Origin of the sequence: Bradyrhizobium sp. STM 3557 (assembly GCF_045571465.1) — a bacterium.
Taxonomy (GTDB): domain Bacteria; phylum Pseudomonadota; class Alphaproteobacteria; order Rhizobiales; family Xanthobacteraceae; genus Bradyrhizobium.
In genome coordinates this window covers 1,646,357-1,761,699 of record NZ_CP120697.1, presented here as the reverse complement: position 1 = coordinate 1,761,699, position 115,343 = coordinate 1,646,357, and the positions used below count along the sequence as shown (strand labels likewise).

Sequence of the window (115,343 nt, the reverse complement as noted above, 5' to 3'; positions counted from 1 at the left end):
CCCTTGAGAATGGAGAGCATTCCGAGCGTCACGACGATCGACGGAATTCCCAAATAGGCGACGACAGCGCCTTGCAATGTCATCACCAGAACGCCGACCACGAGGGGCGCCAGCCAGACCAGGATCATCGGCACGCCCGCGACCGCCAGCGATCCGCTGATGGTGGCGAGAACACCGATCAGGGAGCCAACCGAAATATCGATATTGCCCGATACGATCACAATCGACATGCCGATCGCCGCGACCGCGATATAGGCATTGCCGAGCACGATATCGGTGAGGTTCCGCGTCGCCAGAAAACGCGGATTATAGAGCCCGACCACGATCGCGATGCCGATTATGGCAAACGCCAGCAATGCCTCCTGCGAGGCAAACAAGCGAAGCGCGCCGCCTTCTCCGGATCGCTGTGAGATCGCCAGCGTGCTCATGCTGCCCTCCCGGCGTCAGCGGCCTGGCTTCCCATCATGGCTGCGCCGACCGCTTCAGGCGTTGCATCCGCGCGGGCAAACTCGGCGACCAGCCGGCCCTCGCGCATGACCAGCACGCGGTCGCTCATCCCAAGCACCTCGGGCAGTTCGCTCGAGATCATCAGGATGGCGAGGCCCTGCGCCGCAAGCTCGCACATCAAGCGGTGGATTTCCGCCTTGGCGCCGACATCGATGCCGCGGGTCGGCTCATCGAGGATGAGCAGCTTGGGCTGGTTGGCGAGCCATTTGCCGAGCACGATCTTCTGCTGATTGCCTCCCGACAAGCGGCCGACCACCTGATCGAGCGAGCCTGCCCTGACGCGAAAGCGGTTGACCCCCGCCTCCGCCATACGCGTTTCCGCTGCGAAATCGATGAAACCGAAGCGCGCGACTTTGGCGAGGCTGGCCAGCGAAAAATTCTCGCGCACGGTCATGGGACGGACCAGCCCCTGCGTGGCGCGGTCTTCCGGAACATAGGCGATACCGAGCGCCCGTGCCGCACCGGGCGATCGGACCTGCACGGGCTTGCCGGACAGAAGGATCTGCCCGGACTCGGCCGGCGTCGCGCCAAAGATCGTCTGTGCAAGTTCGCTGCGTCCGGAGCCCACCAGGCCGGCGAGGCCAACGATCTCGCCGGCGCGAACGGTGAGGCTGACGCTTTTCGTCAGCGGACGCCGCACCAGATCGCGCACCTCCAGCACCGGCTTGCCGATCGGTACGTCGACCTTCGGAAACAGGCTTTCGATCCGCCGGCCGACCATCATCTGCACCAGTTCGCCCGACGACGTCTCGGCGACCTTGCGGGTGCCGACATGAGCGCCATCGCGCAGCACCGTCACCCGATCGGCGAGCTGAAAGATCTCGTCCATGCGGTGGCTGATATAGATGATGCCGACACCGCGCGCTTTAAGGCGCCGCACCAGATCGAACAGCCGCGTCACGTCATATTCGGTGAGCGCAGCGGTCGGCTCGTCCATGATCAGCAGCCGCGCGTCCTGCGACAGCGCACGCAGGATCTCAACACGCTGGCGATTGCCGACGCTGAGCGAGCCGACGATCCGGTCAGGTGCCAGGTCCGTGATCTCGAGCGACGCGAGCAACGCCTCGGTCTTGGCCGCCATCGCCGTCCAGTCGAGCCAGCCGCCGCGGCTGCGTGGGGCATGTCCCATGAAGATGTTTTCGGCGACCGACAGATCGCGAAACAGCAGCAGTTCCTGATAGATCGTCGCGATCCCGGCCCTCCGCGCATCATCGGGAGATGCAAACTGAAGCGGCCGTCCGTCGACATGGATCGTACCGGCGTCGGGCTGATAGACGCCAGAGATGATCTTGATCAGTGTGGACTTGCCGGCGCCGTTCTCGCCTAGCAATGCGTGTACTTCGCCTGGCGCGACCTGGAAGGAAACGCCAGACAAGGCGCGTACGCCAGGGAAGGATTTCTCGATACCCTCGACCGCCAGCAGCGGCGCGGGCTGCGCGTCCTTTTGCACAACGGCATTGCGGGCATCGCTCATGCGGCCACGACCTCGTCAGGGGCCTCAGTGGCGACCATCACCTCAACGCCGGCGTCGCGCAGCATATCGAGCGCGTGTTTGGGGGCCTCCGCGTCGGTGATGACAGTCGATATCCGCGACAGCGGACAGACCACCAGGCTGCCACGCGGCGTGAATTTGGAGCTATCCGCCAGCACCACCAGCCGGTCGGCGCGTTTGATCAGCTTGGTCTCGGCGCGCGCGATCAGAGGGTCGCCTTCGATCACGCCGAGCGGGCCGATCGAGATCGCGCTCATGAACATGCGCGACGCCGAGTAATGCTGAATGGCGTCCTCCTCGAACGGCGACACGATCAGCTTCTGCTCGCGATAGACCTCGCCGCCCGGCAATGCGACGCGACAGTTCGAATGATGGATCAGCGTCTCGGCCAACGGATAGGAATTGGTGAGAACCTTGAGACGGCGCTCGCGCAGAAACTCGCCCATCTGGAACGTGGTGGTGCCGCCGTTGATGATGATGGCCTCGCCATCGCTGCATAGCGCGACGGCGGCGCGGGCGATGGCCCGCTTGGCCGCCACGTTGAGCGTCTTGCTGATCTCGAAGGAGCGGGTTGCCAGGGCCGGCGCGTCGCTTGGACCTGTTGGCGTCCCTTGCATTGGCTCCAATCCGCCGCGCACCCGTGTCGCCGACCCCATCTCGGCAAGCCGGGCAAAATCGCGCCTTACGGACGCTTCGGAGGCGCCAGTGGCACGGCAGACTTCGGCAATGCGCACCAGCGGCCGCTGCTTGAGCATCGCCTTGATTAGTTGCCAGCGCTCGCGTTCATGCACGGCCCTGTTCCTCCCAACACGCACAGCTATTCATGAAGTTCGCGAGCGGTCAACGCCAAACCTTCAGTTTCATCCAACATCAATCACGCTGCGGAGCAACATCGATCATGCTGTGATTGACCGTGATCGATTGCGCGACTAACGTCTCGCACAATCAGAGAAGAGGGAGGAGAGCTTCATGACCAAGGCTGCGGCCGCGCCGCTTCCCGATCTCTGGGATGATGCTTACGCGGCGGGACTGGATGAACCGGGCCTGCTGCTCTATCGCTCCAACCTGCTCGGCAGCGACCTTCGCATCACCAATTTCGGCGGTGGCAACACCTCGGCCAAGCTCACCATGGCCGATCCGCTGACCCAAGCGCCGGTCACCGTGCTGTGGGTCAAGGGTTCCGGCGGCGACCTCGGCTCGATGAAACGCGACGGGTTCTCCACGCTCTATCTCGATAAGCTGCTCAGCCTGAAACAGTTTTATCGCGCGCTCGCGCATGAAGACGAGATGGTCGCGCTGTTCAATCACTGCACCTTCAATCTCAATCCGCGCGCGACTTCGATCGACACCGCTTTGCACGGCTTTGTGCCCCACCCGCATGTCGATCATGTCCATGCCGACGCTGTGATCGCCATCGCTGCCTGCGCCAATGCAGAGGAACTGACGAAAGAAGTGTTTGGCGGCGCGATCGGGTTCCTGCCCTGGCAGCGCCCCGGCTTCGACCTCGGCCTGAAGCTGGGTGCGATGGCGACCGAGCATCCCGAATATGTCGGCGTCGTGCTCGGCGGCCATGGCCTGTTCACCTGGGGGCCGACATCGAAAGCGGCCTATCAGACGACGCTTCGCATCATCCAGCAGGCCGCCGACTGGCTCGCGGAACACGAGAGACAGCCGGCCTTCGGCGGCGCGGCTTGCGATGCTGCCAGGCCCGAGACGCGCCGCGCCATCGCGGCGGCGCTGATGCCGTTGATCCGCGGCAGGATCTCGCAGGGCGAGCGCAAGGTCGGGCATTTCACCGACGCGTCCGAGGTGCTGGAGTTCGTCAATTCGCACGCGCTGGATCAACTCGCGCCGCTGGGCACGTCCTGCCCCGATCATTTCCTGCGCACCAAGATCCGTCCATTGGTGCTGCCGTTCGATGGCGACGTCGATAAGCTCACCAATTCGCTCGACAAGCTGCTCGAAGCCTACCGCGCCGACTATGCGGCCTACTATCAGCGCTGCAAGCGGCCGAACTCACCGGCCATGCGCGACCCCAATCCGGTGATCTATCTGGTGCCCGGCATCGGCATGTTCTCCTTTGCCAAGGACAAGGCGACGGCGCGCATCGCGTCAGAATTCTACATCAACGCCATCAACGTCATGCGCGGCGCCTCAGGCGTCAGCAGCTATGTCGGCCTGCCGGAGCAGGAAGCTTTCGGCATCGAATACTGGCTGCTCGAAGAGGCCAAGCTGCAGCGCATGCCGAAGCCGAAATCGCTGGCCGGCCGGATCGCCTATATCACCGGCGGCGCCGGCGGGATCGGCGGCGCGACGGCGCTGCGGCTATTGAACGAAGGCGCCTGCGTGGTGCTAACCGACATCGACCAGGAGGCGCTCGACGCGCGCGTCGAGGCGATCGTGCAGCAATTCGGTCGCGATAGCGCCGTCGGCCTTGCCGTTGATGTGACCGACGAGGCCAGCGTCGCGGCGAGCTTCACGCAATCCATCCTCGCCTATGGCGGCATCGACATCGTGGTTTCCAATGCCGGCATCGCCTCCGCCTCGCCGGTCGAGGACACCAGCCTGGCCCTTTGGCAAAAGAACATGGACGTGCTCGCCACCGGCTATTTCCTGGTGGCGCGCGAGGCGTTCCGGCTGATGCAACGCCAGCAACGCGGCGGGGTGATCGTGTTCGTCGCCTCCAAGAACGGCCTCGCCGCCTCGGCCGGCGCCTCGGCCTATTGCGCCGCCAAGGCCTCGGAGATCCACCTGGCGCGCTGCCTCGCGCTGGAAGGTGCAGCGCACGGCATCCGCGTCAACACCGTCAATCCGGATGCGGTGCTGCGCGGCTCCAGGATCTGGGCCGGCGAATGGCGCAAGCAGCGCGCCGCGTCCAACAAGGTCGCGGAAGACGAGCTGGAAGAGGTCTATCGGCAGCGCTCGATGCTGAAGCTTTCGGTCCTGCCTGAGGACATCGCCGAGGGCGTCTATTTCTTTGCCAGCGATCTCTCGGCCAAGTCGACCGGCAATATCCTGAATGTCGACGCCGGCAATGCGCAGTCCTTCACGCGCTGATGCGCCAATCGTAGGGTGACGGGCATGACCGGCTTTTTCATCAGCGATGATTTTCTGCAAAGCGAGAATGCGACGCGAAAAGCCGCGCTCGACGAGGATTACGCGGCGCTGTCGCGCGCGCTCGCGCGCCGGGGCATCGACAGCGACGCGCTGACACGACGCGTCATGGCGTTCGGCGTTGCGATCCCGACCTGGGGCGTCGGCACCGGCGGCACCCGTTTTGCGCGCTTTCCCGGCCCCGGCGAGCCGCGGCACCTGTTTGACAAGCTGGAGGATTGCGCCACCATCCACCGCTTGGCGCGGGCAACGCCGACGCTGTCGCCGCATTTTCCCTGGGATGCAACGACCGACTACGCTGCCTTGCGCGAGGTCGCCGCTGGCTACGGCCTCGCATTCGATGCAGTAAATTCAAACACCTTTCAGGATCAGCCGAATCAGGCGCAGTCCTACAAGTTCGGCTCGCTCTCGCATGTCGACCGTGCCGTGCGAGCCCAGGCAATCGCGCACAATATCGACTGCATCGCGATCGGCCAAAAGCTCGGCTCCAAGGCGCTCACGGTGTGGATCGCCGATGGCTCCAACTTCGCCGGCCAGTCGAACCTGACCCTGGCGCTCGATCGGTATCTCGAATCGATGGCCGAGATCTACGCGGCCCTGCCTGCTGACTGGCGGGTGTTTCTCGAGCACAAGCTGTACGAGCCGGCGTTCTATTCGACGGTGATCTCCGATTGGGGAACCAGCCTGGCGGCGGCACAAGAGCTCGGGCCGAAGGCACAGTGCCTAGTCGATCTCGGCCACCACGCACCGAACGTCAATATCGAGCAGATCGTCGCCCGCCTGATCCGCTTCGGCAAGCTTGGCGGCTTTCACTTCAACGATTCGAAATATGGCGACGACGATCTCGATGCCGGATCGATCGAGCCGTTTCGTCTGTTTCTCGTGTTCAACGAGCTGATCGATGCCGAGCTACGCGGGGCAAAGGGCTTTGCGCCGGCCTACATGCTGGACCAGTCGCACAACGTCACGGACCCGATCGAAAGCCTGCTGCAATCGGCAATCGAATTGCAGCGCGCCTGTGCCCAGGCGCTGATCGTGGACCGCCCGGCGCTGGCCGCGGCGCAAGCGGCCAATGACGCGCTCGGTGGCCACCTCGAGCTCAAGCGCGCTTTCACCACCGACGTGTCGCCAATTCTCGCCATGGCACGGCTGCGCGCCGGCGGGGCCATCGCGCCAATCGAGACCTATCGGGCCTCGAATTATCGCAAGCACAAGGCCGATGAGCGGCCGCGGGTGGCAGGGACCTCGGCCGGGATCGTGTGAAAAGACCGATCACCATTTGAAGCTTGCGGTGAGGAAGTCCGGCATGCCGCCGCAGGCCTCGCAGAGGCTGAGAAGCTCGGTCTCGGCGAGCGACCGGTGAATGCCAGTCCGCACCAGCAGCGTTGACAATCCCATCGCCCTGCCGCCGCACACATCGTGCTCTGGGCTGTCACCGACCATGATCGTACGCGCCCCGACATCGCGCGCGGCAACGGCAAGTGCATGACGGAAGAATGCACGATGGGGCTTGCCGACATAGTCGACCTGGCCTCCAAGCTCCTGATAGATTCGCGCGATCGCGCCCGGCGCGGGAACGAGCTCGCCATCCCGGATCATGGTGATGTCGGGATTGACGCAGATCGCGGGCACGCCGGCCCGTGCCGCCGCTAATAGCTGTGCGCGATAAGCCTCCAGCGAGGTTCTTGGCGCGTCCGAGCCGGCGAACACCAGGAACGCGGCCTCATCGGGGCGGGTCACCAGATCGAATTCATTTGATGAGAAGGCGTAGCGATCGCCGCTACGGCCAATTACGAACGTCGGCATCCCGCTCGTAAACCTCGGACCGAGACCGCCGCTGCGCACGAGCTGCAGCCCGACCTCGCCTGAGCTCACGACACGGACATGGGAGCCGGAAAATCCCAGCCTCTCAAGCCGGGCCAAATTGTCGGAACTGTCCTTTCCGGAGTTCGTCAAGACGATGACGTCGCGCCCGCTTGAGCCAATCCTGGCCAATCCCTCGACAGCGCCGGGATAGGCCGAGACGCCGTCGTGCAGCACGCCATATTGATCGACGAGGTAGAGATCGAATTGATCGACAATGTCGCGCAGGCCGTCGATCCGCTTCATGATGACGATCCCGGTCCCAGCGCAAGCCGCGCAACACCGACGGCGGCTTCATCGTTCGCGGAGGCCATTACGGGCACCCCGAGCGCCGCCGCGCGGATGCGGCGCCAGACCTCGTTCGCGGCACCACCACCGACGCTGACAACTCTTGCGAGACTGGTGCCACCGAGCTCGGACAGGCGCCGGTAGCCGAGCGCCTCGATACGCGCGATGCCTTCGAACAATCCTTGCAGAAACACCACATCATCGTCCGGGCGCGGCATAAGCCGCGGTGCGAGCGCCGGGTCATTGACGGGAAAGCGCTCACCGGGCGCGGGCAGCGGATAGTAATCAAGACCAGTGCTGACGCTGGGGTCGATCCGCGCACTGAGCACGCGCAGCTGCTCCGATGAGAAAAACTGCGCGAGAGCCGCCCCCCCGGTGTTGGAGGCACCACCGGTCAGCCAGAGATCGCCAATGCGATGGCTGTAGATGCCATATTCCGGCGCGAACAACGGCACTTCGCTCGCGAGCTTCAGGACCAGCGTCGAGCCCAAGGATGTAACCGCGTCGCCTGGCTTCGTGGCCCCCGTTGCCATGAAGGCTGCGCATCCATCGGTCATCCCCGCGACAACGACGGTCTGGGCCGATAGCCCAAATCGCCGCGACGCCTCAGCCGATACATGACCAATAACGCTGCCGGCAGGGACGACTGCAGGGAGCTTTGTGGTCTCGACGTTAGTGGCCGCGACCCAATCCGGCCATCGTCGACTGACCGGATCGTACCCGGTCTTCAGCGCGTTGCTTTCATCACTGACATCGAAGCGTCCGGTGAACTGCGCGGCGATCCAATCGGCCTGGTGCAAGACTCTCGCGATGCCAGGCGTCCGCAACAGCCGCATCGCGCGCGCCAGCGGCGATGTTGCGCCATGAACTGCGGCCTGCGGCGGCGCGACGCGCTCGACCGCATCGATATCAGCATCATCAGCCCGGTCGTTATAGAGACTGCCGGCCGTAACGGGGACGCCATGATCGTCGATTCCGACCAATGTTCCCGATGTGCCATCGACCGCCAGCGCGCCTACCCGCGAACGATCAATCATCGATCCGAGGCGAGCCATCGCCTCGTCCAGCCCGCGTACCCAGATCGACGCATCCTGAGTGATTCGCTGGCCATCGCGATGCGCCGCTGGCGTCGCTGCCGTTGCAAGAGCGACAAGCCTCGCAGCATGATCGATCGCGGCGATCCGTACCCCTGAGGTGCCGATATCAATGCCAAGAACAAGATCGCTCATGAGGGCCTCGCATCGAGCGACTGTCGATATTTCTCGGCGTCCCAATTCAGCAGTTGTGCTTCGTCGTCTGCGCTCAGAGGCGAGATCGGATCATCGCCCTCGAGCCGACTGGTGACGTCGGCGAGACAGCGTATCAGTGCACGCGCACCCGATGTCGCTGCCTCGTGCACGAGGACGCCAGCGCCAGGTATCACCACCAGCGGCACGGCCGCGCGGCCGCATCGCCGCGCCGCGGCAACCGCGCGCTCCGCTGCCTCGGCCGCCACGATGCCAGGGCCGAGAAAGACGACGTGATCGGGATAGAGCGATCCGCACTGGGCGGCAGAGAGACTGATCGGATCGGTCGCGATCGCATGCCAGCAGTCGTCGTCCCCAATCGCATAGCCATCGCCTGCGGCTGCTTCCAACGTTCCGCGATCTGGCCCGGGGGCCGTGCGTGGCGTGCGCGCGAGACGCTGCGAGACCTCAGCGCGCAGCCGCGCCGCCTCGGTGACGCTGTCGGCAGCCACCACCAGTCCATGCTTGCCGAGCACCACGACGTCGGTCCCGGCCTTTAGATGTTCGGCCATGGCCCGCCCCAGCGATGCGCCCGGGCGAACGTAGGGCACGAAGCTCCAGTTCAGCCCTGATAACGGCGTAGCAAGCCGCTCCGTCGCGTCGGACAGGCACGCAGTGGCGATGGTCTCGACGCAATGCACATGCACCACCACGCGTTGTGGCATCACGGCGTGCAGTGTGGTTTCGATCGAGGGGCGCAGCGCAAGATCCGTGAGATCGCGGCGCACGAACGGCTCGCAGGTTTCGCATGCGGGATCGTCCGTCGCCAGCCCATCGAGTACAGCGGCGACATCGATCGGAATCAGGATCGGACGCTCCTCCGCCTCCGCCATCCAGGTCCCGCTCGCCTTCACCCACATCACGCCATCGCGCTTGAGCGAGATGTTGCCGCCCGGCCCCTGAATCACGAGCGGATCTCGCCCGAGCCGCGCCGCAAGCGCGAGCAGATCTTGCATCTCGGAATCATCCATATCGGTCACGCTGATTTCGCCCTCGTGAACATCCAATCGGAGAAAGCCTGTTTTTGCCCAGGCGTGAGATGGAGTCCATGCTTGGTGCGCCGCTCCAAGATATCTTCAGGCGCCGACGCCCATTCCTCAATCTGAAGGAATTCGGCCTCGCGCTGATAGAGCAAGCCACCGAAATGACGGCCGAGGTCAGCGGGCGCGCGCACGCCTTCGAGCAGCCGGTGCGCGCGGGTGCCATAGAGCCGTGCATAGTGACCGAGCACCTCGCGCGGCAGGGCAGGATAGTCGCGCGCAAGGCTCGCGGCAAACGCATCGAAATCGGCAGATGCAATATCGCCGCCGGGCAATGCAGCACCCGACGTCCACGGGCCGGCCATGCCGGGAAAATAGGGCTTCAATCTCTCGAGCGCGTGCTCCGACAGCTTGCGGAAGGTCGTGATCTTGCCGCCGAACACCGACAGGATCGGCGCGGCCCCATCGGCGTCGTTGAGCTCGAAGACATAATCGCGCGTCACAGCCGACGGGTTCTCGGCATTGTCATCGAACAGCGGCCGGACGCCCGAGAAGGAATGGATGACGTCGGCACGCGTCAGCTGGCGTAGACAATAGCGATTGACAGCACGAAGCAGATAGGAAATCTCGTCCTCGCTCGCCGCGACACGATCCGCCTCGCCACTATAGGGGATATCCGTGGTGCCGATCAGGCACAGATGATCCTGATAGGGATTGACGAAAATCACCCGGCGATCATCGTTCTGGAACAGATAGGCGTGCGGGCCGTCCCAGAATTTCGGCACCACGATATGGCTGCCCTTGACCAGGCGAACGCGGTGGCCCGCGTTCAGCCCGGCATTGCGCCGGAGCACGTCCTCGACCCATGGTCCCGCTGCATTCACGATGGCACGGGCCGCGACGCTGGTGACGATGCCCGCCTGGTCGCGCAGCTCCGCGCGCCAGATCCCGTTCTCTCGCCGCGCCGAGACCAGCGCCGTCCGCGTCAGGATCTCTGCGCGACGGGCGGCTGCGTCGAGCGCGTTGAGCACGACCAGCCGCGCATCATCGACCCAGCAATCCGAATATTCGAAGCCGGACTTGAACTCCGGCTTGAGCGCCCTGCCCGCAAGCTCGTCCGACAGATCGAGATGCCGTGACTTCGGCAGCAGCTTGCGGCCACCGAGATGATCGTACAGCAGGAGCCCGAGCCGGATCAGCCACGCTGGCCGTTGTTCGCGCGAATGCGGCAACACGAAACGCAGCGGCCAGATGATATGAGGCGCCGCGCGCAGCAGCACTTCGCGCTCGATCAGCGCTTCGCGCACCAGGCGGAATTCGTAATATTCGAGATAGCGCAGGCCGCCATGGATGAGCTTGCCCGACCTCGAGCTCGTTCCCTGCGCCAGGTCGTCTCTCTCGCACAAGAGCACGCTGAGGCCGCGGCCCGCCGCATCGCGGGCGATCCCGACGCCGTTGATGCCGCCACCGACGACGAGAAGATCGACCTGATACGTTGACATCACGCCGACGCGATCTTCTTCGATTTGGACGGCGGGTCCTGCACGCCATAGCTGCCGAACGCGTCCGCGGTCTCCTTGATCTCGGCCTCGCTGAGCAGGACCGGTCCGCCGATCGCCAAGGTGAGGTAATATTGCCGTGCAATGGTCTCGAGCTCGACCGCGAGCCACATCGCCTTGTCGAGCGAGGTCCCAACCGCGATCATGCCGTGATTTGCCAGCAGGCACGCGGTCCGCCCCTCCAACGCCTTCAGCGCATAGTCCGATAATTCCTTCGTGCCGAAGCGGGCATAATCGGCGACGCGCACGTTCATGCCGCCAAAAGCCGCCATCATGTAGTGGCAGGCCGGGATTTCCTTGCGCGCGATCGCCAGCACCGTGGAATAGGTCGCATGGGTGTGCACGATGCCGCCGACCTCGGGCCGCGCTTTCATGATGTCGAGGTGAAAGCGCCATTCGGTCGAGGGCTTCAAGGGTCCCTCCCACGATCCATACTCGCCGTTGATCGGCATCGCGGCAACCATCTCAGGCGTCATGATGTCGTACGGCGTTGCCGACGGCGAGATCAGCATGGTATCGCCGTGCCGGGCCGAGATGTTGCCTGATGTGCCCTGGTTCAATCCGGTGGCATTCATCCAGCGGCACTTGTCGATGATTGCTTTCCGCAACTGCAGTTCGGTGTCATCCATGGTCAGCTCCTGACAGCTCAGCAAAGGTGGTGGAGGGATTCTCCATTGAGATATCGCTGCACCTCCAGCGCCGCCGCCCGTGCCGCGATCCTGACGGTCTTGACGGAGGCACCCGCGATATGCGGGGTCAGCGTGACGTTGGGCAGCTGCAACAATGGCCAATCCGGCGGAACGGGCTCGACTGCGAAGGTCTCGATCGCGGCTCCGCGCAAATGATTGGAGGCGAGCGCATCATACAGCGCCTGGTAGTCCACCAGCGGACCGCGCGCAGTGTTGATGAAGAAGCTGCCTGATTTCATTGCAGCAAACTGCGCCGCGCCGATCATCCCCCGCGTTTCCTCGGTCACGCGCGGATGCAGGCTGACCACGTCGGACTGCGCCAGCAGGCGGTCGAGCCCGACCTGCTCGACACCATCGTGCAGGTCTTCGACCGCGAGCTGAACATAGGGATCGCAAACCAGAATGCGGCAACCGAATGCCTTGAGCAGCCGCACCACGCGCGTGCCGACATGACCGTATCCGATGATGCCGACCGTCATCTCCGACAATTCATCGCCGGTGAGGTCGGCGCGATAGAGGTCGCCGCGCCACTCGCCCCGCCGTAGCGTATCGTGACCGCGCGTGATCAGACGGGTCTGGGAGAGGATGACGCCAATGGTGAATTCCGCGACGGCGCTCGCGTTGCGTCCGGGCGTGTTGACGACCTGGATGCCGCGCGCGCGGGCAGCAGCGACATCGATATTGACGGGCCCGCCGCGGGACACCGCGACCAGCTTGAGGCGTGGCAAGCGGTCCATCATCGCGGCCGACAATGGCGCAAGATGAGTGACCAGGATCGGAGCATCGCCGATGAAGGCGACGATATCATCGGGCTGCCCCATATATTCCTTCAGACCATCCATGCCCGCTTTGGCATAGCCATGCTCCATCGGCTCATCGGGCCATGGCTGTTCGAGCGAGCGGATGGCAAGTGCATCGCCGCAGACATCCCGTAGCGCCTCCTCAAACAGACGCGGCAGCATGAAGCGATCTCCGATGATGGCCACTGACTGCGTCATGCATTCGCCTCCCTTGCGTCAGCCAGGGCGGCCCAGACCGGGGGCATGGCTTCACGAACAGAACGATAGATCGGGAACAGCTTGTCATAGAGCACGCGGCGTCCAGGATCTGGTTCAATCGGCGGCCCGAGCGTCGGCGCGACCCACTGATCAGTGCAAGCCGCCAAGCCTTCATAATGGCCAAGACCGATCGCTCCAATCATGGCGGCGCCCGCAGCTCCTGTTTCCTCGCGCATCACCCGCCGCACCGACGCACCGAGAATATCGGCAAAAATCTGCAACAGGCTCGACGAGCGCGCTGCCCCGCCGGTGACGCGAATCTCGCGAGGGATTTTTCCCATCACGCTGTAGCAATCGCGCGCGGCAAGGCCCAGTCCCTCATAGATCGCGCGGACCAGGCCGGCGAAGGTGGTGCTGGTCGACAGTCCCGTGAACTGCGCGCGCGCATTGGCGTTCATGAAGGGACCGCGTTCACCGGCCTGCAGGATATACGGATGATACAGCGCGCTGCCCGGTGTCGCGGCCGCGACGTGCGCGTCGACGCCGGCCAGGAGCGCCTGTCGGTTTGCATCGATCCCCGCCATGGCACAGGCCTGCCGGGCCACCTCGACCGCCCAGTCGATATTGACCGTTCCCGCCATGTTGGACTGGATCTGCGCGTAGAGGTCGGGTCCGGGCAGCGCCATGGTGTAGCCCGAGCAGGCCGGGTTGAGCGCCACCGCGTCGGCACCGACGCTCATCCGCATGTGCATTCCTGTCGAGCCGAGAATGGAGCAGCCGACCTCGCCGCCGACGTCGTAGAGCCCTCCCCCGATCGCCGAACAGACGACATCGACATAGCCGAGCACCACCGGCAAGCCACGCGGCAGACCAGTCGCCGCCGCAGCCGCATCTGTAAGGCGATGATGCGTCCGGGCACCATCCACGATCTCCGGCAGCAGGCGGGCATGATGTGCAATGCCGAGCCGCTCGCCGACTGATGGTGCGTAGCTTCGGCTGCGAAAGTCGCCATACGTGAAGATGGCTTCCGAAGGATCGACGGCACGCACGCCGGTCAGCTTGAAATAGAGCCAATCCTTGCAATGCAGGGCGGTCGCGGCCCGTTCAAGGCGTTCCGGCTGATGCTGCTGCAGCCAGGCGAGCTGGATCGATTGCTGGCAGGCATTCAGGCCGGTGCCGGTGGTCGCATAGTGCGCGGCGTGGTCGGGTCCTGCGACGAAGATCGCCGCCATCTCGGCGGCCCGCGAATCCAGCCAGATCAACCCGTCGCCGATCGGCTCGCCCTCGGCATCGATCAGCCAACAACCATCACCCTGGCCGGTGACGGCCAGACTCGCCACGCGCTCCGCCAGATTCGGGACGATTGCGGCGAGATCGCAAAGCGTCTGTCTGGCATCTTCCCAGGTCCGCAGCATGTCCTGCTCGACGCATCCGCGTCCGAACCGAGTATAGGAATTCGGGCGCGACGCCATCCCGACTTGCGTGCCGTCGAGCGTGAACGCCACCGACTTCAGAACCGAGGTGCCGGCATCGAGGCCGATGATGAGATCGCGTGTCATGCGGCCCGCGCTCCGTGCGCCAGCGCTGCGGTCGTGTCGGGATCAAAGATATGAAGATCCTGCGCCCGCAAGCTATAAGGCACACTCTCTCCGATCGCCGCTCGCACCCGCACATGCGAGACCGCGACCAGCAGCTTGCCCGCCACCGCCAGCGCGATATGACTCTGGTCGCCGAGCCACTGGTTGGAGACGACGCGCGCCGTCTCGGCACTGCCGTTGCCCAGCACGACGCGGTGCGGACGAACGCCGATCACGACCTTGCGCCGATCGCCAATTGCCTGACGCACCTCCGGTGCCAGCTCATTATCGCCGAAACCAAAGCTCGGGCCGTTGTCGAGCGCGAAAATGGTGCGGCCGTCGCTCCGGATCACAGCTGCATCGAACACGTTCATCGGCGGCTCGCCGATGAACGTGGCGACGTAGAGGTTGGCGGGCTTTTCCTTCAGCACATGCTGGGGTGCGAACTGCTGCAGCACGCCGCCTTCCATGACGGCGATGCGATCCGCCAGCGCATTGGCTTCGGTCTGGTCGTGGGTGACGAAGATCGAGGTCATCGCCCGGTCCTTGAGCAGGCGCTTGAGCCGGCCACGCAGCACGGCACGCAGCTGTGGCTCGAGCTGCCCCATCGGCTCGTCCAGCACATAAAGCGCGGCATCACGCACCAGGGCCCGAGCCAATGACGCCCGCTGCTGCTGGCCGCCGGAGATCGCATTGGGGTAGCGGTCGAGGATCGGCTCGATTTCCACCAGCGCGGCCACCTCCTGCACGCGCCGCGACACTTCGCTCGCGGACAGCCGGCCCCGCTTCAGTGCGAAGGCGATGTTCTCTCGCACCGTCAACGGCGGATAGAGCGAGTAGCCTTCGAATGCCATGGCGACGTTGCGCGCGGCCGGCGCCAAACGCTCGATCCTCCTATTCCCCAGCGAGATCTCACCCGCGCTGACCGCCTCGAATCCGGCGACCATGCGCAGCGTCGAGGTCTTGCCACATCCGGACGAGCCGAGCAGCGCGACGATCTCGCCGCGCTCGACGTCCATGCTGAGCGCCTTGACCGCCTGGACGGCTGACCGGCCCCGCGGGTGATAGACCTTGTCAACGGTGCGAAGTGATAGCGATGCGCTCATGAGCCACCTCCCCGTTCTCGGCTGGAATGAAGCGCCGTCCGCTCTCGCGCTCGAACAACAGCAAGGCGTCGAGATCGAGCGCGACATGCGCCGGTCCGGTCCGCCGCGGCTCGTCGCGGTCTCCAGCCTCGGACGCCAGCAGCTCCTCGCCGCCTTGCATGGTGAGCAGTAGCACCGATTTCTCGTTTAGCGGCGTCACCGCCACCAGCTCCACCGCAACCGTGCCGGGCGCCGGTGCGTCGACGAGGCGCAGTGCTTCCGGCCGTAGCCCGAGCAGATAGCGGCCGCCGGCCGCAGCCGAATAGCCTGCGGGCAACCTGATCCGCGAACCGCCCAGGCGGATTTCCGGCGCGCCGTCGACCAACTGCGGCGCGACCTCGATCAGGTTGAGCGTCGGATCGCCGAACAGCCGCGCCACGCCGACATTGGCCGGCTGGGCATAGATCCGCGCCGGCGTATCGCATTGTGCGATCTGACCATCCAGCAGCACGGCGACGCGGTCACCGAGCGCCATGGCCTCCTTGAAGTCCTGCGTCACGTACAGCACGGTCGAGCCGACGCGCTTCAGCAGCGCAGGCAGCTCCAACCGCATTTCGTACCTGAGCTTGGCATCGACATTGCGCAGGGGATCGTCGAGCAGCAGAATATCCGGATCTGCGACCAACGCCCGCGCCAGCGCGGTGCGCTGCTTCTGGCCGTTGGACAATTCACGCGGCGAATGGCCGAGTACGTGGCCGATCTTGAGAAGCTGCGCAACTGCCTGGACCTTGCGCGCGATCTCGCCTGCGTTCGTCTTCCGCGCGGTCAATGCGCTTGCGATGTTGTCGCGTGCCGTCATGTGCGGAAACAGCGCAAAATTCTGGAAGGCCATCCCGATGCCGCGCTTGTCCGGCGGGCTGCCCGAGACGTCTTGGCTGCGGAGGCGAATGGTCCCGGCGTCCGGCGGATAGATACCCGCGATCAGGCGCAACAGCACGGTCTTGCCGGTCCCGGAGGGTCCGAACAGGGTGACGATCTCGCCCTTGTCGACACTCAAGGACAGCCCCTTCAGGACCGCGTCGGTCTTGAAGGTCTTGTGCAGATTTTTGATCTCGATCTGTGCCATATCATTCTACGCCAAGTCAGCCTACGCCAAGTCAGCCCTTGACGGCTCCCAGCGACAGGCCCTCGACCAGCCAGCGCTGCGCATAGAGCGCGAGCAGCAATGTCGGCGTCACCGAAAGCACGATCGCCGCTGCCACCTGACCATACTGAATGCCGGAGGCAGTCACGAACGCCAGCGCCCCGACGGTCACCGGCTGCTTGTCTGCGGAGGCCAGCACGAGCGCGAACACGAAGTTGTTCCAGCAGAAGATGAAGGACAAGAGCCCCGCCGCCGCAATGCCAGGCCCGGCCAGCGGCACGGCGATCTTGAAGAAGGTCCGCAGCCAGGAGTGGCCGGCGATGCGGTAGGCATTCTCGATATCAGGGGAGATATCCTCGAAATAGCCGCGCACGATCCAGAGGATCAACGGCAGCGCGATCAGTTGATAGACCCAGATCAGGCCCGCATAGGTGTCAACGAGACCGAGGTCCTGAAAGTAGAGAGATAGCGGCAGCAGCACCAAGAGCGGCGGCGCGAAGCGAAACGAGAGTAGCGTGAATGCGATGTCCTCGCTGAGCCAGAACTTGAACCGGGCAAAAGCATAGGCCGCCGGCACGCCCAGGATCAGCGCCAGCAGCACGGCAGAGGTCGACAGCAGCACGCTGTTGCCGAGATTGCGCATGAAGGCGATGTCGAGCGAGCCGGCGCTGGTCAGCAGATGGCCGCTGATCAGCGCCTTGTAGTTGTCCAGTGTGGGGACAAAGGTGAGACTGGGTGGAATGCGCAGGATCTGCTCATTGGTCTGGAACGACATCAGCAGGATCCAGACGATCGGGAACAGGAAGAAGGTCACGATCAGCGCCAACAAAACCGCGCGAAGGACGCGTTCAATGATCGAGCTACGGTCCATCTCGTCTGCTCCTCATGCCGAGGCGTGGCTGCGTTCTCGTAGGCGCAGCCAGTTCTTGATGAAAAAGTGCGACAGGACGTAGGTGATCAGCCACAGCACCACCAGCAGCGCGGCCGACTTGCCGACATTGGTGTACTGATAGAACTCGAGATAGGCGCGGACCTGGAACACCAGCAGCGTATTGCCGGGACCGCCCTGCGTCATGGCGTAGATAATGTCGAACTGCTGAATGGCGTCGAGCAGCCGGAACAGGCTCGCGGTGATGATATAGGGCGACAGCATCGGCAGCGTGATCCTGAAAAACACGAACAGCCGGGGAACGCCGTCCAGGGCGGCCGCTTCGAACGGCTGCTGCGGGAGCGAGCGCAAGCCGGCGAGCAGCAGCACCATCATGAACGGGGTGTAGACCCAGACATCGACGAGGACGACGGTGAACAGGGCCGTGGACGGGCTGGAGGCCCATCTGAAATCGGACACACCGGCGAGACTGACGAGATAGGACAGGACGCCGAAATTCGGGTTCGTCATCAGCTTCCACATCAGCGAGGCGATCGCCGGCGCGGTCATCAGCGGCAGCAGCAGCAGGACGGAGATCAAGTTGTTGAGCCGGGTCTGCCGCTGCAGCAGCAGCGCAATGATCAATCCGAACACCAGCTCCACGCCGACCGTAATGGCGGTATAGCGCAAGGATATGCTGACCGTGTTCCAGAACTCGGAATCATACAGCAGATTGGTGTAGTTGCCGAACCAGATGAAGCCCTTCAAGGCCGGCAAATTCAACCGAAACCGCAACGCCGAATAATAGAGCGCGGTGACGAACGGAATCAGAATACCGATGCAAACCAGCAGCGCCGGAAGGCTGAGCAGGTAAGGCAGCCACTCGACGGGACGGCGATCGACGACGCGAATGGGCTCGTCAATGGGCTGGGACGTCATGAAGAAGTCTCCAATGCCCGACCCCGAGGGGCCGGGCGGAGCAACATTGGGTGGAAACAACGCAGGAGATTAGCCGAGGCCCGCTTCCCGCAACTGCTTGTCGATGCTCGCGGCCAGCTGATCGAGCCCTTCGCTGACCGGCACCTCCTTGGCGACCATCTTCTGCAGCGTTTCCGCCCACTGGGTGGTGACGTCGAAGAACAGCGGCTGCGCGGTGAAGTAGATCTTCGCGCCCGGTGCCGAGACGTCATGCTGCTCGAGGTAGCCGGGATAGGACTTGGCGATGCGGTCGCGGAACTCCTGATCCTTCCAGACCGAGGCCCGGACCGGGTTGACGAGGTCCATCTTGCGCGCACCGAACAGGTCGTGCTCGACCGACGTCGCCCATTGCATGAACTTCCAGGCGGCATCCTTCTTTTTGGAGAAGCTGGACATCGCCAGCGACCAGATCCAGACATTTGGCGTCGGGGCTTTTGCAGCGGGGTTGGCCGCGAACGGCGCGTAGCCCAGATTGCCCCTCTCCTTGTTGTCACCGCCATTCTCGAAATAGCCGAGAATATCGGCGTCGAAGATCATCGCCGAGGCACCGGCGCCGAGATCGGTGCCGACCTGATACCAGGTGTAGGTGGACCAGTTCTTGGGGCCGGACTCCCGGATCATATCCACCCACTGCTGGTGGAACGCCTTCGAGCCCGCGGTATTCATCGCCGCCTTGAGCTTGCCGCCGTTGACCGTGAAATCCTTCTCGCCGAAATTGGCATATCCCGAAAGGAAGCCCGGATGGATCGTTGCCCAGGAGCGCGATCCGCGGACGCCGACGCCATAGGGCCCGCCGAGATCCTTGGTCAGCTTTGCCGCCGTCTCCTTCAACTCGCCGAGGTTCTTCGGCACGCTGACCTTGGCCTTGTCGAACATCGTCCGATTATACGTCAGATTGTTGAGCTCATAGCCCCACGGAATGCACCATTGCTTGGCATCCGCCGAGCCGAGCTCGCCGCCGGGCACGCCGTTCCAGGCGGTCGACGCGCGCAAGCCAGGAAGCACGTCGTCCCAGGCGAAATTCGGGTTCGTCTTCTTCGGATCCTTGATGTACTCGTTGAGGTCGACCACCCATCCGGCCGGACCATAAGTCCAGGTCATGTAGGCACCGGTCATGAAGGCGTCGTACTGATCGGATTTCGACGACAGCGCCGCGGTCACCTTGTCGAAATAGACATCTTCAGGGAAGACATCGTAGCTGACCTCGATGCCGGTCAGCTTCTTGAAGTTCTCGAGATCGGCGATCATCGCGTCGGCATAGGGATGCTTGTTGAGCAGCAGCTTGATGGCTGTGCCCTTCTGCGCCTGCCAGTCATAGTCGGCGGCCATCGCCTCGACCAACGACGACCCGAGCAGCAGATTGGCGGTGGCCGCGGTGACGCCGAGTTGGGCGGCGCCGCGCATAAGGTCTCGACGGCTGACACGGCCAGCCGCATAGGCGTCGAACAGAGCCTTAATTCTGTCTGTCATGTTTCACTCCCCTTGCTTTTTTCTGCATTTGGACGCGACGGCCTTTGCCGTTCTTTTTGTCGGGAACAACCGCGCTCCGCTCATCCACGAGACGGCGCGCGGTGAGTTCATCAGTGATCAGCCCTTTCAGAAGTCCGCTGGCCAATGCTGCGCGGATGCCAGCAACCTTGCTCGGCCCGCCTGCGATCGCCACGATGTAGCGGCCGCGCAGATCTTGTGGCGACAGCGAGATCGATCGGCCGGACAATTCGGTTTCGACGATGTTGCCGCCGGCGTCGAAGAAGTGCCCGAGCATCTCGCCGGCGACACCGGCACGCTCGAGCTCGGCGACCTCGTCGGGACGGATCATCCCGGTCTGCACCAGCGATCCGCTCGGACGGGCCTCGCCGATGCCGACCAGCATCAGGTCGGCCTGCCGCGCGAGATCGAATACCGCGGAGACGCCGAGCTGCGCGAGCAGCACGGCGCGGTCCGCCGCGCTATTGGCATAGAGCGGCACCGGCATCAGGTACGCTTCGCTGTCGGTGCGCTCGGCAATGAGATGGATGACGTCGAACGGGCTCGCCGAGAATTTTCGCGTCAGGCCGCCGAGCAGCGAGACGAACTTCACCTCAGACGTCGGCATCGTGGGCAAATGCCTCACCACAGCGGCCAGCGTGCGCCCATGACCGATCCCGACGATCTGGCCTGGGGTGCGCTGCAGAACCGCGTGCAGATAGTTCGCTCCGGAGAATGCCAGGGCTTTGAGCGGCAGGCCGGGCTCGCCAAGATCGGGCGCGACCTGAACCATGTCGAGCTGAAAGCGCTCTTTAAGAACTTCCTCGAACTTGACGCAGTCCGCGACGGCACCATCGACGAAAATGCGAATGAGACCCTCGCGCCCGGCGCGCGCGATCAGCCGGTGAGCCTTGATGGCAGGAATGTTCAGGCGCGACGCAATCTCACCCTGGGTGAGCCCGCCGGCGTAATGCAGCCAGGCCGCACGTGATGCGAGACTCGCATCATCGTCAAACGGCGAAACAGGCCGGTCGCTGGCGCTCACATCTCCACCCTGTAAATTTTTTCATTACAGGTAAAATTTCACAGAGCCTTCAGACTGTCAATCGCTATGCGGCCATATTGCGATGCGAAAATCACCACGCCCCCGCGCCCATGCATGCACGCGGCGGCTTCGCATGCTGCGAATGGAGAACTCGCCGAACAGCTCAGCTGATCAAAAGCTCTATTGCCGGTCGTCGACGAACGTCACCGGCGTGCCCTTGGACACCCGTGCCGCGACACGTTCGGCATCCCAGTTCGTGAGACGGACGCAGCCATGCGATTGCGATTTGGACACCTTTCCGGGCGACGGCGTGCCGTGAATGCCGTAGCCCTCACCTGACAGGTTGATCCAAACGATGCCGACCGGATTGTTCGGGCCCGGCTTGATGGTGAATGGTCTGCGGGAATGAACGTCCTTGAAATGGTAGGCCGGGTTGTAGCGATAGGTCGGGTTACGGTCGATCTCCGTCACCTTCAAGGTCCCGGACGGCGATGGCTTCTCCTCGCTGCCGACGGTCGCCGGGTAGAATCCGATCAGCGCATTTGAATTGTCAAAAAGCTTCACGGCTTGCCGGTTCTTGTCGACCTCCACCTTGGCCGCCTTCTGCGGATTTTGGTCGGCGCCGGTGTCGATCACCACGATGGTTTCTCCGGCGCGGTCGAAATGGCGGCCGGAATTCAACGCCGCCAGCAACTGTTCGCTCATGTGAAACTTCTCGGCCAGAGCTTCGCGCGCACTGGTGTAAGACAGTCTCGGAAGGTCTTTCATCTCCTCCATCTTGGTCGGAAGCTTGTGAAGGAACGGCCCCGCAACGTCCTTATCCGTGATCGTGTAGTCCGCGAGCACCGGACGATCGTCCGTCGTGAGCTTCTTCCAGACCTCGATGTTCACGTCGTCCGCGATCGGCAATTGCTGCGCCTCCTCAAAGGCTCGCAGTGCCTTCTTCGCGTTCTCGCCGAACTTGCCGTCGATCTCGCCGGGCGAGAAGTGGGCCCTGTCGAGCAGGACTTGCAACCTGATCCCCGCCGGCGTCGGCTGCTCGTTCGACAGCGCCTTCTTCGATGGCTCGGCGGAGTTGATCGCTGTCGCATCGAGTCTTGTACCGAGCGCGGGGCTTGTCATGGATGCCAGCACGAGGCCGATGAAGATGCATCTTTGGGAATGAGGCCTCATACCGGCAGGTCCACGTGTCCGAGCCCATCAACCTCGCGCGCGAATGATCACTTCTGGCCCGACGGCGCCTGAGCGTTCGCTTTGTTCGCGTCAGCCTTGTTCGCCTCATGGTGGCCAATGACACAGCCCGCCGCAGCGCCGAGCTTGCCGTGTCCCGCCATATGGCCGGCGACCCCGCCGACGACGGCTCCCTTGATGCAGCCCTTGGCATCCGCGCCGGGCGCATAGGCGAGTGAGATCGCGGCTGCGCATGCCGCCGCCAGAATCCATCTCATGTGCTTTCTCCGTTCGTGAAGGATTTGGAAGGCAACGCGGTCCCGACACAATCCGTTCCGACAGCTTCGTTTGTTGCGCCTGCCGCCATCGCAGATCATCGAAGCCCGGCGGCATCCGGCGCCGGCGGCCCGGGTCTCATTGGCACGAAGCCCGCGGCGACCGCCGCATCGCGCATCGTCGTCAGCGCCGGCGGGCGACCCAGAAGCCGAACAAAAACGCCAGAAAGAGCGAGCGCAGCGGCGCTTCCAGCGTCATTTTCCGCAACTGCTCGGACACACGCGCTGCGGCTGAGTCCGCATTCATTGTCCTTGCTGAGCCGGGCATCCTTCCCGAAGAGCTTCCAAAGCTATCCCCGCTGTCGGCCAGTCCCGAGGCCTCCGTCATTGCAGACGCTTCCTTCATATCCATCCCGTCCTCCCACGCTTCACGCCAGAGCAATCCGCCTCCTGACGTATCGCTCCCGGCTCTTGCCGCCCTGCTCAGTGGCGCCGGCCGAGAATGATCCCGACCAAGAAGGCGATGGCCAACGAATGTAACGGTGCGGCGCGAGCCCATTGAGCCAACCGGTCCAGCGACGCGCCCGGTTGCCGGGCGTCCTCGATGGCGTCGGCTACGGTTCTGGTCGTGGCCTGGACACTGGCTGCAACGGTTTGAACGGCCTCCTTGGCCTGCTCGAGCTTGCCCGGTCCGTCCACTTGTTCGTCTGCACCGCTCATCTCTGATCCCTCCAGTGATTTTGAAACCAATTGACATTGGAAGCTAAGGTTCCAGCCCCGGCGGGAACGCATCCCATGACCTTGGCGTTATGCGTTCGTCGATCCTCCGTTCCTGATCGTTTGCGTTCCGGGAAGCACTTGATGCGGCATCCTTTGCGCGCGCGCCCGACCGCGTCGAAGACGATCGCCATGCGTTTCGAGCGGGATCATGTTCTGCCGTTTGCCGGCTTCAGCCGACGTCTCGGGTCTATGCCGATACTGCTCCTCGTCTCGGCTATGTCAGTCATCGGGCCGCCCACCCGCGCATCCGACGCCGGTGACGCTTCGACGCTGCAGCAGCAGCCCTCGGCCGAAAGCCGCGAACAAAAAGACGAACCGTCTCAGACAAAGAATGATGCCGGGCCGGAGCTGAGCATCCCGTCGGCCGCCCCGAACCTGTGCGACACGCTCGCTATGACGGCGATGACGAACGATCTGCCCATCGACTTCTTCACCCGCCTCATTTGGCAGGAAAGCCGCTTCAAGCCGGACGCGGTCAGTCCGAAGGGCGCACAGGGTATTGCTCAATTCATGCCGGCAACCGCCAGATTGAGCGGTCTCGAAGACCCGTTCAATCCAATCGAAGCGATCGCAAAGTCCGGTCAGCTATTGCAAGGCCTGCGCCGCCAATTCGGAAATCTCGGCCTTGCGGCTGCCGCGTACAACGCCGGACCGGGACGTGTGCGCGACTGGCTTGGCGGCATCCGGACGCTCCCGCAGGAGACGCGAACGTATGTATGGTTGGTCACTGGCCGCTCTCCGGAAGAATGGGCCGCAGAAAAGACCGACCCGGTCGGGATGTCCGCGGCCGAGCTCGTGCCATGCAATCTATCAGCCACCGCTTCGATTGCACCTCATCCGAATACGCCGAAATCCGAAATCGTCAAACCATGGGGAGTGGAGGTGGTCGGCGGACCAACCCCGGCGAAGGCCCTTGCCAGTTACCGTGAATGGCAGCCGAAGTACGCGGCAATCGTCGCGGACCGCGAGCCGCACATTGTTATACGCGGAATCATAGGCCAGATGGGCGCCGCGCGAGTCCGCGTCGGTGAGGACACGCAGGACGGAGCCAAGAGACTATGCGCCGCGCTGAAAGCCGCCGGCGCATATTGTGACGTGATGCGCAATTAACCGCGCCGTCGAACTCGGCTGCCTCCGGCGCCCTTGCCTCCAACCGGCCGCGTACAGCGCTGCGAGAACCGCGACTTCCGTAGATGCCCGGCCTCGCCGCAAACCGCCGCCCCTAGCGGCTGCCGCTCGCGCCAGACCTTCTGCCTTTGGCGCCCTTCGCGTTTCCGATCGGCTGGTTCGGCGGCGCTATGACCACCGGGTGAGAAGGCGCGTGAAGCCGATTTGTGCTGACATCGTCTCTCAGTGCGTTCGTATCCAAACGATCGCCGCGGTCAACGGAATCGCGGGGGTCCGCCGCGGCAGCAGAGGCTGCTGCCATACCAACAGCGGCAATCACCAGCACGAGTGCACCTCTCATCATCGTCGATCGCTCTCAAAACGCAAAGTCGAGCCTTGGACCGACCCGAAGGTCTCTATACCGCCGCACAGCGACATTTGACGTCCGTGCCTCATACAATACGGTCGTCGTGAGCGACAGATTGCTCGTGAAGCCGTATCTTAGCCCGATATCCGCGGAATAGAGCTGATCTTGGCGCCCTCTATTCAAGCCATCGGTGAACCAATAAGCTTCGAACAATGGTGTGCTGACGATCGACCACTTGGGGTCCAGCTTGACTTCGATACCAAGAACGGCGTCGAAGCGCCAACGGCGCGCTTCGGCAAGGTCGGAAAACCTGTATGTCAGCAGCGCAAGCGGCGATAGCGTAACATTGTTGATGCGGAAGTCACGAGCTACCGATCCCATCACATCGTTTGAAATGAAGGCGAGGTCACGATAAACGCCGTCGAAATCATAGCGGTTTTCATAGATGACCGAGACGCGCCAGCCGTCCCAGTTTTCTGTCAGGCGTCCCCCCAGGCGCGCGATGGCTACGTTGCTGTCTTTCTCCGTCGCGAAGGCCTCATATTGCGAACGTGCATAGAGCCGGTAGGATAGATCATTTGTCAGATAGCCGTCCAGCCTGACGCTCAGGTCTGGCTCATAATAGAGGTCCGCTCGGCGGTCGTCGCGGCTGAACAGGGCGTTGTCCGTAAAAGTCGGCGAGATCGAGCCAACCACACTCCAGGCCGGCGTGGAGACACTGCTGTTCGCCATATCGACGAGATTGAGCTCAGCTCCGCAGGCGCCGCTCGCGCCGGCCAAACCGAGCATCGGCAACAGTGCAATCGAGCTTCGCATGGCTCGCCCTCAACGATGCTCATGCTGCAAGCATCGAGAATCATCTCACGCTGAACGCGTGTCTCTTCATACTACTTAATCTTCGGTTGAGTCGCAAGAAGCGCCGCCTCCACGAGACCGCGCTCGCTTGGCCAAGGGGAAATGGAACAGCATGCGGATTTCGACGCGGTCGGATCGGCAGGCTCCCGTAACAGCATAGCGCTGCCGATCTGGCCTAGTAATCCACTGCGTCTCGTATGATCGGGCAGGTCATGCAATGGCCGCCGCCCCGGCCACGCCCCAGCTCCGCTCCAACGATCGTGATCACCTCGATGCCTTGCTTGCGCAGCAAGGTGTTGGTGTAGGTGTTGCGGTCGTAGGCGAACACGACGCCCGGGGATGCGCAAACAAGATTGGCCCCGCTGTCCCATTGCGTTCGTTCTCGCATGTAGGCGTTGCCGCCGGTCTCGACGACACGCAGCTTCTTCAGGCCAAGGGCTTCGGCCACCACGTCAACGAACGGTTTTTCGTCCTTGCGCAATTCGATTCCGGCCGAATTATCGGCCGGTCGATAGGAAAAAGCCGTAATATTGTTGACGATGTCGGGGTAAAGCAGCACGCAGTCGCGGTCGGCGAAGGTGAATACGGTGTCGAGATGCATCGCGGCGCGCAGCTTCGGCATGGCCGCTATGATCACGCGCTCGGCAGCTTTCTTCTTGAACAGGGCCGCGGCGACCTGACTGATCGCTTGCCGCGATGTACGCTCGCTCAGTCCGATCAGGACGTTGCCCTTCCCGATCGGCATCACGTCACCACCTTCGAAGGTGGCAAGGCCGTGATCCCTGGTCGGATCGCCCCACCACACGTTGACCTTGCCGGCAAAATCAGGATGGTACCGGTAAATCGCGGCCGCGAGAATCGGCTCTTCGTGGCGCGCCGGCCAGTACAACGAATTGATCGTGACGCCGCCATAGATCCAGCACGTCGTGTCCCGCGTGTAGAGCGTGTTCGGAAGTGGCGGCAGCAGATATTCCGTCATGCCGGCGGCCTCTCGAATAAGCCTGAGTGTCTCGCCGCCGTGAGCATCGGGAAAGTCGTGGGTCGACACGCCACCGATCAATGTTTCCGCCAGATCGCGTGGCTTGAGACTTTCGAGATAGCCGCGAAGCTCGTCGATGAGGCCCAACCCCACCTGGTCCGGTACGATCTGGTTGTCGAGGATCCACTTCCTCGCCTCCGGAATGGCCACGGTCTCGGTGAGCAAATTGTGCATCTCGACGACGTCTATCCCTCGATCCCGCATCTTCTGCACGAAGTCGAAATGATCGCGCTTTGCGTTGTCCACCCACAACACGTCATCGAAAAGCAGAGTGTCGCAGTTGGTTGGCGTGAGCCGCTGGTGGGCGCGGCCGGGTGAACAGACCATCACCTTTCGGAGTTGACCGACCTCGGAATGAACCCCGAAGGTCTGGGTAGATTCCGTCGCATGCGTCGTCATTGCGATGTCCTTCGAATATCTAGATCGTGATGTAGCCGGTCGCCAATCCATGAATGCCGACCGCCGCACCGAGAATGGCTGCGAGAAACACTCCCCACTCGATCGGCGTAAAAAGGCCCGCCTTCCGCTCCAGTCGCGCCCAGAAATACAGCGCCGTGCCTGGTCCATAGATGATGCAGGACAGCAGCAGGAACTTCATTCCGGCCGCATAGATGAGGAACAGTGTGTAGATTACCGCGATGCCAGCGAAGATCAGATCACGGGTCCGTTCTTTCGGCCGCGTTTCATAGGTCTCACCGGTCCTGTTCATCAGAACGCCGTAGGCAGCGACCAGGAAGAATGGCACCAAGGACATCACGCTCGTCAAGTTTAGCATCAGTGAGAATGCATCGTTCGACCAGTAGGTGCTTACGACGAACAGCTGAACGACGATATTGGTCAGCCACAGCGCGGCCGCCGGCACCTTCTTGGCGTTTTCCGTCGCGAAGATCTTCGGCATGTCCTTGGTTCTCGCCGCGGCGGAGAGCACCTCGGCGCAAATCAGGGACCAGGCCAGATACGCACCGAGCACCGAAACGAGGAGGCCGATGCTGACGAACACGGCGCCCCAATGACCGACAACTGCTTCGAGTGTCGAAGCCATGGATGGCTGGCGCATGTTCGCGATATCGGCCCGCTGCAGGACAGCGTATGGCAGCATGGTGACGAGCACCAACAGTGTTGTGACGCCGAGAAAGCCAAGCACCGTCGCCGTACCCACATGCGACCGTTCCTGGGCGTAGCGCGAGTAGACGCTCGCACCCTCGATTCCGAGGAATACGAAGACCGTCACCAGCATCGTCGCCTGCACCTGCTGGAACAGGCTCTTGTCCGGCATGCCGGTGCCGCCCCAGAAATTTTCCTGAAACAGAGCCGGCTTGAAAGAAAACAGCAGGATGACGATGAACACGAGGATTGGAACGATCTTTGCGATCGTTACAACCGTGTTGATGAACGCAGCCTGTTGGATGCCCTTCAAGATCATGAAATGGAAAAGCCAGATTCCGATCGAGGCGACAACGATCGCTGCGACCGTGTTGCCATCACCAAACACCGGAAAGAACGCACCCAGCGTCGATTTGATCAGGACCCAATAGGACACGTTGCCGACGCAACTTCCGATCCAGTATCCGAGCGCGGAAAGAAACCCTGGATAGTCTCCGAAGCCCGCCTTCGCGTAGGCATAGACGCCGGCATCAATATCCGGCCGGCGCTCCGCGAGAAACTGGAACACCCGAGCCAAGGTGTACATGCCGCCCGCCGCGATGCACCACGCGATCATGGCCCCGAAAGGACCTGTCGCGATACCGAATGTTCGCGGCAAAGAGAAGATGCCCGAGCCGACCATGGAGCCGACCACCATCGCAGTCAGCGCGAATAGCGAGAGCTTCTGGGTCGATGGCGTCGCACTCATCTGACGATCTCAAGACACGAGAGATATATCGGCCGGTCAGTTCGTCCGTGGTCTGCACCATGCGCCTCGCGAGCACCTCCGGATATCGGGTAATCACCTCATCAAAGCGGGGGATTTTCCCTGCTGGGTCTCCGTTTCTCTTCGGAACGATCAGCGGCGGCGACGCACATAAGCTTCTGACGCACGATCCGGTGCTTGCGGCCGCCGAAGCTTCCAGCACCGGATTGGCTCACCCCTGCTCAGTCTTGCGTTACCCGCGGGGATCGGCGAAAGCGACGTGCTAATGTCCTCCCGCCGCCCTCTACAGAGAATCCCTGATTAGCCCACCAGAGAACTGCATCTAGGATCTCCGCTTCAGGGCCGGCCGACACCCGCTATTAGCTCGCGGTCGCGCTCGCTACCGGGAAGGCCACTCCCCCCATGGCTCCGCCGCCGAACGAGGGCGATCAGAAGCTGTCGCGCAACGCGCTCATCGCGCTCGTGATCGGATCGATGGTCGGATCCGGCATCTTCGCATTGCCTGCTGCGTTTGGACGTGCCACCGGTGCGCTTGGAGCGGCGATCGCCTGGACAATTGCGGGCGGCGGCATGCTCATGCTCGCTCTTGTTTTTCAGACGCTGGCCAGTCGCAAGCCTGATCTCGATGCCGGCATCTACGCCTACGCAAAGGCCGGATTTGGGGAGTATATAGGCTTCGCGTCGGCAGCGGGCTATTGGATCGGATGCTGCCTCGCCGACGTCGCCTGCCTCATCTTGATCAAGGCTACGATCGGCAAGTTCTTTCCCATCTTTGGGGACGGAACGACCCCGATAGCAATCGTGTCGGCATCGCTGTTGCTGTGGGGCGTCCACTTCCTGGTGTTGCGAGGCATCAAGGGAGCGGCCGCTCTCAACACGGTTGCAACCGTCACCAAGATCATCCCGATCCTGGTGTTCATTGTCGTGGCCATCTTCGCGATGGATCCTCAGCTTTTCTCGCAGAATTTCTGGGGAACGGAGCAGAACGGTGCGCGCGCCATCGCGACGCAGGTCCGCAGCACGATGCTGCTCACCGTGTTTGTTTTCGTCGGCATCGAGGGGGCAAGCGTCTATTCCCGTTACGCCAGGGATCGGTTGCATGTCGGAGTCGCCACGGTCGCGGGCTTCCTGGCCGTTCTCTCGCTGCTCGTTCTCGTGACGCTCCTGTCCTACGGCATCATGCCACGACAAGATCTCGCGGGCCTGCCCACGCCGTCGATGGCCGGCGTGATGGAGGCCATGGTTGGACGCTGGGGTGCCGTCTTCATCAGCCTTGCCCTGTTGATCTCGGTTCTCGGAAATTACCTCTCATGGTCGCTTCTGGCGGCCGAAGTCGTGCATTCTGCGGCCGCCAACCACACGATGCCCTCCATCCTTGCCAGGGTAAATGTGCATCAGGTTCCTGCGGCAGCGCTTTGGCTTACCAACTGCGTCATCCAGGCATTTCTTCTCATCAGCTGGTTTGCCGAATATGCGTTCACGCTCGCCTTGAAGATGACGAGCACAATGACGCTGATCCCCTATTTCTTTGTTGCGGCTTACGGCTTGAGGCTCGCGCATCTCGGCGAGACCTATCAGCCCGGGGACCGCACTCGCATCGTCGACTGGGTCCGCTCGGCACTGGCAACGATCTACGCTGCAGGCATGATCTATGCGGGCGGCCCCAAGTTTCTGTTGTTATCGGCGATACTCTACACGCCCGGGACATTGCTATACTTTATCGCGCGGCGCGAGCGCAGCGAGACGGTGTTCAAGACGATGGAAGCCGCCCTGTTCACTGCGCTCGCAATCGCCGCATGCACCGGCATCTATGCGCTGGCGGTCGGCGCAATCTCGATTTGATGCCTGCTTCACTCGGGATGTGAGTGAGATCTGCTTCCCCGCCGAATCCGCAGTCGTCTTCTGAGACGACTGCGATGGCAGCATCGCTTGATTTCTCGAAATCGTCCATCGCGAACTCCCCCTCGCACCTTAGTTGCTCGGGAGTCGAGAGGTTCGACAATGGACGACTCCGGAATGTCTGATATTTCCGTTTCCCCGTTAGCGCGCCGAATCTGTCGGCTGGCCTGCTGCCCTCAAGTACAAGCTACTTGGCGATGCAGGTGTCGATAGTCTTGATTGTGCAAACGTCGAGGCCCGTATAGGTCGGATCTTTAGGCGGCGCCTTGCCTTCCTTGACGTCCTTCAAAGCGAACATGGTCTTGTAGCCCATCTCGAACGGACGCTGTCCAACCTGCCCGAGCGACAGCCCTTCCTTCATCTGCTCGATCTGCACCGGCAGCGTGTCGGCGACCACCAAGGCGAGCTCTTTCTTGGCGATCTTGTCCTTGAAAGGCGCGACCGCGGCACGATTGGCGTCCGGCAGGAATTGCGGGAAACCGCCGGTCGGCGTGAACGCGTCCAAGTTCGGGTTCTTGGCCATGGTGTCCTGGAATTGCTGCACCGCCAGCGGGAAGTCGTCATTGGTGTAGAGCGGGCAGCCGTCGATCTCCTTCCAGCCGTTCTGGCCGGTCAGCCGCTCTCCGGGCGATTGGGCGGATTCCTTGCCGGCGAGCGTGTCGCGGATGCCTTTCATGCGCTCGTTGTGGTTGGCCGCGGCTGCGCCGCCGGACTGGATGCAGATCGTGCCGCCCTTCGGCTTGATGGTCTGCACGATCTTGGCGATGTTGACGCCGATCTCGTAGTTATGGGTGCCAATATAGGCGAGGCGCAGGTCCTTGTTTTCGGGCAGCAGGTCGGAGTCCCAGGTCAGCACGGGAATGCCAGCCGCCTTGGCAGCCTGCAGCGCAACCGCCATCGCAGCCGCGTTGGACGGTGATACGGCAATGCCGTCCACCTTCTTTGCGACGAGGTCCTGCACGATCTGCACCTGCTCCTCGCCGCCGCCATGCTCGCCGGGGCCGATATACATGCATTGGAAGGCGCCCTTGGACTCGGCTTCCGCCTTCTTGCAGCCGTCGCGCGCCTGGTCGAAGAACGGGTTGTTCATGTTCTTGGGAACGAGCGCGAAGGTGAGTTTCTGCTGCGCGCAGGCCTGTCCTCCCATCAGCGCGGAAAACGCGACGGCAGCCATCAATAGATGTTTATGCACGTGTCTCCTCCCTGTTGTTGATTCCAGTTTTCCGAACCTTTCTCGTCGCCTCCTAAACGCGCCTCCAGACAATCCACTCGCGGATCGTGGCCACAAGCGATGTTCCGCTCGTCTGCATGCCGAGCAGCACGGCAATGACGATGAACATGCCGACGAAGGCGCCCTGCCAGTTCGAGTCGATGCCGGCCATGAGGAGCGCGTTACGGATCACCTCGAGAAAGGCCGAGCCGATCACGGCACCGAATGCGGTTCCGTAGCCGCCCATCAGGTTGGCACCGCCAATCACGGTGCCGGCGATCACGCGAAGTTCGTAGCCGGTCCCCATCGCGTTGATAGCCGAGCCGCTGTAGCCAAGGAGCAGTAGCGAGGCGATCGAGGCCGTGAACGACGAAAACACATAGGCCTGGAACTTGATCCAATCGACCGACACGCCGGTCAGGCGCGCAGCGTTCTCGTTGGAGCCGATCGCATAGAGATGACGCGCCCAGGCCGTGAAGATGAAGATGGCACCGAGAATGAGGGCAAGTATCACCATCACCCAAAAATGGGACGAGAACTCCGGCATCCAGCGCGGCGCCCAGCCGGCTGGCGCATGCAGGGGCCATTTCGCCTGACCGATGGCCCTGACGATCGGCGCGTCCGGGCCAAACTGGTACAGCATCTGGTTGCCGGACAGCACGACCGCGAGCGAGCGCGCGATCGACAGCATGCCCAGCGTCACGACGAAGGACGGCATGCCGATATAGGCAACGAAGAAGCCGTTGAAGGCTCCGCATGCCAGTCCCGCCAACAGCCCGGCTGCAAAGGCGACGTACCATGAATGGTGCCAGGTCAGCATCAAGCCGGTGACAATGGCAACGAGCCCCATCACCGAGCCGACGGACAGATCGATCCCCCCCGTGATGATGACCACGGTCATGCCGAGGCTCATGATCGCAAGCGGAGCGAAGTTGCGCGTGATGTTCGTGACGTTGTCGGCCGTGCCGAAGGTCGGTTCCAGCCACGTCATGAAGACCACCAGAACAAAGAGCGCAGCAGCCACCCAGAACGCCTGACTGGTCATCACGCGATGGAAGGCGCTCTGCTCGCGGATGTTGACGATATCGGAGATTGCGGCGTGCGTCTCTTCAGTCGCTCCAATGGCACTAAGCTTCACGGATTGCTCCCGTAATCAGCCCGGTGATCTGCTCCGGCGAGGTCTTGGCCGTTTCCTTGTCGGCTACCTTCGAGCCACGCCGGAGCACGATGATACGATCGCAGACGGTGAACACGTCAGGCATGCGATGGCTGATCAGCATCACCGACACTCCGCGAGACTTCAGCCGGCGGATGAGCTCGAGCACCTCGGCCACCTGCCGCACCGAAATGGCCGCCGTCGGCTCGTCCATCAGCACAAGCTTGGCGTTGGACAGCCGGGCCCGGGCAATCGCAACCGCCTGCCGCTGTCCCCCAGACATCTTCTTCACGAGGTCGCGGGGGCGGGTTTCCGATTTGAGCTCGTCAAAGAGCTCGCCGGCGCGCCTGATCATCGACTGCTTGTCGAGGATGCGCAGCGGCCAGAACCCTTTCTTGAGTTCGCGCCCGAGAAAGACGTTCTCCGCAGCCGTGAGGTTATCGGCCAGCGCGAGCTCCTGGTAGACAACCTCGATGCCCTCGGCCCTTGCCTCGATCGGCCTGTGGAAATGGCACGTCTTGCCATCGACGACAATGGCACCCTCGCTCGGCGGAAAATTTCCGGCAATCAGTTTGACCATGGTCGATTTGCCGGCGCCGTTGTCGCCCATCAGCCCGACCACCTCGCCTGCATCGACCGAAAAGCTCACGTCGTGCAGTGCCCGAATGGCACCAAAGCTCTTCGAGATGCTTTGCACGTCAAGCAAAGCCACGCGTTCCCTCCATCGTGCGGTGGCAGCTCTATCCGGCCGCTTCACCCCCTCGATCTACGCAATTGATATTGCACAAATGGAAATCTCGCAACATCTACTTCATGCAACCGGGGATAGCCTTGCCCGCACATTCATTGCGGCCGTCGCCAGAACGCGTGGAAATCGGGCGCGCGGGAAGCTTGGTCGTGCTGCCTGGTGCGATGCCGCGCCGGCGTTCACGAAGAGAGCCGGCCGCCGCGCTTGCTCAGAGTGGCGTTTCCGGTTGCGGCGACGTATCGTAGGCGCCCCAGATACTTTGGTCGAAGTTGATCGTGGCTCCGGTCATCATTCCGGATTCATCACAGGACAAGAACACAACGGCGCGCGCCACCTCAATCGGATCGAGCAACCGGCCGAAGGGTTGCCGGGCGGCGGCTTCCTCGAGCCAGTCCGCAGTCCGGCCATGATGGACCCGCTGCGTGTTGAATTCGCCTTCCGAGGCCATCCATCCAATATTGAGACCATTCACCCGGATACGGTTGCGCAGCAGCGCATGCGCCGTGTTTCGCGTCAGCGTGTCGAGCGCACCTTTCGATGCGCAATATGCCGAAATAAAAGACTGGCCCCCCATGGCCGACATCGACGAGATGTTGACGATCGTGCCCTGCACCTTGTCGCGGCGCATGAGCTTGATCGTGTCCTGCATCAGGAAGAACGGAGCACGCGTATTGACAGCGAAGATCCTGTCGAACAGTTCGGGGCTCGTATCGATGATCGTGCCGCGGCTCGTGTCGCCCGCGGCGTTCACCAGGGCGTCCACGCGCCCGAACGCCCGGTCGGCCTCGGCGACGACTCTGGCGCAGTCCTCGACTTGCGCGAGGTCGGCGCGCACAAAGACGACTGTCGCACCTGTGGCTGCAGCGATCGCCTCCGCTTTCGCGCGGCCCTTCGCCTCGTCACGACCGCACGTGACGATGCCCTTTGCACCACGCTCGGCAAAGAGTTGGGCGATGGCCGCACCAAGTCCCTGCGTGCCGCCCGTGACGATCGCGATCTTCCCATGCATCGAAGCCATATCGAGCTCTCCAACGGCCGGCGTGAGCGCTGTTCAGCTTGCGCACCGCTGCTCGACGCGCCCAAGCACGTCCTGTTCAACCTCATGCGAAATCGCGGACCTCGACCTTCTTGCCGGTCCTGGCGGACTCGACCGCAGCCTCAGCGAGCACGAGGGCGCGATAGCCGTCGTCGAAAGTCGCCTGGATCGGCCCGCCATCGCGAATGGCGGTGATGAATGCAGCGATCTCGGCGCGATAAGCCTCGGCGTAGCGCTCGATGAAGAAGTTGAGGTAGGGCTCGGCCGCATCAGTGGTGGTTGAGCCGTAAAATCTCAGCTCGTGCGCCTTCTTGTTGTCGGAGATGAGCATCCCCTCGCTGCCGAACAGCTCGATCCGCTGATCATAGCCGAAAGCTGCGCGTCGAGAGTTATTGATGTGGCACAGCTTTCCATCAGCAGTGCGCATGACCACCATGATGGAATCGAAGTCGCCAAAATCAGATCCGATGGTGGGATCGACCAGCGCGCTGCCGGTCGCGAACACCTCGGTCGGCTCGTCGTTCAGCATGAAACGCGCGACGTCAAAATCGTGGATCGTCATGTCGCGGAAGATCCCGCCCGAAACCGCAACGTAACCTCGCGGCGGCATCCCCGGATCCCGCGACGTGACGACGACCTGCTCGAGTTTGCCGATCTTGCCTGCGGCACAGGCCTCGCGGGCGGCGCGGTGTCCGGGATCGAAGCGGCGATTGAATCCGATCTGAATTGGCACGTTACAGCCTTCGATAGCCTTGCGGCATGCCCGTACCCGATCGAGGCTGAGATCAATCGGCTTCTCGCACAAAATCGCCTTGCCGGCCTTGGCCGCGAGTTCGATCAGATCGGCATGCGTGGCGGTCGACGTCGCAATCAGAACCGCGTCGGCCTTTTCGATCGCGTCTTCCGCACTGGTAGCCACCCTGCAGCCGATCGCTCTGGCGACCGCCTCGGCAGCAATTGTGTTCGGATCGAATACCGTCTCCGGGCGGGCCCCATCCGTCGCGGCGAGATTCCGGGCATGCATGACGCCGATGCGGCCACATCCGAGCAATGCGAATTTGATCGCCAACATTTCCCTCCCGTCGATCAATGCTTGATTTTGTTGCAAGATTTATTGCAAACATGCAAAATTGTCAATAATTGTTCTGCAATGGCCTTTTAGGGCGGACGTCCGCTCGTGACGAAACCAATTGATGAGAGCACCTTGAATGCAGGACGTGAAGACACCGGAAGATTATGAGGAATTGATCCGTGTCATCCACGATCGCTATGATGACATGAGCAAGTCCTATCAAAAGATTGCGGTTTATCTGACCCAGAATCCAAACGATGTCGCAGTCCTGTCGGTCAATGCCATCGCCGATCGCTGCGGTATCCATGCATCGAGCTTCGTGCGCTTCGCCCAATCGCTTGGCTACGAAGGTTTCAAGGAGCTTCAGGCGTTGTTTCAACGGCGGCTGTCGACCGCCGCCCCGGGGTTCGAGGCGCGCATCAAAGCACTGGAAATCGAGTTGGGCGCCCGCGCCGATCGCAGCGAGGTTGGATTCCTGCGCGACCTGGTCGTTCGTGACATCGCCTCACTGCAGGACATGCTCGCCGACACTTCACCGAAAGCTCTCGCTGAAGCGGTCACTCTCCTTGAAAAGGCCGATTCCGTTTTTCTGATCGGGCAACTGCGTTCGGCACCCGTCGTTGAATTCCTTCGCTACATCTTGACCATGCTGGGCAAACGCTGCGTGTTGCTTGACGCCGGCGGCGGGCTTGCGACACACATCGCGCGCACGATCCGCAAGAAGGACGTGCTGCTGGCCGTGTCGTTCCGCTTCTACGCAAACGAGGTCGTCAACGTTGTCGAGGAAGCTGCTCGCAACGGGATTCCCATCATTGCGATATCGGACAGCACGCTTTCGCCGCTGGCGAAGAGCGCCCGCGTGCTGTTCGCCGTTCCGGAGCATGAATACACGTTTTCGCGCTCACTCGCCGCGCCGATGTGCCTTGCCCAGGCTCTGACAGTCGCGCTGGCGGCGAGGCTCCAGAAAAACGATGTCAATCCGCGGATTCCGACCGTGACTGGTCAGTAGACAAATTTCGGGCCAGCGATGCGCGCAGAGTCAGGCCACCTCCTCAGAGGACCAGTCGTCGATCGGTCGGAGAGATCAGTCGCACCATGTCGGGTGTTGGATGGCGGGCGCGCGGGTGGGAGGTGATGGCTTGCGGTTGTTCGGTCAGGGCGGCCGCTTCGATGGCGATGAGCGCACGCAAGTCCGCGAGGCCCTCCTCGCCATCAGCCTCGGGCGGCGCTCCGGCTTCGATGCAATTCGAAAAGTATTCCACCTGTGCGCCGAAATGGTCGATTTGCGGAAACTGCGTTTCGCGGATCTCGCCGTCGCGGCGCAGACGCAGTCTTGTCGCGGTCTCGAAGCGGAAGCCTGGATCGAGTTCGAGATCGCCAGCCGTTCCGACAACCCGATAATTGTCGACATCTGCCGCCCCGAAGCTGGCGACGAATTGCGCCAAACCGCCTGACGGGAAACGCAGCAAGGCTGCGACCGACGCTTCCACCTCGCGAAAGCGCGGGTCGTCGCTTGGGCGGTGCACCATCGCCATGGCCTCGATCGGCTCTTCTGCGAAGATGTGACGGGCCGCGTTCACGCAATAGACGCCGATGTCCTGGAGCGGTCCGCCCCAGCTCGCAGCTTTCAGCCTGTGATTGCCTTGCGCTGCCTGAAAGCTGAAGACCGATTGAAAGAAGAGCGGCCGACCGATCGCACCATTGCGGATGTGTTCGAGGACCGCCACCGTTCCGGGCTCGTTGTGGAGCCTGTACGCGGTCATCAGAAACACGCCGGCTTCGCGCGCAGCGGCGATCATGGCGAGGGCATCTGGTTCATTGGTGGCAATCGGCTTCTCGACAAGGATGTGCTTGCCGGCGCGAGCTGCCCGAATGGCGTAGTCCGCGTGCAGGTGATTGGGCAGGGCGATATACACCGCATCGACATCGGAGTCCCTCAAAAAAGCATCGTATCCCTCATAGCCGACGATCTGGCCGACACCATAGAAATCCGCCAGCCTCTTGGCCTTGCTCGGATCGCCCGTCACGATCGCGGTCACCTGCGAGTTTGTGGACTGTCCGGCTCCTGGCAAGAAGGCCTGTTGCGAGATCCAGCCCGCACCGACAACCGCATACTTGATCATCTTTCCTCTCCCGGGACTTGCAATGGATCACGCAAGCTGGGCGACTCCGTCCGGCCTCGGTCGCTTGCGCCGTCAGTCATACAGCGAGGGACGTGCTCCATATTTCAGCGACGTCACGCCATTTCCGGCAAGCGCCTCGGCGACTTGCTCTGCGATGGCGGAGGCCAGATAACCGTCCCACGCGCTCGCGCCGACAGACGACCCGGTTTTCATCGCGCTGACCCACTCGGCCATCTGCCTGCGATACGCCTCTTCGAACCTTGGCACCCAATTGTCTGGATAGGAATGACCACCAGCTCTGTCCCTGTGCAACAAGATCAGCGATGCCGGAGCCAGCGATACCGTGCCTTGCCGACCGACCAGTTCGACATGAACATGGTAGCCGTAACCGGCGTTCACGAACACCTCGGTCGAGACGATCTCCTCTTTGTCCGTTTTCATCGTGATCATGATGGGCTCGCCGCCGGGTCCCGCCTCCACATGCGCGGAAACCATCTCCGATCCGAGAAGCCAACGGCTGATATCGATCTCATGGACGAACGAATTCGTGACAGCCATCGGGCCGGTGAACCAGTCCGGCGCGCGCACGTTTCGGTGCACGTTATGCAGCAACATCGGTTCGCCCAAGCCGCCAGCATCCTTGACGCGCTTGATCTCCCGATAGCCCGGATCAAACCGGCGCATGTAGCCGACCTGGATCAGCCTGCGGCCCAAAGCGACCTCCGCCTGCACCACCTCCAGGGCATCCGCCGCTGAGGACGCCAGGGGCTTTTCACAGAGAACGGGCTTTCCTGCCGCGATGCAGGCGCGTGCCAGCGAAGCATGTGTTGCATCAGGAGATGCAATCACGATCGCGTCGATCCGATCCGACGCGATCAGCGCATGAGGATCAGAAAAGACGGTCGCTCCGGCAGCAACTGCCTGCGCCCGAGCCGCGTCGGCATCAAAGATCCCCGCTAGATGAGCACCAGGAGTCTGATGTCGGAGTATCCGGGCGTGCTCGGCGCCCATGACGCCTGTCCCGACGATGCCTATCCCGACGCTCATGCCACCTCCACTCCCAACCTTGCAACGAAATGTCCCCGCCGCGATAGGGCGACACCTGAGCTCTCACCCCAGAACGCCGACGCCCGATCCGCACGGCTCATCGCACGACCTCGTATCCGGCCTGCGCCATCAAGCGCATCAGCTCTGCATGGCCTTTCTTGGCCATATCGAGCGGCGGACTGACCCTTGGATCCTGCTCCGCTTCGACGACAAACCATCCCTCATAGCCGTAGGACGCGAGGCGGGCGATGATCGCGGCAAAGTCGAGCGAGCCGTCGCCCGGCACTGTGAACGCTCCTTTCACCACCGCATCAAGAAAGCTCTCCCGTTTCCGGTCGAGCTTGTCGATGACATCGTTGCGGACGTCCTTGGTATGCACATGGCTGATGCGGGAATGATGTTTGTCGATGACCCGCAAGACGTCGCCGCCGGCAAAAGCCATGTGGCCGGCATCGAACAACAGCCTTAGCGCCTCACCCGAATTCGCCATGAGCAGGCCGAGTTCAGCCTCGGTCTCGATCGCCGCGGCCATGTGGTGATGGTAGGCGATCGGCATTCCCTGCCCGGCACACCACTCCGCGAAGATCGTCATTTTGCGTCCATAGACCCTGATCTCCTCCTCCGAAAGCCTGGGCTTGGTATCGAGCGGCGCAGAGCGAATACCTTGGATCGAACGCGCGGTTTCGCCGTAGACGACACAGGGCGCCTTCGCCGCAATGAAGAAGTCCATCTGGGCGCGAATGCGGTCTTTCTCACGCTCGAGGTCGCCATCGAGCAGCAGGCCGGAGAACCAGCCGCCGCAAACGGAAATGCCAAATCGGGCAAGCAACGGCCCGAGCTCCTCCATGTTCATCGGGAAGCGCCGTCCAGTTTCCATCCCCGTGAAACCGGCGACGCTCGCTTGGCGCAAACACTCCTCCAGACTCACGTCATCGGACAGTTCGGCAAGATCGTCGTTCCACCAGGCGATGGGGGCAATTCCAAGTTTCGCTTTCATGGGTCATCACACTCCGATGCGCTGCTTCGCGCGGATGTCGTCCTGCTGCTCGCGCGCGCTTCGAACCGTCTCGCGCGAGGAGACTTCGGGTACGCCGACGTCCCAGTCGGCATCGCCAGGAACCCACGAATACGCGTCCGAGGCGATCGAAAGCACGGTGGTGCGGTCGTTGCCCTTAGCCCATTCGAGCGCCGCAACAAGGTCGGCGAGGCTCTCGCAACGCCGTGCAGCCGCCCCCATGGATTCGGCGTGCTTGGCAAAGTCGACGTGCAGAGGATTGTCGCGATTCTGAACGCGACAATCGGTCAACAAATTGTTGAAGCCAGGCACGCCTTTGGCTTGTTGCAACCGGTTGATCACTGCGAAGCCGCCATTGTCACAGACCACGACGATCATCTTGTGACCGCTCAGAACCGCCGAGTAGATGTCCGAGTTCATCATCAAATAGGTGCCGTCACCAACCATCACGATCGGCGTGCCACCCAGCCCGCCGGGACCAGAATTGGCCATCGCGTGACCCCAGCCAGCCGCGATCTCGTAGCCCATGCAGGAAAAGCCGAACTCGAGATCAAAGGTGTTCGGTGCCTTGACGCGCCAGCCCTTTGCGACCTCGCCAGGCAGGCCGCCGGCGGCCGAGATCAGAGTGTCTCGCTCGCCTGCGGAGGCGTTTACCGCCTGGACCACCTGTGCGTAGGTGGGCATTGGTGCGTTATTCGGAGCTTGCAATGACTCCAGCAAGGCATCCCATTCCCTGAAGAGCGTCTGCGCACGCGCCATGTGGGCAGGATCGACGCACCACGCGCCGAGCTCGGCGTCGAGCTCTGCAACCGTCTCCCGCGCGTCGCCGACCACCGCCAACGCGCGATGCTTCACTGCGTCAAATCTGGCCGCATTGATCGAGATGAAGCGCGCGTCTGGGCTGAAAGCGGTCCATGAGCCCGTGGTGAAATCCTGCAGGCGTGTCCCCACCGCAAGAATCACGTCCGCTTCGGCAGCGAGCGCGTTCGCCGAGGTCGAGCCGATAATTCCGATCGGTCCCGCATGTGCTGGATGATAGTGGGTCACCGCGCCCTTGCCGGCGACCGTCTCCAGAATCGGAATTCCGTGCTTGAGCGCAAACTCCGCGACGACATCTCCTGCCAGCGAGTAGCGCACGCCGCCGCCGGAAATGAGGATCGGCTTCTTCGCGATCTTGAGCAGCGCGGCTGCTTCCGCGAGCCTGCGACGGTCCGGACGCGGACGCGGGATGGTCCAGGTTCGAGCCTCGAAGAAGACCTCGGGGTAGTCGAAGGCCACCTCCTGGGTGTCCTGTGGCAGCGCGAGGAAGGCCGGGCCGCAATCGGCCGGATCGAGCATCGCCGCCACGGCTTGCGGGAGCGAAGACATGATCTGCGCCGGATGGGTGATGCGATCCCAGTAGCGTGTGACTGCCTTGAACGCGTCGTTCACAGTGACGGTCGGGTCGCCAAAATGCTCGACCTGCTGGAGAACCGGATCCGGCAGCCGGTTGGTGAACGTATCGCCGGCCAAGAGAAGAACCGGCAGGCGGTTTGCATGGGCCGTCCCCGCCGCCGTCACCATGTTCAGAGCCCCAGGACCGATCGACGACGTTGCTATCATGATTTGCCGCCGGAGCTTGGCTTTGGCGAAACCAACAGCCGCCAAAGCCATCGACTGCTCGTTCTGTCCGCGCCAGGTCGGCAGACGATCCTGCACAGGCTCCAAAGCCTCGGACAGGCAGGTCACGTTGCCGTGTCCAAAAATGCCGAAGACGCCGGCGAACAGCGGCACGCGAACACTGTCGATTTCGGTGAATTGTTGAATGAGCCATCTCACCAAGGCCTGCGCCGTGGTGAGCCGGACTGTGGCTTCGGTCATGTGATCTCCTCCCTGACGGTTGTGAGCAAACATAACCTCGTGCATTGAATATTGACAACATACTTTATCCGCAACAATTATTGCGAACGGGCGCGACGGCTCGGCAAAATTCCAGGCCCAGCGCTGCAGCGATGGTGGACAAGTCTCCTCGTGAGAATGTGCTCGATTTTCTCGCCGGTCACTTCAATGGCGGCCTCATCGTAAAAGGATTCCGACATGACCAAACGGAAGCTTCGCGTCGGCCTGATCGGCAGCGGATTCATGGGGAAGGCTCACGTTTTCGGTTACTCCATCGCGACGCGCGTCTTTGACCTCCCTTTCGAGCTGGAACTACATACGATCGCCGATATCAGCGATGAGGCGGCGGCGAAAGCCGCCTCCGCCCTCGGATTCGCGCGCTCAACCTCAGACTGGCGCTCGCTTACGGCGAGTCCCGACATCGACGCCGTCAACATCACCACGCCCAACGCGCTCCACAAGGAAATGGCCCTGGCTGCAATTGCGACGGGCAAACATGTCTATTGCGAGAAGCCGCTGGCGCCCCTTGCGACCGACGCCCGCGAGATGGCGGAGGCCGCCGAAAGGGCCGGAGTCAAGACGCAGGTCGGTTTCAACTATCTCTGCAACCCGATGCTGGGCTTCGCGCGCGACATGATCGCAGCCGGAGAACTCGGCGAGATCCGCGGCTATCGCGGCCTCCATGCTGAAGACTACATGGCGGACAGCGCCGGGCCTTTCACCTTTCGACACGATCCGGCGGGCGGCGGCGCACTGGCCGACATTGGCAGCCATGCCTTGGCCACGGCCGAATTCCTGCTCCGTCCCGCCGCCGGACCGATCACCCGAGTGATGGGCGATTGCATCACGATGATCAAGGAACGCCCCGACGGCAAAGGCGGACGCAGGCGCGTCGAAGTCGACGATGTCGGCCGCGCTTTTCTCCGTTTCGCCAACGGCGCCTCCGGCTCGATCGAAGGAAATTGGATTGCGACAGGGCGGAAGATGCAACACGATTTCGAGGTCTATGGAAGCAAAGGCGCCCTGGCCTTCAGTCAGGAGCGATTCAACGAACTGCATTTCTTCTCGACCGACGATCGCCCTGGCCGTCAGGGATTCCGCCGGATCGAGGCAGGCCCGGACCATTGGCCATACGGCCTATTCTGCGTTGCGCCTGGTCACCAGCTTGGCTTCAATGACCTGAAGGCGATCGAAGCCGCGGCGTATCTGGACGCCATCGCTGGACGTCGGCCGGAGCCCTTCAGTTTCCGCGCTGGCCTTCGCATCCAAACGCTGGTCGAGACGATTCACGTCTCAAGTCGCGCTGGAACCTGGATGGACGTTCCTTAGAGCATGATCCGGAAAAGTGGAAACCGGTTTTCCGAAAAGATCATGCTCAATCAAAGAGATCAGATCATGATGCGATTCCTTCTAATCGCATCATGATCTAGAATGTTTCGTTATGCCCGTTCGACGCGCCTTTTCGACGCTTTAGCGAACGACGACGAGCCGGCCCGATCGGGAGCGGCGACTGGTTCGCCCCAGCTCGCAGAACCTATCATGCCGCACTCAGCGCTTGGGCGATGTCCGCAATAAGATCGGATGGATGCTCGATTCCAATTGACAGTCGGATCGTGGTGTCGAGGACACCTATTCTTTCCCGGAGGTCGGCAGGAACGCCCGAGTGGGTCATACTTGCCGGAAGGCTGGCGAGCGACTCGGTGCCACCCAGGCTCACCGCCAGCTTGATGATCTGCAACGCATTGAGGAATTTCTCTGCGGCCGTCTGATCACCCACAATATCGAACGAGAATGTAGAACCCGCACCGCTGCATTGCTTCGCGAACAGCCGTCCGGCTGGGGATTGCTCCGCATGGTGACCAAGGTAATGGACCTTTGCCACTTTGGGATGATCACGCAAATAGTCTGCAACGAGCCGCGCGTTTGCATCGGCTTTCTCCATGCGCAGACTCAGTGTTTCCAGCGACCGGCCGAGCATCCAGCAGGAATGCGGATCGAGCTGAGTGCCAATGGCGCTTCGCAGCGCCTTGACCTCCTTCATGAGCGCCTTTGAACCAAGGGCAGCGCCCGCGATCAGGTCCGAGTGCCCGCCGACATATTTTGTCAGCGAGTACAACGAGAGATCGGCGCCATGTTCAATCGGCCGCTGAAACACCGGCCCGAGCAAAGTGTTGTCGCACGCGACGATCGGCGTGTAGTTCTGCCTCCGGCCAATCACCTCGGCGGCGCGGCGGATCATCGCAATATCGACCAGCCCGTTTGTGGGATTGGCGGGAGTTTCAACGAGGATCATCGCCACCCGCCCCTGGTTCATCGCATCGTCTCCCGCCTGCCGGACGGCGGCTTCATCAAGTCCGTCCGCAAAGCCGACCGCACCGATCGAGAGACCCGCCATTGTCTTCGCCAGCAGCGTCTCCGTTCCGCCATAAAGCGGCTGCGAGTGTAGAATGACGTCGCCAGGCCGGACAAAGGCGAGGATCGTGGTCGAAATCGCCGCCATGCCGGACGAGAACAACACGCAGCTTTCCGCGCGCTCGTACATCGCAAGCCTGTCCTCGACGATCTCGCTGTTGGGATGATTGAACCGCGAGTAGACAAGGCCGGCTCCCATTCCTTCCGGCGGCTCGCGGCGGCCGGAGACAAAGTCGAAAAAGTCCTTGCCGTCTTCGGCAGTCCTGAAGACAAAGGTCGATGTCAGGAACACTGGTGGTTTGACCGCGCCTTCCGACAGTTGCGGATCATAGCCATAGTTCAGCATCAGAGTTTCGGGATGCAGCGTGTGATTTCCGATGCGGGTCTTCGATGGGAATGGTTTCGCCATGGCCAGTCTCGCTGTTTTGAGGGAGCACCAATCCGAACCGCAACAATGTCGATAAAGACTCTCCCGCGACTATAACGCCAGACTGGGCAGATCGAGCCCGTTGGCGCGTGCGCATTCAACGGCGCTTTCGTAGCCGGCGTCAGCGTGACGCATCACACCGCTCGCGGGATCATTCCACAATACGCGTTCGAGGCGGCGTGCGGCCTCTCGCGTTCCGTCCGCCACAATCACCATTCCGGCATGCTGGGAATAACCGATGCCGACCCCGCCGCCATGGTGCAGCGACACCCAGGTGGCGCCGCTGGCGCAATTGAGCAGCGCATTGAGCAGCGGCCAATCGGATACGGCGTCCGAACCATCGCGCATCGCTTCGGTTTCGCGGTTCGGGCTCGCGACCGAGCCGCTGTCGAGGTGGTCGCGCCCGATCACGATCGGCGCCTTCACCTCGCCGCGCACCACCATGTCGTTGAAGGCGAGGCCCAGCCGGTGGCGATCGCCAAGGCCGACCCAGCAGATGCGCGCCGGCAGTCCCTGGAACTTGATCCGTGCTTTCGCCATGTCGAGCCAATTATGAAGATGCCTGTCGTGCGGCATCAGTTCCTTCACCCTGGCGTCGGTGCGGAAGATGTCCTCGGGATCGCCCGAGAGCGCCGCCCACCGGAACGGTCCAACACCCCGGCAGAAAAGGGGACGAATATAGGCCGGAACAAACCCGGGAAAATCGAAGGCGTTCTTAAGCCCCATGTCCTTCGCCATCTGGCGAATGTTGTTGCCGTAGTCGAGCGTCGGCACACCCCTGGCGTGAAAATCGAGCATCGCCTGCACGTGATCGACCATCGACGTCTTGGCCGCAAACTCGACAGCTTTCGGATCGGCGGCTCGTTTCGTCTCCCACTCGGCAAGCGTCCAGCCTTTCGGTAGATAGCCATTGATCGGATCGTGTGCGCTGGTCTGATCGGTGACGATGTCGGGCCGCACGCCCCGACGAATAAGCTCGGGAAAGATCTCGGCCGCGTTGCCAAGCAAGCCGACCGAGACCGGCGTTTTACGCTCTACGCTCTCGGTAATCATCGCAAGCGCTTCGTCAAGCGTGCTCGCCTGACGGTCGAGATAACCCGTGCGCAGCCGCATCTCGATGCGGCTCGGCTGGCATTCGATCGCAAGAAGCGAGGCGCCCGCCATGGTCGCAGCCAGCGGCTGTGCGCCGCCCATACCGCCCAGGCCTGCCGTGAGGATCCATCTGCCGGCAAGCCTGCCGCCATAGTGACGACGGCCGACCTCGACGAACGTTTCGTAAGTGCCCTGCACAATGCCCTGGCTGCCGATATAGATCCAGGATCCCGCCGTCATCTGGCCGAACATCATCAGGCCCTGGCGATCGAGCTCGTTGAAGTGATCGAGCGTCGCCCAATGCGGCACGAGGTTCGAGTTCGCGATCAGGACGCGCGGCGCGTCTGCATGAGTGCGAAAGATTCCAACCGGCTTGCCCGATTGAACGAGCAGCGTCTGATCGCCCTCGAGCTTGCGCAGCGAAGCCACGATCCGGTCAAAACTGTCCCAATCACGCGCGGCACGACCGATGCCGCCATAGACGACCAGTTCACTGGGCCGTTCGGCGACATCGGGATCGAGATTGTTCATCAGCATTCTGAGCGGCGCTTCAGTAAGCCAGCTCTTCGCAGAGATGTCGGAGCCGTGAGGGGCCCGGATCGTGCGTTCATTATCCAGTCGTCGATTCATGAAACGTGACCTTCAGACAAGTGTCGGAAACGGATTCCGCGCGAGCACCGACGTCGCAACCGAGGACAGCATGCCGGCTTCCACCAGCGCCTTTGCTTTCGCGAGGTCGTCGGCCATGTACCGATCGGCGCCGAGCGTCGGCACCTGCTCGCGCAAAGCTGCAATGACGGCGGCGAGCGGCCGGCTCGTCAAATGCGGCAGACGCAGATCGATGCCCTGCGATGCGACCAGAAGCTCGATGCCGAGAATTGCAGCGAGATTATCGGCCATGTCGGACAGCCGGCGCGCCGCATGCGCAGCCATCGAGACGTGATCTTCCTGGTTGGCGCTGGTCGGCGTGGAATCGATCGAACACGGGAGTGCGCGCTGCTTGTTCTCGGCAAAGAGCGCCGCCGCCGTTACCTCGGCGATCATGAAACCGGAGTTGAGGCCAGGATCGGCCGTGAGAAACGGAGGCAGGCCGAAATTCAGCGCCGGATCGACCAGCGTCGCGATGCGACGCTCGCTGATCGCACCGATTTCCGACAAAGCAAGCGCAATCTGGTCCGCGGCAAACGCCACCGGCTCCGCATGAAAATTGCCACCCGAGACGATCTCGCCAGTGTCCACCAGGACGAGCGGATTGTCGGTGACGGCATTGGCCTCGAGGCTTAACGTACGCGCGGCCTGCACGAGGAGATCGAGGGCCGCCCCCATCACCTGCGGCTGGCATCGCAGGCAATAAGGATCCTGCACGCGCTCGTCTCCCTCCAGATGCGATTGCCGGATGTCGCTCCCTTCCAACAACATCGTCAGCGCCGCCCCGGCGGCAATTTGTCCGGCATGTCCGCGCAGGGCATGGATTTCGGGCCGGAATGGCGCCGTCGACCCCATGGCTGCATCGACCGACAGGGCCCCTGTCACCAGCGCCGCGCAGGCAAGTCGATGCGCCCGCAGCAGGCCCGAGATCGCGTAGGCGGTCGAGAACTGGGTGCCGTTGATGAGCGCAAGACCTTCCTTCGGTCCGAGGGTCAGTGGGCAAAGACCTTTGGCCGCGAGCGCGTCACGGCCCGGCACGATCAGGCCATCGACGACCACTTGGCCCTCGCCGATCATCACTGCGGTCATGTGCGCAAGCGGGGCCAGATCGCCGGACGCTCCGACTGAGCCCTGCTGCGGCACGAGCGGCGAAACATTGTGTGCCAGCATGGCCTGCAGCTGCTCGATGACCTCGCGCCGCACGCCCGAAGCGCCGCACCCGAGCGAGGCGATCTTCAGCGCCATCATCAGTCGGACGATCGGCTCCGGTGTCGGCGGGCCGACTCCGCAGCAGTGCGATAAGATCAGGTTGCGCTGAAGAGTGGCAGTCTGGTGGGCGGCAATGCGCGTCGAGGCCAGCTTTCCGAATCCGGTATTGATGCCGTAGACAGGAACATCGGCACGAGCCGCTTTCGCGACAACATGCGATGCCGCATCGACGCGCGGCCAGAAGGAAGCATCGAGCGCGACGGGACGGCCTGCGAGCACCTGTGCGAGATCGTCGAGCGTCACCTTGCCGGGCGTAACGACAATCGGAGCGTGCGGCTCGCTCATTGGCCCCTCCAGACCCGGCTGTGCAACGGGTTGAAGCCGATCCTGTAGACGAGTTCGGCGGGGCGCTCGATGTCCCAGATCGCAAGATCGCACCATTTGCCGGCTTCGAGGGTGCCGAGCTCAGGCAGCATCCCTAGCGCACGCGCCCCTTCCCGAGTGACGCCAACGAGACATTCGGCCACTGTCATCCGGAACAACGTCGCGCCCATGTTCATGGTGAGAAGGAGAGAGGTCAGCGGTGAGCTGCCGGGATTGCAGTCTGTTGCCAGCGCCATGCTGACGCCCTGGTCGCGGAACAACTCAACAGGAGGCTTCTGCGTTTCCCGGATGAAGTAAAAGGCGCCAGGCAACAGCACCGCGACGGTGCCCGCCTTTGCCATCGCAGCAACGCCGGCAGCGTCGGTGTGCTCGAGATGATCGGCGGAGAGCGCGGAGAATTCCGCGGCGAGCATCGCGCCGCCAAGGTTCGACAACTGGTCAGCGTGAAGCTTGACCGGCAGTCCGAGCGTGCGCGCCGCTGCAAACACGCGTGCCGTCTGCTCGCGCGAAAACGCGATGCCTTCCATGAAGGCATCGACGGCGTCGGCAAGCCCAGCCCGCGCGACGGCCGGCAGCATCTCGCGGCAAACAAGATCGATATAGCTATCCTTGTCGCCTTCGGCTTCCGGCGGCAGCGCGTGCGCCCCCAGGAATGACGTGCGGACCGCGACCGGCCTGGCGCGGCCAAGGCTCCGGGCCGCCGACAACTGCCGCATCTCGGTTGCCGTATCGAGGCCGTAACCGGACTTGATCTCGATCGTCGTCACACCCTCGCAAATCAACGCATCCAATCTCGGCAGCGCGTTGGCGACAAGCTCTGCCTCGCTCGCACGTCGCGTCGCCGCAACGGTGGAGACGATGCCGCCGCCGGCGCGTGCGATCTCTTCGTAGCTCGCGCCTTTGAGCCGCAGCTCGAATTCATGGGCACGGTTTCCACCGAAAACCAGGTGCGTATGGCAATCGACCAGCCCTGGCGTGATCCACCGCCCTGCGCAGTCGATCCATTCGGCTGCATCCGCGTCTGCCGGAAAGTCCGACCGCGCGCCGGCAAAGACGATGCGACCATCGCGCGCCGCGACGAGGGCGTTCTCGATCACGCCGAGGTCGGGCATATCGGCCCGCATGGTGGCGAGCCGGGCGTTGTGCCAGATCCGATCGACGCGCTTGGCCATGCGATCTCCCCGACTCCAGAGCCTTGACTTATATGTCTAGACATATAATCGTGGCCATGTTCTGTCCAGCCGGCTTCGAAGATGACCCGACTGCATTTCGCATCCGTGCTTTTGCCGTCCGGCTGGGCCGACGACGTGCAGGTGGTTGTCAGCGATGGAAGCATCGCCAACGTCACGATTGGCGTCGCGCCGCAGAGCGCGGACGAGCGCCACCAGCTCGCGATTCCCGGACTGGCGAGCTTGCACAGCCATGCATTCCAGCGCGGCATGGCGGGGCTTGCCGAGATGCGCGGCAACACGGCCGACACGTTCTGGACCTGGCGTGAGCTGATGTATCGCTTCGCGCTGACGATGACGCCTGATGACGTCGAGAGCGTCGCGACCCTGCTCTATGTCGAGATGCTCGAGCGCGGCTTCACCCGCGTCGGCGAATTCCACTATCTCCATCACGATCACGACGGCACGCCCTATGCGAACCCTGCCGAAATGGCGACGCGGATTGCCGAGGCGGCTGACATCACAGGCATCGGGCTGACGCTGCTGCCGAGTTTTTATGCGCACGGCTCCTTCGGCGGCGCGGCACCGCACGCCGGACAACGGCGCTTCATCTCGTCGATCGACCGGTTTGGTGAGCTCGTGACCGGCGCGCGCAAGGCGGTAGCCACTCTGCACGACGCCAATGTCGGCATTGCGCCGCACAGCCTGCGCGCCGTGACGCCGGACGAGCTGGCTACGATCGTGTCGCTCGCCCAAGGCGGACCGGTTCATATTCACGTTGCCGAACAGATCAGGGAGGTCGAGGATTGCGTGGCCTGGTCGGGCCGGCGACCTGTGGAGTGGCTGCTCGAACATGCACCCGTCGACCAGCGCTGGTGCCTCATCCACGCCACCCACATGACCGCAACGGAGACCGCCGCGCTTGCGATAAGCGGCGCGGTGGCCGGTCTTTGCCCCCTGACCGAAGCGAGCCTCGGTGATGGCATATTCCCGGCGCGTGAATTCTGTGACGCTGGCGGGCGGTTTGGCATTGGCACGGATTCCAACATCCTGATCGGTGTCGCTGATGAGCTCCGTCAGCTCGAATATGGCCAGCGACTGAAGCATCGCGAGCGCAACGTGCTGTCGCGCGGCCCCAGCACGTCGACCGGCCGTGCGTTGTTCGATGCGGCGCTTGAGGGAGGCAACCGGGCACTGGCCCAGAAATGCGCCGGAATAGAGCAAGGCGCCCGCGCCGACATTGTCACCCTTGATACCACGCATCCATCGCTGGCCGGGCGCCGTGGCGACGCGGTTCTCGACGGTTGGATCTTCGCAGCCGGCGCAGCGGCCGTCGATTGCGTCTGGACGAACGGAAGCAAGATCGTCGAGGGTGGACGTCACAGGCTGCGCGAGCGTGCACGCAACCGTTTCAATGCGACGGTTCGGAGGCTCGTAGCATGAGTCTCCCCACCGCCCGCGACAAGTCGGCTGACAAGCCGACGATCTACAAGACGATCCGACATGAGATCGAGCGCCGTATCCTGACCGGCGAATGGCCACCGGGTCATCGCATTCCCTTCGAGCATCAGCTGATGGCGCGTTACGGCTGCTCGCGCATGACAGTGAACAAAGCGCTGTCGGAACTGGCGCAAGCCGATCTGATCGAACGGCGGCGGCGGGCCGGTACATTCGTGCGCCGTCCCCAGCATCTGTCGGCGGTGCTTCAGATCGTCGACATTCGTGCCGAGATCTCCGCGCTCGGCCGCAGCTACGGTTATCAGCTCGTCCGCTGCGCGCGACGCGCAGCAAACGCATCGGATCGCGCGCGTCTCGGGCTGAGAAAAGCCGGTAAAGTGATCGCGATCGCCTGCCGTCACAGCGCCGACAACGTGCCGTTCGCAGTCGAAGACCGGCTGATCGATCTCGAGACGGTACCGGAAGCTGCCAGCGCCGACTTCGCAACCGAGCCGCCCGGCTCATGGCTGCTTCACCATGTCCCATGGACGGAGGCCGAGCACACGATCAGCGCGGTGGTCGCCGACGCTTCGACCGCGGCTGCGCTCGACATTGCGATCGGCGCGCCCTGCCTGGTCGTCGACCGCCACACCTGGCGCAGCGCACGGACTGTGACCGCGGTCCGCCTGCTCTATCCGGGCGAGTCCCACCGGCTGGTTGCGCGTTTCAAGGGCGGCCGAGAGGGGCACGCGGGTACGGCACAATTCATGCAGCAAGTGGACGACAGCAAAGCGAACAAACCACTCAAGCCTAATCGATAGATCGGCAAAGGAACGTCATCATGCGTATTTCGAAACTATCCGCGACAATTGTTGCTGTCATGCTCTCGGCCCCGGCCCTTGCGGACGATGTGAAAGTCGGCATCGGCATCTCGGGATGGACCGGCTTTGCGCCGCTGACCCTCGCAAAGGAGGCGGGCATCTTCAAAAAGAACGGCCTGGACGTGACGCTGAACAAGATCCCGCAGAAGGACCGGCATCTGGCCATCGCTTCCGGTGCCATCCAGTGCGCGGCGACGACGGTCGAAACCTGGATCTCCTGGAACGCGAACGGCGTCGCCACCAAGCAGATCTTCCAGCTCGATAAGAGCTATGGCGCCGACGGCATGGCCGTGCGCAACGAGATCGCCTCGATCAAGGACTTGAAAGGCAAGACAGTCGCCGCGTCCGCGCCCGGCACCTCGCCCTATTTCGCGCTCGCCTGGATGCTCAAGAAGAATGGGCTCTCCGTCAAGGACGTCAATGTCGTGAACCTGGAGCCGGCCGCGGCTGCGCAAGCCTTCGTCTCCGGCCAGAACGACGCCGCGATGACGTATGAGCCCTACCTCTCGACGGTGCGTGCGGCACCGGACAAGGGCAAGATCATCGCCACCACGCTCGACTACCCTATGGTCATGGACACTTTCGGCTGCACGCCGGAATTCCTGAGCGGAAATCCGAAAGCCGCCCAGGCGCTCGCCGACAGCTATTTCCAGGCGCTCGAGATGATCGCGAAAGATCAGGCGAAGGCGTATGAGATCATGGGTGCGGACGTGAAGCAGTCCGGCGAGCAGTTCGGCAATTCAGCCAAGTATCTGCGCTGGCAGGACAAGGCGGCAAACGAAAAGTTCTTCGCGGGCGACTTCCTCGCCTTCAACAAGGACGCCGCCGAACTCTTGCTCGAGATCGGCATCATCAAGGAAGCTCCGAAAGTCGAAAATCTCTTCGACGCGAGCTTTATCAAGTAGCTTGCCACGCAACCCGCGCCTTTGCTTCGCGCAATGCTAAGCAAAGGCGCGGCATGATCGACAAACGTCTTGGAACCTCCTGTGTTACGCCCCCTTGATCCCGTGACGTCGAAGCAGCGCGCAGCCTATGGCTTCGCGTTCTTCGTGCTGTTCGTTGCCCTGTGGGCCTGGGCGACCTTCGGCGGCCATGTGTCGAAGACCTTTCTCGCCAATCCATTGACGATGCTGCAGGAAGGGTTTGATCTGCTCGTGAGCCACGGCTTCCTGTTCGACATCGGCATGACGATCTGGCGGGTCGTTGGCGGCTTCCTGCTGGCAGCCCTTGTTGCGGTCCCCCTTGGCGTGCTGATGGGCGCCTACAAGCCGATCGAAGCCTTGCTCGAGCCGTTTGTCTCCTTCGCCCGTTACCTGCCGGCGTCCGCCTTCATTCCGCTTCTGATCCTGTGGGCAGGCATCGGCGAATTGCAGAAGCTTCTGGTCATCTTCATCGGCGCGGTCTTCCAAATCATTCTGATGGTCGCAGTGACCGTTGGCGGCACGAGACGCGACCTGGTCGAGGCCGCGTATACGCTCGGAGCCGGAGATGGCGGCATCATCCGCCGTGTGCTGCTGCCCTCCTCTGCCCCCGACGTTGCAGAGATTCTTCGTCTCGTCCTCGGATGGGCATGGACATACGTCATCGTGGCGGAGCTGATCGGATCATCCTCCGGCATCGGCCACATGATCACCGACAGCCAGGCGCTGCTCAACACCGGCCAGATCATCTTCGGCATCATCGTCATCGGCCTGATCGGCCTCGTCTCGGACTTCCTGTTCAAGGCCTTCAACGCCTGGCTGTTTCCATGGAAGCTGGCATGACGGCGCTGAAGATCGATCAGGTGTCCCGCACCTTCCCTGCTCGCGCCGGTCACGCACCGACCAAGGCGCTCGAGCCGGCCAGTCTTACGATCGGCGATAACGATTTTGTCACCATTCTCGGGCCCTCGGGGTGTGGGAAATCGACCCTGCTGCGCATCATCGCCGGGCTCGACCGACCGAGCAGCGGCCGGGTCCTGCTCGACGGCCGCGAGGTCACCGGTCCTGGTGCGGAGCGCGGCATGGTGTTCCAGTCCTACACGCTGTTTCCATGGTTGACCGTGCGCGAGAACATTGCGTTCGGTCTGCGCGAGCGCGGGATCCCGCAAGCCAAACGGCACAAGATCGCGGACGCGTTCATCCATCAGGTCGGGCTGACCGGATTTGAAAATCATTGGCCAAAGCAACTTTCCGGTGGCATGCAGCAACGCACGGCGATTGCGCGCGCGCTGGCCAACGATCCAAAGATCCTGCTGCTCGACGAGCCATTCGGCGCACTGGACAATCAGACCCGCGCGCTGATGCAGGAGATGCTGCTCGGCATCTGGGAACGCGACCAGAAAACGGTGCTGTTTGTCACCCACGATATCGAGGAAGCGATTTTTCTTGGCAGCCGCGTCATCGTCATGAGCGCGCGTCCGGGCCGCATCAAGGCGGAGATCACCGTCGACCTGCCGCATCCGCGCTCCTACAAAGTGAAGACCACGCCTGAGTTCGTCGCGCTGAAGGAACGGCTCGTTGAAGAGATCCGCACCGAGGCGTTGAAGACGGCCGCTGACGCTTGAGCGTCCCTGATGTTGCAACGCTCAGGCCGACCTTGATGCGATCCACCGCAACGAAGGTGCGGAGCATGCCTGCAGCTCTTTCGATTCAGTCGAGCATCGATCGAACGTTGGTCCGGTCGTTCTCGCCACTGGCGCAGCTCATTGAGGGCAACAACGAGACCGGCCGCCGGTCATGGCCAGGCAGGGGGGATGATGGATCAATCATCAAACTTGACCAGGTGACCGTACCGGGAACACCCCCACGGCCAAACCGTTCTACTAGATCGTCTCGAAGGACTGAATGCGACGAGCAGTGGCGTGGGTGATGCTGGCTGGCCAATTTCGGAGAGTTGACGGTCCTTGCCGCTTCGAGGCTGATCTACTTTCCTGCCTCTGGACATTGGTCGGCCAAGCACGTCGTCTCGCTTGATCGCGACGAATAGCTGGCGTGCTTGCGAACTCGCGCAAGCACTGCTGAGTGCAGGCGCTGACATAGGCGCGCATAGTCCCTGCGCCTGTTCGGCCTCGCTGATCGTCGAGCACGTACCGGATGCATACATGGTCCGCGACATTGCGTCTGTCTCATTTCGATGGAGGATTGGTGGAGAATCATCCGTTGTTTCAGATCTTCAGCGTGAGCGATGTCCTCCGACGGACGGTCGGATTGCTACTGGACAAAACAGCGGGCTTGGCGCCGCTGGAGCGACCGTGGCATGCCGTATTAGACACCTCGGAATTCCGCTTGCGCCGCTACGACCAAGACAATGGGACGACCGGTCCGGTCTTAATTGTACCCGCCCCGATAAAACGGGCGTACATATTCGATTTACTGCCCCAGGTAAGCGTCGTCGCGCGGCTCGCAGACGCTGGCTTTTCGGTTTATTTGAGCGAGTGGCGTGACGGCGCGAATGGAGATCTTGCGACGACGATCACCTCGATAGCCACGGCTCTGGACAAGATCGCGATGGAGCACGGGCGTCCGCCGATCGTGCTCGGCCATTCGCTTGGTGGAACACTCGCAGCGATCACCGCCGCGCTCAATCCCGGTCAGGTACAAAAGCTGCTCCTGATCGAAGCGCCTCTGCGTTTTGGGGAGCAGATCGGAGCGCTACGACCGGTGACGATATACCCCGGCACTCCGCTAGGAACAGATCGGCATGTTCCGGGAAGTCTTCTCGATCTGGCGAGCGTCAGTGCGGCTCCGGACGAGTTTGCGTTCGGACGCTGGATTGACGCATTCTCCAGCCTTCTGGACGAGGAAGCGCTCTCTATCCACACCCGGGTCATTCGCTGGACGTTGGACGAATTTGCCCCCTCTGCTCCGTTGCTCGAGGGAGTGATCGATCTGCTCTACCGTCGCGACCTGTTCGCGCGTAACGAGCTTCATCTGCTCGGCCGTGATGTTCGCGTGGAGTCCCTTGCCGACGTTCATGTCGCAGCGATCGTGGACCATAGCAGTCGTGTGGTTCCGTTCCAATCGGCCTTGGAGCCGCTCAGAAGCCCAACCGTAATTTCATACACGCCCGAAACCGGAGTCGGACTGCAGCACGTGGGCCCGCTCGTCGGCCGGCGCGCCCACCGAGACGTATGGCCGCGTGTCGTGCACTGGATGAGCATCGGCAGTTGAGCCTCAAGAGCATTAGGACAGCAATCGACTCAAGCGAACCTGGCAGACTGACCGCTTTGCCGGCTTCGAGCTTGAAAAACGACCGACGCCTCGCCATACGGGCCGTTTGCGCGGGAGATCGGCTCGTACAAGGATCAGTTTACGCGCGAGCTGCCGTTGGAGGAGGTACGAACGGACGCAGCCGGTCCAATTTTATAGACCTGGTCGAGCGCGATCGGCTTTCAAAGCGAAATAGAGCGTCATCTTTCCTCGAGAATTGCGAGGGCCACCAGATGCAGCATCAAGATCGGGATGATCTTCAGGAGGGGTCCAAGCGGCTCGATCCAGAGATCAGGATGCAGCAGAGTGCCTGCAATGGCGTAGAAGACTGACAGCCCAAGCGCGGCGTATAGCCCGGGGCGCGTGAGAGGTCGCCAGGCGATACATAGGCCAATGATGCTGTCGGCGAGTGCTCCGGCGATAACGGCTGGGCCCGATAAGACCCCGGCGCCCGTACTGCGCATGAGATCGACACCAGCCGCATAGCCGAGCGTGAGCGAGATTACCCCGGTTACGAGCCAGAACGCGGCCAGAACGGGAAAGATGATTGCCTTGAGGAGATATAATCGCGCGAACCACTTCTCTTGAACAGTCGCTGGTTCGCGCGCCAGGGCCTCGTCGAGGGACAAAGGACGAATGCCCGTGATCGATATCCATGGTTCCGGATCGCCGATGGCGCCCCGGGCAATCTCTCGAGCAGCATTGCTCCGTACTGGAGGGCGCCAGCCTAGCAACCCCGCCATGTCGCCGATTGCGTACAGACATTTGGCGACTGTCGACGGAATGACGAAGCTCCGCGGCAGGTCCCAACCGTACCACACTCGATATTTCGCAATGATTTCTCCCATCGTGAGCCGCTCCGGACCGACAATCTCGAGTGCGAGATGCGAGGGCGACTCCCGGCCGAGAAAGAACAAGATGGTAGCCACCAGATCGGAGAGTTGAACAATCTGGAGCGGCTGCGTGCCGGGCATCAAGGGTAGTAGCGGCAGGCTGGCGAGCCCGCGAATGAGGGCGCTGGCACCATAGGCCGGACGACCCAGGACGACCGAGGGTCTCAGAATCACCCAATCCAAGTCTTTCGTGATCAGCTGCTGGTCGCCAAGGTACTTTGTGGCAGAGAAAGATGACGGTTGGGCCCGGTCGACCCCGATGGCGGATAGATGGATGATGCGGCGGACGCCTCCACGTTCGCAAGCTTCGAACAATGCTCCCGCGCCGGACGAGTGCACGCCGTGTGTATTCTCCCGCGCATTGTCCTGCAGCACCCCGGCGCAATTGATCACCGCATCAATATCTTTCAGGTGGCATGACCAGTCTTCAGGTCGCCGGGCGCTCGCGACGTCCAATTTCAGCCATTGCGCGACCGGTCCCCCCGGTCGCGACTGCCGTGCGACTCCGAGGATGACGTGGCCTTCCCGAGCCAAAGCAGCCGCGACTGCCGAGCCGATCAAGCCGGACGCACCGACGAGCAGGACCTTCATCTCCCTTCCAACCACCGGACCTGCCCTCTCACGAAACAAGGCGGTCGTGGCTGCTGTTCCAAAACCGAGACGGATTTGTTGATGTGTCGCGCTTCGAAGCCAATCCGGTAGCGCGAGCCGTTTCGGATGCGGTTGCATCAGGCACCCGCATCGCCTTCGATAACCACGCTGCCCCTGCGCTGCTCGGTTTCAGTGCGAGGCTTCTCATCCTTACGGCCGGTGTCCCCGCGCTCGATGAGAACCACCGCGATTCTCGCGAACGAGCCGAAATGGATTGCGGGAACAATGATCACCGCGAAACGTTCCCAGATTGCGGCGCACAACGCGACTAACGCCAGGACAAATTGCGAAGCTCAAGGCTCTGCAGATGCAAGACGTCTAGCTCAGCTTCCTGCCGACGCAACCTTCGGCGGCTTTGCTCGACCTGCTATTGATCAGAAGCGCCATTGTCGCGATGTGCCAGCAACTGAGTCTCCGGAGGGGCCATTCCATATGAAGCTGATCTGGCATGCGGACAATCTTCTGGAAGTCGACTGGGTGCGCGACATCTTGAGCGATGTGGTCGAGGAAGAGTGTACGGACCTCGATCTAACCTGCTACGATGACGATTGCATTCACGTCGTCAGCAGTAACTGGCAGCCACTTCCGGCATACGAAGACTATTTCCATGAATGCCGGGCGAGGTGCCGCCGCCTCGTCCTGCTGCATACCAGCGACGAGTGGTTTTCGGGCGGTTATGCGCTGTATCGCCATTTCGATGCCGTCATTCGGAATTTTGCAACAGGCCTGACGCAACACGAGGGCATATGGACGATACCGGAAGGCTATTCCAACGGCACGAGAACCGGTCAGGCCGTACGTCCCATCACGGAGCGTCCGTATGTTTGGTCCTTTACAGGGGAGATCAAAGCGTCTCGGGCCGACATGGCCGACGCTTTCGCAGGATTGCAGCCGAACTTCATGACCAGCACCGCGTCCATTTACGCGGGCGGCGGCAAAAAACTGAGCAAACCTGAATTCGACAGCGTCCTAGACAATACGATCTTCTCACCGTGCCCCATGGGCAATGCCATCCTCGAGACGTGGCGGCTCTATGAGAGCCTCGAGCTCGGATGCATACCAATTGTCGAGACCAGAGCCTCACTCGACTATTTCACCTATCTGTTTGGGCCACACCCGATCCCATCATTCAGGAGCTGGCGGGCGGCTCGCTGCTACGCCGAGCGTGCGCTTGCAGACAAGTCTTCCCTTCGCGAAAAGCAGTTGCAGGTCTTGAGCTGGTGGACAGACAAGAAACGTGATGTTCGAAACCAGGTCCGGCGCGCGGTGACTGGCCCCTCGCACCATACCGCTCTCCGAGCATTTGGCGCCCTTGCCCGCAACCGCTACCCTCTGCTCCATGAACCTCTGCGTCTTATGGAGCTGCTGCGCCACCAAAGCAGCAGCAGCTTGATGCGGCGTATGAAACGTCCCGGGGGCCCGCTCCGGCGCATCGCCCGCGAGAGCTTGCGCAGCCTCCGTACCTAGAGGTCAAATCTCACCCGCCCCGACTTGCAGCTTCTCCCGGCCATCCTTGTGCGCGCCACTGCTCCGCAGCGAACGCGCCAACGCATACAAGCATTCTGCGTAGAGCAGCGACCCCGCACCATACACGATCACATAACCGATAATGAAGGTGTCGATGGTCCAATGAAACAGCACCATCAATGTGCTGATCAGTACCATGCCAGCAAGCGTCAGACCTGAACGGCGAGCGAGCTCCTCGAACTTCCCGACGCCGATCAATACGATTTGGCATGTCGTCTGCACAAGCATGAACGCGAACATGGCACAGATCGCCATGCGCATCACCGGCGAGACGAGATCATTGTGGTTCAGAATGACGCCAAAGATCTTTTGGCCGAACAGAGCGATGGCGAGAACGCCGGACACCATCGGTAACAATCCGACCATGACGCCTTTGGCGGTCGCGCGGATCAATCCGGTGGCATCTTCATGATGCACGGCGCGGGTTTGTTGCGGCAGGACGGTCTCGGCACCGATAAGGTAGCTCAACACCGCGAAGCGCGTCACCTTGTAGAACATGTCGAATGCGACGATAGCCTCTGCATCACCGACTACCGCTAGCAGATAATATGGAAAGACGCCGATCACGAAGTCGGCCAACGAGAGTAGAACGGTTGCTCCTACTCCGCGGCTTTCGTTCCTGAGCAAGCGCAGGCCATTGAGCAGCGCCCCTCGTCGCCGTGCGAAGCCATAGAGCCGGGCGAGCCATATCAATGCCGCGATCGATACCATCCAAATCGCCAGGCTGATCGCGCTATAATGGACAAACGGAAGACCGAGGAGCATTGCCGCGGTCACCGTCAAGAGCGCCATGCGCCTGCCGACATCGATCGTCTCTGTCCATACAAATCCATCTCTGGCGTTGATCGCTACCCGAAGGGCCATGCGTGGCAGTGCGCAAACAGCGCCGGCAAAGATCAGCAGATAGGCGAGCCGATGCGGGGCCACCTGAACGACACCCGCGGCGAGCGCGAGTCCGAGAACTGCGACCGCAAGCACACCAATTCCGAGGTACAGCGTCACGATGGTCGTCACCAGGTCCTGGTCGTCGCGGCTTGCTCCATGTTGGCCGGTGTCAGCGAGATAGTGAGAGCGAAGTTTGAAGAATGTCAGCCCCGTAATCCCAAGGTCGCTCTGCACGACAAGCGCCGCCACTGCCAGCAGGCTCGCGATCACCGCATAGGAGTTCAAGCCGATCGTTCGGACCAACACGTACGCGAGAACGAAATTGGATATGGCCGTGAGTGCGGAGTTGAGTCCCTTCAGCGTGAAGAGAATGAGAGAGCTGTCAGAGACCCGACGCAACCGGGACCCGACCGTGTTGTTCGGTTGTTGCTTGAGAGCTCCAGGCGGCTTCAATCCTTGCTGAGACACAGCGCCTCCGCCTCGCGCGGTATGAGAGCTTCGTATCTGCCGGCCATTTGCGTCGTCCTGCCCGTCATCTCGTCCCCAGAGCCGGCACGGGGCTCCGGCCGGTCTCCTCCATCGCAGTGCCGCGGCTCCGCTCTGATGCGAAGGATGTCTTGCCGGGCCAGACCAGGAGGCCGGCGAGGAGCATCAAGATGGACGGATTGAGCAAATATCCACCTAGAAACAGGTAGGTATATCCGACGGCGAACCGTAACCCTTTCGGCCCCCTGCAGGCGGCCACATAGAGGAACCTGAAATAAGCCAGCGAACCGAACAGGCCATACTCATAAATGACCTTGCCCCAGGTCGGATCGAACGCGTTGAATGAAAACAGCCGAAACTGCTCCTGTACAGTACCTGGCCCTCGTCCAAGAAAAAACGTCAGATCGTTGGCAAACACGACCTTCTGGAGCACGCTGAACATGGAAAAAAACCGCGCCCATCCGCTCGACTGAACGTCCGAGAATTCGCTCAAGCGTCGCGTGAATGCGTCGAGCGAAAGGGTGTCACCGAGGCTGATCAGAACGAGGCAAAGCAGCGCTGCGAACAGAAAAAGTCGGATGTGCCCGTGATGCAGGAAGTAGAATGGCAGGAACAGCGCCAGCATGGTCAGTCCGGTACCTGAATAGCTGCACAGCAGGCCAGCAGAGAGCAAGATCAGACGGACCCCCGTGGCTCCGACCACCAGTTCCGCAACAAATGCAATGGCGAGAAACTGGCAGAAGAACGACGGCTCAAGGAAGACGACACCATTGCTCTTGAAGATCGGCGACGACCAGTAGAGGGGGATGAGCGAGTTATATCCAGCGACGGTCACGTTTTCCGGAAGATGCTTGTCCAGAAAAAATGCAACGTCGGCTCCAACGATAAATTGGCCGATGAACTGCAAGACTCCGATAACTGCGGTGACGCAGCCGACAGTCGACACAAGCTTCATCACGCGATGGCTGGAAATCTCCGAGGCACCGCGGAACGCCAGCGGCCCCTGCGCGACCACGAAAAACCCGAGCGACAACACGGAGATGTGGGGGCTCGGAGACAATGCCGTGCTTAAGGTGCCCAAGCAAACGACAAGTGCATACCAGACGAATGCCCTCGTATGGACCTCAAGCACGCCGCCGAGGAAGGCGGCAAGGGTCACTGCGGGAAAGACCAAGAGGTTCAACGGATATAAGCCGCCTGTGCCAGGCAGCGCGATCTTCTGGAGAAAGACAGCACATAGGAGCGTGAGAACGCAGACCGCGAAGCCCGATTGCGCGGTCGGGAGAGCAATGGCTCTTGCTACAGGAGCGTCGGCCATGAAGGTGCTTTCCTTGCGGCGTCTGCAAGCCTCACGCGAGAGGTCCTTGGCGGCGGAGGCGATAGTCGGCCGCCATTCCGTGAGCCGCAGCCCAGTCGTCCGGCTCGGGAGCCCGACGATCGTTGAGACGCTCGTCACCCACAGGGAGTTGTCGGCGCTCACGCGCCCGCCGTCGGCGCGCGCTCCATGCTTCAAGCATGACGCAAACGGCCGATCCACTGACCAGGCCGATCACGGCTCCCAGGGCGATGAAAAGCGGCTTGGGAGGAAACACCGGCTCTGTGGGAGCCGTGGCGGATTGGGCGACCTTGACGTTCGAGAGCTTTTCGCTGGCGTCCCAATCGGCGTTCATCTGGGCATCTGCGGCGTGGCCCGCATGGGCCTCCATGAGCTTGGAAGCCTGGTCGACCTGATCTTTGAGGCGGCTGAATTCCGCCGCGATCGAAGAGAGTTCGCCCAGCTTTCGCTCGACGTCGGCAACTGAATCGGTCTGCGCCTTTTCGAGCGATCGCAGGCCCACAATCTCTGAATTGAGGTTTACAAGCGATTGGGCAGTCTCCTGGAACACGCGTACCAGCAACAACGGCGACTCGTTCGCCGGGACCTTGTTGGACTCCGTCAACCCATCACTGCTGCCCGCGGGAAGGTTTTGCTTCGGTCCCGTTATTTCGCCGGGAAGGGAAATTCGACGGCGGAGCTGTGTCAACGTGTTCTGGAACGTCGCGGCCTGCGCTTCCTTCTCTGCGATCGAACCGCGCGTTTTCGCGAGAGCCGCCAGCGCATTGTCCCGCCTGGTGAGCGCCAGCTCGATTTCCTGACTCACTGAGTAGGTCGAATGCTTTCTTGCAAATTCGCTGAGCTCGGCAGACGCCTGCTTATACTCGTCGCGATAGCGCGCCGCCTGCCGGCGGAAAAAGGCGGGTGCTTCAGCATTGCCGCTGAGATCGGCTTGGCGCTGGAGAAAATCTCGCACCACAAGTCCAAGAAACTGCTCGGCGATCTTCGGATCTTCATGCCTGAACGTCAGGGCCAGGATTTGCGAATCCTTTTCGAGCGTGACTGCGAGCCGCTTCTTGACTTTCAACAGCGCGCGATCGGCGTCGGAATGCTCGTCATCCGGACTTTTGGATCGGATCGACGCCGCGATTCTCGAAATGGTCTCCAAAACTCGCGGAGACAGGAGTCTGGCGGGCAAGACATCCAACAGCCGCCATTGAACCGGCTCCTCCTGGTCGGGAAACAGTCGTTTCGGTCCGAATTCGTTGATCGCCTGTCGAAGCACGTCCTCGCTGTTGACGATATAGATCTGCGAGTTCAGCTGATACCGAAGCGTATCAGGAAACTGAGTCTGCTGCCGCTGCGCCCGGTCGAGGGTGGTCATCAGCAGGGCTTCCGACTGGAAGACCGGCGTAACCACCAGCGTGAACGCAATTGCGGCGGCGACCATGAATGTGAAGACAGTGAGGAAAGTGAGCCTTCTTGCCCACACAATCTTGGTGATGACGCTGAACGGCATGAACGTCTCGGGTTAGCAGGGTTCGGCAGGCACGCACTCGGCGTGTGGCAAGTGCGAAATCACGCCTTTGTTCCAAATTTATTCGCCACCGCGAGAACTTTTCGCCACTGCGAGAACTTTGTGATCCGGAATGCAGCACAAGCAAGTTCGCTCGCAAGTTGGAGATTGCCATGCTTCCCCGCACCTCGATCGCCGCTCTCGTGTATTTCTGTTTCAGCGTCTCCTGTTCCGCTGGCACTCCCGCTCTCGGCGCTTACGTCGGGAACAGTACGTCCGAATTGCGGCAATTCGAGCAATGGCTGGGGCGGCCGGTGGACCAGATTACGGCCCACACAGGACGCGCGAATTGGACGGACTGGATCGACAGTATCAGATGGTCGATCGATCTCTGGTCACCGCTCAACAAGCCGATCTGCTGGACCATTCCCCTGTTTGCGGATGGCGGCTCTCTGGCGGATGCCGCTAACGGCGCTTACGACGACTACTACACGCAGGCAGCCAGGATGCTGGCGCAAACGCGCCAGTCGGATGAGGCGATCTACGTGCGGACCGGAGAGGAACTCAACGGAAACTGGATGCCGTGGTCCGCAGCGGGGCACGAGCAGGATTTTGTCAGGGCATATCGACGCTTTGTCGAGGCTTTCCGCTCGGTATCGGGCCGCTTTCGCTTCGAATGGAACGTCAATGTCCGTGAGACGCGCATGAATCCGGCCGACGCCTATCCCGGCGATGATGACGTCGACGTTATCGGCATGGACTTCTACTACAACACCGAATGGAACCCGACCGATCCCGTCAAGGCGTGGGATGAAATGGTGAACAGCCCATACGGTCTGAAATGGCTCGAGGATTTTGCGTCGGCACACAAAAAGCCAACGGCTTATCCGGAATGGGGGATCAATTCCGACACAGCAGGTCCCTATATCGAAAAGGCCGCGCGATGGTTCTCAGAACACAATGTGCTCTACCAGAGCGTTTGGAATTCCAACGACGCCTTTCCCGGCAAGCTCAGCGATGGTCAATATCCTGACGCGGCGGCGGCCTATGTCCATTCTTTCGGAGCACCGGCCTCCGCCCCACGCTCGCCTAGCGGAGCGCCTCGTTAGACACGAGGATGCGAAAGCTCCTGGAAATGGAAACTCGCAACGCGCGATAGATGAAGCCTGTCGCCCAACTTTGATGCATGATGATGGCGGCGGGACCGGCGGCACATCCGGCGGGATCGCGCCGTGACATTGCCAGATACAATCCGCCGGACAGGCACGCGCCCGCGTAAGCTAGGCTTGGCAGAAAAAACAGCCACCCAAGACCAAGTCCCGACGCCAGACTGAGCACGTTCATTCCAAGCGCTGCCAAGGGCAGCAATTGCCTAACTTTTGGTGGATGGCGATGCTTGAGCATTGTCCTTGCGCGCCCGGCGCCGTGGTTGAAATACTGCCGGGCAAGCGCGCTGAGCGAGCTGCGTGGAAAATAACTGATCGCCAATTCCGCGCAGAGCCAGATTTTTGCACCTGACTTGCTCAGCCGGAGGTCGAGCTCTGCATCCTCATTATGCGTGAAGCTCTCATCATATCCACCGATGGCCAGAAACGTCCTGCGTACGAAAGCGGCATGATGACCATGCTCTACATATCGCGAGCAATTTCCGGTTCGATGTAAAGCACCGCCATTACCTAAGCGGCTGTTCTGCGCAGCTGCTATCCCACGCTGCAAAAAGCTCTTTCCGTGAGTGCGCATGGGTACGACGACCGATGCAGCGTTCCGCTCTCTCAGCTCTCGCACCAGGCCTGCGACAAAGCCGGGCGGGTACTCAGCATGAGCGTCGGCACGGATGATAATTTCCGATTCCGGCTTGGCTAATCTCGCGCCACGATTGACGGCGGCCGATTGATAGCGCGCCGGGTTCATCTCAAGCCGGATTCGCGAATTGAGCTTGGACATCTCCTCGACGATCAATGCCGTGTGATCGGTACTGCCGCCGTCGAGCACGATCATCTCATAATCCAGATTTCCATCCTCCGGCACCAGCGATGTGATGGCAGACCGAATGCACTTCTCTTCATTCAATGTTGGAACAATTATCGTGACGGACGGTTCAGGGGTCATAGCATGATCCGAGTTGAACGACATTGCGAGCACGAGAGCTGCTCGTGCTTTGACGGGGGCGCCACGGGGCACAATGCTGATCAGCAACCCAGGTTCCAAGAGATGAACGGTTCGGCGGTTGATGTCGTCCAGCAACGGCTCGGCCTGGGCTGTGCGCGCCTGGCGTCCGTCTTGGGCCGTGACCAGGCGGACGCGTTCCGACTGATTCATGCCGCGTATGAGAGGGGCATTCGCTTCTTCGATACGGCGAACATCTATGGCCAAGGCGACAGCGAACGTCTTCTGGGTGCCGCGCTCGACGGCCGGCGCAAGCAGGCCACCATTGTAACAAAGGCGGGACAATATTTCCCCGCTTGGATGAACGTAGCGAGGCCGTTCAAAAGCATCTTGGCGCCTCTGATCCGCCGAAGCGGCGTCGGGAGCCACGCGGTTTCGAGGATGCGCGCTGCTCCATTGCCGCGGAATTTCTCCGATTCCTTTCTCCGCGCTTCCATCGACGCCAGCCTGCGCCGACTGAACACCGACTATCTGGACATTGTTCTCCTGCATAGTCCACCCGCTGACATCATCAGAACGGGCGAGGCGTTACATCATCTGACGAATATCCGTGAGGCGGGCAAGGCGATCAAAATCGGCATTTCCTGTGAAGACGTCCAATCCGCATTGGTTGCGCTCGATGATCCCCGGGTCGAAGTCATCGAGCTCCCATTATGGCCGGTGACGGCGGCGACGAATCTGTTTTTAGACCGCGCCAGACGTCAGGCCGTGTTTGTTGTTGGCCGAGGATTGATGAGCGCAACATTGGCAACCGATCGTAACGACCGATGGTCGACCGCCCGCGCGGCGCTGGTTGCCTCGCTGCCGCGAGACGAAATCAATCGCGTGCTCATCGGCACCACACGGCTTGACCACCTGAATCAGGTGTTGGATGCGGTCCAGAGACAGGAAACCCGGTGTTTATAGACGGACGTCAGATACCCAGCGGATCGCGTCTCAAGGCGGACGTCTGCATTATCGGCGGCGGACCTGCGGGTATCGTGATCGCGCGCGAATTGCTGGGAACGTCACTCTCCGTGATGCTTGTCGAAAGCGGAGGATGGCGGCCTAACAAGCTGACGCAAAGTCTGAATGCAGCTGAACTTGCATCCGACAGTCGGCATCCGCCACCCGAGATGTATCGCGAGCGGCGCTTCGGCGGTTCTTCGACAATCTGGGGTGGCCGCTGCGTTCCACTGGCACGACATGATTTCGCGCCTCGAGCTCACGTGCGCAACAGCGGATGGCCAATCTCATACGATGATCTAGTCCCCTATTATTCTAAAGCGTTGACGTACTGCGAGGCAGGCGAGTTTGCATTTGAGCCCGACTGCCTGAATGCGTCCGGACCGCTGGTCGACGGGCTGGCAAGTGACGAGATCACGGTTGGCCTGGAGCGCTTCAGTCCGCCGACCGATTTTGGAAGGCGCTTCAGGTCGGAGTTGATCGGTTCGTCCGCGCACCGGATCTTGCTGGAATCGACCTGCATCCGTTTGCTCAGCAACGATTCGGGGCGCGCGGTGGAAGCCGTCGAATGCTCGACCGTCGGTGGCAATAATTTTCGGATTTGTTCGAAGTATGTGATCGTGGCGGCCGGCGGGTTGGAGTCCGCGCGTCTGCTGGCCGCATCGAACGATGTGGCTCCAGCCGGCTTGGCCAACTCCAGCGGAGCACTTGGCCGGTACTACATGTCCCACCTTGAAGGCACCGTGGGACGGCTGCAGGTCGCCGACGGGCGACGGGTGGCATGGAACTTTTCGAAGACGGCGGATGGAGTCTATGCCAAGCATCATCTCCGGCTGTCCGATGACGTGCAGCAGCGCCACCAGCTACGAAACATGATCTTCCGCCTTCACCATGCAAATCCGATGGACCCGCAGCATGGCGATCCGGTGTTGTCGCTGATGTACATCGCAAAGCGATTCATTCTTCCCGAGTATCGCCGAAAGATTACCACCGTCGAATTGGAGTCGTTGGAGCGATTGCCGAAAGGCCGCGCGCTCACGGCTCGTCACGTCGCAAATGTCGCGAGAAATCCGTGGCCGCTGCTCAAATTCTTGAGCACCTGGGTTTACAGGCGTCACGCCCTCTACCGCCGCATCCCTTACGTGGCGCTCTATTCGAAGACTGGCACCTACCCGCTCGACTACAATGCCGAGCAGACGCCCCTCTACGAAAGCCGTGTCTCGCTCACTCATGATAAGGATCGTTTCGGAGTTCCCAAGCTTCACATCGATTGGCGCGTTTGTCCCGAAGACGTGACCTCGATCGCGGCAAGCTACCGGCAGATGCAACGCATCTTCGCGAAGACACGCGCCGCGACCATCGTCTACGACGACAATATCTTGGATGAGAGCGCCAGACGGGCCGTCGCGGTCGGAGGGCATCATATCGGCACAGCTCGGATGAGCGATGACCCGAAACGCGGGGTCGTGAACCCGCAATGCCGAACGCATGACGTCGAAAACCTCTACATAGCCGGAAGCGCGGTGTTCCCAACCAGCGGCTCGGCCAACCCGACGCTGACGATCGTTGCATTGGCGATTCGCATCGCCGATCACCTCAAGGCTGAAATGGGGAGCTCTACGTGACGATTTCTGTGCTCTGGCTCGGGCGAACGATTCCGCTTCCGCTCAACGCGGGCGATCGCATCTATTCTGCCCAGCTCGCTGGCGCGGTCGCGCGCCAAGGAGCGCGAGTCGTTTTCCTCGGCCTGCAAAACCCAGATGAACAAACCGGCAGCCTCGTGGAACTCGAGCCTCAGGTGTGCTGGAAGCTCGTCCCTGGGACCCCGAACCCGAGACCGCTCTCTCTCCTAAGCAGCCTGCCGATGGTTGGAGCGCGGTTTGCGACCAGAAACTACAAGAAGGCAGTCGCGCGGGAACTTGCTACGAACGACTATGACGCGGTGGTCCTGGATCAATATGGAATGAGCTGGGCAACCGCTTACGTCCAGAAACTGGCACGGCGTCGCCCGATCCTGGTCCATGTCTCTCATGACTACGAGACCAGGGTCACGGCCCAAATCGCCCGCAACTACAGCGGCGATTTTCTCCGCAAGATTCTGCTGAAGGAGAATGCGAGGAAGACCCGGCTTGCCGAAGAACGCCTTGCACGTACCAGCAACCTGCTCGTGACCCTGACGGAGGAGGACCGAGCTGCATTCAATAACATCAATCCTTCGCTGGACTGTATCGTCTTGCCGCCGGGATATGCAGGCAAAAAGCAGAGTTCCCGCACCTTGGACAACACAGTTCCAAGACGTGCGATCATTGTCGGCTCGTTCAGCTGGATCGCCAAACAGTTGAATCTCGAGCGCCTGCTGGAAGCTGCCGACAGAATCCTCTTACAAAACCAAATCGAGCTTCATGTCGTCGGCGTCGTTCCGGAGCCGCTGCTGTCGCGGCTGCGGCTACGATTTCCCTGGGTCGCCTTTCGAGGCTTTGTCGACGATCTCGGTGAGGAGTTCCGGAAGGCGCGGATCGCTTTGGTTCCAGAGGAGATAGGCGGCGGATTCAAGCTCAAGATATTGGATTACATCTTCTCTCGCGTGCCCGTCGCAGCCGTTGAAACAGCTCTCAGCGGAATTCCCGCGAAGCTGACGAGCCAATTCATCGTTGAGCACGGCATCAATCAACTTCTGACAACTGTTGCCTCGATGATCGACGACGTCGACGCCCTCAGCGCGATGCAGGACCACGCATTCGAGGTCGCCGAGGGTTTGTTCAACTGGGACGTCAATGGGAGTCGCTTGGTCGAGGAGCTCGCACGCGTTCGCGCCCAGCGGCCAGTAGAACAGCCCCTACCTGTCGTGGCTGCGCCTAAGCCGGCAATCGCCATGCCGCCAAGTGCGGACTGATCAATTGTGTCTCTCGCGCGCGTGCGATCAGGTGCATGTGTCCAGCACATGAATTCGCTCGATGTGCATAACGACAGAGCATGCGCTTGCAAGAATCCGGCGACCAGATGGCGCATTTTCGGTGATTTCTGGACCCGGGAAAAAGTAGCAAAAAAAGCGCGGAGAATAGGAACGTTGCCGGTCCCCGCGCTTTTTTGTTCGCATCGCAACATACCCTTGTGCGTCGGAGTGCCCACACATGAATGGAATGGCAGACGCGAATAGCGCCAACGGAGATGCGCTATTTGTTTTCGTGACCCCTGTCCGTCCGATCGGCCTCACTTCCAAACGAGCGATGGACATCGTTGTGGCCCTGTGCGGCATTTTAGTGCTCGCGCCCTTTTTTGTTTTTTGTTGCTTGGCAATTGCCTGCTTCTCTCCGGGACCGGTGTTTTTTCGTCACAGGCGTGTCGGATTCAATGGCAAACAATTCGACTGCCTGAAATTTCGCACGATGGCGGTCGACGCGTCAGAACGCTTGCGCCTGCATCTCGAATCCGACCCGGCCGCCGCAGCAGAGTGGATCGCGACGAGAAAGCTGCGCAAGGATCCCCGCGTGACCCTGATCGGGGCCTTGTTGCGGAAATCCAGTCTGGATGAACTGCCGCAGCTGTTCAACGTCCTCAAGGGCGATATGAGCATCGTAGGACCGCGCCCGGTCACGGAAGAAGAACTGAGCCGATATTCCGACGCCATCAACGCCTACTATGCGTGTCGTCCAGGCATCACCGGGCTTTGGCAGGTCAGCGGCCGCAGCACTACCACCTTCCAACGGCGTGTCGTGCTCGACAGCTACTATGCGCACCACTGGTCACTCCTTCTCGATGCCAAGATCATTATGGCAACGATTCCAGCGGTCTGTTTCTCGAATACGGCCTATTGAAGTGGTAGTCGATAACGGGGCAAAGCCGACATGCTGGCCTCGGTGCGGCGCGTGCCTCGTCCGACGCCGGGTCGGTCGCTCCTGTGATCCAATGCCGTAAGGCCCGTAAAATCGCCGATCTCGCGCTGAGCCATCGCGAATCGATCGACGATCATGCTATATTATCAACCTGACGTTGTTTGCGCCCCAGGACCGCTCGCTGCGGTTGGAATTTCGTGGATACTGCTGCACCGCCATTTTCAAGTCGAGGCAAGCCATCCTAATGTCCGATTGCTTCCAGGACTGTCCGGCGGGGATCCCGCAGGCAAGAAACATCACCAGGTCTTTTCCCGACAAATGCTTACCTTTAGAGCAGATCAGAATTTGGGCCCCGATCTTTTCCCCGTCCAAAACAAAAATGCATGCCGCCGCTTGGGGGCATCAACATGATGCATTTCGCCATTGGGCTCGCAGCACTGGGAACTGCAGCTGGATTGGCATTCCGATGGAAAGTGCTTCTGCCGATCATCGTCCTCGTGCCCTTCGCCGCGATCATCTTCTCGATATCCCGTGGCGCAAACCTCCAGGCTACGGCGATCACGATCCTCGTTGCGGAAGCGCTTCTCCAGGGCGGCTATTTGGTGGGTTTGCTCATACGCGTTGTTGCAAGCGCTGTCAGACGGTCCGTCGGCGCCGCGAGTGTTTTCAGGAGCCGTCCTGTTGCCAACACATACGACCAAGATCGGCCTCTGGCTCGTCCTGGGGAGGCCGAGAAAGGGCGATAGTTTTCCTGTCGCCCCTGACCGTAGCTGAGCACCCCAAGGACCGGCTATTTCCAGGCGTAAAGCTTGAACTCTGGCAAATCACTCACCCCTGGTTTCCTCAGCACCCAGAGATTGTAGGCTGCGAGGTCTCTCAAGCCCACGGCATGCATGATGCTGTCGTATGCATATGAGACCAGGTAGAATGGAACAAAGAATTCGAGATAGGAGCTGCTGTTGTAGCCCGGCAGATGGTAAACGATCTTGAAGCCCGAGGCCTGCACCATCTTGCGGAAGGCGGAAAAGTTGGTTCTGTCATAATGCGCAGAAAATCCAAGATGCTCGGCTGTCTCGCCCATCGAGGTGGCAAGCAACTTTTTTGAGGCCGATTTGGGCAGCAGCCTATTGGCAACAGCAAATGGCGCATACCGCCCCGGAAACTGGGCTATCATATACCCCCCGGGCCGCAACACCTCGAACGCATTTCTTAGAAACTTTTGATTGTTGCTGAAGTGCTCGATACCAGAGCTGACCATAACAAGATCGACAGTACCTGCCGGAATTGGAATTTTCTCGACGGCATCGCATTGAATCTTCTCATCCAGAAGTCCGTTGTCCGCCATTTCGGCGCCATCGATGTCCAGCCCGATGAGCTTGATGCTGTACCAGCTCTTGTAATGCTGAGGAAAATGCCATTGTTTTCCTGCCCCGACGTCGAGCACGACCTTCGTATCCGGATGGGATAACAAGATGGCCCCGATCTTATGATAGGCCGCGAAGACATTCGCCTCATGAAAATGGTCGGGCGTGATCGCTCGTGAGAGCCTTCGGTTGAGCGCGAAGAAAGATTGTAACAGTCCCACTGAGATCTCCGGACAAAATGCCTTGCATATCGTGGCAGACGCTGCACACCGGCTCGCGGCTTTTCGAGATCCAAACCGGCCGCTCGGGGGTACGCAAACGCAGCACCAAGGAGGGCTAACACGGGCTGTCGACCTTGATCATCACCGGAATCCGGCCTCACGCTAATCGCTTGACGTGACAGCGGGTGGTCAATGCAGAGCCGGGCTCGCTTTCGTGCGCGTGCCTGGGCGGTTCCCGTTCGATCAAGGGGGCCGTGCCGCTCATTCATAAGCCGATGATGGCCGGGTCCGGAGGGCGCTGCAAGGGGCTTTGATGACTACTCAGTCCGTGCGAGCACCGCAATCTCGTGATCACCGCGTCACCGGGCATTCGCTCGATGTGCTTTCGGCGCTTCGATACTGAATGACACCAAAGACAACGTCGCCGACGGATACCGAGCATGAGATGATCCTTGGCGAAGCGGATGCAAGTGCCGTGCCGAAGCTAGGGACTTTCGTCGGCTTCGTTGCCGTGCGGATCTCAGCAAATCGTATCGACGGGCTCGTTCGAACAAGGCGCAGCGAACCTCGTTCTTGATTCATGAAAACGATCTTGATCTCGGGAGCAGGGATTGCAGGACCCACGCTGGCCTTCTGGTTAAAAGCAGCCGGATTTGAGCCAACCCTGATCGAACGAGCGCCTGCCTTGCGCGCCGGCGGCTATGTCATCGATTTTTGGGGACTTGGATACGACATCGCCGAGCGCATGGGGCTGATCGGCGAGATCAATCGCATTGGCTACCATGTGCAGGAAATGCGCATCGTCGATGATGCCGGTCGGCGCCTCGCCGGCTTTGGAACCAAGGCCTTTTCCGAGTTGACGGGAGGGCGTTACGTCACGCTGCAGCGAAGCGATTTGTCGCGACTGGTGTTTCGAAGCATCGAGCGCCATACGGAGACCCTTTTCGGCGACGAGATCATCGCAATCGAGCAGCAGACGGGCGATGTGAGAGTCGAGCTGAAGCATACAGGTCATCGCCGGTTCGATTGTATTATCGGTGCCGATGGCCTGCATTCTGCTGTCCGCAACCTTGCGTTCGGTCCTCAATCGCGGTTCGAGACCGACCTCGGCTATCGCGTCGCCGCCTTCGAGGCCCAAGGATATCGCCCACGCGACGACGACGTGTATCTGATCTACGGCCAGCCCGGTCGCATGGTCGGACGCTTTACAATGCGTGACGATCGTACGCTGTTCCTGCTTGTATTTCTTGCCGCCGATGCTGACCTGCCGGCCACACAAGAAGCCCAAAAGGCGATGCTTTGCGACATCTATCGCAATGGTGGATGGGAGTGCTCCAAGATGCTCGCTGCGCTCGCACAGGCTGGCGAGCTCTATTTTGACAGCGTGAGCCAGATTCGAATGCCGGAGTGGTCTCGCGGTCGAATCGCGCTGGTCGGTGATGCCGCGTTCTGCGTATCGCTGCTGGCCGGACAGGGCTCGGCACTCGCGATGATCTCCGCCTACGTACTGGCTGGTGAACTCGCGGCTTCGCAGGGCCGGTACAAGCAAGCGTTCGGCCGATATGAGACGATATTGCGGAACTATATCGCGACCAAGCAGCGCGGCGCTATACGCTTTGCCGGCGCCTTTGCGCCAAAGACGCAGTTCGGAGTTCTCGTACGCAATCTCGTGGTTAGAACCTTTGCCATTCCTGGTCTGGCCAGGCTCGCGATTGGCGGAGACATAGCTGACAAGCTGCAGCTTCCCGCGTACGGCTGGCCCAACGCGATTGCTTGGGTCTCGCCCGATACAAAAGCTCGCGCTCAGGACCAGGCGCGGTAACATCAATCGACGTTCCGAATTTCTTACTCCGTTCACCCCTCGAGGGCATTAGCAAATTTCCCGCGTTCCGAACGCCGGCCTTTACCCGGAAGCAGGCATGCATGGAGATGCTGCCCGGAAAAATGGGAGAGGAGTTCTTAATTTTCAGAGCCAAGCACTACGATATATCCAATCTCGATTTGCAGGCCGTGAGGGGACCGCCGATCATCTGGACGGAGCGCATTCCGCTAAGCTTGCAGCATGAGCACGGTTACAGATCCTTCTCAGCGAGCTCACGAAAGTCATCGGGCACGGAACGAGAAATCCCAAGCGCCACCGAGCCATATCCAATGGCATCCCATCCGAAGCGATCGCGGATCTTATCGACGGCACGGTCGGCCGCCGATCGCGCCATCCCTATTTTGGTGCCGGGACGGCGGGGTTCATCTTGCAGTCCAAGCGGAAGCTCCAACGCCAGATCCCAGTGTTCCTCAAGATGAGACACGGAAATCGCCAGGAGCGAGATGGTCTTCTCATCAGGATGTTCTGCAAGGACAGCGCGCACTAGATCGCTAGCGACCTCAGCAAGGATTAGGGTCGCGGAAATCGGTGCATCGAGCGTTACCGAGCGAGTGACTGAGTTCAGATTGGCGAAGCGAACGCGGACCGCCACGGTTCGACCAGGCCTGGACTTTGCCCGGAGCCGCGCGGCGATTCGGTCCGCGAGGTGAAACAAAGTGGGCCGATAAACCCACTCTTCGGCCGGCTTCTTGCCAATTGCTGACTGCGCCCCTGCCGATCGAGCCCGCTGGTGAGACTTGATTTGTCTCGGATCCCGATTCCATGCCAACGCTGCGAGTTTCTCACGTGCGGCGGGACCGGGTAGCCGCTCGAGCGACCATCCCGGTGTTTTTGCGAGCTGTCCGATTGTCTGCACGCCAATCGCTGCCAAGCCCGCCTTCCTGACCGGACCCACCCCCCACATCAGTTCGACGGGCAGTTGGTGAAGGAATTCCAGTTCGGTGTCGGGATCCACAACTACAAGCCCGTCGGGCTTGGCCACCTGCGAGGCGATTTTCGCCAGATGCTTGGTGCGCGCAACACCTACTGAGATCGGAAGGCCAAGCTCGGTGCGCACGCGCCAGCGGATTGCCGTCGCAATCTCAGCCGGCATGCCGAACAGATGGGCGCAGCCGGCAACGTCGGCAAAGGCCTCGTCGATGGAAATCCGCTCGACGAGGGGCGTGAAATCGCTGATCAGTTTGATAGCGCCCAGCCGCTGATAGTCTTTGAAATGGCCATCGACAAAGGTGAGGTGTGGACACAGCTCTCGCGCCTGCCGTCCCGGCATGCCGCTACGAACTCCAAAGGCCTTGGCTTCGTAGGAAGCGGCAAGCACAACCCCGCCACCGACGGCGATTGGTTTGCCGCGTAACGCAGGGTCGAGCAGTTGCTCAACCGAAGCGTAAAAGGCATCCAGGTCAGCATGCAGGATGGTGGCTGTCGTTGCCATCCCGACCGTTCACCCGTGAGTTTGGCCGAGGTCTGCTTGGACAGTACCTCGATGGCATCGAACAAAATAGGAACATTCTGCAGCTTGGTCAACCTGGAATTTGAGCATGTCCGCCAATCCAAAGCCGCTCCAAGGACCTGACCCGCTGGATGCAGCCGCCGACCAAGTGATCGCAGGTTGCGACGGCGCCTCGCCAGCTAATTCCCAAACACCCGTTTGAGCTCGTCGATTTGTGTTGCTCGAGCCGTCGAACGAGAGGGCCACGAAGCACCATGACGAGCTTGGCCGTCTCCTCGAGCTCCTGGCCGCATGGACCGCCGATCTCAGATCCTTGCCGGCGACGACGGCCATGGTTGGCAAGGAGAACGGCCGCATGCCGCCCTCAAGCGCACGGATGAGATTGCCGGCCTTCGCGTGTCCCGGACGGAGGTAAGGGACCAGATGCACTTGGCCACGCGCATGACGACATACGCGTGACGCATGACGACATACGGCGTGATCGGAGGAATGCAGTCGTTCGGATCGGTCTCGGGAAGGCAAGACATCGCGGTTGCGAACGTGGAGTGGAGGCGAACCACGGCACCCGTTCCGGGTCGCGTTTCGTAGAACGCGCGGTGCAGAAATATCTCCTTCGAAGGCGGATCGCCGGACACGTGCCGGCCGTGACGATCGATCTTCGAGATGCCGCCGGGATCGAGAAAGCCGAGACAGGAATTCGTCGGGGTGACCGCGAGGCTATCCTCAACCGCGACGCTGATGTTTCCGGCCGAGCCGACCGAAAAGCCGCGCTCGAAAAGGGAGCGCGACAGCAGCGCGATGTCCTCGCGGAGCCTGGCCTCGCTCATGCTGCTGCCGCGAGCTTCCGCAACGCCTCGGCGAAGAAGTCCGGCGCGCCGAAATTCCCGGACTTCAGGGCCAGCGCCAGGGGCCGCGGCGTGGCCGCCAACAGGACCGGGACACCGGGATCAATCTCCGGTCCGATCGTCAGCGCATCGAGCTCGAGCGCTGACACGACGGCGCCGGAGGTTTCTCCGCCGGCCACCACCAGGCGGCGGATGCCGTTCTCCACCAGGCAGCGCGCGCTGGCGGCAAAGAGCTGTTCCAACGCCTTCGCAACGTGTCCCCGGCCATGACGTTGCTGAGCTCCGGCAACGTCCTCGGGTGAGCCTGAGGAATAGACCAGAGGCGCTGACCCTGATGGGCGCGGACGAAATCGACCACCTGCGCGGGCCCAGTGCGGCCCGCCAGCACTTCCTCGATGCAGACGTTCAAGGTCGGATGGGAAGCTGCGTGAATCTCGATCTGCTGCCGCGTTGCGCGCGAGCAGCTCCCGGCAAGGATCGCCTCCGGTCCGTCGACGCCTGCGAAGCCCGAGGCGCCGCCGGTCGCCAGACCGTCGTGAAGAAAATTGGCCGGCAGCCCCAGCGCGATGCCGGAACCTCCCGTCAACAGTCGCGCATCGCTGCTGGCCCGGCCGATCGTGATCAGGTCAGCATCGCTCAGCGCATCGACGATCGCGAGCGTCTCGCCCCGCTCGGCGGCTTGCTGAAGCGCGGCGCGCAAAGGACCGACGCCGGCCTGGACCGTGGGCCAGGTGACAAGCCCGACCGGCGCTGTGGATTGACGCCCGAGCCAGCGGCGGATGTCCGGGTCCGTCATCGGATTGAGCGGATGATTCTCGAGCCCCGATTCGCTCAGCAGCCGATCGTCGACGAACAGGTGGCCGCGATAGACGGTTCGGCCCATCGTCGGGAACGCAGGACAGGCGATCACGCCCTTGACGCCGAGCGCATCGGCCAGAGCTTCGGCGACCGGACCGATGTTTCCGTCCGGCGTCGAATCGAAGGTCGAGCAGTATTTGAAGACGAACTGCCGGCAACCTTGATCCCGCAGCCAGGACAAGGCCGCGAGCGACTGCGCCACCGCCTCGCTCGCCGGATTGGACCGGCTTTTGAGCGAGACTACCCCAGCCTCAACGTCGGACGGCGCCGGCCTGCCCGGCACGCCCAGGAACTGAGTGGTTCGCAAGCCACCTTGTCCGGGAATCCCCCTGGCCAGGGTATTGGCGATGTCGCTTGCGCCGGTGAAATCGTCTGCGATGACTCCAAGCAGCATGGGCGGGCTACGCGCTGGCGATCAGGCGCCGCATCTTCTTCACTGCAGCGTCCGGACTGGTGAAGACGGGCGTCGTGGTCACCGCACGGACCGCACTTGCCGCCCGCGAGGTCGAAAAATGGGCGAGCACGATCGCGTCAAACCCTTTCAGGGCTGCTGCGCTCTCGGCGACAAGACGATTGTGGGTCTCCTCATCGCCAGCGCGCAGCGCGGCGATAGCGCCTTCTGCAACGATTGTGGTCAGACGCGCGCCTTTGCCTAGACGCTTGGCTTCCTCAGCGAATTCGGCCTCCATGCCCTGTACGGCCGGGCCAAAGGTCGCGATCATCGCAATATTGCTTCCTTCGCCGATCGAGGCCTCGAACATCGCCTCGTTCGGCTTCAGCACAGGCACATCGACCACTTTCGCGGCTTGCTCGATCGCCGTGCCGAAAGCCGAGCAGGTGAACAGGATGCCATCCGCCCGGGTCTTTCGCGCATAGCGCGCAAGCTCGACGATACGTTCGGCGAGATCGGTTGTGAGCTCGGGCTCGCGCGCTCGGTCCGGCGAAAGACTTTCCTCCAGGATGTTGATCGCCTCGGCCGCTGGCCAGTTGGCACCGAAGGCCTGATGGATCGGCTCCATGGCGATCGGTGTGGCATGGATCAATGCGATACGCGGGCTCGATGACACGACGTTCTCCGTTTGATTTCGGGGTCTTTCGATCGGCGGTGAGGGAATGCGATCAACGGCGTTGGCGCTCGCCAATCCGTGCGCAGATTGCGGCGCTCACTTGCTCTGTCGTCGCCGTTCCGCCGACATCGCGGCTCCTCGTATCAGGCCGTTCAAGCGTCGCGTCGACCGCAGCGTCGATATCGTCGGCAGCTTGGCCGTATTTGACTGATCCGCTCTTCTCCCCGAACCAGCGTAGCAGCATGGCTGCCGACAGCACCAAACTGACCGGATTTGCAATTCCTTTGCCGGCGATATCGGGAGCGGATCCATGTCCGGCGTTGGCGGCTGCATGGGTTGCTCCGACGTTGAGAGCCGAAGCCAGCCCGACGCTCCCGGCCAACGCGTTCGCCAGATTGGAAAGGATATCGCCGTACATGTTGCTGGTCAGAATCACGTCAAAGCTCCCGGGGCGCGAATACAGCTCGGCGGCCATGGCATCGACATCCACCTCACGCAAAACGACGTCGGGATGCCGCGCCGCGACGGCCTCGGTTTCACGCCAGAACAGCCCGTCAGTGACCTGCAGGACGTGACGTTTGCCGACGAAGGTCACGTGACGCCGGCGCTTCTCGGCGATCTCGAACGCGCGTTCGGCAATGCGGCGCGACGCGCGCGCGGTGATCAGCCGCAACGACATGGCGACGTCAGGGGTCGGCATGAACTCGCCATAGCCCTGATGCAGGTTGCGGTCGGCATAGAAGCCTTCAGTGTTCTCCCGCACGATCACACAGTCCAGATGCGGCTGGGCCTTGAGGACCCCCGGGCGCGAGCGTGCCGGCCTGATGTTCGCAAACAAATCGAACGTCTTGCGGACCGTCCCCGGGACGTTCAGTCCACCGTCGGCGCGCGGCGGATAGGCGGTGATGCCCGCCGGGCCGAGCAGGATGCCGTCCGCATCGCGCGCCCGTTCCAGCACCGCATCCGGCAAGGTCGTGCGGTGCTTTCGGTAAGCCGCCATCCCGATCTCGCTCACCTCGAACGTCAAGCCGAGGCCGTAAGCCGCATCGGCCGCCCTCAGCACGGCCAGTGTCGCCTCAGTGATTTCCGGGCCGATATCGTCGCCGGGTAGCACGGCAATTCTCATGATTGCATCCTCATTGAGCGTTTCTTGTTGCAGGTTTGCCGAGTTCAGCGTTGCTCGGAGAACACGATACGGTGGGGCTTCCCGTCTGAACCAGTTGCCCCGTCGGCGTGAGCGTACCGGTCGCTTCGTCGACCCCGAATGCGACCACGGCGTCAGTCAGCTCATTGGCCGCGTAGAGCGCCTTACCCGATGGATCGAGCGTGAAGAATCGGGGACCGCCGCCTTGCGTCGACTGCCAGCCGATCGAACTCAAAAGTCCGGTCTGTTCGTCGCTCAAGAGATTGCTCGTCATGCCCGGATCGTTCCATCTGCCTGCAGAGCGGCTCCTTCGTGCCTGTGCTCGACCGCCATCGGGCGCCGGGTCACGGTCAGCGTCGCGGTCGCGCCCGCGAGCAACAAGACGCCCGCGATGATGAAGGCCCAATCGTAGCTGCCGGTCCAGGCGATCGCGTAGCCCGTCACGATCGGCGCGCATAAGCCGAACGTGTTGCCGCCGACGACGAGGAAGCCCATGGCTTTTCCGACATCGCGCGGATTGGGCAACAAATCGTTGAGCAGCGCCCAATTGAGCGATGTCGTCGACGAGATGCCGGCGAGCGAGATCGTGATCAGCAGCAGAATGATCCAGAGATTCTCGACCAGCGGCGCGGCCAGGATGACGGAGGCGATCAGCATCGCGGCCGCGATCAGGTAGCGGCGGCGGCCGGTTGCCGTGCCGCTATTGCGCAGGAATCGATCGCTGAAGCGGCCCATCGCGATGCAAAGCACGACAGCGATCGCATAGGGTACCGCCGTATAAAAGCCGGTGCTGAGAATGGTGAGATGCTTGCTGGTCTGCAGGTAGCTCGGCAGCCAGGTCAGGAACAGATACTGCGAATACACGTTGCAGCCCTGCGTCAAAGCCAGGCCCCACAACGTTCGCGTTCGCAGCAGCCGCAACAGGCCGACCGGCTCCGCGTTACGGTCCAGATCCTGCACCTTCGCGCCGCGCTCGGCGAGAATCTTGTCGCGTTCGGCCACGCTCAGCCAATTGACCTTCTCGGGACGGTCGAACACGAGCACCCAGGCGATCAGCCACAGCAGGCCAATTCCGCCGGCGACGACGAAGAGCGCGCGCCAGCCATAGGCTTCGATGATGGCTCCTGCGCCGAGTGCACAAACGGCGGGACCGGCATAGGATCCGCTGTTGAAGATCGCGTTCAGGACTCCGCGTTCGCTAGCGGGAACCCATTGGCGTACGACCCGCGCACCCGCCGGGTTGGCCGTCGCTTCGCCGGCGCCCATCACGAGGCGGGTCAGAAGCAATGACGGATAGCTCACGGCAAAACCCGTCATCACCGTCGCGGCGGACCAGACCGCGATTCCCCAACCCGCAATCGTCTTGGCGCCAAAGCGATCGACGAGCATCCCCATCGGGATGAGGCAGACCGTGTAAGTCCACAGGAACGAGGAGAACAGATATCCCTTCGTGACGCTGTTGAGATCGAACTCCTTGGCGATCGGCCCGATCGCGAACGACAGGGTGATGCGGTCGATGTAGTTGATCATGGCCAGCGAAAAGAGAAAGAGCGCGATCCACCCGCGACGATAATGCATGCTCGATTCCCCCTGCTGCGCGGTTCTCATGACCTTTGCACGGGCAATCGTTACAAAGCAGCGCACGGCGAGGGAATGTGCGTTTATGTGCTTTCGAAAGTCAGGAATCCTGAATTTGGCGCGGCCAGACCCCACCCTCCGTTCGCTATGTTTGTGGATGCAAACCAATGAGAGTTAGCGCTGATTGCGGAGCACGGCTTTCCGATCCGTGAGCGCTGTGATGGCCTCGTCCACGAAGGCGCGGATCAACCACTCCCGGGGCGAGCTTCGTTGCGACAACAGGCCGATCTGGCGGCGGGGCGCGTTCGGGATGCGGATCTTCCTGATCTTCAAGCCCTCCGGCCAGGGCGGCGGCCAGTCCGGGAGAATGGACACGCCGAGGCCGCGGTCGACCATCACGGCGATCGCCTCGAGGGAGTCGAGCTCGTATTGTTCGTTGGGCCGGACCTTGATCTTGCGCAGATAGCGGTCCACGACACGTCCGCCCCAGTGGTTGCGATCCTGTCTGATGAACGGCTGCTTGCTCAGGATGGCGCGCGTGTCCTTGGTGTCCATGTGCTCGGGCACCAGCATGACCAGGGGCTCTTCACGCAGCAGACGCCAATCCAGCGTCTTTGGCAGCTTGAAATGCGGCTTCACCGCGATGGCGAGATCGAGCTCGCCGAGAACCAGCCGCCTATACAGGTCTGCGGACTGACCTCGCACGATGTACACGTCGATCCGCGGCCGATTTTGCTTCAAGGCGGAAAGCACATCGGGCAACATCCCGGTCATGGCAGTATTGAAGACGCCTACGGTAAGTCCGCCGACTTCGAGGTCACCTCCCGCGATCGCATTCAGATCGCGCGCCGCCTTCACGATCCGCGTCGCTTCGGCGAGAATGGCCGCGCCGGCGGCAGTCGGACGCATGGAGTGGCCGGAGCGATGAATGAGCTTGCACCCGATTTCGCTTTCGAGCGCGCGGACCCGCTGCACGACCGCTGACGGTGTGATGTTGAGTTTTCGCGCGGCCTCGGCAAGCGAGGACGTTTCGATAACCACGACGAAGGTCTGCAGAAAGCGCGTCTCCATCAGCGGCTCTCTTCGGGATTCAGAACGGCAGGTGCTCTAGAAGGCCATACTTCGCTGCGACCTTCTTCAGATCGGCAAGGGTGTCGTCTGGAAGGAACAGACCTTCCGCTCTGTTCCTTGCTTCGTTTCGCGCTTCGATCTCGCCCGGATAGAAAACCTCGGAGAAGCCTTGCGCGAGAGGCACGGACTTGATCTGCGAGATCAATTCCTCCATCCGGGCATTGAACTCGGTCAGCGGCTGCATGGCCTCGATGTTCAGCGCGATCATGAGCTGCCCGGCCCGGCTGCGCCGTTCGGCCTGATAAGGACCGGCAATCTCTGATCCGAAGCCGCCGCCGGTGAGCACGCCGGACAGCATGTCCATCATCAGCGCGATCGCGTATCCCTTGTGCTGGGCCATGGGAAGGATGATCCCTTCGATCGCCTCGGCGGGATCGGTCGTCGGAGCGCCTGCAGCGTTAATCGCCCAGCCTTCCGGGATCGACTGTCCTTTCTGCTTCGCCAGATAGATCTTGCCGCGAGCGACTCCAGTGTTGGCGATGTCGAGCACCATGGGCGGGTGCGATCCCGCCGGACAGGCCCAGGACCACGGATTGGTCCCGACAGTCTTCTTCCGGCCGCCCCACGGCGCCATCGCCGGGCTGGCGTTGGTGGAAAGGAAGGCCACGCATCCTTCGCGCGCCGCCATCAGGGTGAAATAGAGCGCCGTGCCGAAATGGTTCGAGTTGCGGATGCCGACCGCGGCGATTCCGTGCGCCTTGGCACGTCTGATGGCCTCACGAGCGGCATGCGCGGTGAGCACCTGGCCCATACCGTCGTGGCCGTCGATCAGCGCGAGGCCGCCGGCATCGACGATCAGTTCTGGCCTGGCCTTCGGATCGCACACGCCCGCCTTCAAACGCGCCGCATACCATGACAGCCGCATCACGCCGTGGGACTGGTGACCCCACAGGTCCGCCTGCACCAGCGTGTCGGCGCATAGATTCGCCTCCTCCTGCGACATCCCGGCCGCGACGTAGACGGCAGTCGCGAAGGTCAGCAGGCGGGTCGGATCGATCTTTGTGGCCGAGGATATTGGCATATTCTCCGCTCAGGTATGCGTCGGCGCCTGGAATGAGAAGCCGAGCTTCCTTCCGAGATACGAGGTACTGACTTCGCCCTGCGGCGCCGATACGGCGAACGGCATCGAAGCCGAGCCGGTAGAGATGATGCTCCCCTTCGGAAGGATCAGCTTGCGCTCGCGAGCGATCGACACGAGATCGGCCAGAGCGCCGTAGGGATCGGTCGCGTCGTCTCCCCTCGCCGCTCGGGCCTTCTCGTGGCCGTCGACCGACACCACGAGCGAGGACAGCAGCTCCGGAATTTGACGTTCGTCGATGCGCTCACCCACGATCAGCGCCTCAAAGCCGGAGTTATCGGCCGCGAAACTCGGCCACCCGACGGACTGCCGATCAACGAAACGCGCCATCACGAGTTCGCACGTCACGCGGGCTTCAGCGATTGCGCTTCGCAAATCCCCGGCGAACCGATGGTCGATGTCCTGCTCGAGGACGAAGGCGATCTCGAATTCAATGGTCACCGGCGCGGCAAACGACAGCTTGACCGTTGCGCCCGGATCGTGTCGACGGTGCTTAAGAACCCGACCGGCTATCGAACGGCCGACGCCGGACTGCTGCTTCAGCTTGGCGCTGCCGACACCGAGCTTCCAGCCGACGACAGGCACGCCCAACAGATCGACTAAGCGATCTTGAACATCGTAGCCCTGGTCGATGTTTGCCGGCCGGATCGCTTGCGGCAATTCCGCAATCTGCCGCGAACCATGCCAGACGTCGGCAAGAAAGCGCGCAGCCGGTTCGGGATCGAATGCAGCGCTCATCGATCCGCTCCCAGCCTGAGAAAGTCGAAATCACAGCCTTCGGGCGCCTGCAGCACCGTCCGCCGATACAATGACTTGTAGCCGCGCGCAGGCACCGGCGGCGGACGATGGTCCGCCAGGCGCCGCTTGATCTCAGCATCCTCGACCAGAAGGTCGATCCGCTTGTTGACGATCGACAGCCGGATACGGTCGCCGTTGCGCACGGCGGCAAGCGGACCGCCGACGGCGGCCTCCGGCGCGATATGCAGCACGATCGAACCGAACGCCGTTCCGGACATGCGGGCGTCCGAAATCCGGATCATGTCCTTGACGCCCGCCTGCGCCAGCTTCTTCGGGATCGGCAGGTACCCGGCTTCCGGCATGCCCGCCGCATGAGGTCCCGCGTTCTGCAACACGAGGACATCCTCGGGGCGCACGTCCAGATCGGGATCGTCGATCCGATTGCTGAGGTCTTCGAGACCGGTGAAGACCACGGCCCGCCCCTCCGACTCGAACAGCGCCGGGGTGGCCGCCGCGCGCTTGAAGATCGCGCCGTCCGGAGCGAGGTTGCCGGTCAGCGCAACGAGGCCGCCGTCCTTCGACACCGGATCGTGGAACGGCCTGATGACCGCCGGATTGACCCAGTCGAGCGGTTCCTCCAGTCGTTCCCCAAGCGTGCGCCCTTCGACGTCGATCGTGTCCAAATGAAGCAGCGGCTTCAGTTCTCGCAGCAGGGCGCCCATTCCGCCGGCGGCGTGGAAGTCTTCCATGTAGCCTTCGCCGACCGGCTTCAAATCGACCAGAACCGGCGTTTCGTCTGAGAGTTCGTTGAACCGTGACAACGGAATCTTGATGCCAAGCCGTCCAGCGATCGCGGTGAGATGTACGACGGCGTTGGTCGAACCGCCGACCGCCTGCAGAACGCGAAAGGCGTTCTCGATCGACTTCCGCGTGATGACATCGCGAGGCGATATCTTGGTAGGGATCAGGCGCACGGCGGCCTTGCCGGTCTCTTCCGCAGCAACCAGACGATCGGCATGCACCGCAGGGATCGCGGCGGTGCCCGGCAAGGACATGCCCAGGGTCTCCGCAATGCAGGCCATGGTGGAGGCCGTGCCCATGACGGCACAGGTGCCTGCCGTCACCGACAGCCTGCCTTCGACGACATTGATCTCGTTCTTATCGACGCTGCCGGCGCGATATTTCGCCCAGAAGCCGCGGCAGTCGGTGCAGGCTCCCAGCCGCTGCCCTTTGTGCCGTCCTGTCATCATGGGTCCGGTGACGAGTTGGATCGCCGGCAGATTGGCGGAAGCGGCGCCCATCAGTTGCGCCGGCACCGTCTTGTCGCAGCCGCCGATGAGCACGACCGCATCCATCGGCTGGGCACCGATCATCTCCTCGGTATCCATGGCCATGAGGTTGCGATACATCATGCTGGTCGGGTTGAGGAACACCTCTCCGAGCGAGACGGTGGGAAACGGCCGCGGCAGCGCGCCCGCAGCGAGCACGCCGCGCGAGACCGCCTCGACCAGTTCGGGCATATACCGGTGACAATTGTTGAAGCCCGACGGCGTCGCCGCGATGCCGACGATCGGCTTGGCAAGCATCTCGCGGGACAGTCCCATCGACCTTGCGAAGGACCGGCGCAGAAACCTGGCGAAATCCTTGTCGCCATAGTTGGTAAGTCCGTTGTCTATGCCGTGATCCGCCATCACTTCGCTCCCGACTGTGCCGACGCGCTTTCCCGACTTCGGTAGCCGACGCCGAGCAGCTCTTCGAAGACCGTGACCATCCCGCCCTTGTCCTTGTCGCCGTGTCCCTTTAGCAGAGCCATCTGGTAGGTCGCCGTCGCCGCCGCCAAGACCGGCATCGGGATCGAGAGATTCGCTCCCAGTTCAGCGCCGCTGATCAGATCCTTGTAGGCGTGCTTCATCGGGTAGCCATCGCTGAAGTGTCCTTTGAGAATTCGCGGAATGAAGAACTCCGAGGCATAGCTCCGGCCGGTCCCGCTGTTGACGACTTCGCCGACCAGATCGGGATCGAGCCCCATCTTCTTCGACATGGGCAGGATCTCCGCGAGCGCCGCGGCATTGACGTCGAACAGAAGCTGATTGATGAGCTTGGCGAGTTGACCGCTGCCGGCACCACCCATGTAGAGAATCTTGTTGCCGATCAGGTCCAGGAGAGGCTTCACCCTGTCGAACACGGCGCGGTCGCCACCGCACATGACCGTGAGGGTCCCGTCGATCGCGCGCGCCTCCATCCCGGAGATCGGCGCATCCAGAAAATGCACGCCGCGAGACGCCAGCGTCTCGGCGATCGAAATGCTGGTCTTGTAGGTGATCGTGCTCAAATCGATCAAGGTTTGACCGGCACGGCAACGGCTCAAGAAACCCCCTTCGCCCGCAACGACCTCTTCAACCGCCGTGTCGTTGGGCAGACAAAGAAAGACGATTTCGGCATCGAAGATCGTCGACTGATCCGTCGAGGTGGCTGCTCCTTTGCTCTCGAACTCGGCGAACGACTTCGGCGAACGATCCGTGACCGCCAACGTCGCGCCGGATTTCAGCAAGTTCAGCGCGATCGGGCGGCCCATTTGCCCGAGGCCGGCAAAGCCTATTTTCATCCGCGGTTCCTTCTTCAATTCGGTGAATTCGCGTCGTGTCGTCATGCACGCGCGAATGCAATGCAGGTCGGGCTGCCCGTCTCGATCACACGTCCCGCCGGCGAGAGCGCGCCGGTCTCGGGATCGATGTTGAAAGTCACGATCGTGTCGGTCAGTTCGTTGGCAACGTGGAGCAGCGTTCCGCAGGGATCGATGGTCATGAAGCGCGGCCCGCGACCGGCGCTTGACGTCCAGCCTGCCGGCGTCACCCGTCCGGACGCTAGGTCGATCGAGAAGACCCCGATCAGATCGCTGCCGCGGTTCGACACGTAGACGAAGCGTCCGGTGGGATCGACCTCCACCTCGGCGGACGTATTGGCGCCAACGAACGAATCCGGCGTCGACGGCACGATCTGGATGGGCGTGATCGAGCCTGTCGCCCGGTCGTAGCGATTGACGCTGAGCGAAGACTCCAGCTCGTAGTTCACGTAGACGAACGGCAGGTTCGGGTGGTGAGAGGCATGTCGCGGGCCGGCGCCGGGCCGGGTCGCAGCGAAGCCAGGCTCCGCGAAAGTCAGGAACGGCTTTGTCGCATCGAACTCCAGCGTGAACACGCGGTCGACGCCCTTGTCCGGCACGACGAGAAAGCGGCCCGCTGGATCGTAGACGACGTGATGGGGATGCGGACCGGTCTGCTCGACCTTGTGCGGCCCTCCGTTGCCCGGTAATTGCAGCAACTGCACCAGCGGGTCCAGGCCTCCGTCCTGACGGATCGGAAGCACGGCGAGCGAAGCGCTCGCGTAGTTTGCAATGATCATGAAGCGGTTGCTCTGATCGGCAACCAGGTGGACGGGATTCCTGCCCCCGGTCGACTGTTGGTTGATCAACGACAGGCTGCCGTTGTCCCGATCGACCCGAAACGACGAGATCTCGCTGAAATCGCCGTGCACCGCGTAGAGAAAGCGCTGCTCCCGATCGAAGGCCAGGAACGACGGGTTGACCAGATTGTCCACGAGCTGCACGTGGGTCCACGCGCCGGTCGCGGGATCGACGCGGTAGACATTGATCCCCTTGCCCCTCGCACCCCGCTCCTTGGTCGTCCGGCAACCCGTATAGGCGAACCGGGCGAACCGAGCTGCGTTCGCGGCGCGCGCGGCCGTTGCTAGACTTGTTGCCATACTAGCTGCCGTCATCAACAATGCTCCCCGCAGGATGTTGCGGCGTTCGACATCGATCGTATCCATGAGAGACGTCTAGGCCTCCGCCGCCAACTTCCGTGGAGCAATCGCAGGAACGTCGGAATCATCTCCCAACGGGCGCAGCGTGAGCGTCAGGATGGACGTGGCGCCGACGACGAGCAGCGCGCCGGCGATGACGAAGGCCCGGTCGTAATTGCCGGTGCTCTCGACCACGTAGCCGGTCACGATGGGCGCCAGCAGGCCGAACACGTTTCCGCCGACGACGAGGAAGCCCATGGCGACGCCGACGTCTCGCGGCCGCTTGAGCAGGTCATTGAGCAGCGCGAAGTTCAACGACGTCGTGGAGGCGATGCCGGTCAACGAGATGGCGATCAAGCCCAGGATGAGCCAGACGTTCTGGACGAACGGAGCGAACAGGATGACTGCGGCCAGCAGCATCGCAAACGCGATCATGTAGCGCCGCTTTCCGCCGCCGACGTCCCCCTTCAGCAACTGGTCGCTGATCCGCCCGACGAAGATACACAGCACCACGGCCACCGCATAGGGAATGGCAGCGTAGAAGCCGGTCTTCGCGATCGTGAGCCCCTTGGTCGCCTGAAGGTAGCTCGGCATCCAGGTCAGGAACAGGTACTGCGAGTAGACGTTGCAGCCCTGGGTGAGTGCGAGGCCCCACAGCGTCGGCCCCTTGCGCAGAAGGCCGATGAGACCGACCTTCGGCGCCGACGCATCGAGATCAACCTTTCTGGCACCGCGTTCACTGAGGATCTTCTGGCGCTCCTCCTCGCCAAGCCAGGTAGCATCCTCCGGACGCGCGAACCAGGTCAGCCAGCACGCGAGCCATACCAATCCGATGCCGCCGGCAGCGAAGAACAGCGCGGGCCAGCCGAAGCTCGCGATGATGGGGCCTGCCACCAGCGCGCAGACGGCCGGGCCGGCGTACGACCCGCTGTTGAAGATCGCATTGGTCATGCCGCGCTCGGACGCCGGAATCCACTCGCGGATCACGCGGGCGCCGGCTGGATTGCTAGTTGCCTCGCCCGCCCCCATCACCAGACGTGTCGCGAGCAACGACGGAAAGCTTCCAGCGATGCCGGTCGCCGCAGTGGCTGCGGACCAAAGCGCCAGTCCGAAACCTGCGACCCGCTTCGCCCCGAACCTGTCGACGAGCATTCCCATCGGTATCAGGAAAATGGTGTACGTCCACAGAAAGGACGAGAACAGGTAGCCGAGCGCGACCGGGGAAAGACCCAACTCCTTGGCGATTGGAGAAGCCGCGAACGACAGGGTGACACGGTCGATGTAGTTCAGCATCGCCAATGAGAAGAGCATCAGCGCAATCCAAACACGCTTCTTCTGCATCACTGCCTCCCTGACAGAACTGCGACCGAGTTCGCTTTCAGCTTCACGTTCCCCTCCCGGTTTTCTTTCTTTGCGGCGTCCCCCCGAAGACGTAGCGTCGGGCCCGACGATTGCCATATATCGCTAAATGTGACAATGTCATTCGTCAATACAAATGACAATCCCGTCCCCGTCGTCCGACTGTGGCGTGAGCTGCTCCCGGCAGACAGGCGGACAGATCTTTGTTAGAGCCAGAGCCGTCGGAGGCGCGACATCGGACCGCACAGCTCGTATTCGCAATGAAACAGTCGACTGATTTATTGGAGAGGGCGCCCGGATTGGCCAACGCGCTTCATCGGGAGATAGCGCAGCGTATCCTGACGCACATTCGTATGGAGCACCTTCCGGTCGGCACACACTTGACCGAGACTTCACTCGCCAAGGTGGTCGGAACATCCCGCGGCCCCATCAGGGGCGCCCTGGGCTATCTCGCCTCGGCCGGGTATCTCGAGCGTCGGCCTCATCAGGGCTTCTTTCTGACGAGAACCGAGCCGCGTGCGGGGAAGGCCGCGGAGCCCTTGCCGCCGGCCGACACCGAGCAGCTCTATCTGAAGCTCGCGGAAGATCGCTTGCACGGGAAGCTCGGGGACTCCGTGACGGAGGCGGACTTGATGCGCCGCTACGACGTTCCGCGGCACACCCTCCGCCGCATCCTGTCGCGGATCGTCAACGAAGGCTGGATGCAGCGGCGTACCGGACACGGTTGGGCGTTCCTGCCCATGATCGATTCGGTCGAGGCCTATCGCGAGAGTTACGAACTGCGGCGCTTCCTGGAGCCTCAGGGCTTGCGGTCGCCGAGCTTCAAGCTCGATCCCGCCGTCCTGTCGGAGCAACGCAAGCGCCAGGAATTTCTTCACAGCGCGGGGTACAAAACGCTCGGCCAGGTCGAGCTGTTCAAGTCAAACAGCGACTTCCACGAGGCACTTGCCCTCATGTCAGGCAACAGATTCCTGGCCCAGACCGTCGCGCGACAGAACGAATTGCGTCGCCTGATCGAGTACCGGCAGACGCTCGACCGCGACCGCGTGTGGCGGCAAACCGGGGAACATCTGGCCATCATCGAAATGCTGGAGAAGGGTTTGATCGAGCGAGCCGCCAAGCTTCTCGACAAGCATATCAGCGGAGCTTTGAAGGAGAAGGCGCGGCCGGAGCTTTTCGGTCCGTAGCGTCCTGCAACAGACCGTCGATTCCGGGTGAATGAAAGCGATGGCAATTCCCCGCCGCATTCTGCCAATCGGCGTCTACCGTTTCGCGCGAGGCTGGGTGTCGGCCTGTACCAGCACTCCGTTCATCCAGTCGCTGTGTGCCGCCCTCGTATTAAGGCGAATGCAGAGGCCGCCGGCTCGATGCGTTCACATCGCCTTGGTGAGCGCGAACAACCGGAAATCCTCGAGCGCCGCGTGCCGATGCGGGGCGGCTTCGCGCCGGTAAATCTCGGTGTCGACGATCGAGCGGAAGGTGGCGAAATCGCCGTATTCGTTGATCGCCGCTTCGTCCCAAAGTTCGCCTTGCGGGCCGACCAGGCTTGCCAGGACCGGCCCGGAAAACATGCGCACGAGCGGCTTACCGGCCGCGAGACGCCGGAATGCGGGTCTATAGCGTTCATGAAGCGCTTCGCGTCCCGAACAGGGGGCGGCGTCGAAGCCGTCCTCGTAACGCGCAACCGCGCGGTAGCGCAGCAGATTGAGCATATAGACCGGCTGGCCGGGGGGAATCGCGCGCTCGGCGGCGTCGAGGGCTTGCAGGGTGATTTCGATGGGGTTCATGGGACTTCCTGCGGTTCTAGCGGCGCGGATTGCGCGCTGACGCTCTCCATTAGCCCCTCGGGAACGGCTCTTGTAGCGACCGCGCGGCCATGACTATGTGGACTGAATGTCCACAACGGCCTTGCCTCCCGACCTCTCGCGTCTCCTCGCCTTTGTCCGCGTCGTCGAGGCGGGCTCCTTCGCCGAAGCCGCGCGGCGGGCGGGGACGACCACCTCGGCGATGTCCAAGGCGGTCGCCCGCCTCGAACAGGCGCGCGGAATGCGGCTTTTGCATCGCTCCACCCATTCGCTGGCGCTGACCGAAGAGGGCGACCGGCTGATGGCGGCGGGACGCGCGCTGGCCGAAAGTCTCGCCCGTGTCCAATCCGCGCTCGGCGAGGCCGCGCGCGACGATGGCGGACGGGTGCGCGTGACCGCCCCGGCCTCGTTCGCGCGCGCCTGCATTCTGCCGCGACTGCCCGCGTTCCTGCGGGAGCGGCCGGAAATCGAGATCGAGATCAAATTCCGTAACGAGATTCTCGATCTCGCGGCGGAAGGCGTCGACGTCGCGATCCGCTCGGGCCCCCTCGACCGCGTACCTGGCCATCAGGCGCGGCGGCTGTGCACGTTCTCCTGGATCGCTTGCGCCTCGCCCGCCTATCTGAACGCCCGCGGCGCGCCGGCGACTCCTGACGAGCTTTCCGCGCATGACCACGTCGGCTTCCGCAATCCCGCGAGCGGCCAGATCCTGACCTGGCGCTTCGCCGACCCGCGCGGCAAAGGGCCCGTTCGCGTCGCGCCCAAGCCCAAGCACATTTGCGACGACGCGCACGCCTCTCTTGCTTTGATTGTGAATGGGTTCGGCATCGGCTGGGGGCCGGCGTGGCTCGTCCATGAAGATCTGCGCACCGGCCGGCTCGTCGAAGTGCTTGCGCCCTGGCGCGCGCCGGCGGAGCCCCTATGGATGCTGCGCACCTCCAACCGCCGCCCGCCCCTGCGCACGCAGCGCGTCATGTCGTTCCTCGCCACACTTCCCGCCGCGTTCAGCGACAAGGCGGGATGAAGCGTCGGCTATCAGCAAGGCTCCGCGGTCGGCGTGTAGGACCAGCGCGGACGCAGCAGTCGCAAGCATTCGAGGTCGGAAATGCGTATTCTGTTTGCTGCATTCGTTTTTCTGTTCTCCACGGTGGCGCTGGCCGAGACCAAGCCTACCGAAGTCAGGATCAAGTGGAAGGGGGACTACCCCCACAACAGCGACAGGCACTGGTCGAAAGATAATCCCTACGACTCTGGCTTCTCGAAAAACTTCAAGAACGGTGCGCCGGAGGAGTTCGGCGAAGTGCAAAAGGATGGCGAGTTGAATGGGTTCATCTACTCGCCTGGGGACGCCAAGGGTTCGGTGCCGTTCGTCATTCTGTTGCATGGCTGCGACGGGCTATCGACACTGACAAACGAGTGGACGCAGCATGTCGCCGATGTGCTCAATTCACAAGGCGTCGGCGTGCTGGTGCTCGATAGCTTCACCACGCGCTATGTGGATCGTACTTGCGGCCTCGCTGATCTGCACTGGGGCCGCCGTCGTGCCGACGATGCCTACTCCGCACTCGACTACCTGATCGATCAGAAGCTCACCAAGGCCGATGACATCTATATCATGGGTTACAGTAACGGAGGCACAACAGCGCTGGTATCGGTGACGACACAGGAAGCAGACCATCCACGTGCCTTTGCTGCGGCATTCGCAGTTGCTCCAGGTTGCAGTCCGTCATTGCAGCACTCCGCCATGTATACGCGACCGATCATCATCTTTATGGGCGACCAAGACGACGCAAACAGCCCCAAGTGGTGTCACGAACTGGCGAAGCAGAAGCGGTCAGTCCCCGTGCGGATGATCGAATACCAGGGTGCCAACCACGGCTTCCCTGTGAATGCACCCGCGCACGAGTCCATGGGGTGGCATCTCAGCTACAACCCAGGCGCGGAGAAGGACATGATGCAGACAGTCATGTCCGCGATCAGAACGAAGAAGTTCGTGACAGGGGTCGAGGTTCGGCTGGCTCCGGAATGAGGGGACCCGCCTCGTTGATTTCGTTAGCGACACAGCCCAAAGCAAGAAAGCCGCCCCGAAGGGCGGCTCTCAAAAACCTCGAAATCAGAGGTTTATTTGGTTGCGGGGAGGCGCAACACCCGATTCTTGCGATTGATTGAGCGGGAAATTCCCAGGCTGGTTGCATAACGAGTTCACCGGTAAGTCATAGTGGCGCGCCATTCTACGCCAGAGCACTCGAGACCGGCCTCCTGCAGGCATTCCTGCGCGATTGCTCTGTGGCCGGACGCAGCTCCGCCGTGATCAGGCCCACACCCCCGACACCGAACGGAAACCCGTGTCCGTCTTATTCTCCCTCTCCGCCGCACACGTAATGCGCGGCGCGCTCGCTCCAGCAGGCCCTATCGGCAAGGCGGGCTGGCAGGTCAGTCGTAGATGATCGCCGTTGCTTCGATCTCGACCCGTGCGGAGGCCGGCGTGAGGGCGCCGACCTGGACGAGCGTACTTACAGGGCGGACCTGATCGAATGCTTCAGAATGAGCGCGGGCAATATGCTGGATGTCAGCCATGTCGATAACGTACACCGCTGTACGAACGACGTGCTGCATACCCGCGCCGGTCTTGGCCAATGTGCCGGCTATAATCGCTAGTGCGGCCTTGGCCTGCCACATAGCCATCGCCGCCCAGTTCCGGTGGGCGGGCCGTTGTACCGGAAACGAAGACTTGGTTTCCAACGCGGACGGCTCGCGAGTATCCGTAGGCGTCTTCAAAGGCGTAACCGGACGAGACGTTCTGCCTTAACAAGCGAGGTCTCCTGCATTCCTCGGTGGGTACCCGACATCGTAGCTGAGGCGTATCGAAGACGTCATGTAGAAACCGCGTGCTCCTTGAGCCGACGGAGACGGTCAGGCGAACTGTGACGGCTGCCCCGCGCCCTTGGGCGCAACGGCGCATCGCCTCATAGCACAATCGCACAGACGTAGCGTCCATGTTCATCGGCCGTGGCGCGCTGATCCACAAGGCTGCCAACGGCAGTCGTAACTCGTTGAGATTCAGAGTGATTGTCGCTACGTTGTTTTGACGAGGTGCAGGCCTTTGAAGGCAGGCAGGACGGGAGTCTCTGGTCTTCCATGCGATGTCTGATAGTGACGGCCCACCCGCTCAATATGTCCCTTTGCCGAACGCTTGCGGATGCGGCAGTTGCCACCTTGATGGAAGCAAAGCACGAATGCCGGCACGTTGATTTATATCGGTCCGACTTTTCCCCGGCTCTCACGCCGCGGGAACGAGCGAGCTACTATTCCGCCTTCGACGCCACCAAGGTATCTAAAGAGATTGAGGACCTTCTCTGGGCCGAGGCCATAGTCTTGGTTTTTCCCACGTGGTGGTTTGGCCCGCCAGCCATTTTGAAAGGCTGGTTCGACAGGGTCTGGGCACCTAGTGTCGCATACGATCACGCAGCCGATCTTAGCGCCATACAGCCTCGGCTCCGCCGATTGAAAAAAGTCGTCGCAGTAACAACTTTGGGTTCACCTTGGTGGGTCGACTGGCTGGTCCTCCGACAACCCGTGCGGCGCGTTCTCAAGACAGCCATATTGCGTACCTGCGCGCCCCAGGCCTCGCTCACCTTCCTTTCATTTTACAAGACCGAAAGACTCTCTTCGCAATCTGTCGACGCTGCGATGGCTCGCGTCAGGAAGACGCTTCAACGTCTATAGGCAGTTCGCAAGACAACAGGTGTAACGCAAGATCGCAGGCCGTCGCAGGCTTGCCGATTGCAGCGCAAGACAGGCCACCGCCTCATAGCGCTACGGCGAAAGAATAGTCCCATCTTCATCGGCCGTGGCGCGCCACTCAGAATAAACCTGCGAACTCGTATGTGATGGAAATTGCTATATAACTTAGACGCAGCCGAAACCCGGCTCTCGCGATCAGGTTTTACGGATCGGTTCGGCTCATCTGGCGGGGTGGAAATCAATGAAACAAAAATGAAGCCGTTGAGAGGATCAGAAGCGAACTGCAACTGTGTGGTCACACTAAAGGAAGACCGTGTGTAGGAAATCGACAGCGCATCATCATCGCCTTCCGGCCACGCGGCGTGAAAAGTCGCAGCGGCCCCTTGCTGATGGCTGATCATTTGCACAACATGGCGTTCAGCAACGAAGATGTCGACGAGGGACGAAGCTGAGGATCACGCGATCGCTGGACGAGCCGGGCTCCGCGGCTATCTCGACCGATTTGAAATCTTCACTCCCACGCCGCAGGCGAGAGGCAATCGAACCACCCCGAACCGTCGAGGAGTGTCACTTGCCTTCGCGATCCAGTTCCACCACAACTTCGGAAGCCCAGGCACCGGGGGCTTCCAATGCGAACGACTGATGGTTGGCCTTTGTTCGAATCTCGACGAGCGCAGCCACGGTATTGCCTTCCACCCTCGCCTCAATGAGCCCTTCCGAGCTGGTGCCGTAGATCTTGCCGCCCTGACGATACTCGCTTTCGAACCAGTTGCCTGAAATCGAAGTGCCATCCTGCTCGATTTCGGCCGAGAAGAGCATCTTGTAAGCCTCGCTCGCGCATTTGAGGTCGAAGGTCATCGATTTCGCCGGCCTCTTGACGACGTAGCTTGCTCTGCAACGAATTCGCTCCTTTGCACCGTCCGAAGGCTTCATCCAACCTGTCCCGGACCATGTCCCGGCCAAATCATCGAGCATCGCCCATCCGTCCGTGGACGCGAGACAAAGGCACGCGACGAGGATCAGGCAAAGCTTTTTCTTGTCGGGTGCGATCCGTGCAGGCAATTTACGCTCCTCAAATCAGGTTCACAACGCGGGCCGTTCCGCTCCGCTGTGAGTACGCAGACGTGTCGGACGGAACGATGTTCGATATCTTTCTGATGGTGGCTCTCAAGAGAAGAGCAACAGCTGGCAACAAGAAATACCCCGGCGGCTCTTAGCCACCGGCGAACATTGGCGTTGGCGAACCCAGAGGCTTCAGAATGCGACTTTCCGAGCCGCCATTGCGCTCAGGCTCGAAGACTTGCTTTGGTATTATTCGGGCAAGCGCCAGGGCCCTCGGCATCGATGATGTAGTTGTCCTAAATACCCCGCCGGATCGTATCGGTCTCATATCCCGGATGCACAGCCGGATGCGTACTGACTGTCGAGAACGAGCGCCGCCACCTGGACTTGAGGGTTCGCGCAGATCGGGGGACGGGTTTGCGGGAGGCGGCAAAGAAGCCGGGCGCAGCGAGGTCGAGCACCAGAGCCGTTATCCCGAGCGCCGGATAGCCCAGCGCCTACACCAGCACGCCTCCGAGCAGCGGTGCGATGGCCGAGCCCGACATGATCATGGCGGGCGTCGCGGCGACCGGTCGGCTCGATCTGCGCCAGATGCCCAAAGATGAAAGTGTGGGTGAACAGCATCACGAAGGGAAAGGCGACTGCGGCGGCATACGGCACGCCGGTCGAGCACGAGATTATGATGGCGATGATGCCCTGGGCCAGCGCGTCAACGATGCCGACCGTAATCGGTGAGACACTCTTTTCCAACAATGCGGCCAACAGCGTCGGCAAGATCGCCAGCAGACCCATGACGACAAAGACGCCTTGGATCTGTCCCGGCGCGAAACCTCGATGGGCGCCCATGCGTTCCAGAAATGAAAAGATGATGGCCTGCACGAGCGCCATCGCCATGAGGCCGATTATCGCGAGCCAAACTGGCCTCGTGAACCCGGTGCTATCCTTGATGCCGTCGTCGTTGGCCGACACCGATGGGAAAAGCAGCGTCGCTACCACGCAGGCAATCGCCATAGTCAGCGCGAAGATCCTGAAGATCATCGCCGGGCCGAATTTGGCGATCAGCGCCGGCGCTCCTCCCAGGAATACACGGCGAAGATACCAAGCCCCGCACCACCCATGGCAAAGATACGATGCGGATTATTGGTGCGCCCCATGGTCCCGTGGGTAAACGAGCGGGCAAGGCCGGTCGCGAAGCCCGCAACAAAATGGCCGGCGGCGAGCGAAGCAAAGTCGCCGCATCCGATCATAGCATAGAACGATAGCGCGCTGACGCCGAACCCGAGTGACGGCATCCAGCGGCCGGGAAGCCGATGGAAAAATGGCGACAGCACCACACTGGAGATCACGACCCCCAGCAGAAACAGCGTCGCAAGGCCGCCCGCCTGCGCCGGCGCGAACGCGTAATCTGCGATCAGGGTGCCGACCCAGACTGGCAGCGCCGGCTGATCGATCATTCCCGCGATATGCCCTGTCGCTAGGGATAATTTTGAGCCCAACGAATTGACCGGCGACACGTGCCCCTCTCCCCGTTGCTCTTTTTGTTAAAGTTGCCGGAGGACCATGCCCTTGCTGCGCAGGACGTCGTCTATTGGACGGATCTGCAAAGCCAGACCATCTTATTAAGCCAATATGATCCAGGCCGGGAGTTGGAGGGGCTTCTGACCACAAATGAACTATTTTCGAAGCTTTTGGAATACACCCGCGGTCTATTGGCGACCTCACCCAAGCTACGGAGACTCCAAAATTCAAATCGACTCCGCTCACACAATAAATCAAGAACTTAAACTCGGAAACGAGATCTCCTCGAAAGTACCGTCTGCGAACGGATTCTTGTACCCGAACTATGCTGGCAGCCTCCGCTATTACGACTGTCGGATGCTGGAGATTCTAATGCCGTCAAAAATTCGAAGGAGCGATTGCGCAAAGATCCCGGCGCTGGTCGTTCTCGCCTGCCTCGCCTCCGCAATCGCTTGGCCGCCGCACTGCTATGACAGTCCAACCGCGCGAGTCGGCAGAATGGTGCTAGCCGGTTGCGACAATCGATAGGAGCGCATTGAACAGAGATCGGACGTTACCGATGGCGTCGATCGGCTTCGATGTTTCCATTCTTAAAATGCACCAGTTACGTTCGAGGATCCTGTGTAAGATTTCGATCTTTGATTCTTGAGGCATATCGTTCGATTTTCTCGATGGCGGGCCGCACGGACGCTAGCAGGTAAGAAAAGCTCGGAAGGCCTCGTTTAGCTCGCGCGACGGCGTTCCGGAGCGATCTCAGGCATCCCCCTCTGAATTGGCATAGCCATCACGACCCGTAGTCCTGTAGGCTCACCCGGCTTCATCTCGATGCGGCCGCCGTGCCGTTTGATGATGTCGCGCGCAATCGACAAGCCGAGACCGAAGCCGTTGCCACCATTGTCCGCGCGACGCGCGGCGTCGGCCTTGAAGAATGGCTCAAACACCTGATCGCGAAGCGCGGCTGGAATACCCGGGCCATTGTCGGAGATCTCGATCTCGATCTCGTCGAGTGCCAGGCTGGTCAGCCTGACAATGACCTCGTTGCTACCGTGTTTGATCGCGTTCTCGACGATGTTCGTTACGGCACGAGACAGCGCCCGGGGACGACAGGCATAGGGTAGCCGATCCGGCCCCTCGTAGGACACGGCGTGGCCCATGTCGGAGAAGTCCGAACAGACGGTCTGCAGAAAACTCGGCAGGTCGATCCGGGTTGCGGCTTCGGAGCGCGCATCATCGCGCAAAAACTCCAGCGTCTCGTCCAACATGTGGCTGATCTTGACGATATCTCCAAGCATTGCCATCTGCAGGCTGGCATCCGTCACCCGTTCGGTGCGCAACCGCAGCCGGGTCAATGGCGTCCTCAGATCGTGGCTGATCGCGGCGAGCATGCGGGTGCGATCCTCGAGCAACGCCCGAATCCGAGCGCGCATCTCATTGAGCGCATCCGTGACCTGAGTGATCTCGTGCGGGCCGGTCCGTCCCAGCGCCGCCGAATCCTGCGGCGAACGCCCGAACGATTCTGCGGCATTAGCCACCGCAGCGAGCGGCGCGATCACCCAGCGCACGGCATAGAACGACAACAACACCATTGAAACCGTGACGATGACGATGATCAACGCAGTCGGGGTCAGCAGGATCGGCCAAAGACGCCATTCGACCGCCGCACTAAAGACCAGCGCGTCGCGGTCGTCGAGGCGAGTGATGATCTGAGACTTCGGCCCCGCCGGATCGCGCAGGCTGCTTAGCACCTCGATACCTGGACGGTTGGCGAGCTGGCGCACGGCGAGGCGAGATCCCAGCGGTGGACGCTCGCCGGCGTCCGACCTCAGGTTGCTAATGGCGACACGTCTAAGTTCAGGATCACCCTGCTGCGCCGCTGACAGGATTGCCGCTGCTTCTGCCGACGTCGTCGCTGCGCGCATGAGGGCCGTGATTTCGGCAACATGGGCAAGCGTGCCTTTACCGTCATCCGGCGGCGGCCCGAACATCACCAACATGATCGTGGCGAGTAACGCAACGCCGAACAGCACGGAAATCGCGACGATGCTGGTGATTTGCGCCGTGATACTCCTTGGCACGAGCCGGCTAAGGAAAGTCATCAAGCTTGTTCCACTGTAGGCGTGAATAGGTAGCCGCCGAGCCGCACGGTCTTGATCATCGAACGCTCCCTCGGATCAGGCTCGATCTTTTGACGAATACGGCTGATGTGAACGTCGATGCTGCGCTCGACCGATCCGGCGGAGCCACCATGGACGATCTCCATGAGCTGCTCGCGGGAAAGGACCTCCCCCGCGTGACAGCAAAGCGCCAGCAGGAGATCGAATTCGACACTGGTCAATGCGATCTTCAGGCCGGTTGGATCGTGTAGCTCGCGCGTGGTGGGATCGATGCGCCAGCCAGCAAAGGTAAGCGGACGAGACCGCTGCCGGCGGAGTGAGGGTTCGCTGGCGGCGCGCCGCAGCAAGGCGCGGATGCGTGCGATCAGCTCGCGCGAATTAAACGGTTTGGTGACGTAATCGTCGGCTCCTAGCTCGAGCCCAACGACCCGGTCGACGGTCTCGGCGCGCGCGGTCACGACGATGATCGGGATCGACGACTGCCTTCGCAGGCGTCGGCAGATGGACAGTCCATCCTCGTCCGGCAGCATGACGTCGAGCACCACAAGGGCGAATTCCCCGCGGTGGAGCTCACTGTCCATATCCGCCGCTGAGCCGACGAACGACGCGGCAAACCCATTCTCCTCCAGGATCTCACCCATCATCTGCGCAATTTCTGCATCGTCCTCGACGCACAGGATGCGCGGTCTGGTGTGTGGGTACGGAACTTGGCTCGGTTCTGAGACTTGCATGCGCGTATTGTACGCCAAGGGGTCGCCTGACAGCAGCCCCCAAATGTTTCGTTTTATTAAGAGGAACGGTGAAGTCTGGGCAAACGGCTCAGCCGGCAACGCTGCCCATAAGTCTCTTAATATCTCTTAACCCAAAGCGTGCGCCCCCCCTCATATCTTGCAGCAGCAATTGATCAAAGGGCGGCACCGTCTTCGACACTTCGCCGGCGAGCTCGGCGGCATCGGAAACCTGCTGCGCTTGCTCTCGGCGAGTCGAAAAAACAATGACGCCCCTATCTGCTTTCAAAACCGCCTTCATACCCGAGGCTACCGCTGTCACAGGTGCCTTCGCATCCGTTCTCGCAGGTGCCATCGCGCGAAAAACCAGGGGCGCGTCCGCGCCGGTTGACCGATAGCGCCGCTGCTGCCGATCATGTGGTATCCTGCATGGCAGGTCCGAACTCTGGCGACACTCGCGCTCGCAGTGGAACTCGCCGGCTGCGCGGTGGGGCCGGACTATCTAAAACCATCGATGGCGTTGCCGGCACATTGGCGGGGCGGGAGCACAGTCACCACACCGAGGCCGCCCGTGCTGACGCGCTGGTGGCGCAGGCTGAACGATCCGGTGCTGGACCAGCTGATCGAGGAGGCGGTCGCCGGCAATCTCGACGTCGCGGCCGCCAAGGCCCGCATCCGCGAGGCGCGCGCCTCCTACCGGCAGGCGGTCGGCGCGCTGTTTCCGCAAATCACCGGATCCGGCTCGGCCACAGCGAACCGCACTAGCACCGCGGTGAGCGGAACCGCCGCCAGCGACATCAGCGATGGCAGCGGGGGCGGCGCCGTCAGTTACAATCAATTCCAGGCGGGCTTCGATTCCAGCTGGGAGCTCGACCTGTTCAGCACTAATCGACGCGCCGTCGAGGCTGCGATTTATGGCGTGGATGCCAGCGAGGATGATCTGCGCGCAACACTGCTCACCCTAATCGGCGACATCGCCTCTTATTATATTGATGCCCGCGGCTATCAGGCGCGCGCGGCGCTGGCCCGGCGAACCGCAGCCTCGCAGCGCGCCACCGCCGAGCTCACCGAACGCAAGGCCAATGCCGGCACGGCCTCATCCGTTGATGCCGCGAAAGCCGTGGCGCTCGCCGCCAGCACCGAGGCGAGCATTCCGGCCCACGAGTCCTCTTACCAGAGATCGGTGCATCGGCTGGGCGTGCTGCTCGGGCGCGAGCCGGGCGCAGTGGCGTCGCGGCTCGCCCGAGCAATGCCGATCCCCTCGCCGCGATGGCCGCTGCCGAAAGGCATTCCGGCCGACGTGCTGACCATGCGGCCCGATGTGCGCAAGGCGGAGCGGCAGCTCGCGCAATATACCGCGAAGATCGGCCAGGCGGAGGCTGCGCTCTATCCCGATGTCAGCCTGACCGGATCGATCAGCACCACCGCGCTGAAGCTCGGCAATCTCGGCAAGAGTTCGACGATCGGCTGGTCGGTCGGCCCGAGCGTCAGCGTGCCGATCTTCAATGGCGGCAAGCTGCGCGCCGCAGTAGCGATCGCCGAAGCGCAACGCGACCAGTACTATGTCGCTTGGCGCAGTGCGGTGCTGTCGGCGCTGGAGGACGTCGAGAATGCGACCGTCTCGCTCGCCCAGGAGCGCATCCGCATCCGCAATCTCGATGAATCCGCACGACGCTACGGTGAGGCGGCGCAACTCTCGCGTGCGCTCTATGAGACCGGCTCCTCCAGTTTCCTCGACGTGCTCGATGCCGAGCGTTCGCAATTCTCCGCCGAGGACAGCATGCTGCAAAGCCGGGTCAGTGTCGCCAAGGATTATGTCGCGCTGGCGAAAGCGCTCGGCGGCAGCTGGGACGGCGACCTCGACAGCTCGCGGCCTGAGATCGTCGATGCCAATACCGGTCCGCATCCGATGAAAGGACCGGTGTCCGAATGAGCGAGATCAAGAAGAAAGCACGGCACGGGCGGTGGCTGGTGGTGGTGGTCGCCGCGCTGACGGTGGTCGCCGCCGGCTGGTGGACGAAGTCGAACTGGCTGGCAAGATCGAACGACAATCTGGTCACGACGACCGCGGCTGTCGGCGACATCGAGCGCACGGTGCTTGCGACCGGTACGCTGAAGCCGGTCCGGCTGACCGCGATCGGCGCGCAGGTCTCGGGCCGCGTGCTCTCGCTCAAGGTGGCACTCGGCCAGAAGGTCAAGGCGGGCGATCTCATCGCCGAGATCGATTCGCTGACGCAGCAGAACACGCTGCGCACCAACGAGGCGGCGCTGCAGAACACTCGCGCGCAACGCGAGGAGAAGGTAGCGAGCCTGGCGCTGGCGGAGGCCAATTTCGCGCGCCAGCAAACCACTCTGGCACAAAAGGCATCATCGCGCGCCGACTATGATTCGGCCGAGGCGACGGTCAAGACCACCAAGGCGCAGATCGCCCAGCTCGACGCCCAGATCGTCGAGGCCGAGGTCGCCGTCGAAACCGCTCGCATCAATCTCGGCTACACCAGGATCAGCGCACCTATCGACGGCACGGTGCTGTCGGTCGTGACCCAGGAAGGCCAGACGGTCAACGCCGTGCAGTCCGCGCCGACCATCGTGGTTCTGGGTCAACTCGCGACCATGACAGTGCGGGCCGAGATCTCCGAGGCCGACGTCGTGCATTGCAGGCCCGGCCAGAAGGTGTATTTCACGATCCTCGGCGACCCCAACCGCCGCTACGAAGCCACGCTCGCCTCGATCGAGCCGGCGCCGGAATCGATCAAGACCGACAGCAGTTTCACCACGACCACGACGACAACGTCGAGCAGCCCGTCGTCCTCGGCCTCTTCATCCTCCTCCTCGGCGATCTACTACAACGGCGTCTTCAACGTGCCGAACGACGACAGCCGGCTACGCACCTACATGACCGCGGAAGTGCACATCGTGCTCGACGAGGCGACGAACGTCGTGACGATTCCCTCCGCGGCACTGACGGCTGTCGCCGGCGCCGACGCCTATACGGTGAAAGTGGTCGATCCGGCGGGCAGCGTCGTAGCGCGCACCGTCAAGGTCGGTATCAACAACAAGGTCAGCGCGGAGATCCGTGAAGGACTCGCGGCCGGCGAGCGTGTCGTCCTCGGCACCAAGAAGGTGAACGATGCGGCCAAGTCGTCGTTCGGGCCGCCGCCGCAGGGAGCCTGACCATGTCCGAGCCGCTCATCCTCCTTGAGGGTATCAGCCGAACCTATGCCTCCGGCGAGTCGACCGTGTTTGCGCTCGACCGCATCAATATCCGCATCGACGCCGGTGAGATGGTGGCGATCGTCGGGCAGTCGGGCTCCGGCAAATCGACGCTGATGAACATTCTCGGCTGCCTCGACCATCCGTCTTCGGGTCACTACCGCATTGACGGCCGCGATGTCGGCGCGCTCGACATGGACGAGCTGGCGGCGCTTCGCCGCGAGCATTTCGGCTTCATCTTCCAGCGCTATCATCTGCTCGGCGAGCTGACGGCGCTCGGCAATGTCGAAATGCCCGCACTCTATGCCGGGCTGTCAATGGCAAGGCGGCGCGACAAGGCCACGAAATTGCTGGTGCGGCTCGGCATGGAGAAGCGGCTCACGCATAGGCCTAGTCAGCTGTCGGGTGGTCAGCAGCAGCGCGTCTCGATCGCGCGCGCGCTGATAAACGGCGCCGATGTGATCCTCGCCGACGAGCCGACCGGCGCGCTCGACAGCTGCAGCGGCGAAGAGGTGCTGCGCATCCTGGATGAGATCCACTCCGAAGGGCGTACCGTGATCATCGTCACCCACGACATGGCGGTGGCGCGCCGTGCACGCCGGATCATCGAGCTGCGCGACGGCATCGTCACTTCAGACCGGCCCAACCCGGACGAAACGCCGACGGTCACAGAGACCGCTGCCAAGGCCAAGGTGTCGGCGCAGGCCGCCGGCGACTGGCATAAGGCAATCGACCGCTTCCGCGAGGCACTGCGGATGGCGCTACTATCGATGAATGCGCATCGGCTGCGCGCCTTCCTCACGATGCTCGGCATCATTATCGGCATCGCTTCGGTGATCTCCGTGGTTGCGGTCGGCGCTGGCTCGCAGGAGCGCGTGCTGTCCGACATCAACAGCCTCGGCACCAACACACTGGAAGTGTTTCCAGGCAAGGATTTCGGCGACGTGCGCGCGGCCAAGATCAAGACCCTGGTACTTGCCGATGTCCGCGCGCTGGAAGGCCAGAGCTACGTGGCTGCGGCCACGCCTACGGTGTCGACCACGAGCACCGCGCGGTTTGGCTCCGTCGAGGTCAGCATGCAGGTGAACGGCGTCGGCGAGCAGTATTTCGCGGTGAAGGGCACCGAACCTGCCGAAGGCGCGTTTCTCGACGCCGACAGCATTCGTTCTTATGCGCAGGAAACGGTGATCGACGACAATGCGCGCAAGGCGCTGCTTCCCGACGGCGGCAGTGCGGTCGGCCGCATCATCCTGATCGGGCGCGTGCCATGCCGGATCATCGGCGTGACGCGCCAGCAGCAGAGCGGCTTCGCCAGCAGCGCCAACCCGACCGTCTATCTGCCCTACACCACCGTGCAGGGACGCTTCCTCGGCGACCGCTCGCTGCGCAGCATCAGCGTTCGCGTCAACGATGCGACCCCGAGCGACGTTGCGGAGACTTCGCTGACGCAGCTCCTGAGCGAACGCCATGGCGCTAAGGACTTCTTCGTGCTCAACACCGACGACATCCGCCGCACCATCGAGAGCACAACCCGGGTCCTTACGTTGCTGATCGCCGCCATCGCAGTGATCTCGTTGATCGTCGGCGGCATCGGCGTCATGAACATCATGCTGGTCACGGTCTCCGAGCGGATCGGCGAGATCGGCGTACGCATGGCGGTCGGCGCCCGGCAGGCCGATATCCTGCAGCAGTTCCTGATCGAAGCCGTGCTGGTCTGTGTCATCGGCGGTCTGGCCGGTATCACGCTCGCAATCGGGCTGGGAACCGCGTTCAACGCCCTCGGGGTCGGAATCAGACTGATCTATTCGACGACATCCATCATCATCGCCGTGGTATCCTCGACCACGATCGGCATCCTGTTCGGCTATGTGCCGGCGCGGAATGCCTCGCGGCTCGATCCGGTCGCCGCACTGGCGCGGGAGTAACCGGCATGAGCGGACCAACGCGACGGATGGTCGGCATCGGCCTGGACTTCAACGTGATCACACTGTGCGGCTGCGCGACGATGCCGCGCCACAGCTTCTCCGAGCAGGACCAGCAGCACGCGATCGTAGCGGGCTATGTCGGCATCCGCAGCTGGGCCGACGTGGCAGGGCGCGAGCTCGCTTCTGCGGTGCTTCCGGAGCGGGTGCGGCCCTCTGGCCGGCTCGACGTGCTTGCGATTTCCGGCGGCGGCGCTGGCGGCGCCTTCACGGCGGGTCTTCTCAAGGGCTGGACGACAAGCACGAGACGGCCGTCGTTTGCGGTCGTCACCGGCGTCAGCACCGGCGCCTTCATCGCGCCATTCACGTTTCTCGGTGCGGAGTACGACGGCTATCTCGAAAAACTCTATCCCAGCGGCTTGGCCGAGAAGCTGCAGCGGCCGCGCGATCCGATCAGTATCCTATCCGGTAATGGTCTGCTCGATCCGGGGCCACTCGAACGGCTGATCGAAGCCTATGCAAGCCCCAAACTGATCGCGTGCATCGCCGCCGAGCATCTTAGGAGAGGCCGCCTGTTCGTGATCACGACCAATATCGACGCACAGCGCCCGATGATGTGGGATATCGGCGCCATTGCGAGCAGCCGCAGGCCTGATGCAGCCGAGCTCATCCGGAAGGTCCTGCTTGGGTCGTCGGCAATTCTGGGCGTCTATCCGCCGGTGCTCTTGAGAACGCGAGTCGAAGGCAGAGACATCGAGGAGATGCATGTCGATGGCGGCACGACGATGCAGTTCTTCCTACCGGTCGCGGCACTCGCGGAAACAGGGCAGCTACGGCAGCCAGCGAAGGTTCATCTTTGGTTGATCGTCAACAACACCCTACCGCCTGAGTTCAGCATGACGAGCAACAGCACACTGTCGGTTGCCTACCGCTCGTTCGCGACCCTGATGAAATCGCATGCCGAGAACAATGCCAAGCTCGCCGCCGACGCCGCGCAAAAGGCAGGTTACGACTTCAATTTTGCTTTCATTAATCAGCCGGTCGCCTACAATCCGGAAAGGCCGTTCGACAACGCCTACATGGACACGGTGTTCCGGATCGGCGAACGGCAGGCGCTATCCGGCGTCGTCTGGCACAAGGACGCCGACACCATCGCACTGTCGCGCGATCTCAGCGCGAGCGTCGCGAATGTAACGCACAGGTAGTCCATGATAGATATTTGTCTTGATCGCGAAGAGCGGACTGGACAGCGAAGCGTCGCCTGCACGAAGCAGATTCTGGTCCTGCGCATTGTGCTCTGCATCCTCACGCTGACCTGTTTCGGGTCGTCGGTCGGGCCGGCGGTTGGTGAGGATATCAGGATAACGCTTGGTCCGGACAGCGGCGGGGTAACAGAACGTGCGATCCAGCTGATCGCTGTTCTGTCGGTGCTGTCGATTGCGCCGTCAATCCTCATCATGATGACGTCGTTCACGCGCATCGTGGTCGTGCTGTCGATGCTACGAACGGCAATCGGCACATCGACCGCTCCGCCCAATATGGTGATGATCGCGCTTGCAATGTTTCTTACCGCCTTCGTTATGGCCCCGGTGCTGCAAAAATCTTATGACGACGGCATCCGACCATTGTAGACAATCAGATCACCATCGAGGAGGCACTGCAGAGGTCTTCAGACCCACTCCGCGCGTTCATGCAGAAGAACGTACATGAGAAGGAGCTCAAACTATTTCTGGATCTCTCCGGCGAACCACCGCCCGCGATCCCCGACGACATCTCGCTGCGGATCCTGCTTCCCGCGTTCATGGTGTCTGAGCTGAAGCGGGCGTTCGAGATCGGATTTCTTCTTTTCCTGCCGTTCCTGATCATCGATATGGTGGTCGCGTCGATCCTGATGTCGATGGGCATGATGATGCTGCCGCCCTCGACAATATCGCTGCCGTTCAAGCTGATCTTCTTCGTTCTGGTGGACGGCTGGTCGCTTGTGGCCGGCAGCCTGGTGCGTAGTTACGGAGGCTGATGGATCTTTCCACACCGCACCGCGCCTCAGTCAAGGATGAAGCCGAAGCTGCCGTTGGCAGGCGGTGGAACATCCGTTCTAACGGGGACACCGTAGATCCGATTGATGGCGCCCAAAAGGTTCGCCTGCGGATCACTCACGCTCACGAAACCGTCATCCGGCCGCGACAGCTTTCCTGGATTAACAGCGCGCACGATATACGGCGTCACCAGAACCATAAGCTCGGTTTCGCTATTAACGAAGTCCTGGCTGCGAAACAGCGCGCCAAGCACCGGCAGCTGCGTTAATCCAGGCAGGCCATTCACCGCGCGCTTGGTCTGATCCTGAATCAGGCCAGCGATAACCATCGAGCCGCCCGAGGGGATCTCTAGCGTGCTCTCGGCGCGGCGCGTCTTGATCGACGGGACGGTCAGAGAGTTGGTCGTGGTCGAGCTGACCGCCTGCGAGAGCGTAATGGAGTTCTCGTTGGAGAGCTCCGAGACTTCCGTCAGCAGATGAAGGCTGATCCGTCCCTCAGACAGAACAACCGGCGAGAAATTCAGCGACAGTCCGAATTTCTTGAAGCTAATCTGGGTTGTGCAGACATGAGTCGTAGGATCGCAGGAATAGCCGGCCGGCACCGGGAACTCGCCACCCGAGATGAAAGTCGCCGACTCTCCCGAGATTGCTGTCAGCGTTGGCTCGGCCAATGTGCGCATGATACCCGCACTTTCCATGGCCCGGAGGGTCGCCGTCGCGCCTCCGATCGTTGCACTGGCGCTGTTGCCCGAGACTAGATTCTGACCATACGCCGTGAACGGGTTGGAATTGGTGAGGCTGACGGTAGTCGTTCCCGAGCTCAAGGTCGAACTGAGATCAACGCCGAGTTGTTTGACGATCGACCGTGACATCTCCGCGACCGTCACCTTGAGCATGACCTGGTCGTGCCCGCGCACGACGATCGAATTGACGACCTTGTCGGCGCTGCCGACGAGGCTTGCGGCAACGTCCCGCGCCCGCTGGGCTTCCATCGCGGTAGCCGTCGTACCGGTCAGGACTACCCCGTCTCCGGTCCCGTCGATCTGAATGTTGGAGTTGGGCATCATCTGCTTCAGGGTCGCGCGTATCCCATTGAGATCGCGCTTGACGGCAATGTCATAGGCGCCGATCGGCTGTCCGTCCTGATCGAAGAACACGATGTTGGTCTCGCCGATCGCGACGCCGATGATATAGGCGCGCTGCGTGGTTCTTATGACGGCATTGGCAATCTTGGGATCGGCGATCAGGACATCCTTGACATCGCGCGGGAAGTCGATCACGAGCGATTTGCCGACACTGATCGACAACTGCTGATGGTCTGCCGTGTTCGCCTTCGGCAGGCGATGCGAGTCCGCACCGGACGCAGGCAGTAGCAGAAACCACGAGATGGTAACGGAGGCAGCGAAGGTCAGGAGCCATTGGAACGGTGGTCTGATTGGGGTGTGGTCGATACTATACATTGGTAACCTTCTCAAGCTCATCCGACGCACTCGGAGCAAACGCTGCCGTCTCGGATCATGGACGATCCCGGCAGTGCAGCTTGAACGTGCCTGCTCGTCGCATTGGGCGCGCACGAAATACCTGAAACAAAAATGAAGCTGACGAGAGGATCAGAAACGAACTGCAAGCGTTCGGCCACAGTAAAGAACATGTTGTGCTAAGCAAACAGGCAGACGTGGATCATCACCTCCGTGTCGATGCGCTGAACAATCGAAAGGCATTTACGATTCGTAAAATACTTAACACTGCGGCCACACACACCGTTCGAAGTGCGACATTACGCGGTCGACGGGCCCGACACAGTTGCGACGTCATGAACGATATCGAAAGCGATTTTCTGATAGGCGCACGATGCGTGCCGAGTCGGCCTGGACAGCATCGAAACCAAAAAAAGAGCGTCGGCCGCTGTGAAAGTCCTCGGATATGCGCCACAGCGTCGCGGGTGCGCGTGCTGTTTGATGGCACCAAGCACCGGGTAATGCTCCATACAAGCTATCTGATGTCTCGACGAAGGAAAGTAAGCCGATGTCGGCACAGACCATGCCAAGTCGTGCGGCGATCGTCGCTGATTACGATGCCAGCCGCAGGTGCAGGCCGCTTACCGGGGCCGTCACTGATACAGCCGCGACCTAGGCCGTCGTCCTGCGGAGGCCATCGCGAGGCATGATCCAAATCACAGCTCTTTAACGAGAGGTATGAAGACGTAGCCGCCGGACCGTACGGTCCTGATCATAGACGTCCCTTCGATTCGATCGAGCTTGCCACGCAGACGGCTGATGAGGACGTCTATGCCTCGTCCAGGCGATGGACCGCGCTGCCCACTGGTCATGCCGCGAAGCTTGTCGCGGCTTACCACGCGGCCGTGCCGCTCACACAGGGCTTGCAGTAGGTCAAACTCGGCGGTCGTCAGTGGAACCTGCGCCCCCTTGGGATCGCGCAACTCTCGCAGACGACGGTCAAGGATCCAACCGCCAAATATGCAACGAGACGTCTGGGCGAGTGGCATACCCGCACCGTGCGTCCGCCGCCGCAAGACGGCATTGATGCGCGCGAGCAGTTCTCGGGGATTGAACGGCTTTGCGAGGTAGTCGTCAGCACCCATCTCAAGTCCCAATATGCGGTCTGTATCGTTGCGATGCGCCGTCAGGAAGATGATGGGCGTTGACGACCGGCTGCGGATGCGGCGGCATAGGCTCAAGCCGTCCTCGCCTGGAATTTTGCAACTTTTTCCGATCGGATTCAGGACGATCTGGCGCGTCGTGAGATGATGGCATGGGCATTCGTAGCGAGGAGCAAATCGGATGGAGCAGCGGCAGCCATATGACGACGTGAGGGGCAAATCTCACTCCGAACCTCGGCCCACCCCGCAGCTACGGCTCAAGGGCAACGTGGTCCTCGAGGGGAACGCCGGCTACGACGAGGCGCGCGCGGTCTGGAATGGCGCGATCGACAAGCGGCCGGCCATGATCGCCTACTGCGCGGATACCCAGGATGTGATCGAGGCCGTGACGTTCGCAAGATCCTGCACGTTTCCGGTGGCCGTTCGCAGCGGGGGCCATAATGTCGCTGGCCTCTCGGTCTGTGAGGGCGGCATCGTCATCGACCTGTCGCGGATGAAACGCATCGATGTCGATCCGGTCCGTCGTACCGCGCGGGCGGAGGCAGGCCTCGATCTGGGCGAATTCGATCGTGCCACGCAGGCGCACGGCCTGGCGACCACCATGGGGGTCAACAGCGACACCGGCATCTCCGGGCTCACGCTTGGCGGCGGCTTCGGCAAGCTCGGGCGAAAATACGGGCTGACCTGCGATAATCTGATTGCCGCCGAGGTTGTGACAGCCGAAGGAAAGATCTTAAGGGCCAGCGCGACCGAACACGCCGACCTGTTCTGGGGCTTGCGAGGCGGCGGCGGCAATTTCGGCATCGTGACTGCGTTCGAATACCAGTTGCACGCGATCGGCACGTCACTGCCCGTCGCGTCAGCGCTTCATCCTTACGATCAGGCGCACGAAGCCATGCGATTTTACGATGAATTCGCCCGAAACGCTGCCGACGAGGTCAACGTCGATGCAGCCCTCGTCACGCTGCCATCGGGGGACAGGTTCTTCAGCATCTCCGGTTGTTACGTTGGCTCGCATCATGAGGGTGAGCGCGCCCTTTCGCCGATCGTCGAGTTCGGCTCGCCCGTTGAGACGCGCCTCGCAACTGTCCCGTATCTCGAGATTCAATCGGGCGGCGACGCCCTGTTTCCGCGGGGACGTCGCTATTACTGGAAGGCGCAGTTCCTGCGCGAGATCAGTGCTGGCACGATCGATGCACTGCTCGACACCTATGCGAGGGCTCCTAACACCTCCTCTTTGCTGGTTTTGCAGCACGTCGGCGGCGCAATCGCGCGGGTTCCCGTATCGAACTCGCCCTACGGAAATCGCGATGCGGCCTTCGACTGCTTTCCGGTCGCGATCTGGGACGATCCGGCCGACGATGAGGCGAACATGCATTGGGCGCGCGAGCTGTGGGGCGCTGTCAGGCCCTATTCGACCGGCGGCGTCTATGCCAACAACCTGGGGGAGGAGGGCGAAGACCGGGTGCGTGACGCTTATGGTGAAAATTACGCACGCCTTGTCGCGCTCAAGAACAAATACGATCCGACGAATTTCTTCCGCCTGAACCAGAATATCAAGCCGACGGCATAGTTCACGGCATCGGGGAAGATTCAAATGCGAAGCCGCTGGACCATTCTTGCTGCTCTGTTCGTCGCTCGTGCCGCCATCGCCTTTCAGGCTCAGAGCGTCGCGGCCATCGCGCCACAACTCAGCCAGAGTCTGGGCGCGAGCCTGGCCGATGTCGGTGTTCTGATCGGGCTCTATTTTGCGCCGGGCGCCATGCTTGCCTTGCCTGGCGGCGCGATCGGACGCCGCTATGGCGACAAGGTGACAGTCCTTGCCGGTCTCCTGATGATGCTAGCAGGCGAACTGCTGATGACCTCATCAACGTCCTGGACCGTGCAGATCGCGGGCCGCCTGACTGCCGGCATGGGCGGTGTTCTCCTGAACGTTCTGATGACCAAGATGCTCGCGGACTGGTTCGCCGGCCGGGAAATCGCCACCGCGATGGCCATTTTCATCAACTCATGGCCGGCCGGCATCGCAGTCGCTCTCATGCTGTTGCCGGCAATCGGAACTACGATCGGACTCTATGCCGTCAATCTTGCCGTGGCAGGGGCGATCGTGATCGGTCTCGGCCTCATCGCTCTGGCTTATCGTGCGCCAGACGCAACGCTCGCGGTTGAAGGCGAGCGCGGCAGCCTGACCGCCGACACGATCTGCGCCGTGATTGCCGCCGGCTTGATCTGGTGCCTCTACAACATCGGTTTTGCGATGATCTTCAGTTTCGGGCCGTCAATGCTTGTTGAACAAGGCTGGTCCAGTGCAGCAGCCGGATCAACGATCAGTATCGTGCTCTGGCTCGCCGCCCTTTCGGTTCCGTTCGGCGGCTTCCTCGCCGATCGGACCAAGCGCGGAGAGGCCATCCTGGTCACATGCTGCATCGCCTTCGCGCTCCTGACACTTCTCCTGTCGCGAAGCGGCACGGTGCTTCCCATCGTCGTTGCGCTTGGAATCGTCTGCGGCTTGCCCGCCGGCGCGATCATGAGCCTGCCTGCGCGTGTGCTCGAGCAGAAGACTCGGCCGATCGGAATGGGAATATTCTACACCGTATTCTACGCCGGCCTGCTGGCCGGACCGGCCATCGGAGGAAAGCTCTCCACGTCGGTCGGCTCCGCGAGCGCCGCGCTCGACTTCGGCGCGGCCGCGCTCCTGGCTTGTCCCGTCGTCCTGTGGCTCTTCCGCCGTATCGTTGCCGGCTGGTATCGGCCGGTCACTTCATCGATGCCCGATGAAAAGCTAGAAATGGAATGCTTGGGTACAGGCTCGTCATGAATGACGTTGTACCACTGGTCGGCGGTTTCGCCCGTTTCGACGTCTCGACCGATCGCTATCCTGCGCGGCAGCGCGTTGAAACCTGGCGTGAGGAGTTTGGTCGCACGCTGTTGCGAATCGATCTTGCGCCGCGCTCGCCGGAGCCCTTACATGCGAAAGCGACAGCCTATCGCGGCGTGAATTTCAGACTGCTGCGCGCCTCCCGCGACACCGGATTCTCATCCTGATTGTCGCCCGCCTCTCATCCAGTTCGTCGCGCTACATGTTCGAGGCTCGCCCCGACAATGAGGTGCCGTTACTCAGAACGCAGCGCAGGGATTCGTAGCAGATCGTAGTTTGGCGCACAAAATCGTGCAAATGGCGGAGAGGGTGTCAGTCAATCCCCCTTGATATACAACCAGTTTTTTTCATTCGCGGGGTGGAGACCTACGGTTCTGGCTACTATGCCGTGCATACAAATCCGGACAGAAAAAAGACGCGGTGGGCCGTGGATGGACCGGAAGCCGGTGATAGGGTTTCCGAAGATTGCGAGCGGCGCCGCTTCCAAGCGCCCGGCTGGACAGCTTCGCTCCGGTCCCGCCCCGCGCGGATCCTGGCCTCCGATCGTGTCGCATCCTATCCTCGGCGAATGCCGGAAGGTCCAGGGATTAGCAGCAATCGCTCTCTAGGGACGGCAATCGCTCTCGCATTGCCACGGCTCCGATCCGCTAGATCATCACGGTCTGTCCATCCCACCGACCGGAGAAAGAGATGATCTCGAGAAGCATCGGTAGATCCGACACGATCGCACCAGCCTCTGCGCGATCATCGGAAATGTCCGGTCTTGTTCGCGAAGCGGTTGAGCTCGCCTCAGAAATGGTTGGCATCGTCCACAACCTGGTTATGGACGTACGCGATAGCTACCGGCCCGAACTGCACTACATACGCGGCCCTGGTCCAAAATGGCGCGCCAAACATCAGCCCGCCAAAGGAGCGGCCTAGAGACCTCAGAAAGCGCTGTAGTTCCTCAGCACCAGAATTAACCTCTCGAAGCTGCCCTACTCCATATTCGCCCCCCGTCAATGGCAGCGGCGTCTGCGTTCTGTATCGGCTGCCAAGTCCGCTTGGAAAGGCCAAATTGCTCCCGATCGGCAGGGCGCGCGGCAAGGCAGAAGATGACAAATGAGTCACGCTATATCTTGGATGGGGAGTAGCCCAATACGAGCCGCGCATTGGGCCACGATGCGACAGACAATTGTGACACGAAGCTCGATCCTTACCCAGAAGCGCTCAGAGCTGTCTTGGACGGTCGAGGTCGGCGCAAGCGTGGCGCTCTGCTGAACACGCGTGGTCAGGACGGTGTCGGCGCCTTGCAGCACGATTGGGCAAAGCATGATCGATTCAGGAAAGACCCGGAACCGTGCCGCGCCTAGAACGCCACCGGCGATCAAACCTGACCGTCCCACCGGCGAGTATGGGTCGATGACCAAATCAGGCTCACAAGATTTCTCGCTTGGTCAGCTGACACTTCCGAGCCACGGCAGCGCGACCTGCCGATGGGTGCGCGTCCTCACGCCGATGCGGAAATGACGCGCGTGCTCAAGAGAGCGCCGCTCCGCATGTCCTCAGACCCGTCCAAAGGCATTATCGCCTATTGGCGGCATGACGCCGTGCACGACGTCGTCGGCCCCATGGCCGACCACGTCCTCATGGCTTTCCTTCAGCGTCACTTCGCTTCGAGCGGCGTTCCGGAAAGTCCGTGGTGACGGGAACGACGCAGCCCGGGGCTATGACGGTGATTCCCGCCGGCTCGTCGTCCCGATGGGATATTCCAGAACCGTTGAACGTAGTTCATCTCTACCTTCCGCAGGCGACGCTCCAGCGCGTCGCCGTTGAGGCCGGAATGGCTGCTCCCGCCGATCTCGTCGAGCGATCGGCTCACCCCGACCTCGTTACATCCCGCCTACCTCCTGAGTGCGGCGGTTGTGCTCGAAGGCAGCGCGGCCCTGGACGCCCTGTTCAGGCAGCAGATCACAGATCTCCTGGCCACGCGGCTCCTCGCTGCCCATAGCGGTTCGGCACCCTCGTCGCAGCCAACCGTCGGCGGGCTGTCACCCGCAGTATTGCGCCGGGCCATCGAACGCCTGCGCTCCGACAGCTACGCGGACGTCTCGCTGGCCGCGCTGGCCGCGGATGCCGGGCTATCGCGCTTCCACTTTTGTCGTGCCTTCAAGGAAAGTACCGGACTGTCGCCGCATGGCTGCGCCAGCACCATCTTGAGCAGGCCATGAACATGCTGCGCGACACCGACGACTCCATCGCATCGATCGCCGCCGCGCTCGGTTACTCCTCGCAGACGGCCTTCGCTGCGGTATTTAGGAGACTGACCGGCGAGACCCCGCGTGACTGGCGACGACGCATCCGGTGAACGAGCCGAATTGGCTCCCGCATTGACAGCAATAGCTCTGGAATCACGTCAATCGCTCTGGCGCGGCGGCGCGGCTGGTCCGCTAGATGATCGCCATAGCTCGCGGCTCTCGATCGGCTGCCGATCCCAGTCGTTGAGCAGGATCGGACAAGGCACGTTGATTCAGGCAAGACATCGGACCCGTGCTGCGTCCACGACGAGAGCCAAGATCAGGCCGAAGACCAAGGATGATGCCCCAGTTCCCGAACAGCGCCGCCGCGGCCGCGTCAATCGTCGAGGCCCTGAAAGCAGTGGCCGGGTCACCGCCAAAGGCACGCGCGAGTTTTGCTAAGGGCCGGTGCGTACGTGGCACCTATGCCCCTTCGGATCAGGCCAGTGAGATCACGAAATCCCGGAGCTTTACCAAGCCATCCCGCGTGCTGGCGCGCTTCGCTGTAGGCGGCGCTCATCCGAAGGTGGCAGACACGGATAAGCTCGTGCTGCGCGGCTTCGCCTTCCGGCTCGGCAGCGATGGCCAGCGGTCAGAGATCTTTGCTCAGAACGCGCCTGTACATTATGCGAGGACGCTCGATCAGATGCTGGCTTTCCTCAAGGCGCGCATTCCCGGGCAGGGAGGCAAGATCGACGCGGCTCGGGTCAAGGCTTTCTCCGCCGCCAATCCCGAAACGCTCTTTCAGGCGAATTATCTCGCTGCGCGGCCTTTGCCGGGAAGCTTTGCCGGCACGACCTACTGGGGCGTGCACGCCTTTCCTGCGACGAACTCAAGAGGCGAGACGCGTTTCATCAAATTCAAGGTCGAGCCGGTCGGCGGAGAGGTTACGCTGACCGAGGAGGAGGCCAGGGGAAAGTCTGCCGATTTCCTGAGCGACGATCTCAATCAGCGGATCGCGGCACGCGACGTCAGGTTCAGCGTGATGGCGCTGCTCGGCCGGAGCGGCGATCCCGTCATGGACGCCACCGTCCGATGGCCGGATGAAGACGAACGCGAAGCGGTGCGGCTAGGCACGATTGTTATCACCGCAGTCGAAGCCAACGAGACCTGCGATGAGGCGAACTTTAATCCGGCAAATCTCGCCGAAGGCATCGGCCATCCCCTGGACGAGATCTTTGTGGCGCGCCGCGCCGTCTACGCCATATCGCAGAAGATGCGAGAGTAAGCCATCTATGTTTCGGTTTCCGAGCCGCCAT

The 115,343-nt window shown here is 61.8% G+C and carries 97 protein-coding genes and 5 pseudogenes (2 of these 102 running past the window's edge); 34 read left to right on the top strand and 68 right to left on the bottom strand.

Annotation, left to right across the window (positions count from 1 at the left end; translation table 11 throughout):
• The 3 genes in view from P6U24_RS07980 to P6U24_RS07970 are tightly spaced (each overlapping or abutting the next) and all read right to left on the bottom strand, a layout consistent with a single transcriptional unit that may run on beyond the window.
• Window positions 1–428: the start of an ABC transporter permease gene (locus tag P6U24_RS07980; protein WP_407158598.1), read on the bottom strand. 559 nt of this gene lie to the left of the window's left edge; the window shows 428 of its 987 coding nt (coding positions 1–428); the start codon lies at window positions 426–428; its stop codon lies beyond the left edge, outside the window.
• A complete protein-coding gene (locus P6U24_RS07975) occupies window positions 425–1,981 on the bottom strand; it encodes a sugar ABC transporter ATP-binding protein (protein ID WP_407158597.1) in 1,557 nt (518 codons plus the stop codon). The genes P6U24_RS07980 and P6U24_RS07975 overlap by 4 nt, the downstream gene beginning before the upstream one ends.
• Window positions 1,978–2,790 (bottom strand): DeoR/GlpR family DNA-binding transcription regulator, encoded by an 813-nt coding sequence (locus P6U24_RS07970; protein WP_407158596.1) that lies wholly within the window; start codon window positions 2,788–2,790, stop codon window positions 1,978–1,980. Before P6U24_RS07970 ends, P6U24_RS07975 begins: the two co-directional genes overlap by 4 nt.
• A 178-nt stretch (window positions 2,791–2,968) precedes the next feature.
• Between P6U24_RS07970 and P6U24_RS07965 the strand changes: the two genes are divergently transcribed.
• Complete coding sequence (locus tag P6U24_RS07965) at window positions 2,969–5,056, top strand: bifunctional rhamnulose-1-phosphate aldolase/short-chain dehydrogenase (RefSeq protein WP_407158595.1); 2,088 nt, start codon at window positions 2,969–2,971, stop codon at window positions 5,054–5,056.
• 24 nt (window positions 5,057–5,080) lie between these two features.
• Entirely contained in the window at window positions 5,081–6,376 is a 1,296-nt protein-coding gene (rhaI, locus tag P6U24_RS07960) for an L-rhamnose catabolism isomerase (RefSeq protein ID WP_407158594.1), read from the top strand.
• 9 nt (window positions 6,377–6,385) lie between these two features.
• On the opposite strand, the gene P6U24_RS07955 is transcribed toward rhaI, so the two are convergent.
• The 17 genes from P6U24_RS07955 to P6U24_RS07875 all read right to left on the bottom strand — a co-directional run bounded on the left by P6U24_RS07955 (window position 6,386) and on the right by P6U24_RS07875 (window position 23,105).
• The gene (locus P6U24_RS07955) at window positions 6,386–7,222 is read right to left on the bottom strand and encodes a TIGR01459 family HAD-type hydrolase (RefSeq protein WP_407158593.1); all 837 of its coding nucleotides are present in this window, start codon (window positions 7,220–7,222) and stop codon (window positions 6,386–6,388) included.
• The gene (locus tag P6U24_RS07950) at window positions 7,219–8,493 is read right to left on the bottom strand and encodes an FGGY-family carbohydrate kinase (protein ID WP_407158592.1); all 1,275 of its coding nucleotides are present in this window, start codon (window positions 8,491–8,493) and stop codon (window positions 7,219–7,221) included. Before P6U24_RS07950 ends, P6U24_RS07955 begins: the two co-directional genes overlap by 4 nt.
• Window positions 8,490–9,506: a class II aldolase/adducin family protein gene (locus tag P6U24_RS07945; RefSeq protein WP_407158591.1), complete on the bottom strand. Its 1,017-nt coding sequence runs from the start codon at window positions 9,504–9,506 to the stop codon at window positions 8,490–8,492. The genes P6U24_RS07950 and P6U24_RS07945 overlap by 4 nt, the downstream gene beginning before the upstream one ends.
• A 20-nt stretch (window positions 9,507–9,526) precedes the next feature.
• Entirely contained in the window at window positions 9,527–11,032 is a 1,506-nt protein-coding gene (locus P6U24_RS07940) for a glycerol-3-phosphate dehydrogenase (RefSeq protein WP_407158590.1), read from the bottom strand.
• Window positions 11,032–11,718: a class II aldolase/adducin family protein gene (locus P6U24_RS07935; protein ID WP_407158589.1), complete on the bottom strand. Its 687-nt coding sequence runs from the start codon at window positions 11,716–11,718 to the stop codon at window positions 11,032–11,034. Before P6U24_RS07935 ends, P6U24_RS07940 begins: the two co-directional genes overlap by 1 nt.
• Before the next feature lie 17 nt (window positions 11,719–11,735).
• Complete coding sequence (locus P6U24_RS07930; protein ID WP_407158588.1) at window positions 11,736–12,776, bottom strand: 2-hydroxyacid dehydrogenase; 1,041 nt, start codon at window positions 12,774–12,776, stop codon at window positions 11,736–11,738.
• Complete coding sequence (locus P6U24_RS07925; protein ID WP_407158587.1) at window positions 12,773–14,335, bottom strand: FGGY family carbohydrate kinase; 1,563 nt, start codon at window positions 14,333–14,335, stop codon at window positions 12,773–12,775. Before P6U24_RS07925 ends, P6U24_RS07930 begins: the two co-directional genes overlap by 4 nt.
• Window positions 14,332–15,459 (bottom strand): ABC transporter ATP-binding protein, encoded by a 1,128-nt coding sequence (locus tag P6U24_RS07920; protein WP_407158586.1) that lies wholly within the window; start codon window positions 15,457–15,459, stop codon window positions 14,332–14,334. Before P6U24_RS07920 ends, P6U24_RS07925 begins: the two co-directional genes overlap by 4 nt.
• Window positions 15,428–16,564 (bottom strand): ABC transporter ATP-binding protein, encoded by a 1,137-nt coding sequence (locus P6U24_RS07915; protein ID WP_407158585.1) that lies wholly within the window; start codon window positions 16,562–16,564, stop codon window positions 15,428–15,430. The genes P6U24_RS07920 and P6U24_RS07915 overlap by 32 nt, the downstream gene beginning before the upstream one ends.
• A gap of 31 nt (window positions 16,565–16,595) precedes the next feature.
• Entirely contained in the window at window positions 16,596–17,453 is an 858-nt protein-coding gene (locus P6U24_RS07910) for a carbohydrate ABC transporter permease (protein ID WP_407158584.1), read from the bottom strand.
• A 12-nt stretch (window positions 17,454–17,465) separates the two neighbouring features.
• On the bottom strand, window positions 17,466–18,389 hold the full coding sequence (locus P6U24_RS07905) for a carbohydrate ABC transporter permease (protein WP_407158583.1): 924 nt from the start codon (window positions 18,387–18,389) through the stop codon (window positions 17,466–17,468).
• Between the two features lie 69 nt (window positions 18,390–18,458).
• A complete protein-coding gene (locus P6U24_RS07900) occupies window positions 18,459–19,898 on the bottom strand; it encodes an extracellular solute-binding protein (RefSeq protein WP_407158582.1) in 1,440 nt (479 codons plus the stop codon).
• Window positions 19,882–20,940, bottom strand: coding sequence for a sugar-binding transcriptional regulator (locus tag P6U24_RS07895; protein WP_407158581.1), 1,059 nt, complete (start codon window positions 20,938–20,940; stop codon window positions 19,882–19,884). Before P6U24_RS07895 ends, P6U24_RS07900 begins: the two co-directional genes overlap by 17 nt.
• A 180-nt stretch (window positions 20,941–21,120) precedes the next feature.
• A complete protein-coding gene (locus P6U24_RS07890) occupies window positions 21,121–22,062 on the bottom strand; it encodes a L,D-transpeptidase family protein (RefSeq protein ID WP_407158580.1) in 942 nt (313 codons plus the stop codon).
• 98 nt (window positions 22,063–22,160) lie between these two features.
• On the bottom strand, window positions 22,161–22,388 hold the full coding sequence (locus tag P6U24_RS07885; protein WP_407158579.1) for a hypothetical protein: 228 nt from the start codon (window positions 22,386–22,388) through the stop codon (window positions 22,161–22,163).
• A 181-nt stretch (window positions 22,389–22,569) separates the two neighbouring features.
• Complete coding sequence (locus P6U24_RS07880; RefSeq protein WP_407158578.1) at window positions 22,570–22,797, bottom strand: hypothetical protein; 228 nt, start codon at window positions 22,795–22,797, stop codon at window positions 22,570–22,572.
• Between the two features lie 71 nt (window positions 22,798–22,868).
• Window positions 22,869–23,105, bottom strand: coding sequence for a hypothetical protein (locus P6U24_RS07875; protein WP_407158577.1), 237 nt, complete (start codon window positions 23,103–23,105; stop codon window positions 22,869–22,871).
• 141 nt (window positions 23,106–23,246) lie between these two features.
• On the opposite strand from P6U24_RS07875, the gene P6U24_RS07870 reads away from it, so the two are divergent.
• Window positions 23,247–24,275, top strand: coding sequence for a lytic transglycosylase domain-containing protein (locus P6U24_RS07870; RefSeq protein WP_407158576.1), 1,029 nt, complete (start codon window positions 23,247–23,249; stop codon window positions 24,273–24,275).
• A 373-nt stretch (window positions 24,276–24,648) separates the two neighbouring features.
• Here the strand turns inward: P6U24_RS07870 and P6U24_RS07865 are convergent, their stop codons facing one another.
• The 3 genes from P6U24_RS07865 to P6U24_RS07855 form a co-directional block, all read right to left on the bottom strand.
• A complete protein-coding gene (locus tag P6U24_RS07865) occupies window positions 24,649–25,455 on the bottom strand; it encodes a hypothetical protein (RefSeq protein WP_407158575.1) in 807 nt (268 codons plus the stop codon).
• A 214-nt stretch (window positions 25,456–25,669) separates the two neighbouring features.
• A complete protein-coding gene (gene arcA / locus P6U24_RS07860; RefSeq protein WP_407160384.1) occupies window positions 25,670–26,932 on the bottom strand; it encodes an arginine deiminase in 1,263 nt (420 codons plus the stop codon).
• A 19-nt stretch (window positions 26,933–26,951) separates the two neighbouring features.
• The gene (locus P6U24_RS07855) at window positions 26,952–28,385 is read right to left on the bottom strand and encodes a basic amino acid/polyamine antiporter (protein WP_407158574.1); all 1,434 of its coding nucleotides are present in this window, start codon (window positions 28,383–28,385) and stop codon (window positions 26,952–26,954) included.
• A gap of 420 nt (window positions 28,386–28,805) precedes the next feature.
• Here P6U24_RS07855 and P6U24_RS07850 point away from each other — a divergent pair, with 420 nt between their 5' ends.
• Entirely contained in the window at window positions 28,806–30,245 is a 1,440-nt protein-coding gene (locus tag P6U24_RS07850) for a basic amino acid/polyamine antiporter (protein ID WP_407158573.1), read from the top strand.
• A 244-nt stretch (window positions 30,246–30,489) separates the two neighbouring features.
• Here the strand turns inward: P6U24_RS07850 and P6U24_RS07845 are convergent, their stop codons facing one another.
• From P6U24_RS07845 to iolG, 5 genes are all read right to left on the bottom strand, one after another.
• Window positions 30,490–31,494 carry a substrate-binding domain-containing protein gene (locus P6U24_RS07845; protein ID WP_407158572.1) on the bottom strand — a complete coding sequence of 335 codons (1,005 nt, stop codon included), beginning with the start codon at window positions 31,492–31,494 and terminating at the stop codon, window positions 30,490–30,492.
• Between the two features lie 52 nt (window positions 31,495–31,546).
• Window positions 31,547–32,650: an ABC transporter permease gene (locus tag P6U24_RS07840; protein ID WP_407158571.1), complete on the bottom strand. Its 1,104-nt coding sequence runs from the start codon at window positions 32,648–32,650 to the stop codon at window positions 31,547–31,549.
• On the bottom strand, window positions 32,640–33,380 hold the full coding sequence (locus P6U24_RS07835; protein WP_407158570.1) for an ATP-binding cassette domain-containing protein: 741 nt from the start codon (window positions 33,378–33,380) through the stop codon (window positions 32,640–32,642). The genes P6U24_RS07840 and P6U24_RS07835 overlap by 11 nt, the downstream gene beginning before the upstream one ends.
• Before the next feature lie 244 nt (window positions 33,381–33,624).
• Entirely contained in the window at window positions 33,625–34,434 is an 810-nt protein-coding gene (locus tag P6U24_RS07830) for an SDR family oxidoreductase (RefSeq protein WP_407158569.1), read from the bottom strand.
• 82 nt (window positions 34,435–34,516) lie between these two features.
• Window positions 34,517–35,524, bottom strand: coding sequence for an inositol 2-dehydrogenase (gene iolG, locus P6U24_RS07825; RefSeq protein ID WP_407158568.1), 1,008 nt, complete (start codon window positions 35,522–35,524; stop codon window positions 34,517–34,519).
• Between the two features lie 136 nt (window positions 35,525–35,660).
• Here iolG and P6U24_RS07820 point away from each other — a divergent pair, with 136 nt between their 5' ends.
• Window positions 35,661–36,533 carry a MurR/RpiR family transcriptional regulator gene (locus P6U24_RS07820; protein ID WP_407158567.1) on the top strand — a complete coding sequence of 291 codons (873 nt, stop codon included), beginning with the start codon at window positions 35,661–35,663 and terminating at the stop codon, window positions 36,531–36,533.
• 43 nt (window positions 36,534–36,576) lie between these two features.
• Here P6U24_RS07820 and P6U24_RS07815 read toward each other — a convergent pair whose 3' ends face one another.
• The 4 genes from P6U24_RS07815 to iolD all read right to left on the bottom strand — a co-directional run bounded on the left by P6U24_RS07815 (window position 36,577) and on the right by iolD (window position 41,569).
• Window positions 36,577–37,647: a Gfo/Idh/MocA family protein gene (locus tag P6U24_RS07815; RefSeq protein ID WP_407158566.1), complete on the bottom strand. Its 1,071-nt coding sequence runs from the start codon at window positions 37,645–37,647 to the stop codon at window positions 36,577–36,579.
• A gap of 72 nt (window positions 37,648–37,719) precedes the next feature.
• The gene (locus tag P6U24_RS07810; protein ID WP_407158565.1) at window positions 37,720–38,694 is read right to left on the bottom strand and encodes a Gfo/Idh/MocA family oxidoreductase; all 975 of its coding nucleotides are present in this window, start codon (window positions 38,692–38,694) and stop codon (window positions 37,720–37,722) included.
• Window positions 38,695–38,791: 97 nt separating this feature from the next.
• Window positions 38,792–39,691: a myo-inosose-2 dehydratase gene (iolE, locus tag P6U24_RS07805; protein WP_407158564.1), complete on the bottom strand. Its 900-nt coding sequence runs from the start codon at window positions 39,689–39,691 to the stop codon at window positions 38,792–38,794.
• Between the two features lie 6 nt (window positions 39,692–39,697).
• Window positions 39,698–41,569, bottom strand: coding sequence for a 3D-(3,5/4)-trihydroxycyclohexane-1,2-dione acylhydrolase (decyclizing) (gene iolD / locus P6U24_RS07800; RefSeq protein WP_407158563.1), 1,872 nt, complete (start codon window positions 41,567–41,569; stop codon window positions 39,698–39,700).
• Window positions 41,570–41,785: 216 nt separating this feature from the next.
• Here iolD and P6U24_RS07795 point away from each other — a divergent pair, with 216 nt between their 5' ends.
• Window positions 41,786–42,916: a Gfo/Idh/MocA family protein gene (locus P6U24_RS07795; RefSeq protein ID WP_407158562.1), complete on the top strand. Its 1,131-nt coding sequence runs from the start codon at window positions 41,786–41,788 to the stop codon at window positions 42,914–42,916.
• Between the two features lie 208 nt (window positions 42,917–43,124).
• Here the strand turns inward: P6U24_RS07795 and P6U24_RS07790 are convergent, their stop codons facing one another.
• From P6U24_RS07790 to hutI, 4 genes are all read right to left on the bottom strand, one after another.
• A complete protein-coding gene (locus tag P6U24_RS07790) occupies window positions 43,125–44,408 on the bottom strand; it encodes a cystathionine gamma-synthase family protein (RefSeq protein WP_407158561.1) in 1,284 nt (427 codons plus the stop codon).
• Window positions 44,409–44,477: 69 nt separating this feature from the next.
• The gene (gene hutU / locus P6U24_RS07785) at window positions 44,478–46,148 is read right to left on the bottom strand and encodes a urocanate hydratase (protein ID WP_407158560.1); all 1,671 of its coding nucleotides are present in this window, start codon (window positions 46,146–46,148) and stop codon (window positions 44,478–44,480) included.
• A 12-nt stretch (window positions 46,149–46,160) separates the two neighbouring features.
• Window positions 46,161–47,720, bottom strand: a complete 1,560-nt coding sequence (hutH, locus tag P6U24_RS07780) for a histidine ammonia-lyase (protein ID WP_407158559.1) — start codon at window positions 47,718–47,720, stop codon at window positions 46,161–46,163.
• A complete protein-coding gene (gene hutI / locus P6U24_RS07775) occupies window positions 47,717–48,931 on the bottom strand; it encodes an imidazolonepropionase (RefSeq protein ID WP_407158558.1) in 1,215 nt (404 codons plus the stop codon). Before hutI ends, hutH begins: the two co-directional genes overlap by 4 nt.
• An 81-nt stretch (window positions 48,932–49,012) precedes the next feature.
• On the opposite strand from hutI, the gene P6U24_RS07770 reads away from it, so the two are divergent.
• The 6 genes and pseudogenes from P6U24_RS07770 to P6U24_RS07745 all read left to right on the top strand — a co-directional run bounded on the left by P6U24_RS07770 (window position 49,013) and on the right by P6U24_RS07745 (window position 55,397).
• Window positions 49,013–50,371: a formimidoylglutamate deiminase gene (locus P6U24_RS07770; protein ID WP_407158557.1), complete on the top strand. Its 1,359-nt coding sequence runs from the start codon at window positions 49,013–49,015 to the stop codon at window positions 50,369–50,371.
• Window positions 50,368–51,102, top strand: a pseudogene (hutC, locus tag P6U24_RS07765) (histidine utilization repressor); the annotation flags it as partial. The gene P6U24_RS07770 and the pseudogene hutC, both read left to right, overlap by 4 nt.
• Window positions 51,103–51,206: 104 nt before the next feature.
• Window positions 51,207–52,151, top strand: coding sequence for an ABC transporter substrate-binding protein (locus tag P6U24_RS07760; protein ID WP_407158556.1), 945 nt, complete (start codon window positions 51,207–51,209; stop codon window positions 52,149–52,151).
• An 81-nt stretch (window positions 52,152–52,232) separates the two neighbouring features.
• Window positions 52,233–53,009: an ABC transporter permease gene (locus P6U24_RS07755; protein WP_407158555.1), complete on the top strand. Its 777-nt coding sequence runs from the start codon at window positions 52,233–52,235 to the stop codon at window positions 53,007–53,009.
• Window positions 53,006–53,791, top strand: coding sequence for an ABC transporter ATP-binding protein (locus P6U24_RS07750; RefSeq protein ID WP_407158554.1), 786 nt, complete (start codon window positions 53,006–53,008; stop codon window positions 53,789–53,791). The genes P6U24_RS07755 and P6U24_RS07750 overlap by 4 nt, the downstream gene beginning before the upstream one ends.
• 580 nt (window positions 53,792–54,371) lie before the next feature.
• Window positions 54,372–55,397: an alpha/beta fold hydrolase gene (locus tag P6U24_RS07745; protein WP_407158553.1), complete on the top strand. Its 1,026-nt coding sequence runs from the start codon at window positions 54,372–54,374 to the stop codon at window positions 55,395–55,397.
• A gap of 239 nt (window positions 55,398–55,636) precedes the next feature.
• On the opposite strand, the gene P6U24_RS07740 is transcribed toward P6U24_RS07745, so the two are convergent.
• Window positions 55,637–56,920: an SDR family oxidoreductase gene (locus P6U24_RS07740; RefSeq protein WP_407158552.1), complete on the bottom strand. Its 1,284-nt coding sequence runs from the start codon at window positions 56,918–56,920 to the stop codon at window positions 55,637–55,639.
• Between the two features lie 285 nt (window positions 56,921–57,205).
• Between P6U24_RS07740 and P6U24_RS07735 the strand changes: the two genes are divergently transcribed.
• The gene (locus P6U24_RS07735; protein ID WP_407158551.1) at window positions 57,206–58,447 is read left to right on the top strand and encodes a hypothetical protein; all 1,242 of its coding nucleotides are present in this window, start codon (window positions 57,206–57,208) and stop codon (window positions 58,445–58,447) included.
• Between the two features lie 3 nt (window positions 58,448–58,450).
• Here P6U24_RS07735 and P6U24_RS07730 read toward each other — a convergent pair whose 3' ends face one another.
• From P6U24_RS07730 to P6U24_RS07720, 3 genes are all read right to left on the bottom strand, one after another.
• On the bottom strand, window positions 58,451–59,860 hold the full coding sequence (locus P6U24_RS07730) for a hypothetical protein (RefSeq protein WP_407158550.1): 1,410 nt from the start codon (window positions 59,858–59,860) through the stop codon (window positions 58,451–58,453).
• Between the two features lie 64 nt (window positions 59,861–59,924).
• Window positions 59,925–61,196, bottom strand: a complete 1,272-nt coding sequence (locus P6U24_RS07725; protein WP_407158549.1) for a hypothetical protein — start codon at window positions 61,194–61,196, stop codon at window positions 59,925–59,927.
• 31 nt (window positions 61,197–61,227) lie between these two features.
• Window positions 61,228–62,712 carry a GumC family protein gene (locus P6U24_RS07720; protein WP_407158548.1) on the bottom strand — a complete coding sequence of 495 codons (1,485 nt, stop codon included), beginning with the start codon at window positions 62,710–62,712 and terminating at the stop codon, window positions 61,228–61,230.
• Window positions 62,713–62,882: 170 nt separating this feature from the next.
• Here P6U24_RS07720 and P6U24_RS07715 point away from each other — a divergent pair, with 170 nt between their 5' ends.
• Window positions 62,883–63,818, top strand: a complete 936-nt coding sequence (locus tag P6U24_RS07715) for a glycoside hydrolase family 26 protein (protein WP_407158547.1) — start codon at window positions 62,883–62,885, stop codon at window positions 63,816–63,818.
• Here the strand turns inward: P6U24_RS07715 and P6U24_RS07710 are convergent.
• Window positions 63,799–64,905, bottom strand: a complete 1,107-nt coding sequence (locus P6U24_RS07710; protein WP_407158546.1) for a glycosyltransferase family 2 protein — start codon at window positions 64,903–64,905, stop codon at window positions 63,799–63,801. The genes P6U24_RS07715 and P6U24_RS07710 overlap by 20 nt on opposite strands.
• Before the next feature lie 15 nt (window positions 64,906–64,920).
• On the opposite strand from P6U24_RS07710, the gene P6U24_RS07705 reads away from it, so the two are divergent.
• The 4 genes from P6U24_RS07705 (at window position 64,921) to P6U24_RS07690 (ending at window position 69,635) form a co-directional block, all read left to right on the top strand.
• Window positions 64,921–65,781, top strand: coding sequence for an aldo/keto reductase (locus P6U24_RS07705; RefSeq protein ID WP_407158545.1), 861 nt, complete (start codon window positions 64,921–64,923; stop codon window positions 65,779–65,781).
• Window positions 65,772–67,445 carry a GMC oxidoreductase gene (locus P6U24_RS07700; RefSeq protein WP_407158544.1) on the top strand — a complete coding sequence of 558 codons (1,674 nt, stop codon included), beginning with the start codon at window positions 65,772–65,774 and terminating at the stop codon, window positions 67,443–67,445. Before P6U24_RS07705 ends, P6U24_RS07700 begins: the two co-directional genes overlap by 10 nt.
• Window positions 67,442–68,713: a glycosyltransferase gene (locus tag P6U24_RS07695; protein WP_407158543.1), complete on the top strand. Its 1,272-nt coding sequence runs from the start codon at window positions 67,442–67,444 to the stop codon at window positions 68,711–68,713. Before P6U24_RS07700 ends, P6U24_RS07695 begins: the two co-directional genes overlap by 4 nt.
• 238 nt (window positions 68,714–68,951) lie before the next feature.
• Entirely contained in the window at window positions 68,952–69,635 is a 684-nt protein-coding gene (locus P6U24_RS07690; RefSeq protein WP_407158542.1) for a sugar transferase, read from the top strand.
• A gap of 808 nt (window positions 69,636–70,443) precedes the next feature.
• On the opposite strand, the gene P6U24_RS07685 is transcribed toward P6U24_RS07690, so the two are convergent.
• The gene (locus tag P6U24_RS07685) at window positions 70,444–71,238 is read right to left on the bottom strand and encodes a class I SAM-dependent methyltransferase (protein WP_407158541.1); all 795 of its coding nucleotides are present in this window, start codon (window positions 71,236–71,238) and stop codon (window positions 70,444–70,446) included.
• Window positions 71,239–71,818: 580 nt separating this feature from the next.
• Between P6U24_RS07685 and P6U24_RS07680 the strand changes: the two genes are divergently transcribed.
• Window positions 71,819–73,060: an FAD-binding domain gene (locus P6U24_RS07680; protein ID WP_407158540.1), complete on the top strand. Its 1,242-nt coding sequence runs from the start codon at window positions 71,819–71,821 to the stop codon at window positions 73,058–73,060.
• Window positions 73,061–73,310: 250 nt separating this feature from the next.
• Here the strand turns inward: P6U24_RS07680 and dinB are convergent, their stop codons facing one another.
• From dinB to P6U24_RS07605, 15 genes and pseudogenes are all read right to left on the bottom strand, one after another.
• Window positions 73,311–74,552, bottom strand: coding sequence for a DNA polymerase IV (gene dinB, locus P6U24_RS07675; protein ID WP_407158539.1), 1,242 nt, complete (start codon window positions 74,550–74,552; stop codon window positions 73,311–73,313).
• Window positions 74,553–74,875: 323 nt separating this feature from the next.
• Window positions 74,876–75,397 (bottom strand): class II aldolase/adducin family protein, encoded by a 522-nt coding sequence (locus tag P6U24_RS07670; protein WP_407158538.1) that lies wholly within the window; start codon window positions 75,395–75,397, stop codon window positions 74,876–74,878.
• Window positions 75,394–75,735 (bottom strand): nucleotide-binding domain containing protein, encoded by a 342-nt coding sequence (locus P6U24_RS07665; RefSeq protein WP_407160383.1) that lies wholly within the window; start codon window positions 75,733–75,735, stop codon window positions 75,394–75,396. Before P6U24_RS07665 ends, P6U24_RS07670 begins: the two co-directional genes overlap by 4 nt.
• Window positions 75,736–75,797: 62 nt before the next feature.
• A pseudogene (gene otnK / locus P6U24_RS07660) lies at window positions 75,798–76,667 on the bottom strand (3-oxo-tetronate kinase); the annotation flags it as partial.
• 7 nt (window positions 76,668–76,674) lie between these two features.
• The gene (locus P6U24_RS07655) at window positions 76,675–77,340 is read right to left on the bottom strand and encodes an aspartate/glutamate racemase family protein (RefSeq protein ID WP_407158537.1); all 666 of its coding nucleotides are present in this window, start codon (window positions 77,338–77,340) and stop codon (window positions 76,675–76,677) included.
• 52 nt (window positions 77,341–77,392) lie between these two features.
• The gene (locus tag P6U24_RS07650) at window positions 77,393–78,466 is read right to left on the bottom strand and encodes an isocitrate/isopropylmalate dehydrogenase family protein (protein WP_407158536.1); all 1,074 of its coding nucleotides are present in this window, start codon (window positions 78,464–78,466) and stop codon (window positions 77,393–77,395) included.
• A gap of 10 nt (window positions 78,467–78,476) precedes the next feature.
• The gene (locus P6U24_RS07645; RefSeq protein WP_407158535.1) at window positions 78,477–78,758 is read right to left on the bottom strand and encodes a lactonase family protein; all 282 of its coding nucleotides are present in this window, start codon (window positions 78,756–78,758) and stop codon (window positions 78,477–78,479) included.
• Window positions 78,755–80,062 (bottom strand): MFS transporter, encoded by a 1,308-nt coding sequence (locus P6U24_RS07640; RefSeq protein WP_407158534.1) that lies wholly within the window; start codon window positions 80,060–80,062, stop codon window positions 78,755–78,757. Before P6U24_RS07640 ends, P6U24_RS07645 begins: the two co-directional genes overlap by 4 nt.
• A 174-nt stretch (window positions 80,063–80,236) precedes the next feature.
• Entirely contained in the window at window positions 80,237–81,133 is an 897-nt protein-coding gene (locus tag P6U24_RS07635) for a LysR family transcriptional regulator (protein ID WP_407158533.1), read from the bottom strand.
• Window positions 81,134–81,152: 19 nt separating this feature from the next.
• On the bottom strand, window positions 81,153–82,214 hold the full coding sequence (locus P6U24_RS07630) for an Ldh family oxidoreductase (RefSeq protein WP_407158532.1): 1,062 nt from the start codon (window positions 82,212–82,214) through the stop codon (window positions 81,153–81,155).
• A gap of 9 nt (window positions 82,215–82,223) precedes the next feature.
• On the bottom strand, window positions 82,224–82,931 hold the full coding sequence (locus P6U24_RS07625; protein WP_407158531.1) for a hydratase: 708 nt from the start codon (window positions 82,929–82,931) through the stop codon (window positions 82,224–82,226).
• Window positions 82,932–83,005: 74 nt separating this feature from the next.
• On the bottom strand, window positions 83,006–84,700 hold the full coding sequence (locus P6U24_RS07620) for an IlvD/Edd family dehydratase (protein WP_407158530.1): 1,695 nt from the start codon (window positions 84,698–84,700) through the stop codon (window positions 83,006–83,008).
• On the bottom strand, window positions 84,700–85,614 hold the full coding sequence (locus tag P6U24_RS07615; RefSeq protein ID WP_407158529.1) for an NAD(P)-dependent oxidoreductase: 915 nt from the start codon (window positions 85,612–85,614) through the stop codon (window positions 84,700–84,702). The genes P6U24_RS07620 and P6U24_RS07615 overlap by 1 nt, the downstream gene beginning before the upstream one ends.
• Before the next feature lie 41 nt (window positions 85,615–85,655).
• A complete protein-coding gene (locus tag P6U24_RS07610) occupies window positions 85,656–86,837 on the bottom strand; it encodes a lactonase family protein (protein ID WP_407158528.1) in 1,182 nt (393 codons plus the stop codon).
• A gap of 9 nt (window positions 86,838–86,846) precedes the next feature.
• A complete protein-coding gene (locus P6U24_RS07605) occupies window positions 86,847–88,268 on the bottom strand; it encodes an MFS transporter (protein ID WP_407158527.1) in 1,422 nt (473 codons plus the stop codon).
• A gap of 161 nt (window positions 88,269–88,429) precedes the next feature.
• Here P6U24_RS07605 and P6U24_RS07600 point away from each other — a divergent pair.
• A pseudogene (locus P6U24_RS07600) lies at window positions 88,430–88,606 on the top strand (hypothetical protein); the annotation flags it as partial.
• A gap of 102 nt (window positions 88,607–88,708) precedes the next feature.
• Window positions 88,709–89,356, top strand: coding sequence for a GntR family transcriptional regulator (locus tag P6U24_RS07595; protein ID WP_407160382.1), 648 nt, complete (start codon window positions 88,709–88,711; stop codon window positions 89,354–89,356).
• Between the two features lie 186 nt (window positions 89,357–89,542).
• Here P6U24_RS07595 and P6U24_RS07590 read toward each other — a convergent pair whose 3' ends face one another.
• On the bottom strand, window positions 89,543–89,956 hold the full coding sequence (locus P6U24_RS07590; RefSeq protein WP_407158526.1) for a hypothetical protein: 414 nt from the start codon (window positions 89,954–89,956) through the stop codon (window positions 89,543–89,545).
• A 106-nt stretch (window positions 89,957–90,062) separates the two neighbouring features.
• Here P6U24_RS07590 and P6U24_RS07585 point away from each other — a divergent pair, with 106 nt between their 5' ends.
• Together P6U24_RS07585 and P6U24_RS07580 are read left to right on the top strand one after the other, a co-directional pair.
• Window positions 90,063–90,998: a LysR family transcriptional regulator gene (locus tag P6U24_RS07585; protein WP_407158525.1), complete on the top strand. Its 936-nt coding sequence runs from the start codon at window positions 90,063–90,065 to the stop codon at window positions 90,996–90,998.
• A gap of 81 nt (window positions 90,999–91,079) precedes the next feature.
• Window positions 91,080–92,003 (top strand): dienelactone hydrolase family protein, encoded by a 924-nt coding sequence (locus P6U24_RS07580; protein WP_407158524.1) that lies wholly within the window; start codon window positions 91,080–91,082, stop codon window positions 92,001–92,003.
• Between the two features lie 404 nt (window positions 92,004–92,407).
• Here the strand turns inward: P6U24_RS07580 and P6U24_RS07575 are convergent, their stop codons facing one another.
• Entirely contained in the window at window positions 92,408–92,716 is a 309-nt protein-coding gene (locus P6U24_RS07575) for a Rid family hydrolase (RefSeq protein ID WP_407158523.1), read from the bottom strand.
• Between the two features lie 396 nt (window positions 92,717–93,112).
• Here P6U24_RS07575 and P6U24_RS07570 point away from each other — a divergent pair, with 396 nt between their 5' ends.
• The gene (locus tag P6U24_RS07570; RefSeq protein ID WP_407160381.1) at window positions 93,113–93,700 is read left to right on the top strand and encodes an NAD(P)H-dependent oxidoreductase; all 588 of its coding nucleotides are present in this window, start codon (window positions 93,113–93,115) and stop codon (window positions 93,698–93,700) included.
• Window positions 93,701–94,285: 585 nt separating this feature from the next.
• Here the strand turns inward: P6U24_RS07570 and P6U24_RS07565 are convergent.
• The 6 genes from P6U24_RS07565 to P6U24_RS07540 form a co-directional block, all read right to left on the bottom strand.
• On the bottom strand, window positions 94,286–94,780 hold the full coding sequence (locus P6U24_RS07565; RefSeq protein ID WP_407158522.1) for a hypothetical protein: 495 nt from the start codon (window positions 94,778–94,780) through the stop codon (window positions 94,286–94,288).
• A gap of 324 nt (window positions 94,781–95,104) precedes the next feature.
• A complete protein-coding gene (locus P6U24_RS07560; RefSeq protein ID WP_407158521.1) occupies window positions 95,105–95,818 on the bottom strand; it encodes a hypothetical protein in 714 nt (237 codons plus the stop codon).
• Window positions 95,819–95,838: 20 nt separating this feature from the next.
• Window positions 95,839–96,294: a hypothetical protein gene (locus P6U24_RS07555; protein WP_407158520.1), complete on the bottom strand. Its 456-nt coding sequence runs from the start codon at window positions 96,292–96,294 to the stop codon at window positions 95,839–95,841.
• 726 nt (window positions 96,295–97,020) lie between these two features.
• A complete protein-coding gene (locus P6U24_RS07550; protein WP_407158519.1) occupies window positions 97,021–98,394 on the bottom strand; it encodes a sensor histidine kinase in 1,374 nt (457 codons plus the stop codon).
• On the bottom strand, window positions 98,394–99,143 hold the full coding sequence (locus P6U24_RS07545) for a response regulator (RefSeq protein ID WP_407158518.1): 750 nt from the start codon (window positions 99,141–99,143) through the stop codon (window positions 98,394–98,396). Before P6U24_RS07545 ends, P6U24_RS07550 begins: the two co-directional genes overlap by 1 nt.
• An 88-nt stretch (window positions 99,144–99,231) precedes the next feature.
• Window positions 99,232–99,441, bottom strand: coding sequence for a hypothetical protein (locus P6U24_RS07540; RefSeq protein ID WP_407158517.1), 210 nt, complete (start codon window positions 99,439–99,441; stop codon window positions 99,232–99,234).
• 114 nt (window positions 99,442–99,555) lie between these two features.
• Between P6U24_RS07540 and P6U24_RS07535 the strand changes: the two genes are divergently transcribed.
• From P6U24_RS07535 to fliP, 5 genes and pseudogenes are all read left to right on the top strand, one after another.
• Complete coding sequence (locus P6U24_RS07535) at window positions 99,556–101,073, top strand: efflux transporter outer membrane subunit (RefSeq protein WP_407158516.1); 1,518 nt, start codon at window positions 99,556–99,558, stop codon at window positions 101,071–101,073.
• Entirely contained in the window at window positions 101,070–102,314 is a 1,245-nt protein-coding gene (locus P6U24_RS07530) for an efflux RND transporter periplasmic adaptor subunit (protein WP_407158515.1), read from the top strand. The genes P6U24_RS07535 and P6U24_RS07530 overlap by 4 nt, the downstream gene beginning before the upstream one ends.
• Window positions 102,315–102,316: 2 nt before the next feature.
• A complete protein-coding gene (locus P6U24_RS07525; protein WP_407158514.1) occupies window positions 102,317–104,278 on the top strand; it encodes a MacB family efflux pump subunit in 1,962 nt (653 codons plus the stop codon).
• Between the two features lie 5 nt (window positions 104,279–104,283).
• Window positions 104,284–105,480, top strand: coding sequence for a patatin-like phospholipase family protein (locus P6U24_RS07520; protein WP_407158513.1), 1,197 nt, complete (start codon window positions 104,284–104,286; stop codon window positions 105,478–105,480).
• Window positions 105,481–105,567: 87 nt separating this feature from the next.
• A pseudogene (gene fliP / locus P6U24_RS07515) lies at window positions 105,568–106,292 on the top strand (flagellar type III secretion system pore protein FliP).
• Window positions 106,293–106,318: 26 nt separating this feature from the next.
• Here fliP and P6U24_RS07510 read toward each other — a convergent pair.
• Window positions 106,319–107,770, bottom strand: coding sequence for a type II and III secretion system protein family protein (locus tag P6U24_RS07510; RefSeq protein ID WP_407160380.1), 1,452 nt, complete (start codon window positions 107,768–107,770; stop codon window positions 106,319–106,321).
• A 713-nt stretch (window positions 107,771–108,483) separates the two neighbouring features.
• Window positions 108,484–109,149 (bottom strand): winged helix-turn-helix domain-containing protein, encoded by a 666-nt coding sequence (locus P6U24_RS07505; protein ID WP_407158512.1) that lies wholly within the window; start codon window positions 109,147–109,149, stop codon window positions 108,484–108,486.
• Window positions 109,150–109,198: 49 nt separating this feature from the next.
• On the opposite strand from P6U24_RS07505, the gene P6U24_RS07500 reads away from it, so the two are divergent.
• From P6U24_RS07500 to P6U24_RS07480, 5 genes and pseudogenes are all read left to right on the top strand, one after another.
• On the top strand, window positions 109,199–110,503 hold the full coding sequence (locus P6U24_RS07500) for an FAD-binding oxidoreductase (RefSeq protein WP_407158511.1): 1,305 nt from the start codon (window positions 109,199–109,201) through the stop codon (window positions 110,501–110,503).
• Between the two features lie 24 nt (window positions 110,504–110,527).
• A complete protein-coding gene (locus P6U24_RS07495; protein ID WP_407158510.1) occupies window positions 110,528–111,748 on the top strand; it encodes a CynX/NimT family MFS transporter in 1,221 nt (406 codons plus the stop codon).
• A complete protein-coding gene (locus P6U24_RS07490; protein WP_407158509.1) occupies window positions 111,745–111,975 on the top strand; it encodes a hypothetical protein in 231 nt (76 codons plus the stop codon). The genes P6U24_RS07495 and P6U24_RS07490 overlap by 4 nt, the downstream gene beginning before the upstream one ends.
• Before the next feature lie 1,308 nt (window positions 111,976–113,283).
• Window positions 113,284–114,155: pseudogene (locus tag P6U24_RS07485) on the top strand (helix-turn-helix transcriptional regulator).
• 227 nt (window positions 114,156–114,382) lie between these two features.
• Window positions 114,383–115,312: a catalase family peroxidase gene (locus P6U24_RS07480; RefSeq protein ID WP_407158508.1), complete on the top strand. Its 930-nt coding sequence runs from the start codon at window positions 114,383–114,385 to the stop codon at window positions 115,310–115,312.
• A 5-nt stretch (window positions 115,313–115,317) separates the two neighbouring features.
• Here P6U24_RS07480 and P6U24_RS07475 read toward each other — a convergent pair whose 3' ends face one another.
• Window positions 115,318–115,343 carry the 3' end of a helix-turn-helix domain-containing protein gene (locus tag P6U24_RS07475; RefSeq protein ID WP_407158507.1) on the bottom strand. It continues 907 nt past the right edge of the window, so 26 of the gene's 933 nt are visible here — the last part of the coding sequence; the start codon falls outside the window, past its right edge; the stop codon is at window positions 115,318–115,320.

What these genes read in the sequence shown, in the direction of transcription:
- P6U24_RS07975 (WP_407158597.1), bottom strand. Translation starts at nt 1,981, where the DNA reads ATGAGCGATGCCCGCAATGCCGTTGTGCAAAAGGACGCGCAGCCCGCG.
- P6U24_RS07965 (WP_407158595.1), top strand. Translation starts at nt 2,969, where the DNA reads ATGACCAAGGCTGCGGCCGCGCCGCTTCCCGATCTCTGGGATGATGCT.
- rhaI (WP_407158594.1), top strand. Translation starts at nt 5,081, where the DNA reads ATGACCGGCTTTTTCATCAGCGATGATTTTCTGCAAAGCGAGAATGCG.
- P6U24_RS07955 (WP_407158593.1), bottom strand. Translation starts at nt 7,222, where the DNA reads ATGAAGCGGATCGACGGCCTGCGCGACATTGTCGATCAATTCGATCTC.
- P6U24_RS07950 (WP_407158592.1), bottom strand. Translation starts at nt 8,493, where the DNA reads ATGAGCGATCTTGTTCTTGGCATTGATATCGGCACCTCAGGGGTACGG.
- P6U24_RS07945 (WP_407158591.1), bottom strand. Translation starts at nt 9,506, where the DNA reads ATGCAAGATCTGCTCGCGCTTGCGGCGCGGCTCGGGCGAGATCCGCTC.
- P6U24_RS07940 (WP_407158590.1), bottom strand. Translation starts at nt 11,032, where the DNA reads ATGTCAACGTATCAGGTCGATCTTCTCGTCGTCGGTGGCGGCATCAAC.
- P6U24_RS07935 (WP_407158589.1), bottom strand. Translation starts at nt 11,718, where the DNA reads ATGGATGACACCGAACTGCAGTTGCGGAAAGCAATCATCGACAAGTGC.
- P6U24_RS07930 (WP_407158588.1), bottom strand. Translation starts at nt 12,776, where the DNA reads ATGACGCAGTCAGTGGCCATCATCGGAGATCGCTTCATGCTGCCGCGT.
- P6U24_RS07925 (WP_407158587.1), bottom strand. Translation starts at nt 14,335, where the DNA reads ATGACACGCGATCTCATCATCGGCCTCGATGCCGGCACCTCGGTTCTG.
- P6U24_RS07920 (WP_407158586.1), bottom strand. Translation starts at nt 15,459, where the DNA reads ATGAGCGCATCGCTATCACTTCGCACCGTTGACAAGGTCTATCACCCG.
- P6U24_RS07915 (WP_407158585.1), bottom strand. Translation starts at nt 16,564, where the DNA reads ATGGCACAGATCGAGATCAAAAATCTGCACAAGACCTTCAAGACCGAC.
- P6U24_RS07910 (WP_407158584.1), bottom strand. Translation starts at nt 17,453, where the DNA reads ATGGACCGTAGCTCGATCATTGAACGCGTCCTTCGCGCGGTTTTGTTG.
- P6U24_RS07905 (WP_407158583.1), bottom strand. Translation starts at nt 18,389, where the DNA reads ATGACGTCCCAGCCCATTGACGAGCCCATTCGCGTCGTCGATCGCCGT.
- P6U24_RS07900 (WP_407158582.1), bottom strand. Translation starts at nt 19,898, where the DNA reads ATGACAGACAGAATTAAGGCTCTGTTCGACGCCTATGCGGCTGGCCGT.
- P6U24_RS07890 (WP_407158580.1), bottom strand. Translation starts at nt 22,062, where the DNA reads ATGACAAGCCCCGCGCTCGGTACAAGACTCGATGCGACAGCGATCAAC.
- P6U24_RS07885 (WP_407158579.1), bottom strand. Translation starts at nt 22,388, where the DNA reads ATGAGATGGATTCTGGCGGCGGCATGCGCAGCCGCGATCTCACTCGCC.
- P6U24_RS07880 (WP_407158578.1), bottom strand. Translation starts at nt 22,797, where the DNA reads ATGGATATGAAGGAAGCGTCTGCAATGACGGAGGCCTCGGGACTGGCC.
- P6U24_RS07875 (WP_407158577.1), bottom strand. Translation starts at nt 23,105, where the DNA reads ATGAGCGGTGCAGACGAACAAGTGGACGGACCGGGCAAGCTCGAGCAG.
- P6U24_RS07870 (WP_407158576.1), top strand. Translation starts at nt 23,247, where the DNA reads ATGCGGCATCCTTTGCGCGCGCGCCCGACCGCGTCGAAGACGATCGCC.
- P6U24_RS07865 (WP_407158575.1), bottom strand. Translation starts at nt 25,455, where the DNA reads ATGCGAAGCTCGATTGCACTGTTGCCGATGCTCGGTTTGGCCGGCGCG.
- arcA (WP_407160384.1), bottom strand. Translation starts at nt 26,932, where the DNA reads ATGACGACGCATGCGACGGAATCTACCCAGACCTTCGGGGTTCATTCC.
- P6U24_RS07855 (WP_407158574.1), bottom strand. Translation starts at nt 28,385, where the DNA reads ATGAGTGCGACGCCATCGACCCAGAAGCTCTCGCTATTCGCGCTGACT.
- P6U24_RS07850 (WP_407158573.1), top strand. Translation starts at nt 28,806, where the DNA reads ATGGCTCCGCCGCCGAACGAGGGCGATCAGAAGCTGTCGCGCAACGCG.
- P6U24_RS07830 (WP_407158569.1), bottom strand. Translation starts at nt 34,434, where the DNA reads ATGGCTTCGATGCATGGGAAGATCGCGATCGTCACGGGCGGCACGCAG.
- iolG (WP_407158568.1), bottom strand. Translation starts at nt 35,524, where the DNA reads ATGTTGGCGATCAAATTCGCATTGCTCGGATGTGGCCGCATCGGCGTC.
- P6U24_RS07820 (WP_407158567.1), top strand. Translation starts at nt 35,661, where the DNA reads ATGCAGGACGTGAAGACACCGGAAGATTATGAGGAATTGATCCGTGTC.
- P6U24_RS07815 (WP_407158566.1), bottom strand. Translation starts at nt 37,647, where the DNA reads ATGATCAAGTATGCGGTTGTCGGTGCGGGCTGGATCTCGCAACAGGCC.
- P6U24_RS07810 (WP_407158565.1), bottom strand. Translation starts at nt 38,694, where the DNA reads ATGAGCGTCGGGATAGGCATCGTCGGGACAGGCGTCATGGGCGCCGAG.
- iolE (WP_407158564.1), bottom strand. Translation starts at nt 39,691, where the DNA reads ATGAAAGCGAAACTTGGAATTGCCCCCATCGCCTGGTGGAACGACGAT.
- iolD (WP_407158563.1), bottom strand. Translation starts at nt 41,569, where the DNA reads ATGACCGAAGCCACAGTCCGGCTCACCACGGCGCAGGCCTTGGTGAGA.
- P6U24_RS07795 (WP_407158562.1), top strand. Translation starts at nt 41,786, where the DNA reads ATGACCAAACGGAAGCTTCGCGTCGGCCTGATCGGCAGCGGATTCATG.
- P6U24_RS07790 (WP_407158561.1), bottom strand. Translation starts at nt 44,408, where the DNA reads ATGGCGAAACCATTCCCATCGAAGACCCGCATCGGAAATCACACGCTG.
- hutU (WP_407158560.1), bottom strand. Translation starts at nt 46,148, where the DNA reads ATGAATCGACGACTGGATAATGAACGCACGATCCGGGCCCCTCACGGC.
- hutH (WP_407158559.1), bottom strand. Translation starts at nt 47,720, where the DNA reads ATGAGCGAGCCGCACGCTCCGATTGTCGTTACGCCCGGCAAGGTGACG.
- hutI (WP_407158558.1), bottom strand. Translation starts at nt 48,931, where the DNA reads ATGGCCAAGCGCGTCGATCGGATCTGGCACAACGCCCGGCTCGCCACC.
- P6U24_RS07770 (WP_407158557.1), top strand. Translation starts at nt 49,013, where the DNA reads ATGACCCGACTGCATTTCGCATCCGTGCTTTTGCCGTCCGGCTGGGCC.
- P6U24_RS07760 (WP_407158556.1), top strand. Translation starts at nt 51,207, where the DNA reads ATGCGTATTTCGAAACTATCCGCGACAATTGTTGCTGTCATGCTCTCG.
- P6U24_RS07750 (WP_407158554.1), top strand. Translation starts at nt 53,006, where the DNA reads ATGACGGCGCTGAAGATCGATCAGGTGTCCCGCACCTTCCCTGCTCGC.
- P6U24_RS07740 (WP_407158552.1), bottom strand. Translation starts at nt 56,920, where the DNA reads ATGAAGGTCCTGCTCGTCGGTGCGTCCGGCTTGATCGGCTCGGCAGTC.
- P6U24_RS07735 (WP_407158551.1), top strand. Translation starts at nt 57,206, where the DNA reads ATGATCACCGCGAAACGTTCCCAGATTGCGGCGCACAACGCGACTAAC.
- P6U24_RS07725 (WP_407158549.1), bottom strand. Translation starts at nt 61,196, where the DNA reads ATGGCCGACGCTCCTGTAGCAAGAGCCATTGCTCTCCCGACCGCGCAA.
- P6U24_RS07720 (WP_407158548.1), bottom strand. Translation starts at nt 62,712, where the DNA reads ATGCCGTTCAGCGTCATCACCAAGATTGTGTGGGCAAGAAGGCTCACT.
- P6U24_RS07715 (WP_407158547.1), top strand. Translation starts at nt 62,883, where the DNA reads ATGCTTCCCCGCACCTCGATCGCCGCTCTCGTGTATTTCTGTTTCAGC.
- P6U24_RS07705 (WP_407158545.1), top strand. Translation starts at nt 64,921, where the DNA reads ATGAACGGTTCGGCGGTTGATGTCGTCCAGCAACGGCTCGGCCTGGGC.
- P6U24_RS07690 (WP_407158542.1), top strand. Translation starts at nt 68,952, where the DNA reads ATGAATGGAATGGCAGACGCGAATAGCGCCAACGGAGATGCGCTATTT.
- P6U24_RS07680 (WP_407158540.1), top strand. Translation starts at nt 71,819, where the DNA reads ATGAAAACGATCTTGATCTCGGGAGCAGGGATTGCAGGACCCACGCTG.
- dinB (WP_407158539.1), bottom strand. Translation starts at nt 74,552, where the DNA reads ATGGCAACGACAGCCACCATCCTGCATGCTGACCTGGATGCCTTTTAC.
- P6U24_RS07670 (WP_407158538.1), bottom strand. Translation starts at nt 75,397, where the DNA reads ATGAGCGAGGCCAGGCTCCGCGAGGACATCGCGCTGCTGTCGCGCTCC.
- P6U24_RS07650 (WP_407158536.1), bottom strand. Translation starts at nt 78,466, where the DNA reads ATGAGAATTGCCGTGCTACCCGGCGACGATATCGGCCCGGAAATCACT.
- P6U24_RS07645 (WP_407158535.1), bottom strand. Translation starts at nt 78,758, where the DNA reads ATGACGAGCAATCTCTTGAGCGACGAACAGACCGGACTTTTGAGTTCG.
- P6U24_RS07640 (WP_407158534.1), bottom strand. Translation starts at nt 80,062, where the DNA reads ATGCATTATCGTCGCGGGTGGATCGCGCTCTTTCTCTTTTCGCTGGCC.
- P6U24_RS07635 (WP_407158533.1), bottom strand. Translation starts at nt 81,133, where the DNA reads ATGGAGACGCGCTTTCTGCAGACCTTCGTCGTGGTTATCGAAACGTCC.
- P6U24_RS07630 (WP_407158532.1), bottom strand. Translation starts at nt 82,214, where the DNA reads ATGCCAATATCCTCGGCCACAAAGATCGATCCGACCCGCCTGCTGACC.
- P6U24_RS07620 (WP_407158530.1), bottom strand. Translation starts at nt 84,700, where the DNA reads ATGGCGGATCACGGCATAGACAACGGACTTACCAACTATGGCGACAAG.
- P6U24_RS07615 (WP_407158529.1), bottom strand. Translation starts at nt 85,614, where the DNA reads ATGAAAATAGGCTTTGCCGGCCTCGGGCAAATGGGCCGCCCGATCGCG.
- P6U24_RS07610 (WP_407158528.1), bottom strand. Translation starts at nt 86,837, where the DNA reads ATGGATACGATCGATGTCGAACGCCGCAACATCCTGCGGGGAGCATTG.
- P6U24_RS07605 (WP_407158527.1), bottom strand. Translation starts at nt 88,268, where the DNA reads ATGGCAATCGTCGGGCCCGACGCTACGTCTTCGGGGGGACGCCGCAAA.
- P6U24_RS07590 (WP_407158526.1), bottom strand. Translation starts at nt 89,956, where the DNA reads ATGAACCCCATCGAAATCACCCTGCAAGCCCTCGACGCCGCCGAGCGC.
- P6U24_RS07585 (WP_407158525.1), top strand. Translation starts at nt 90,063, where the DNA reads ATGTCCACAACGGCCTTGCCTCCCGACCTCTCGCGTCTCCTCGCCTTT.
- P6U24_RS07580 (WP_407158524.1), top strand. Translation starts at nt 91,080, where the DNA reads ATGCGTATTCTGTTTGCTGCATTCGTTTTTCTGTTCTCCACGGTGGCG.
- P6U24_RS07570 (WP_407160381.1), top strand. Translation starts at nt 93,113, where the DNA reads ATGCGATGTCTGATAGTGACGGCCCACCCGCTCAATATGTCCCTTTGC.
- P6U24_RS07560 (WP_407158521.1), bottom strand. Translation starts at nt 95,818, where the DNA reads ATGATCTTCAGGATCTTCGCGCTGACTATGGCGATTGCCTGCGTGGTA.
- P6U24_RS07550 (WP_407158519.1), bottom strand. Translation starts at nt 98,394, where the DNA reads ATGACTTTCCTTAGCCGGCTCGTGCCAAGGAGTATCACGGCGCAAATC.
- P6U24_RS07545 (WP_407158518.1), bottom strand. Translation starts at nt 99,143, where the DNA reads ATGCAAGTCTCAGAACCGAGCCAAGTTCCGTACCCACACACCAGACCG.
- P6U24_RS07540 (WP_407158517.1), bottom strand. Translation starts at nt 99,441, where the DNA reads ATGAAGGCGGTTTTGAAAGCAGATAGGGGCGTCATTGTTTTTTCGACT.
- P6U24_RS07535 (WP_407158516.1), top strand. Translation starts at nt 99,556, where the DNA reads ATGTGGTATCCTGCATGGCAGGTCCGAACTCTGGCGACACTCGCGCTC.
- P6U24_RS07530 (WP_407158515.1), top strand. Translation starts at nt 101,070, where the DNA reads ATGAGCGAGATCAAGAAGAAAGCACGGCACGGGCGGTGGCTGGTGGTG.
- P6U24_RS07525 (WP_407158514.1), top strand. Translation starts at nt 102,317, where the DNA reads ATGTCCGAGCCGCTCATCCTCCTTGAGGGTATCAGCCGAACCTATGCC.
- P6U24_RS07520 (WP_407158513.1), top strand. Translation starts at nt 104,284, where the DNA reads ATGAGCGGACCAACGCGACGGATGGTCGGCATCGGCCTGGACTTCAAC.
- P6U24_RS07510 (WP_407160380.1), bottom strand. Translation starts at nt 107,770, where the DNA reads ATGTATAGTATCGACCACACCCCAATCAGACCACCGTTCCAATGGCTC.
- P6U24_RS07495 (WP_407158510.1), top strand. Translation starts at nt 110,528, where the DNA reads ATGCGAAGCCGCTGGACCATTCTTGCTGCTCTGTTCGTCGCTCGTGCC.
- P6U24_RS07490 (WP_407158509.1), top strand. Translation starts at nt 111,745, where the DNA reads ATGAATGACGTTGTACCACTGGTCGGCGGTTTCGCCCGTTTCGACGTC.
- P6U24_RS07480 (WP_407158508.1), top strand. Translation starts at nt 114,383, where the DNA reads ATGATGCCCCAGTTCCCGAACAGCGCCGCCGCGGCCGCGTCAATCGTC.